109 protein-coding genes and 1 pseudogene (2 of these 110 cut by a window edge) are annotated in these 111,812 nt (G+C 64.9%); 40 read left to right on the plus strand and 70 right to left on the minus strand.

Translation table 11 applies throughout. The annotated features are described in order from the left end of the window. From SIN08_RS20585 to SIN08_RS20595, 3 genes and pseudogenes are all read right to left on the minus strand, one after another. A protein-coding gene (locus tag SIN08_RS20585; RefSeq protein ID WP_322453485.1) for a TRAP transporter large permease crosses the window boundary here: on the minus strand, nucleotides 1-81 show its start. It extends 1,197 nt beyond the left edge of the window; the window shows 81 of its 1,278 coding nt (coding positions 1-81); its start codon is at nucleotides 79-81; its stop codon lies beyond the left edge, outside the window. Further along, nucleotides 78-596, minus strand: a complete 519-nt coding sequence (locus SIN08_RS20590; RefSeq protein WP_322453486.1) for a TRAP transporter small permease — start codon at nucleotides 594-596, stop codon at nucleotides 78-80. The genes SIN08_RS20585 and SIN08_RS20590 overlap by 4 nt, the downstream gene beginning before the upstream one ends. Before the next feature lie 19 nt (nucleotides 597-615). Then, nucleotides 616-1,461, minus strand: a pseudogene (locus SIN08_RS20595) (TRAP transporter substrate-binding protein); the annotation flags it as partial. Between the two features lie 362 nt (nucleotides 1,462-1,823). On the opposite strand from SIN08_RS20595, the gene SIN08_RS20600 reads away from it, so the two are divergent. Next, entirely contained in the window at nucleotides 1,824-2,891 is a 1,068-nt protein-coding gene (locus SIN08_RS20600) for a LacI family DNA-binding transcriptional regulator (protein WP_322453488.1), read from the plus strand. 24 nt (nucleotides 2,892-2,915) lie between these two features. Here SIN08_RS20600 and kduD read toward each other — a convergent pair whose 3' ends face one another. The 5 genes from kduD to SIN08_RS20625 form a co-directional block, all read right to left on the minus strand. Continuing rightward, a complete protein-coding gene (gene kduD, locus SIN08_RS20605; protein WP_322453489.1) occupies nucleotides 2,916-3,671 on the minus strand; it encodes a 2-dehydro-3-deoxy-D-gluconate 5-dehydrogenase KduD in 756 nt (251 codons plus the stop codon). 107 nt (nucleotides 3,672-3,778) lie between these two features. After that, nucleotides 3,779-4,570: an NAD-dependent epimerase/dehydratase family protein gene (locus SIN08_RS20610; RefSeq protein ID WP_416208117.1), complete on the minus strand. Its 792-nt coding sequence runs from the start codon at nucleotides 4,568-4,570 to the stop codon at nucleotides 3,779-3,781. Between the two features lie 11 nt (nucleotides 4,571-4,581). Next, nucleotides 4,582-5,859 (minus strand): TRAP transporter large permease, encoded by a 1,278-nt coding sequence (locus SIN08_RS20615; RefSeq protein WP_322453491.1) that lies wholly within the window; start codon nucleotides 5,857-5,859, stop codon nucleotides 4,582-4,584. 18 nt (nucleotides 5,860-5,877) lie between these two features. Next, nucleotides 5,878-6,399 (minus strand): TRAP transporter small permease, encoded by a 522-nt coding sequence (locus SIN08_RS20620; protein ID WP_322453492.1) that lies wholly within the window; start codon nucleotides 6,397-6,399, stop codon nucleotides 5,878-5,880. Nucleotides 6,400-6,458: 59 nt separating this feature from the next. Beyond that, the gene (locus tag SIN08_RS20625) at nucleotides 6,459-7,439 is read right to left on the minus strand and encodes a TRAP transporter substrate-binding protein (RefSeq protein WP_322453493.1); all 981 of its coding nucleotides are present in this window, start codon (nucleotides 7,437-7,439) and stop codon (nucleotides 6,459-6,461) included. A gap of 153 nt (nucleotides 7,440-7,592) precedes the next feature. Here SIN08_RS20625 and SIN08_RS20630 point away from each other — a divergent pair, with 153 nt between their 5' ends. From SIN08_RS20630 to SIN08_RS20645, 4 genes are all read left to right on the plus strand, one after another. Then, entirely contained in the window at nucleotides 7,593-8,363 is a 771-nt protein-coding gene (locus tag SIN08_RS20630; protein ID WP_322453494.1) for a FadR/GntR family transcriptional regulator, read from the plus strand. Between the two features lie 71 nt (nucleotides 8,364-8,434). Further along, entirely contained in the window at nucleotides 8,435-9,340 is a 906-nt protein-coding gene (kdgD, locus tag SIN08_RS20635) for a 5-dehydro-4-deoxyglucarate dehydratase (protein ID WP_322453495.1), read from the plus strand. Further along, entirely contained in the window at nucleotides 9,337-10,479 is a 1,143-nt protein-coding gene (locus tag SIN08_RS20640; RefSeq protein WP_322453496.1) for a mandelate racemase/muconate lactonizing enzyme family protein, read from the plus strand. Before kdgD ends, SIN08_RS20640 begins: the two co-directional genes overlap by 4 nt. Further along, nucleotides 10,476-11,336, plus strand: a complete 861-nt coding sequence (locus SIN08_RS20645; protein WP_322453497.1) for an amidohydrolase family protein — start codon at nucleotides 10,476-10,478, stop codon at nucleotides 11,334-11,336. The genes SIN08_RS20640 and SIN08_RS20645 overlap by 4 nt, the downstream gene beginning before the upstream one ends. Nucleotides 11,337-11,364: 28 nt before the next feature. Here the strand turns inward: SIN08_RS20645 and SIN08_RS20650 are convergent, their stop codons facing one another. Genes SIN08_RS20650 through tkt form a run of 4 tightly spaced genes read right to left on the minus strand, consistent with a single transcriptional unit; the run spans nucleotide 11,365 to nucleotide 15,680 of the window. Continuing rightward, nucleotides 11,365-11,550: a hypothetical protein gene (locus SIN08_RS20650; RefSeq protein ID WP_322453498.1), complete on the minus strand. Its 186-nt coding sequence runs from the start codon at nucleotides 11,548-11,550 to the stop codon at nucleotides 11,365-11,367. A 57-nt stretch (nucleotides 11,551-11,607) separates the two neighbouring features. Then, on the minus strand, nucleotides 11,608-12,639 hold the full coding sequence (gene fba / locus SIN08_RS20655) for a class II fructose-bisphosphate aldolase (RefSeq protein WP_322453499.1): 1,032 nt from the start codon (nucleotides 12,637-12,639) through the stop codon (nucleotides 11,608-11,610). 12 nt (nucleotides 12,640-12,651) lie between these two features. Further along, nucleotides 12,652-13,662 carry a class 1 fructose-bisphosphatase gene (locus SIN08_RS20660; protein WP_322453500.1) on the minus strand — a complete coding sequence of 337 codons (1,011 nt, stop codon included), beginning with the start codon at nucleotides 13,660-13,662 and terminating at the stop codon, nucleotides 12,652-12,654. Beyond that, entirely contained in the window at nucleotides 13,662-15,680 is a 2,019-nt protein-coding gene (tkt, locus tag SIN08_RS20665) for a transketolase (RefSeq protein WP_322453501.1), read from the minus strand. The genes SIN08_RS20660 and tkt overlap by 1 nt, the downstream gene beginning before the upstream one ends. Nucleotides 15,681-15,833: 153 nt before the next feature. On the opposite strand from tkt, the gene SIN08_RS20670 reads away from it, so the two are divergent. The 3 genes from SIN08_RS20670 to SIN08_RS20680 are packed head-to-tail and all read left to right on the plus strand — an operon-like array spanning nucleotide 15,834 to nucleotide 17,848. Beyond that, nucleotides 15,834-16,601: a DeoR/GlpR family DNA-binding transcription regulator gene (locus tag SIN08_RS20670; RefSeq protein WP_322453713.1), complete on the plus strand. Its 768-nt coding sequence runs from the start codon at nucleotides 15,834-15,836 to the stop codon at nucleotides 16,599-16,601. Between the two features lie 2 nt (nucleotides 16,602-16,603). Next, entirely contained in the window at nucleotides 16,604-17,368 is a 765-nt protein-coding gene (locus tag SIN08_RS20675; protein ID WP_322453502.1) for a triose-phosphate isomerase, read from the plus strand. Nucleotides 17,369-17,383: 15 nt separating this feature from the next. Further along, nucleotides 17,384-17,848, plus strand: a complete 465-nt coding sequence (locus SIN08_RS20680) for an RpiB/LacA/LacB family sugar-phosphate isomerase (protein WP_322453503.1) — start codon at nucleotides 17,384-17,386, stop codon at nucleotides 17,846-17,848. Nucleotides 17,849-18,142: 294 nt separating this feature from the next. Here SIN08_RS20680 and SIN08_RS20685 read toward each other — a convergent pair whose 3' ends face one another. The 7 genes from SIN08_RS20685 to SIN08_RS20715 form a co-directional block, all read right to left on the minus strand. Further along, nucleotides 18,143-19,810 carry a glycerol-3-phosphate dehydrogenase/oxidase gene (locus tag SIN08_RS20685; protein ID WP_322453504.1) on the minus strand — a complete coding sequence of 556 codons (1,668 nt, stop codon included), beginning with the start codon at nucleotides 19,808-19,810 and terminating at the stop codon, nucleotides 18,143-18,145. Next, nucleotides 19,807-21,324, minus strand: coding sequence for an FGGY-family carbohydrate kinase (locus tag SIN08_RS20690; RefSeq protein WP_322453505.1), 1,518 nt, complete (start codon nucleotides 21,322-21,324; stop codon nucleotides 19,807-19,809). Before SIN08_RS20690 ends, SIN08_RS20685 begins: the two co-directional genes overlap by 4 nt. A gap of 76 nt (nucleotides 21,325-21,400) precedes the next feature. Then, nucleotides 21,401-22,240, minus strand: coding sequence for a DeoR/GlpR family DNA-binding transcription regulator (locus tag SIN08_RS20695; protein ID WP_322453506.1), 840 nt, complete (start codon nucleotides 22,238-22,240; stop codon nucleotides 21,401-21,403). Nucleotides 22,241-22,386: 146 nt separating this feature from the next. Beyond that, a complete protein-coding gene (locus SIN08_RS20700; RefSeq protein WP_322453507.1) occupies nucleotides 22,387-23,352 on the minus strand; it encodes a D-ribose ABC transporter substrate-binding protein in 966 nt (321 codons plus the stop codon). Nucleotides 23,353-23,415: 63 nt separating this feature from the next. After that, the gene (locus SIN08_RS20705; protein ID WP_322453509.1) at nucleotides 23,416-24,507 is read right to left on the minus strand and encodes an ABC transporter permease; all 1,092 of its coding nucleotides are present in this window, start codon (nucleotides 24,505-24,507) and stop codon (nucleotides 23,416-23,418) included. Nucleotides 24,508-24,529: 22 nt separating this feature from the next. Then, entirely contained in the window at nucleotides 24,530-26,065 is a 1,536-nt protein-coding gene (locus tag SIN08_RS20710) for a sugar ABC transporter ATP-binding protein (protein ID WP_322453714.1), read from the minus strand. An 11-nt stretch (nucleotides 26,066-26,076) separates the two neighbouring features. After that, nucleotides 26,077-26,736, minus strand: coding sequence for a DUF2291 domain-containing protein (locus SIN08_RS20715; protein WP_322453510.1), 660 nt, complete (start codon nucleotides 26,734-26,736; stop codon nucleotides 26,077-26,079). Nucleotides 26,737-27,641: 905 nt separating this feature from the next. Between SIN08_RS20715 and SIN08_RS20720 the strand changes: the two genes are divergently transcribed. The 7 genes from SIN08_RS20720 (at nucleotide 27,642) to SIN08_RS20750 (ending at nucleotide 35,325) form a co-directional block, all read left to right on the plus strand. Beyond that, nucleotides 27,642-29,267, plus strand: a complete 1,626-nt coding sequence (locus SIN08_RS20720; protein ID WP_322453511.1) for an FGGY-family carbohydrate kinase — start codon at nucleotides 27,642-27,644, stop codon at nucleotides 29,265-29,267. Between the two features lies 1 nt (nucleotide 29,268). After that, nucleotides 29,269-30,780, plus strand: coding sequence for a glycerol-3-phosphate dehydrogenase (locus tag SIN08_RS20725; protein ID WP_322453512.1), 1,512 nt, complete (start codon nucleotides 29,269-29,271; stop codon nucleotides 30,778-30,780). Between the two features lies 1 nt (nucleotide 30,781). Continuing rightward, complete coding sequence (locus tag SIN08_RS20730) at nucleotides 30,782-31,714, plus strand: sugar phosphate isomerase/epimerase family protein (RefSeq protein WP_322453513.1); 933 nt, start codon at nucleotides 30,782-30,784, stop codon at nucleotides 31,712-31,714. Nucleotides 31,715-32,018: 304 nt separating this feature from the next. Beyond that, on the plus strand, nucleotides 32,019-32,177 hold the full coding sequence (locus SIN08_RS20735) for a hypothetical protein (RefSeq protein ID WP_322453514.1): 159 nt from the start codon (nucleotides 32,019-32,021) through the stop codon (nucleotides 32,175-32,177). A gap of 304 nt (nucleotides 32,178-32,481) precedes the next feature. Then, nucleotides 32,482-33,753: an MFS transporter gene (locus tag SIN08_RS20740; RefSeq protein WP_322453515.1), complete on the plus strand. Its 1,272-nt coding sequence runs from the start codon at nucleotides 32,482-32,484 to the stop codon at nucleotides 33,751-33,753. A gap of 570 nt (nucleotides 33,754-34,323) precedes the next feature. Further along, nucleotides 34,324-34,560, plus strand: coding sequence for a hypothetical protein (locus tag SIN08_RS20745; RefSeq protein WP_322453516.1), 237 nt, complete (start codon nucleotides 34,324-34,326; stop codon nucleotides 34,558-34,560). Between the two features lie 129 nt (nucleotides 34,561-34,689). Beyond that, nucleotides 34,690-35,325 (plus strand): alpha/beta family hydrolase, encoded by a 636-nt coding sequence (locus tag SIN08_RS20750; RefSeq protein ID WP_322453517.1) that lies wholly within the window; start codon nucleotides 34,690-34,692, stop codon nucleotides 35,323-35,325. Nucleotides 35,326-35,356: 31 nt separating this feature from the next. Here the strand turns inward: SIN08_RS20750 and phnE (SIN08_RS20755) are convergent, their stop codons facing one another. From phnE (SIN08_RS20755) to phnD, 4 genes are all read right to left on the minus strand, one after another. Next, nucleotides 35,357-36,160 carry a phosphonate ABC transporter, permease protein PhnE gene (gene phnE / locus SIN08_RS20755; protein ID WP_322453518.1) on the minus strand — a complete coding sequence of 268 codons (804 nt, stop codon included), beginning with the start codon at nucleotides 36,158-36,160 and terminating at the stop codon, nucleotides 35,357-35,359. Next, nucleotides 36,154-36,972 carry a phosphonate ABC transporter, permease protein PhnE gene (gene phnE, locus SIN08_RS20760; protein WP_322453519.1) on the minus strand — a complete coding sequence of 273 codons (819 nt, stop codon included), beginning with the start codon at nucleotides 36,970-36,972 and terminating at the stop codon, nucleotides 36,154-36,156. The genes phnE (SIN08_RS20755) and phnE (SIN08_RS20760) overlap by 7 nt, the downstream gene beginning before the upstream one ends. After that, entirely contained in the window at nucleotides 36,969-37,763 is a 795-nt protein-coding gene (phnC, locus tag SIN08_RS20765; RefSeq protein WP_322453520.1) for a phosphonate ABC transporter ATP-binding protein, read from the minus strand. The genes phnE (SIN08_RS20760) and phnC overlap by 4 nt, the downstream gene beginning before the upstream one ends. A 66-nt stretch (nucleotides 37,764-37,829) precedes the next feature. After that, a complete protein-coding gene (phnD, locus tag SIN08_RS20770; RefSeq protein WP_322453521.1) occupies nucleotides 37,830-38,834 on the minus strand; it encodes a phosphate/phosphite/phosphonate ABC transporter substrate-binding protein in 1,005 nt (334 codons plus the stop codon). A gap of 171 nt (nucleotides 38,835-39,005) precedes the next feature. Between phnD and SIN08_RS20775 the strand changes: the two genes are divergently transcribed. Together SIN08_RS20775 and SIN08_RS20780 are read left to right on the plus strand one after the other, a co-directional pair. Beyond that, a complete protein-coding gene (locus SIN08_RS20775) occupies nucleotides 39,006-39,857 on the plus strand; it encodes an HAD-IIB family hydrolase (protein ID WP_416208109.1) in 852 nt (283 codons plus the stop codon). Then, complete coding sequence (locus SIN08_RS20780; RefSeq protein WP_322453522.1) at nucleotides 39,857-40,624, plus strand: DeoR/GlpR family DNA-binding transcription regulator; 768 nt, start codon at nucleotides 39,857-39,859, stop codon at nucleotides 40,622-40,624. Before SIN08_RS20775 ends, SIN08_RS20780 begins: the two co-directional genes overlap by 1 nt. Nucleotides 40,625-40,681: 57 nt before the next feature. Here SIN08_RS20780 and SIN08_RS20785 read toward each other — a convergent pair whose 3' ends face one another. Next, nucleotides 40,682-41,458 (minus strand): DUF899 domain-containing protein, encoded by a 777-nt coding sequence (locus tag SIN08_RS20785; RefSeq protein ID WP_322453523.1) that lies wholly within the window; start codon nucleotides 41,456-41,458, stop codon nucleotides 40,682-40,684. 129 nt (nucleotides 41,459-41,587) lie between these two features. Here SIN08_RS20785 and SIN08_RS20790 point away from each other — a divergent pair, with 129 nt between their 5' ends. The 3 genes from SIN08_RS20790 to SIN08_RS20800 are packed head-to-tail and all read left to right on the plus strand — an operon-like array spanning nucleotide 41,588 to nucleotide 43,992. Next, on the plus strand, nucleotides 41,588-42,808 hold the full coding sequence (locus SIN08_RS20790) for a helix-turn-helix domain-containing protein (RefSeq protein WP_322453524.1): 1,221 nt from the start codon (nucleotides 41,588-41,590) through the stop codon (nucleotides 42,806-42,808). A 33-nt stretch (nucleotides 42,809-42,841) separates the two neighbouring features. Next, nucleotides 42,842-43,528 (plus strand): PQQ-binding-like beta-propeller repeat protein, encoded by a 687-nt coding sequence (locus SIN08_RS20795; protein ID WP_322453525.1) that lies wholly within the window; start codon nucleotides 42,842-42,844, stop codon nucleotides 43,526-43,528. Between the two features lie 32 nt (nucleotides 43,529-43,560). Then, nucleotides 43,561-43,992 (plus strand): class I SAM-dependent methyltransferase, encoded by a 432-nt coding sequence (locus SIN08_RS20800; protein WP_322453526.1) that lies wholly within the window; start codon nucleotides 43,561-43,563, stop codon nucleotides 43,990-43,992. Nucleotides 43,993-44,035: 43 nt separating this feature from the next. On the opposite strand, the gene SIN08_RS20805 is transcribed toward SIN08_RS20800, so the two are convergent. From SIN08_RS20805 to SIN08_RS20825, 5 genes are all read right to left on the minus strand, one after another. Then, a complete protein-coding gene (locus SIN08_RS20805) occupies nucleotides 44,036-45,484 on the minus strand; it encodes a sulfatase (RefSeq protein WP_322453527.1) in 1,449 nt (482 codons plus the stop codon). Nucleotides 45,485-45,531: 47 nt separating this feature from the next. After that, nucleotides 45,532-46,236, minus strand: a complete 705-nt coding sequence (locus SIN08_RS20810; RefSeq protein ID WP_322453528.1) for a FadR/GntR family transcriptional regulator — start codon at nucleotides 46,234-46,236, stop codon at nucleotides 45,532-45,534. Further along, nucleotides 46,223-47,713, minus strand: a complete 1,491-nt coding sequence (locus tag SIN08_RS20815; protein ID WP_322453529.1) for a tripartite tricarboxylate transporter permease — start codon at nucleotides 47,711-47,713, stop codon at nucleotides 46,223-46,225. Before SIN08_RS20815 ends, SIN08_RS20810 begins: the two co-directional genes overlap by 14 nt. Before the next feature lies 1 nt (nucleotide 47,714). Beyond that, nucleotides 47,715-48,215, minus strand: a complete 501-nt coding sequence (locus SIN08_RS20820; protein ID WP_322453530.1) for a tripartite tricarboxylate transporter TctB family protein — start codon at nucleotides 48,213-48,215, stop codon at nucleotides 47,715-47,717. Nucleotides 48,216-48,278: 63 nt separating this feature from the next. Continuing rightward, a complete protein-coding gene (locus tag SIN08_RS20825) occupies nucleotides 48,279-49,274 on the minus strand; it encodes a tripartite tricarboxylate transporter substrate binding protein (protein WP_322453531.1) in 996 nt (331 codons plus the stop codon). Between the two features lie 118 nt (nucleotides 49,275-49,392). Here SIN08_RS20825 and SIN08_RS20830 point away from each other — a divergent pair, with 118 nt between their 5' ends. Beyond that, entirely contained in the window at nucleotides 49,393-50,835 is a 1,443-nt protein-coding gene (locus SIN08_RS20830) for a sulfatase-like hydrolase/transferase (protein WP_322453532.1), read from the plus strand. Further along, nucleotides 50,828-51,781, plus strand: a complete 954-nt coding sequence (locus SIN08_RS20835) for a formylglycine-generating enzyme family protein (protein ID WP_322453533.1) — start codon at nucleotides 50,828-50,830, stop codon at nucleotides 51,779-51,781. Before SIN08_RS20830 ends, SIN08_RS20835 begins: the two co-directional genes overlap by 8 nt. A 24-nt stretch (nucleotides 51,782-51,805) precedes the next feature. Here the strand turns inward: SIN08_RS20835 and SIN08_RS20840 are convergent, their stop codons facing one another. The 7 genes from SIN08_RS20840 to SIN08_RS20870 form a co-directional block, all read right to left on the minus strand. Continuing rightward, nucleotides 51,806-53,185 carry an FGGY-family carbohydrate kinase gene (locus SIN08_RS20840; protein ID WP_322453534.1) on the minus strand — a complete coding sequence of 460 codons (1,380 nt, stop codon included), beginning with the start codon at nucleotides 53,183-53,185 and terminating at the stop codon, nucleotides 51,806-51,808. A gap of 2 nt (nucleotides 53,186-53,187) precedes the next feature. Beyond that, nucleotides 53,188-53,505, minus strand: coding sequence for an L-rhamnose mutarotase (gene rhaM, locus SIN08_RS20845; RefSeq protein WP_322453535.1), 318 nt, complete (start codon nucleotides 53,503-53,505; stop codon nucleotides 53,188-53,190). Next, nucleotides 53,505-54,515, minus strand: a complete 1,011-nt coding sequence (locus SIN08_RS20850) for an ABC transporter permease (RefSeq protein ID WP_322453536.1) — start codon at nucleotides 54,513-54,515, stop codon at nucleotides 53,505-53,507. The genes rhaM and SIN08_RS20850 overlap by 1 nt, the downstream gene beginning before the upstream one ends. Then, a complete protein-coding gene (locus SIN08_RS20855; RefSeq protein ID WP_322453537.1) occupies nucleotides 54,512-55,489 on the minus strand; it encodes an ABC transporter permease in 978 nt (325 codons plus the stop codon). Before SIN08_RS20855 ends, SIN08_RS20850 begins: the two co-directional genes overlap by 4 nt. After that, nucleotides 55,486-57,027 carry a sugar ABC transporter ATP-binding protein gene (locus tag SIN08_RS20860; RefSeq protein ID WP_322453538.1) on the minus strand — a complete coding sequence of 514 codons (1,542 nt, stop codon included), beginning with the start codon at nucleotides 57,025-57,027 and terminating at the stop codon, nucleotides 55,486-55,488. The genes SIN08_RS20855 and SIN08_RS20860 overlap by 4 nt, the downstream gene beginning before the upstream one ends. Nucleotides 57,028-57,106: 79 nt before the next feature. After that, the gene (gene rhaS / locus SIN08_RS20865; protein WP_322453539.1) at nucleotides 57,107-58,102 is read right to left on the minus strand and encodes a rhamnose ABC transporter substrate-binding protein; all 996 of its coding nucleotides are present in this window, start codon (nucleotides 58,100-58,102) and stop codon (nucleotides 57,107-57,109) included. A 41-nt stretch (nucleotides 58,103-58,143) separates the two neighbouring features. Beyond that, entirely contained in the window at nucleotides 58,144-58,953 is an 810-nt protein-coding gene (locus SIN08_RS20870) for a DeoR/GlpR family DNA-binding transcription regulator (protein ID WP_322453540.1), read from the minus strand. 187 nt (nucleotides 58,954-59,140) lie between these two features. On the opposite strand from SIN08_RS20870, the gene SIN08_RS20875 reads away from it, so the two are divergent. Then, the gene (locus SIN08_RS20875; protein ID WP_322453541.1) at nucleotides 59,141-61,243 is read left to right on the plus strand and encodes a bifunctional rhamnulose-1-phosphate aldolase/short-chain dehydrogenase; all 2,103 of its coding nucleotides are present in this window, start codon (nucleotides 59,141-59,143) and stop codon (nucleotides 61,241-61,243) included. Between the two features lie 22 nt (nucleotides 61,244-61,265). Continuing rightward, nucleotides 61,266-62,558, plus strand: a complete 1,293-nt coding sequence (gene rhaI / locus SIN08_RS20880; protein ID WP_322453542.1) for an L-rhamnose catabolism isomerase — start codon at nucleotides 61,266-61,268, stop codon at nucleotides 62,556-62,558. 16 nt (nucleotides 62,559-62,574) lie between these two features. On the opposite strand, the gene SIN08_RS20885 is transcribed toward rhaI, so the two are convergent. The 3 genes from SIN08_RS20885 to SIN08_RS20895 are packed head-to-tail and all read right to left on the minus strand — an operon-like array spanning nucleotide 62,575 to nucleotide 65,037. Next, nucleotides 62,575-63,447 (minus strand): shikimate dehydrogenase, encoded by an 873-nt coding sequence (locus tag SIN08_RS20885; protein WP_322453543.1) that lies wholly within the window; start codon nucleotides 63,445-63,447, stop codon nucleotides 62,575-62,577. Between the two features lie 19 nt (nucleotides 63,448-63,466). Then, nucleotides 63,467-64,123 (minus strand): GntR family transcriptional regulator, encoded by a 657-nt coding sequence (locus tag SIN08_RS20890; RefSeq protein ID WP_322453544.1) that lies wholly within the window; start codon nucleotides 64,121-64,123, stop codon nucleotides 63,467-63,469. Between the two features lie 2 nt (nucleotides 64,124-64,125). Further along, on the minus strand, nucleotides 64,126-65,037 hold the full coding sequence (locus SIN08_RS20895; protein WP_322453545.1) for a dihydrodipicolinate synthase family protein: 912 nt from the start codon (nucleotides 65,035-65,037) through the stop codon (nucleotides 64,126-64,128). 222 nt (nucleotides 65,038-65,259) lie between these two features. On the opposite strand from SIN08_RS20895, the gene SIN08_RS20900 reads away from it, so the two are divergent. The 6 genes from SIN08_RS20900 (at nucleotide 65,260) to dmeF (ending at nucleotide 70,616) form a co-directional block, all read left to right on the plus strand. Then, a complete protein-coding gene (locus tag SIN08_RS20900; RefSeq protein WP_322453546.1) occupies nucleotides 65,260-66,270 on the plus strand; it encodes a sialic acid TRAP transporter substrate-binding protein SiaP in 1,011 nt (336 codons plus the stop codon). An 18-nt stretch (nucleotides 66,271-66,288) separates the two neighbouring features. Beyond that, nucleotides 66,289-66,786, plus strand: a complete 498-nt coding sequence (locus SIN08_RS20905) for a TRAP transporter small permease (protein ID WP_322453547.1) — start codon at nucleotides 66,289-66,291, stop codon at nucleotides 66,784-66,786. Continuing rightward, nucleotides 66,783-68,075, plus strand: a complete 1,293-nt coding sequence (locus SIN08_RS20910) for a TRAP transporter large permease (RefSeq protein WP_322453548.1) — start codon at nucleotides 66,783-66,785, stop codon at nucleotides 68,073-68,075. Before SIN08_RS20905 ends, SIN08_RS20910 begins: the two co-directional genes overlap by 4 nt. Before the next feature lie 313 nt (nucleotides 68,076-68,388). Then, nucleotides 68,389-69,306 carry a D-alanyl-D-alanine carboxypeptidase family protein gene (locus SIN08_RS20915; RefSeq protein WP_322453549.1) on the plus strand — a complete coding sequence of 306 codons (918 nt, stop codon included), beginning with the start codon at nucleotides 68,389-68,391 and terminating at the stop codon, nucleotides 69,304-69,306. Nucleotides 69,307-69,414: 108 nt separating this feature from the next. Next, nucleotides 69,415-69,693: a metal/formaldehyde-sensitive transcriptional repressor gene (locus SIN08_RS20920; RefSeq protein WP_322453550.1), complete on the plus strand. Its 279-nt coding sequence runs from the start codon at nucleotides 69,415-69,417 to the stop codon at nucleotides 69,691-69,693. Then, nucleotides 69,690-70,616 (plus strand): CDF family Co(II)/Ni(II) efflux transporter DmeF, encoded by a 927-nt coding sequence (gene dmeF / locus SIN08_RS20925; protein ID WP_322453551.1) that lies wholly within the window; start codon nucleotides 69,690-69,692, stop codon nucleotides 70,614-70,616. Before SIN08_RS20920 ends, dmeF begins: the two co-directional genes overlap by 4 nt. 341 nt (nucleotides 70,617-70,957) lie before the next feature. Here dmeF and SIN08_RS20930 read toward each other — a convergent pair whose 3' ends face one another. Beyond that, nucleotides 70,958-71,575 (minus strand): L,D-transpeptidase, encoded by a 618-nt coding sequence (locus SIN08_RS20930; RefSeq protein ID WP_322453552.1) that lies wholly within the window; start codon nucleotides 71,573-71,575, stop codon nucleotides 70,958-70,960. A 318-nt stretch (nucleotides 71,576-71,893) separates the two neighbouring features. Here SIN08_RS20930 and SIN08_RS20935 point away from each other — a divergent pair, with 318 nt between their 5' ends. Further along, nucleotides 71,894-72,415, plus strand: coding sequence for a DUF6790 family protein (locus SIN08_RS20935; RefSeq protein ID WP_322453553.1), 522 nt, complete (start codon nucleotides 71,894-71,896; stop codon nucleotides 72,413-72,415). Here the strand turns inward: SIN08_RS20935 and SIN08_RS20940 are convergent. The 7 genes from SIN08_RS20940 to SIN08_RS20970 form a co-directional block, all read right to left on the minus strand. Then, nucleotides 72,325-73,032: a LysR substrate-binding domain-containing protein gene (locus SIN08_RS20940; protein WP_322453716.1), complete on the minus strand. Its 708-nt coding sequence runs from the start codon at nucleotides 73,030-73,032 to the stop codon at nucleotides 72,325-72,327. The two genes, SIN08_RS20935 and SIN08_RS20940, sit on opposite strands and share 91 nt — an antisense overlap. After that, a complete protein-coding gene (locus SIN08_RS20945; protein ID WP_322453554.1) occupies nucleotides 73,011-73,334 on the minus strand; it encodes a LysR family transcriptional regulator in 324 nt (107 codons plus the stop codon). The genes SIN08_RS20940 and SIN08_RS20945 overlap by 22 nt, the downstream gene beginning before the upstream one ends. Further along, entirely contained in the window at nucleotides 73,315-74,541 is a 1,227-nt protein-coding gene (gene lhgO / locus SIN08_RS20950; protein ID WP_322453555.1) for an L-2-hydroxyglutarate oxidase, read from the minus strand. The genes SIN08_RS20945 and lhgO overlap by 20 nt, the downstream gene beginning before the upstream one ends. Before the next feature lie 19 nt (nucleotides 74,542-74,560). Then, entirely contained in the window at nucleotides 74,561-76,069 is a 1,509-nt protein-coding gene (locus SIN08_RS20955) for a tripartite tricarboxylate transporter permease (protein WP_322453556.1), read from the minus strand. Nucleotides 76,070-76,084: 15 nt separating this feature from the next. After that, nucleotides 76,085-76,426, minus strand: a complete 342-nt coding sequence (locus tag SIN08_RS20960; protein ID WP_322453717.1) for a tripartite tricarboxylate transporter TctB family protein — start codon at nucleotides 76,424-76,426, stop codon at nucleotides 76,085-76,087. After that, a complete protein-coding gene (locus SIN08_RS20965) occupies nucleotides 76,386-77,105 on the minus strand; it encodes an Ldh family oxidoreductase (RefSeq protein WP_416208110.1) in 720 nt (239 codons plus the stop codon). The genes SIN08_RS20960 and SIN08_RS20965 overlap by 41 nt, the downstream gene beginning before the upstream one ends. Nucleotides 77,106-77,260: 155 nt before the next feature. Next, nucleotides 77,261-78,367 carry a sn-glycerol-3-phosphate ABC transporter ATP-binding protein UgpC gene (locus tag SIN08_RS20970; RefSeq protein WP_322453558.1) on the minus strand — a complete coding sequence of 369 codons (1,107 nt, stop codon included), beginning with the start codon at nucleotides 78,365-78,367 and terminating at the stop codon, nucleotides 77,261-77,263. A gap of 88 nt (nucleotides 78,368-78,455) precedes the next feature. On the opposite strand from SIN08_RS20970, the gene SIN08_RS20975 reads away from it, so the two are divergent. From SIN08_RS20975 to SIN08_RS21005, 7 genes are read left to right on the plus strand one after another with little or no spacing between them, the layout of a single operon-like run. Continuing rightward, on the plus strand, nucleotides 78,456-79,157 hold the full coding sequence (locus tag SIN08_RS20975; protein ID WP_322453559.1) for a GntR family transcriptional regulator: 702 nt from the start codon (nucleotides 78,456-78,458) through the stop codon (nucleotides 79,155-79,157). Further along, a complete protein-coding gene (locus SIN08_RS20980; RefSeq protein WP_322453560.1) occupies nucleotides 79,154-80,161 on the plus strand; it encodes an alpha/beta hydrolase in 1,008 nt (335 codons plus the stop codon). The genes SIN08_RS20975 and SIN08_RS20980 overlap by 4 nt, the downstream gene beginning before the upstream one ends. Beyond that, entirely contained in the window at nucleotides 80,158-81,384 is a 1,227-nt protein-coding gene (locus SIN08_RS20985; RefSeq protein ID WP_322453561.1) for a sugar ABC transporter substrate-binding protein, read from the plus strand. Before SIN08_RS20980 ends, SIN08_RS20985 begins: the two co-directional genes overlap by 4 nt. A gap of 58 nt (nucleotides 81,385-81,442) precedes the next feature. After that, a complete protein-coding gene (locus SIN08_RS20990) occupies nucleotides 81,443-82,360 on the plus strand; it encodes a sugar ABC transporter permease (protein ID WP_322453562.1) in 918 nt (305 codons plus the stop codon). Further along, complete coding sequence (locus tag SIN08_RS20995) at nucleotides 82,357-83,196, plus strand: carbohydrate ABC transporter permease (RefSeq protein WP_322453718.1); 840 nt, start codon at nucleotides 82,357-82,359, stop codon at nucleotides 83,194-83,196. The genes SIN08_RS20990 and SIN08_RS20995 overlap by 4 nt, the downstream gene beginning before the upstream one ends. 22 nt (nucleotides 83,197-83,218) lie before the next feature. Continuing rightward, nucleotides 83,219-84,103 carry a sugar phosphate isomerase/epimerase family protein gene (locus SIN08_RS21000; RefSeq protein WP_322453564.1) on the plus strand — a complete coding sequence of 295 codons (885 nt, stop codon included), beginning with the start codon at nucleotides 83,219-83,221 and terminating at the stop codon, nucleotides 84,101-84,103. After that, the gene (locus tag SIN08_RS21005; RefSeq protein ID WP_322453565.1) at nucleotides 84,100-85,092 is read left to right on the plus strand and encodes a Gfo/Idh/MocA family oxidoreductase; all 993 of its coding nucleotides are present in this window, start codon (nucleotides 84,100-84,102) and stop codon (nucleotides 85,090-85,092) included. The genes SIN08_RS21000 and SIN08_RS21005 overlap by 4 nt, the downstream gene beginning before the upstream one ends. Nucleotides 85,093-85,108: 16 nt before the next feature. Here SIN08_RS21005 and ureG read toward each other — a convergent pair whose 3' ends face one another. The 15 genes from ureG to urtA form a co-directional block, all read right to left on the minus strand. After that, nucleotides 85,109-85,756: an urease accessory protein UreG gene (gene ureG, locus SIN08_RS21010; RefSeq protein WP_322453566.1), complete on the minus strand. Its 648-nt coding sequence runs from the start codon at nucleotides 85,754-85,756 to the stop codon at nucleotides 85,109-85,111. After that, nucleotides 85,753-86,409 (minus strand): urease accessory protein UreF, encoded by a 657-nt coding sequence (locus SIN08_RS21015; protein WP_322453567.1) that lies wholly within the window; start codon nucleotides 86,407-86,409, stop codon nucleotides 85,753-85,755. The genes ureG and SIN08_RS21015 overlap by 4 nt, the downstream gene beginning before the upstream one ends. Next, nucleotides 86,406-86,687, minus strand: a complete 282-nt coding sequence (locus SIN08_RS21020) for a YrhK family protein (protein WP_322453568.1) — start codon at nucleotides 86,685-86,687, stop codon at nucleotides 86,406-86,408. The genes SIN08_RS21015 and SIN08_RS21020 overlap by 4 nt, the downstream gene beginning before the upstream one ends. A 44-nt stretch (nucleotides 86,688-86,731) precedes the next feature. Beyond that, on the minus strand, nucleotides 86,732-87,196 hold the full coding sequence (locus SIN08_RS21025; RefSeq protein ID WP_322453569.1) for an urease accessory protein UreE: 465 nt from the start codon (nucleotides 87,194-87,196) through the stop codon (nucleotides 86,732-86,734). Nucleotides 87,197-87,205: 9 nt separating this feature from the next. Continuing rightward, a complete protein-coding gene (locus SIN08_RS21030; protein WP_322453570.1) occupies nucleotides 87,206-87,814 on the minus strand; it encodes a LysE family translocator in 609 nt (202 codons plus the stop codon). A 36-nt stretch (nucleotides 87,815-87,850) separates the two neighbouring features. Continuing rightward, nucleotides 87,851-89,560, minus strand: coding sequence for an urease subunit alpha (gene ureC / locus SIN08_RS21035; protein WP_322453571.1), 1,710 nt, complete (start codon nucleotides 89,558-89,560; stop codon nucleotides 87,851-87,853). After that, nucleotides 89,561-89,866 (minus strand): urease subunit beta, encoded by a 306-nt coding sequence (locus SIN08_RS21040; RefSeq protein WP_322453572.1) that lies wholly within the window; start codon nucleotides 89,864-89,866, stop codon nucleotides 89,561-89,563. Nucleotides 89,867-89,894: 28 nt separating this feature from the next. Beyond that, complete coding sequence (locus SIN08_RS21045; protein ID WP_322453573.1) at nucleotides 89,895-90,479, minus strand: HupE/UreJ family protein; 585 nt, start codon at nucleotides 90,477-90,479, stop codon at nucleotides 89,895-89,897. A 21-nt stretch (nucleotides 90,480-90,500) separates the two neighbouring features. Next, nucleotides 90,501-90,803, minus strand: coding sequence for an urease subunit gamma (locus tag SIN08_RS21050; protein WP_322453574.1), 303 nt, complete (start codon nucleotides 90,801-90,803; stop codon nucleotides 90,501-90,503). Between the two features lie 15 nt (nucleotides 90,804-90,818). Further along, nucleotides 90,819-91,667 carry an urease accessory protein UreD gene (locus SIN08_RS21055; RefSeq protein WP_322453575.1) on the minus strand — a complete coding sequence of 283 codons (849 nt, stop codon included), beginning with the start codon at nucleotides 91,665-91,667 and terminating at the stop codon, nucleotides 90,819-90,821. A gap of 6 nt (nucleotides 91,668-91,673) precedes the next feature. Continuing rightward, nucleotides 91,674-92,378 carry an urea ABC transporter ATP-binding subunit UrtE gene (gene urtE / locus SIN08_RS21060; protein ID WP_322453576.1) on the minus strand — a complete coding sequence of 235 codons (705 nt, stop codon included), beginning with the start codon at nucleotides 92,376-92,378 and terminating at the stop codon, nucleotides 91,674-91,676. Between the two features lie 2 nt (nucleotides 92,379-92,380). Beyond that, nucleotides 92,381-93,130, minus strand: coding sequence for an urea ABC transporter ATP-binding protein UrtD (gene urtD, locus SIN08_RS21065; protein ID WP_322453577.1), 750 nt, complete (start codon nucleotides 93,128-93,130; stop codon nucleotides 92,381-92,383). Between the two features lie 3 nt (nucleotides 93,131-93,133). After that, nucleotides 93,134-94,309 carry an urea ABC transporter permease subunit UrtC gene (urtC, locus tag SIN08_RS21070; protein ID WP_322453578.1) on the minus strand — a complete coding sequence of 392 codons (1,176 nt, stop codon included), beginning with the start codon at nucleotides 94,307-94,309 and terminating at the stop codon, nucleotides 93,134-93,136. Next, entirely contained in the window at nucleotides 94,306-95,922 is a 1,617-nt protein-coding gene (gene urtB, locus SIN08_RS21075; protein WP_322453579.1) for an urea ABC transporter permease subunit UrtB, read from the minus strand. Before urtB ends, urtC begins: the two co-directional genes overlap by 4 nt. 145 nt (nucleotides 95,923-96,067) lie before the next feature. After that, nucleotides 96,068-97,363: an urea ABC transporter substrate-binding protein gene (gene urtA, locus SIN08_RS21080; protein ID WP_322453580.1), complete on the minus strand. Its 1,296-nt coding sequence runs from the start codon at nucleotides 97,361-97,363 to the stop codon at nucleotides 96,068-96,070. A 262-nt stretch (nucleotides 97,364-97,625) separates the two neighbouring features. Here urtA and SIN08_RS21085 point away from each other — a divergent pair, with 262 nt between their 5' ends. Continuing rightward, nucleotides 97,626-101,000: an ATP-binding protein gene (locus SIN08_RS21085; protein WP_322453581.1), complete on the plus strand. Its 3,375-nt coding sequence runs from the start codon at nucleotides 97,626-97,628 to the stop codon at nucleotides 100,998-101,000. Beyond that, the gene (locus SIN08_RS21090; protein WP_322453582.1) at nucleotides 100,993-101,898 is read left to right on the plus strand and encodes a response regulator transcription factor; all 906 of its coding nucleotides are present in this window, start codon (nucleotides 100,993-100,995) and stop codon (nucleotides 101,896-101,898) included. Before SIN08_RS21085 ends, SIN08_RS21090 begins: the two co-directional genes overlap by 8 nt. A 6-nt stretch (nucleotides 101,899-101,904) precedes the next feature. Here SIN08_RS21090 and SIN08_RS21095 read toward each other — a convergent pair whose 3' ends face one another. The 8 genes from SIN08_RS21095 to SIN08_RS21130 form a co-directional block, all read right to left on the minus strand. Further along, nucleotides 101,905-103,653, minus strand: a complete 1,749-nt coding sequence (locus SIN08_RS21095; protein WP_322453583.1) for an ABC transporter ATP-binding protein — start codon at nucleotides 103,651-103,653, stop codon at nucleotides 101,905-101,907. A gap of 28 nt (nucleotides 103,654-103,681) precedes the next feature. Further along, the gene (gene fhuB / locus SIN08_RS21100; RefSeq protein WP_322453584.1) at nucleotides 103,682-105,679 is read right to left on the minus strand and encodes a Fe(3+)-hydroxamate ABC transporter permease FhuB; all 1,998 of its coding nucleotides are present in this window, start codon (nucleotides 105,677-105,679) and stop codon (nucleotides 103,682-103,684) included. Further along, nucleotides 105,672-106,562: an iron-siderophore ABC transporter substrate-binding protein gene (locus SIN08_RS21105; protein WP_322453585.1), complete on the minus strand. Its 891-nt coding sequence runs from the start codon at nucleotides 106,560-106,562 to the stop codon at nucleotides 105,672-105,674. Before SIN08_RS21105 ends, fhuB begins: the two co-directional genes overlap by 8 nt. Next, nucleotides 106,559-107,365, minus strand: coding sequence for an ATP-binding cassette domain-containing protein (locus SIN08_RS21110; RefSeq protein ID WP_322453586.1), 807 nt, complete (start codon nucleotides 107,363-107,365; stop codon nucleotides 106,559-106,561). Before SIN08_RS21110 ends, SIN08_RS21105 begins: the two co-directional genes overlap by 4 nt. Further along, nucleotides 107,359-109,482, minus strand: a complete 2,124-nt coding sequence (locus SIN08_RS21115; protein ID WP_416208118.1) for a TonB-dependent siderophore receptor — start codon at nucleotides 109,480-109,482, stop codon at nucleotides 107,359-107,361. The genes SIN08_RS21110 and SIN08_RS21115 overlap by 7 nt, the downstream gene beginning before the upstream one ends. A 64-nt stretch (nucleotides 109,483-109,546) precedes the next feature. Beyond that, complete coding sequence (locus SIN08_RS21120) at nucleotides 109,547-110,254, minus strand: AraC family transcriptional regulator (protein WP_322453588.1); 708 nt, start codon at nucleotides 110,252-110,254, stop codon at nucleotides 109,547-109,549. A 436-nt stretch (nucleotides 110,255-110,690) separates the two neighbouring features. Beyond that, a complete protein-coding gene (locus SIN08_RS21125) occupies nucleotides 110,691-111,785 on the minus strand; it encodes an ABC transporter ATP-binding protein (protein ID WP_322453589.1) in 1,095 nt (364 codons plus the stop codon). A gap of 1 nt (nucleotide 111,786) precedes the next feature. Further along, nucleotides 111,787-111,812: the 3' end of an ABC transporter permease gene (locus SIN08_RS21130; RefSeq protein WP_322453590.1), read on the minus strand. It continues 760 nt past the right edge of the window; only the last 26 of its 786 coding nucleotides appear in the window; its start codon lies beyond the right edge, outside the window — the gene reads right to left on this strand; it ends in the stop codon at nucleotides 111,787-111,789.

The raw sequence follows: 111,812 nt of genomic DNA on the forward strand, positions 1-111,812 counted from the left end.
CGAGGAAAGCCCGAGCGAGACGGCGACTGGAGCGCCGAGCGCGAGTGTCACGGCGAAGAGGGCAAGCAGGACGAGGCTCATGAGGGCGCACCGTCCTTCCCGGAGGCTGGGTCACTGAAAATCCCGGCGAGGCGGACGACCGCCACGAGCAGAAGAAGGACGAACGACAGGAGGGCGGGTGCGTAGAACAGCCAGTTCGGAATGCCGATGGCCGGCGTGGCGAACTTTCCGGCCCGGGAGAGGAAGGACTGGAAGCCGTAGAGCGTGAGCATGCAGAAGGCCAGCACGGCGATCTCCGCGACGGCGAGCGTGTAGCGGCGCAGATGCAGGGGCAGCATCATCGGCACCAGATCGACCGCCACATGCTGTCCGCGCAGGGCCAATAGGGGCACGCAGAGGAAGACGACGCCGATGCCGCTGAAGCGCGCGAATTCGTCCGCCCAGGGCATGCCGAGATCGAACACGTTGCGCCCGACCACCTGGCCGAAGACGAGCACGAACATCAGCGCCAGGAGGAGGATCGCAACGGTGCGGCAGGCCAGAGAAACGGTCTCCAACAGGCGGCCTGCCGCAGTGACGGTGTTCCCGATAGGCATCGTCCCGCTCGAGCCGCCCTTAGCCGATTGCCCGGATCTTCTCGTAAAGCGCGCCGTACTCGTCGCCGAAACGCTCCTGGACGAGTTCCTGGACCGAACTGCGGAAGGCTTCGATCTCCAGGCCGTCGTCGGGGCCGATCACCGTCATGCCTTGCTCGCGCAGCGCCTGGGTATCCTTTTCCTCATTGTCCTGGATGGCCCTGGTGGCGCGCTCGCGGATCTCGGCCGATGCCGCGTTAACGGCCTCCTTCTGCGCGTCCGAAAGACCCTGCCATACATCCTCGTTCATGACGACGACCTCGGCGTTGGACATATGGCCGGTAAGCATGAGGTGCGACTGCACCTCATAGAGCTTGACGTTGAGGATGACGTTCACCGGGTTCTCCTGGCCGGCCACGACACCGGTCGCGAGTGCCGTCGGCACCTCGGACCAGTCTACCGGAACGGCCGCCGCGCCCAGGCCTTCGACCGCCGTCGTGTAGATGGGAAAGGGCACGGCGCGGATCTTTTCGCCGGCGAGATCGGCGGGCGAATAGACCGGCTTGTTGGCGGTGAGATGCCGGCGGCCGAAATAGTGGGCGTAGATGACGCGCACATTGGCCGCTTCGATCAGGCCCTGGTTCAGTTCCTGCATCACCGGCGAACCGACATCCATCACCTTCATCAGATGATCGACGTCGCGGTAGAGGTAAGGCGTGTCGAGGGCGGCGAAGGGCGCATAGAGGGAACCGATCCCGCCCGCCGTGTTGTGCGACAAGGCGATGGTGCCGAGCGAGACGGCCTCGGCAAGCTCCTGCAGCTTGCCCAATTGCGAGGAGGGAAAGACCTCGACAGCCAGGTCTCCCGCCGAGTGCTTGGACACCGCCTCCGCGAACCAGTCCGCCTGCGCACCGGCAACGCTCGCCGGCTCGTTGTTGTGTCCGTAACGCAGCGTCAGCGACTGCGCGCGCGAGCGGCCTGGAAGCATGGCTGCCGCGCCTGCGCCGAGGCCGAGTGCGAGCGCCGATCGGCGGTTGATGCGTGGCGAAGCAATGTGTGTCGATGTCCGGTTCATCGGATCCTCCCATGATTTGTTCTGACGGACCGTAGACTGCTGCCGTATCTCAACTTCCGGCCTGCTGCCCACTTGACATAAGGCTAGGAACTCTCATGCTTCTGGTCAAACCGGAAAAAATGAGGCTTTTTGAGGTGTCATCAACCCAAGGAAACGGTCCGCCGGTGCCGCTCATGAGCGATATCGCGGAGGCGGCACAAGTCTCTCTGGCCACCGTCGACCGGGTGCTCAACCGGCGCAAGGGGGTGAAGACGCGCACCGTCCGGCGCGTGCTCGATACGGCACTCGCCCTCGGCTATGTCAGCGCGGCGGAACATGCACGGCTCTCGCGCCCGCGCCCACCGAATGTCGTCTTTCTGCTGCCGATGGGCGGAAACCCCTATCTCCGACTGCTCGGCGACCGGGTCCGAGCCGTCGCGCAATCCAAGTCGCGCGACGAGGCGCAGGTGCGGTGCTTCTTCATCGAAAGCTTCGACGCCAAGGCGCTCGCCGGCGCAATCCGGCATCACGCCGCCTGGGCCGACGGCATAGCCTTCATGGCCATAGACCATCCGCTGGTGCGCGAAGCGGTCGAGGAAGTCTCCGCCTCCGGGCGGCGCATCGTCACGATCATCTCCGACCTGCAGCATTCGCTGCGCGACGCCTATGTGGGCCTCGACAACCAGGCCGCCGGACGCACTGCCGGATACCTGCTCGGCCGGTTCTGCCGGGCGCGAACGGGCAGCGTCGCGCTGGTCGCGGGTAGCCGCAACTACCGGGCTCACGCGGAACGCGAGATGGGCTTTCTGGGTCTCCTGGAAGAGACGTATCCGGGGTTGCGGGTGGTCGGAATGCGCGAGGGTCATGACGACCGCGAGGAGAACTATCGCCACGCCATGTCCCTTCTGGAACAAAACGCGGATCTCGCCGGCATCTACAATGTCGGCGGCTCGTCCGACGGGATCGGGCGGGCGCTGCGCGAGAAGGGCAGATCCGACGACATCGTCTTCATCGGCCACGGCCTGACGGGCGACACCCGCAGGCTTCTCATCGAAGGCATCATCGATGCGGTGATCAACTCGGATCCCGACATGCTCCTGGCTTCGGCGCTGCGTATCTTCGAGGACCTTCAGCGGGGCGACATCGCAAATCCGGCCGCGCTGCCGCCCGTCAAGATGGACATCATCTTCCGCGAGAACCTTCCCCCGGCCCTGTCGGTGGGTGGCGGGCCGGCATCGCGCGGCATCCGCCGGCCGTCATGAGAAGCCGGCGCGTTCAGGCCGGCGTCAACGCGCCAGCCAGCCGCCATCGACCGGCAGCACCGCGCCGTGCACGTAGCGCGCGGCGCCCGAGGCCAGGAAAACGGCAGCCCCGCCCAAATCCGATGGCTCGCCCCAGCGACCGGCGGGAATGCGGTCGACAATAGCCTGATAGCGCTGCTTGTCCTCGCGCAAGGCCTTGGTATTGGCGGTGGCGACGTAGCCCGGGGCGATCGCGTTCACGTTCAGACCCCTGGCAGCCCACTCGCAGGCAAGAATCCTTGTGAGGCCCAGAACGCCGTGCTTCGCCGCCGTGTAGGAGGAGACCCGTATTCCGCCCTGGAAGGATAGAAGCGAGGCGATGTTCACGATGCGTCCGCCCGCGCCGCGATCGAAGGCAGCCCGCGCGAACGCCTGGCTCAAGAGGAAGACGGCCTTGAGGTTGACGTCGATCACGTCGTCCCAGTCCGCCTCGGCGAAGTCGACCGCTTCGGCGCGCCGAATGATCCCGGCATTGTTGACGAGGATATCGAGCCCCTCCCCCGCCCGCGCGACCTCCTCGACAAGCCGGGCGCCTGCCGCCGGGTCGGCAAGGTCGAGCGCAAGCGGCTCGGCGCTGCCGCCGGACGCGCGGATCCGCCCGACGGTGTCGTCCATCGAGGAACGTCCGGCGCAGACGACATGCGCACCCGCCTCGGCCAAAGCGAGCCCGATGGCCTGGCCGATGCCGGTGTTGGCGCCGGTCACCAGCGCGCGACGTCCTGAAAGATCGAACAAGCTCATCTCAACCTCCATTGTCCACCACCATGACGTCCCTGCAATCGACATTGCCCCGCCGCATAACGCTGGAGGCAATGTCTGTCCGGAATGGGCGACCGGCCGGTCGGGCGTCAATCGTCGCGGAGCGGCTCGACGACGAACTTGCCGCCCTGGTAGACCGCTTCGGGTGCGTCCTTCGCCGGTGGGGGGCCGGCCTCGACCTCATCGCGGTAGACGGCCGAATTGTCCTTGGGCCGCCAGCCGATATAGGCGGCGTGGCTGTTGTCCCACCAGCGCTCGTCGTTGTCCGATATTCCGTAGAGCGTCGGGCAACCCAGGCGCGGGACGGCGAAGACGCGCTCGACCAGCGAGACGAAATCGTCCGGGCTCAGCCAGGTAGCGAGCATGCGGCGGTCCTTCGGCTTGGGAAAGCACGAGCCGATGCGCACGATCGCCGTCTCCATGCCGAAGCGGTCGTAATACATCCGCGCCAGCCCCTCGGCGAAGTGCTTGGACAGGCCGTAGAGCGTGTCGGGCCGCGGTATCGCCGCGTGATCGAGATGCTGATCCTGGGTGTACATGCCGATCACGTGATTCGAGCTTGCAAGAAAGATGCGGTTGCAACCAGCCCGGCGCGCCGCCTCGTAGATGTGAAACGTGCCGTGGATGTTGGCGTTGGAGATGACGGAGAAGGGCCCTTCGACCGACTTTCCTCCAAGATGGACGATCCCGTCACAGCCCTCCACCAGGCGATAGACGGCCTCCTTGTCGCCGAGGTCGCATTGAACGCATTCCTCGTGCGTCGCAGCGGGGCCGAGATCGCCGATGTCGGAAAGGCGCAGCGTTTCGGCGAGGCCGGCAAGCCTTTGCCGCGCCAGTTTGCCGAGATTGCCGCCGGCGCCGGTGATGAGAAGTCGCTTCAGCATTTTCAGGCTCATTCGATCAGATTGGGCAGTGTCAGCGAGATGGCGGGAACATACGTCGTCAGAAGCAGCGCGACGAGGATGGCGGTATAGAACGGCCAGATCGTGCGCACCGCGTCCTGGATCTTCACCCCACCCACCACGCAGCCGACGAACAGGCAAGCCCCCACGGGCGGCGTACACAGGCCGAGACCGAGATTCATCATCATGATGATCCCGAACTGGATCGGGTCGACGCCGATCGAGATCATGACCGGCAGGAAGATGGGCGTGCAGATGAGGATGAGCGCGGCCATGTCCATGATCATGCCGAGGGCCAGGAGGATGATGTTCAGCATGAGAAGGATGACGAGCGGATTGTCGGAGACGAAGGTGAGCCCCGCCGCGAGAAGTTCGGGAACGCGGTAAAGCGCCAGGAGATAGGCGAAGGCGGAGGCGCAGCCGACCAGGATCATCACCAGCGAGGTGGTGATGACGGCACGCAGAACCGCCTGCCTGAACTTCTCCCAGGTCAGTTCGCGATAGACCAGCGCCGTCACGACGATGGCATAGATGGCCCCGACGGCACCGGATTCGGTGACGGTCATGACGCCCGACAGCACGCCGCCGACGATGATGATCGCCGTCAGCAGGCCGGGGATGGCCACGACAAAGCTGGTCAGCAGGAACGCCCAGCCGGGAAAGGTTTCGGACCGGTAGCCGCGCTTGACCGCCACCAGATAGGCGGCCACGCCGAGGCACAGGCACATCAGGATTCCCGGCACGATACCGGCGATGAAGAGCTTGGAGACGGATATGCCGCCCGCCGCCACCGCATAAAGGATCATGTTGTGGCTGGGCGGAATGACCACCCCGGCCAGCGACGAGGTGACGGTGACGTTCACGCTGTAGTCCGGATCGTAACCCTTCTCTTTCATCACCGGCATGAGGATGGAGCCAAGCGCGGAAGTGTCGGCCACCGCCGAGCCGGAAATGCCGCCAAAGAGCATCGAGGAGGCAACGTTGACCAGCCCCAGACCACCGCGCACCGCGCCGACGGCCGCCGCTGCGAGGCGGACAAGCCGCGCGGCGATGCCGCCCTGCAGCATCAGTTCTCCAGCGAAGATGAAGAAGGGGATGGCGAGCAGCGAGAAAACCGAGATGCCCGACAGGATCCGCTGAAAGGCGACGAAGAGCGGCAGCCCTTCATAGAGAAATCCGGTCACCGTGGCGATGCCAAGGGCAAAGGCGACCGGAACACCGGCGACCATAAGGCCCAGAAAGGTGCCGAGAAGAAGGAGAAGTCCCATCGATTTTCGTTCCTGCGGTCAGCGGCCGGGGGTACGCCAGCGGCGGTACAATGAAGCGGCCACGAAGAGGACCGTCAGCACGCCGCAGATGGCGAGCGGCGCGGCGCGCCAGCTTTCGGTCAAGCCGAGCAGTGGAATTTTGCGATGCAGGTTGGTCATCACCAGATGCCAGCCCTGCCAGGCCATGAAGCAGCCGAAGGCGATCATGGCCAGGTCACTGACGAGCCGCAGGACGGCGCGCGGGAGCGGTGGCATCGCCTCGCGGATGAAATCGATGCTCAAATGCGCATCGCGCCGGATGCCGACCGCCGCCCCCAGAAAGGTGACGTAGACGACGATGATGAGCGAGGCCTGCTCGACCCAGGTCGGCGTGTCGTTGAGAACATACCGGCCGTAGACGAGCCACCCGAAAATGCCGATCAGCAGAACGAGAAGAACACCGGCGAACCAGTGGCAGAGATCCGCCAAACGGTCGAGAAACCGTTCCACCAGGCCCGGCAGCCCGCTTTCCCGATCTTCGAGCCGGTTGTCCTTCAGCATCGCGCCATGCTCCGTGAGGCGGGACCGGAATGCAATCCGGCCCCGCATTGGCTATCGGCTCAGTTGCTCTGCTGAATGGACCGGATCAACGGCTCGAGGTCCGGATTTTCTTCGATGAAGGCGGCGTAGACGGGCTCCATGGCCGCCTGGAAGGCCGACTTGTCGGCGATCTCGTTGATCTGGATCCCGGCCTCCTCGACCCTCTTGCGGCTTTCCGCCGACCCCTCGGCCCACAGCTCACGTTGCGTTTCGGCCGCCCGGACGGCCGCCTCGCGCACGATCTCCTGATCCTCCGCAGAGAGCGCCTCCCAGCTCGCCTTGGCGATGCAGATGCACTCGGGGATGATCAGGTGCTCGGTGGTCGAATAGAACTTGGCCACCTCGAAATGATTGCTCGAATCGAAGGAAGGATAGTTGTTCTCGGCGCCGTCGATGACGCCGGTCTTCAGCGACTGGTAGACCTCGCCGTAGGCCATGGGCGTCGCATTGCCGCCCATCTTGTCCACCATCTGCACATAGAGATCGTTGTTCATGACCCTGAGCTTCAGCCCATCGAGGTCGTCCGGCGTCTCGATCGCACGTTTGGTGTTGTAGAAGCTGCGCGCACCCGAATCGAACCAGGAAAGGGCGATGAGGCCGTTCTCGGCCAGAGCGTCGGCGAATTGCTGACCGATTTCGCCGTCCATCACCTCGTGCATGTGATCGAGGCCGGAGAACAGGAAAGGCAGCGACAGGACATTGGTGGCCGGAACGATCGGCCCCATTGGCCCCATGTTGAAATTCGCGAAATCGAGCGCCCCGTTGCGCGTTTGCTCGATGGCGTCCGGCTGGTCGCCGAGAACGCCGCCGTGGTAGACGGTCGCGCTGACCCGGCCTTCCGTGTTCTCGGTCACCTCCTCGGCGAACTGCTCCAGCGCGACGCTGTTTGGATAGCCTTCCGGATGGATGTTCCAGCCGCGCCAGTCCGCCGCCGATGCCATCGCTACCTGCGCCAGCAAGAAGGAGCCGGCAAGCGCGGTGGTGCAAAGAATGTTCCTCATGTGTTTCCTCCCATTGCGCCGATTGTTGTCATATAGACCAAACCACTTATAATACATGTTTGGAAACAGCGTCAACGATGATAAGACGGACACACGCGATCGCCGCACCGATTCTGCCGCGCGGCACCGGACGACAGGACAAGGATGCGAGACATGAGCAGCGAAACGGTGCGGACGCGACGGACCGGCCCGGGAACGCAGCGCTCCGGCCGCGTGAGCCTCGTCGCCACCGTCAGCGACGACCTGCGCCGGCGCATCCTGGAAGGCCGCCTCAACATCGGGGACCGGCTGCCCAGCGAGGCCGAACTGACACGGCAATACTCGGTAAGCCGCACCGTCGTCCGCGAGGCCATCGCCACCTTGCGCTACGAGAACCTCGTCGAGGCGCGTCAGGGCGCCGGCGTCTTCGTGCGCAACAACCAGCCGGCCAATGCCGCGCCATTCTCACAACTCGACTACGCCCGCATCTCGTCCATCATCGAGATCCTGGAGTTGCGCGCGGCAGTGGAGATGGAGGCGGCCGCGCTCGCCGCAACGAGGCGATCGCCCGCGCAGGAGGAGGCGATCGCCGAGTGCTACGAGGACATCAACACGCTGATCGGCGCGGGAGAACCCACGCACGATGCCGACATGGCCTTCCACCTGGCCATTGCGGATGCCACAAACAATCCGCGTTTCCGCGAGTTTCTGGCACTGCTCGGTCTTGACGCCATTCCGCGGGCCATGCTGCGCCCGGGGGCGGACATAAGGACGCCGAAGGAATACCTCCTCAAGATTCAGGACGAGCACCGGCAGATCGCCGATGCCATCTCCCTGCGCGACGAGCAAGCCGCCCGTGACGCGATGCGCACGCACCTGATCGGAAGCCAGCAACGCTACCGAGCGCGGCTGCGGAGCGGAAGCGCGTCGGAGCGCAATACATAGTACATCTGTTGACAGATGTATGATGACTTGTATGATCCCGGCTGTCTTAGTGCAGCGAAAGCCTGGAGATCATGGACCCCACCGCCCTCAAATCAGCGCTCGGCTCCGGCCTGTTGTCGTTTCCCGTGACCGCATTCGACGAAAGCGGTGCGTTCAACCGACGCCCGTATCAGGAACATGTCGCGTGGCTGTCGGGGTTCGAGGCAGCCGCCCTTTTCGCGGCCGGCGGCACGGGAGAGTTCTTCTCACTGTCCCCGGAGGAAGTGCCGGTGATCGTCAAGGCAGCCAAGGAGGCAGCCGGCGACACCCCGATCGTTGCCGGCTGCGGCTATGGAACCCGGGTGGCCGTGGACATTGCCAAGGCGGCGGAGGAAGCCGGCGCCGACGGGCTCCTGCTTCTGCCCCACTATCTCATCGACGCACCCCAGGAAGGCCTTTACCAGCACGTGAAGGCCGTGTGCGACGCCGTCTCGATCGGCATCATGGTCTACAACCGCAACAACTCGATCCTGAAGCCCGAGACGCTCGAGCGGCTGTGCGAGAACTGCCCCAACCTCATCGGCTTCAAGGACGGCTCGGGCGATATCGCTCTGGTGCGCGAAGTCACAGCGCGCATGGGCGACCGGCTGACCTATCTCGGCGGCATGCCGACGGCCGAGCTTTTTGCCGAGGCGTATCTCGGGGCGGGCTTCACCACCTACTCCTCGGCCGTCTTCAATTTCGTGCCGGCGCTGGCGCAGGAATTCTATCGCGCGCTGCGGGCCGGCGAGAGCGACGTGACGTTGCGCATCCTCAATGAATTCTTCTATCCTTTCATGAAAATCCGCGATCGCAATGCCGGCTATGCGGTCTCGGCCATCAAGGCCGGCGTGCGCATTCTCGGCTTCGACGCCGGCCCGGTGCGCGCGCCGCTGACGGATCTGACGGAGGAGGAGGTGGCGATGCTCGAAAAGCTGATCGCGCCCCACAGATCATGAAAATCGCCGAGGTCCGCACACATATTCTCGACCACAGGCTCGGCCGCGCCTTCGAAAGTGCCTCCATGCGCTTCGACCGGCGTCAGCACTGCCTGGTGGAAATCGTCTGCGAGGACGGCACCACGGGCTGGGGCGAGTGCCTCGGCCCGGCCCTGCCCAATGCGGCGGTCGTCAAAGCCTACGCAAAGGCCCTCCTCGGCCGCGACCCGCTGGAGACGGAAAAGCTCTCGCTGGAGCTTTATCATCTGCTGCGCGACCAGGGTCAGCGCGGACTGACGGTGACGGCGCTGTCGGGAATCGACATCGCGCTATGGGATATCAAGGGCAAGCGTTTCGGCGCACCCGTCTCCGTTCTTCTCGGCGGTCGCTTCCGCGAGAGCGTGCGGGCCTACGCCACCGGCTGCTTCCGGCCGGTGGGCGAGGACCGTATCGCGGCCACCGTCGCCGAGGTCACAGAGTATCGGCGCCAGGGCTTCCATGCGGTGAAGATCAAGATCGGCTTCGACGTCGAGGAGGATCTCGCGGTCATCGAAGCAGTGCGGGACACCATCGGCCCGGACATGCGGCTGATGGTGGACGCCAATCACGGCTATGACGTTCTGGAAGCGATCGCGCTCGGCAAGGGCGCGGCGCGCTTCGGCGTCGACTGGCTGGAGGAGCCGGTTCTGCCGGAGCAGCTCGGCGCCTACCAGGCCGTGCGGGCCGGCCAGCCGCTTCCCGTCGCCGGAGGCGAGACCTGGCACGGGCGTTTCGGCATGGCCGGGCCGATCGAAAGCCGCTGCATCGACATCGTCCAGCCGGACATCTGCGGCACGGGCGGTTTCACGGAGATGCGCCGCATTGCCGATCTCGCCGCCCTCCACGGCGTCCGGCTGGTACCGCATGTGTGGGGGACGGCCGTCCAGATCGCCGCCAGCCTGCAATTCATCGCCGCACAGGCCCCGAACCCGCCGCGGCCGAGGCCGGTCGAGCCGATCCTCGAATTCGACCGGACGGACAATCCGTTCCGCCAGGCCGTGGTCAAAACGCCGATCGAGCATGAGAACGGCGTCGTGCGCATTCCCGACGGGCCGGGGCTGGGCATCGAGATCGATCGGGCGGCACTGGAAAAATTCGCGCTCAAAGAGGCCGACGCGTGATCGAGCGGAAATATTCGGGCGAAAAGCCCAAAACACCCATGCCGGCCGGTGCGACGGATACGCAGATGCACATGTATCTGCCGGACTTTCCCGCCAAGCCTAACGCGCCGGCCCTTCCCGAAGGGCTACCCGGGCCGGATGACTATCGGCAGGTGATGGCGTGGCTCGGCATCGATCGCGTGGTGATCACGCAGGGCAACGCGCATCAGACGGATAACGCCAATCTTCTGGCCTGTCTCCGCGCGATGGGCTCCATCGCCCGCGGCGTCGCCACCATTACGGGAGAGACGAGCGACAGCGAAATGGAGGCGCTGCACGCGGCAGGCGTGCGCGGCGCACGCATCATGGACCTGCCGGGCGGCGCGGTCGGGCTGGAGGCACTGGAAGCAGTCGATGCGCGGGCACACGCCTTCGGCTGGTGCATCGCCGTCCAGTTCGACGGCAACATGCTTCCGGAACATGCGCCAAGACTCGAACGGCTGCAAAGCCGCTATATCATCGACCACCACGGGAAGTTTCTTTCAAGCGGGGCCATGCCGCAATCGCCGGAGATCGACACCCTGAAGCGGCTGATCGACGGCGGCAATTGCTGGTTCAAGTTCGCCGGCTGCTACGAATCCTCGCGTGCGGGCCCGCCCGACTACGACGATATCGCCGACGTGGCGCGCCACATGGCGGCGCATGCGCCCGAGCGCATCATCTGGGGCACGAACTGGCCGCACAATCTCGTCAAGCGCACCGAGGATTATCCTGACGACGCGGCACTTCTCGACACCGTGCTCGGCTGGGTGCCGGAAGCACACCAACGCCGGGTGCTCGTCGACAATCCCGCCGAGCTCTTCGGGTTCGCCGAGTAGACGCGCGATATTGCCCCTGCGTTGCCTTTCAGGGGTCCTCGGAGGGGTCCGGTACAAGCTCGCCGGCTTCAAGGAGCCCTAGACATTCTTCGGCCCTGTGCCTGTCGAGGTCGTCGAGAGGGCTTCCCTCCAGCGTGACGACGGTTCCGGTGGAGGTGTAGACCACCTTCCACCGGTCATCGCCCGTCTCGCGAACCGCAAATCGCTTCGTCACTGCCGGTTATTCCTCCAATCCGCGCAGGATCGAACGGCTCCGGATGGAATGCGTTCCCTATCGCTTCGCCATTTCGCGCAGCGGGACCGCCCTGAGCTTTTCGGCCTGGCCGGCGGTCCCGAAGCCCTCGAATTTTTCAAGGCACAACGCCGTTACCGCGTCCCTCGCCGGTGCAAGGTATTTGCGCGGGTCGAACTCGCCGGGCGCCTCGGCGAGCGTGCGCCGTATGGCGGCGGTGATGGCCAGGCGGATGTCGGTATCGATGTTGATCTTGCGCACGCCATGGCGGATGCCGCGCTTGATCTCCTCCATCGGAACGCCCCAGGTCGGCTTGATCTCGCCGCCATGGGCATTGATGGATTCGCAAAGCTCCTGCGGCACCGACGACGATCCGTGCATGACGAGGTGCGTGTTGGGCAGCCGCTTATGGATCTCCTCGATCACGCCCATGGCGAGAACTTCGCCGTCGGGCTTGCGGCTGAACTTGTAAGCGCCGTGGCTCGTGCCCATCGCCACCGCCAGGGCGTCGACGCCCGTGTCGGCGACGAAGCGCTCCGCTTCCTCGGGATCGGTGAGAAGCTGATCATGGGACAGCTTGCCGGTCGCGCCGTGGCCGTCTTCCTGGTCCCCCATGCCGGTCTCGAGCGATCCCAGAACGCCCAACTCACCCTCCACGGATACCCCCGCCGCGTGAGCGATCTCCACGACGCGGGCTGTGATGCCGGCATTGTATGCGTAATCGGCGGGCGTCTTGCCGTCCTCCTTGAGGGAGCCGTCCATCATGACGGAGGTGAAGCCGTGCTGGATGGCCGTCACGCAGGTGGCCAGGTTGTTGCCGTGGTCAAGATGCACACAGACCGGGATATGCGGATAGAGCTCGACCAGCCCATCGATGAGCCGCGACAGGACGAGGTCGTTGGCGTAGGCCCGCGCGCCGCGGCTCATTTGCAGAATGACCGGGGCGCCGGCCCTGTCGGCGGCGGCCATGATGGCGAGCCCCTGTTCCATGTTGCTGATGTTGAAGGCCGGCACGCCGTAGTCGTTCTCGGCGGCGTGGTCGAGAAGCTGGCGCAGGGTGATGCGGGCCATTGGCGTTCCTCCTTAGGCGTTCAGATAGTTTTGAACAGTGGCGACCTCGGCCGCGGAGCCGAAGACAAGCGCGGTCTTTTCGTGGATGTCGGCAGGCGTCCGCGCGAGGACGGGACCGCACCCGTCAGTTGCGGCGCCACCCGCCTGCTCGATCAGGAAGGCAATCGGGAAGGCCTCGTAGAGAAGGCGCAAGTGCCCCTTTTCGTATCCCGGGCGGGCATCGGCCGGATAAAGGAATAGCCCGCCGTTCAACAGAATGCGGTGGAGGTCTCCGACCGCCGCCGCGATCCAGCGCATATTGACGTCTTCGCCGCGCGAACCTTCGCGACCGGCCAGACAATCGTCGATGTAGCGCCGCAACCCGGGTGGGAAGTGGCGGTGGTTCGAGGCGTTGAAGGCGATCGTCCGGGTCTTTTCGGGAAGGGCCGGCGCCCGGCCGGCAACCCGGAACAGCCCGTCCCGAGGATCGAGGGTAGCAAGGAACACACCCTCGCCCAGGCTGAAGCCGAGATCGACGCTATGCCCGAAGGAAACGTAGCCGGCGGCCAGGATATCACGGCCCGGCCGGAGAAAGCTTTCCCCCTTCGGGAAGACGGCAAAGAAGAGCCCGAGCGGTGCTCCCGTGCCGATGCTGCCCGAGCCGTCGATCGGGTCGATGGCCACGTCGAGCAGACCGGCTTCGTCCAGAACGATCGGCTCGCCGGCTTCCTCCGAGACGACCCGGGCGACCGGCGCCTTGCGCAGAGCATCCAGGATGTGCTCGTGCGCGGCGAGGTCGAGCGCCTTCTGGACGTCCCCGCTCTCGTTCTTCGCAACCGGCACGGCCGGATCGCCCGGAAGCCGTGCCATGGCCAGACGCAGAGCCAGCGGCATGGCCGCCTCGGCGATGGTCGAAACGAGACCTGCAAGTGCGCGACGGCAGTCGTCCGCACCGGCCCATTCGGAGAGAAATCGCGAAAGGGGTGGCGCGGAAACGGGCCGGTCGCCGGCCAGTTCGAGAGCCGCGGCATGGGCCATCGGCATCAACCCTCCACCAGCGCGAGCGCCCGCGTGACGACGGCATCGGTTGTGATGCCGAATTTTTCGTAGAGGACTTCGGCCGGAGCGGACGCGCCGAAGTGGTCGAGCCCGATTACGTCCGCGTCGGATGCGACATAGCGGGTCCAGCCGAACCTGCTCGCCGCCTCCACAGCGACGCGCGGTGCCAGGCCGAGGACGCGCGCGCGGTATTCGGCGGGCTGCGCGTCGAACAACTCCCAGCAGGGCATGGAGACCACCGCCGCCTGTACGCCTTGCGCGGCAAGGACATGCGACGCTTCGACCGCCAGCGCGACTTCCGTCCCCGTGGCGAGAATGGTGACGTCGCGGGCACCCTCGGCATCGCGCAGCACATAGGCGCCTCGGGCAGAGAGATTTTCTGCGCCCTCGCTACGCAGTTGCGGCACGCCCTGGCGCGAGAGGGCAAGCAGCGAGGGCGCCCTGCGGTTACGCACCGCAAGCTCCCAGCACTCGAGCGTCTCCACTGCATCGGCCGGACGGAAGACGTTGAGGTTGGGCATGGCACGCAGGCTCGCCAGGTGCTCGGCCGGCTGGTGGGTCGGGCCGTCCTCGCCGAGCCCGATGCTGTCGTGCGTCATGACGAAGATGGTACCCACCTCCATCAGTGCGGAAAGCCGTATCGCATTGCGGGCATAATCGGAGAAGACGAGGAACGTCCCGCCATAGGGAATGATGCCGCCGTGCACGCTCATGCCGTTCATGGCGGCGGCCATGCCGAATTCCCGCACGCCATAGGAGATGTAGCGCCCATCGGGCGTATCGGCCTGGAAGTCGGTCGCAGTCGCCGAAACGCGCGTGAGGTTGGAGCCCGTGAGATCGGCCGAACCGCCGATCATCTCCGGGCAGATTTCGGCGAGTGTTTCCAGCGCCATCTGGCTGGCCTTCCGCGTTGCCACCTTCTGCGGCTCGGCGAAGAGCCGGATCTTGGCCGCAGCAATGGCCGCATCGAACTCTTCGGGCATTTCGCCTTTCAGCCTGCGCTCAAATTCGGCGCGGCGGCCGGCATCGAGCGCGGCGAGCCGGTCTTCCCAAGCCGCGCGTGCCACGGCGCCACGACGGCCGGCCTCCCGCCACGTCGAGAGAAGCTCTTCCGGGATTTCGAAATCGCCGGCGGCAAGGCCGAGCGTCGCACGCGCGAGCGTCCGCTCCTCCGCGCCCAGCGGCGCGCCGTGCACGGAAGCCTTGCCCGCCTTGTTGGGGGCACCGAGGCCGATCACCGTCTTCATGGCGATCAGCGTCGGGCGGGCGGTCTCGGCCTTCGCCGCCTCGATAGCACGGTCGATTTCCTCGACATCATGCCCGTCACAGGCGAGAACCTGCCAGCCCGCCGCCTCGAAGCGCCCACGAGTGTCTTCGGTGTAGGCCTTGGCCGTGTCCCCGTCGATCGAGATCGCGTTGTCGTCATAAAGCACCGTCAGCTTGCCGAGTCTGAGATGACCGGCGAGACTGATCGCCTCCTGGCTGATGCCTTCCATGAGGCATCCGTCGCCGCAGAAGACCCAGGTACGATGGTCGACGATCTCATTACCGAAGCCGGCCGCGAGCGAACGCTCGGCGATCGCCATGCCGACGGCGCCGGCGAGCCCCTGCCCCAGAGGGCCGGTGGTAATCTCCACGCCCGCGGCATGGCCGTATTCGGGGTGGCCGGCCGTCCTGGCGCCCCATTGGCGGAAGCGCTTGAGCTCGTCGAGCGGCATGTCCTGAAAGCCGGTGAGATAAAGCAGGCTGTAAAGCAGCATCGAGCCGTGGCCGTTCGAAAGCACGAAACGGTCGCGGTCCGGCCAGTCGGGGCGAGAGGCGTCGAATTTGAGATGTCGGGTCCAAAGGACGGTCGCGGCTTCCGCCAGCCCCATCGGCGCACCCGGATGCCCGGACTGGGCGGCCTCGACTGCGTCCATCGACAGCGTGCGAATGCAGTTGGCGAGCGCGAACTGAGCGGCGTTGCCGCTGGCCCGTGCCAGCGCGCGGCTGTGTTGGTTCATGTGCAGGTCTCCCACTCCAGATCTCCCACGGGTTCGTCATGACGTTTAGTAACTTATGATAAAAACCACAATATGAAATCTCAAAATCACATCTTTTGTGTTGCATGTCACGCGGAAGGTGTTATGGTTTCGGAGAATAGAAAGGCGCCGCAGGTGAAGCCGGAAGATCGTCAACACGACATCGTCGAGATGCTCGTCGAGGTAGGCTCAGCCTCGCTGGAGGAGCTCTCCCAGCGCTTCGGCGTCTCCAAGATGACCATCCATCGCGACCTCGACGAACTCGAGAAGGAAGGCCTCCTGCGCAAGGTGCGCGGCGGCGCGACCATCGAGGCGAGCGGCCAGTTCGAAAGCGACTTCCGCTACCGCGCCCGCCAGGCGGCCGAGGAAAAGCGGCAGATCGCACGGCGCGCGGCCCGGTTTCTGGAGCCGGGCATGAGCGTCATGATCGACGATGGCTCGACGTCCCAGAACCTCGTGCCCTTTCTCGTCAACAAGCGGCCTCTCTCGGTCATCACCAACAACTTGGCGATCATCGAGGGGTTGTCCGGGGTATCCGGGATCGAGCTGATCACGGTCGGGGGCACCTATTCGCGCAAGTTCAACGGCTTCTTCGGTGTGCTGGCGCTGGCCGCACTCGAGAACCTGCGCGCCGATATCGTGCTTCTGTCCAGCTCCGCCATCGACGGGCGAACGGTATTTCACCAGGACCAGGAGGTCCTCGAGGTCAAGCGCCGGATGATCGCTTCGTCGGCAAGGCGCTTTCTCATGGTCGACCATGAGAAGTTCGGGCGCACGGCGCTGCATCTCATGACCACTCTGGACGTCTTCGACGGGGTGGTGACGACACGGGCCCTGCCCGAGGCGAAGGCCAGGGCGCTGATGGACCAGGGGGTCAGGCTTTATTTCGCGGAAGAGGAGTAGGCATGGCGGATACGCCGCGGGCTTGGATCGGCACAAGCTGGAAGATGACCAAGACACTCTCCGAGGCGATGGCTTTCGCCCGGGGGCTCCTGCATGCGCGGGGCGATCCGCGCATCCAGCGCTTCGTCATTCCTCCCTTCACGGCCGTGCGCGAGGTCAAGGCGGCGCTATTGGAAACCGATATCAAGGTCGGCGCGCAGAACATGCATTGGGCCGAGCCCGGCGCCTGGACCGGCGAAGTCTCCGCCGAGATGCTGACTGACTGCCGCCTCGACATGGTGGAACTCGGCCACTCCGAGCGGCGGGCGCATTTCGGCGAAACGGACGAGACGGTCGGGCTGAAGACGGAGGCCGCGGTGCGGCACGGGCTGATCCCATTGGTCTGTATCGGGGAGACCGCCGAGGACAAGACGGCGGGCCGCGCCGACACCGTGCTCACGACGCAAGTCGAGGCGGCACTTGGCCGGCTTGACAGTGCGCAAAAGATCAGGCCCATCCTCTTGGCCTACGAGCCGGTCTGGGCTATCGGCGAAAATGGCACCCCCGCCTCGCCCGACTATGCCGACAGGCGCCACGCCCTCATCCTCGAGGTGGCGCAGGCCATTGTGGGTCGCCGCCTGCCGTGTCTCTATGGCGGCGGTGTGAACACTGACAACTGCAGCGAACTGATCGCCCGCCCGCATATCGACGGGCTTTTCATCGGGCGCTCCGCCTGGGACGTCGACGGATATCTCGACATTCTGGAGCGTTGTGCCCGTGTCATGTAAGGAAAGGATGGCTCAATGAAGATTGCAGTCGCAGGAGATAGCGCCGGTGCTCCACTTGCCAAGGCACTTGCGGAGCATCTGTCCGGCAAGGACGGGTTCGAGGTTTTCGAGGTGAGCACACCGCCTTCGGGCGACAGTGAATATTACGCCAATCTCTCGGACCGCGTGTGCCAGGGCGTACTCGACGGCACCTATGACCGTGCGATCCTGTGCTGCGGCACGGGCATCGGCGTGTGCCTGTCGGCGAACAAGGTGCCCGGCATCCGCGCGGCCCAGACGCACGACACCTATTCGGCCGAGCGTGCCGCGCTTTCCAACAACGCGCAGGTCATCACGATGGGCGCACGCGTGATCGGGACGGAACTCGCCAAATCCATCGCCGACGCCTACCTTGCCTCCACCTTCGATCCCAATGGCCGCTCGGCCGGCAATGTGAAGGCGATCGACGCACTGGACGCCAAGTATCACCAGAACGCCTGATCCGAGCGTGTTGCCCGCGGTATGGCTGCGGCAAAGAAAACTGTTTTGAAAAGCGGCGCGGCCGGCAGGCCGCGCCGCTCTGCTTTGGGTGCTGGAAGATCGTTGGTTGCGAAGACCGCGCATGGCAGTCGCCATCGTGGTTCGACAGGCTCACCATGAGGGCTCACGTATACACTCAACCTTTCGACCGCAAAGCCAGCAGCGACGCAGGTCTGCCTTCACCCTCATCCTGAGCCTGTCGAAGGGCGAGGGTGAAAGCACGCGCGGACGGTTCCGCCCTGAAGCCTTCCCGACCTACAGCGGCGCAAGGTTGCGCTGGCGCAACGTATCGAGCGTCTCTTCAAGCTCCGATTGTTGGCGCCCCTCCGACCAGCCGAGCACGGTGCCGGCAATCCGCGAGATCGTGTCGAGATCACGCGCGGTAAGGCGCCCCGTCACCGCGAGTGTCGTGCGGCGGAGCACGATGTCGCCGAGATGCACGACCGCCTCGTTCCGCGTGATCCAGGCGATCTCGGCATGGCTGACATCGGGCACATCGTCGAGGAAACGCCGCTCCTCGGCCGACGCCTCCTCCCGCAGGAGTGCCGCGGCAGTGGTGCCGTAGCGCTCGAGAAGGGTTTCCACGCGCCCGGCCGGCAACCCGGTCTCCTTGGCGAGATCGGTCACCCAAAGTCGGCGACCGGCCTCATCCGCCGGATAGTCGCGGCCGCCGCCGATGGGCAATTCGCGCGTCGAGATCCGGCGCTTGCGCCCGAGCCGTTCCAGGACGGAATCGGCCACTTCCTCCGCGAAGCCACGGAATGTCGTCCACTTTCCGCCGACCAGCGATATGACGGGAAAGGGACGTCCGGCCTCCGGCGCGGCAACGGGGGCGGAATGGTCGCGGCTGATCAGCCCCGGCGCCGTGCCGTCCGACGCCGGCAGGGGGCGGATCCCGCTATAGGCATAGACGATCTGCGCGCGGTCGAAAGCCAGCCCGGGTAGAAGCCCGCGCAGACTGTCGAGGAAATAGTCGACCTCCTCGTCCTCGCAGCGGACAGTGTCGGGATCGTCGGCGGGAATGTCGGTCGAGCCGACGAGCACACGGCCGAGATACTCGTAGACGAGGCAGATGCGCCCGTCGTCCGCCTCGAAATAGATCATCCGGCCATCGAGCTGGCGGGCGAGCTCCTCATGGTCGAGCACGATATGGGAGCCCTTGGTCCCGCCGATGAGCTTGCCGGAAATGCCCAGAAGGCGGTTGACGCGATCGATCCAGGGCCCGGCGGCGTTGACGAGGAGGCCGGGCCGGACGGTGAAGGCAGTCCCGTCGGCAGCTTCGAAAGCAAGGATTCCGTCCCGCTGGCCCTTTAGGCTCGTGGCGTTTTGCGCTTCCGACGCGGGATTGGCCGCCAGGCCGTCACGGACCAGCTCCCAGACGAGGCGCTCCGGCGCGGTCACCTTGGCATCGTAGTACTTGCCGGCCGCCACGATCCGGGGAGTCAGCGCCGGCAGCTTCCTCAACGCAGCCGTCCGGCGCCACAGGCTGTGGCGCGGCATCACCTTGCTGCGGCTGCCGTAGAAATCGTAAAGCGCAAGGCCGATCTTGACGAGAACGACACCGCGACTGCGCGGCGCGCTCTTCGCACCGAAGAAGGTCCTCAGCGCCGCCCCGGTCCCCTTCGTCCAGGAAAAGATGGGGATCACCGTCGGCAGCGGTCGCACCAGATGCGGCGCATTGCGCAGCAGAAGGTTGCGCTCGAGCGTCGATTGCGCGACCAAGCCGAACTCGCCCGTCTCCAGATATTTGAGACCGCCATGGATGAGGCGCGACGGCGCAGCGCTCGTGCCGGAGCCGAAATCGTTCTTGTCGACCAGCAGGCAGTCGACGCCCTGCTCGCACAAATCGCGGAACAACCCCGCACCATTGACGCCGCCGCCGAGGATTACGACGTCGAAGGTCTTGTCCGTCCCGCTCGTCAAACCTGTGCCTCCGATCCGAGCGCTTCAAGCTTCCGCCACACCGGACGAAGTGCCTCCACGGCCTCGGCGAAGACGGCATAGCGCCGGTCGTAGTCCGCGTGGCGGTTCATGTCCGGCGAATAAGTCCGGGTCAGCGCCGCAAGGTCGCGCGGATCGTCGAAGGGTGTCTTGAAGAGGCCCACGGCGGCACCGGCGCACAGCGCCGCTCCCCAGGCGGCGGCCTCGCCGGTCCGGTTCGTCGAGACCGGCATGCCGAGCACGTCGGCCATCATTTGTGCGAAATCCGGACTGCGCGACACACCGCCCGTCAGGCGCGCTGCCTCAAAGGGGAAACCGTCCCGCAGCGCATCGACGTGATAGCGGTGGTTGAAGGCGATCCCCTCCAGCACCGCCCTCAAAAGGTCGCCACGGTCGTGCCAGCCGTGCATCCCGAGGAAAGCCCCGCTGGCATTCGCCCCATGGGGAGAACCGAAGAGGAAAGGGTGAAAGAGTAGCGTCGAGCGACGCTCCAAGGCATCGCGGATTTCCGATGCAAGCCTCTCGTGGATGGAGCCGTCGCCGACGCCCGCTTCCGCCCGGCAGAGCGTTTCCAGAAACCAGTCGTAATTGGTGGTCGAGGCCGGTGAAATCGACATGCTGTTCCAGGTGCCGGGCTCGATGCCGCTGCGGCAGAACCAGCGCGGATCCCTACGAGGCCGATCGGACACGATCTCGTTGATCGAGTAGGTGCCGGCCACCACATCCACCACGCCCGCGCGATGCCCGCCGATGCCCAGCGCCGAGGCCGTGACATCGTGCAGCCCGGCCGCGACGGGCGTGCCCGCCACGAGACCGGTCTGTCGCGCGGCCGCCTCGGTGACACAGCCGACGACCGCCGCCGGCGGGTCGATGGCCGGCAGAGCGCCGGCAAGCGCTTCGAGACCGAAGAGCTTCAGTGCGTCCGGTGTGTAGTCCTGCGTCGCAAGCTCGGTGAAGGCGGTGCTGGCTTCGGTGCGGTCCGTGCCGATGGTGTCGGTCAGGCAGAACCGCAGCCAGTCCTTGCAGGCCAGGATATGCGCGATCCTTGCGAAGCGGTCCGGCTCCTCCCGGGCGATCCAGGCGAGCAGTGCCGAGGGCGCTGCGGCGTGCGGTATCTGACCGGTGAGCTTAAGCGCGCGATCGAAGAGATCGGTCTTGGAGTAGTCGGCGACAAGGCCTTCCGCCCGGCTGTCGAGGGAGAGGATTCCCGCGCCAAGCGGCTTCCGGTCGGCATCAAGCAGGTAGATGCCGTCGCCATGCGCCGTGGCGGCGACGGCTGCGATGTCGCTTGCCGGCCGTCCGCTTTCCGCGATCGCTGCTGCGATCGCCTCGGCGGCCGCCGACCAGAGGCCATTCATGTCCCGCTCGACATGGCGTGGGCGTGGGATGTGCTGCGGCACCCGCCGCCGGGCAACGGCGATCTCCGTCCCGTCACTGTCGAAAAGAACGGCCTTTGTTACGGTCAGGCCGCTGTCCAATCCCAGCAGGCTGGGCATCGCCCCCCTCCTTTGCCAGATGGTTTTAGGAAACGGTCCGGATACCGCGGCGCGGAAAGGACCGGCAGACACATACTTACGTGACGGGTGCCACCACCACGTTGATCCCATTGGCCCGCATCCTGTCGAGATGCCGCTCGGGCGTCCTGTCGTCGACGATGACGACATCGAACTCGTTCAGGGACACCATGCCGTAGAGCGCGCGGCGCTCGAACTTGGAATGATCGGCGAGCAGAATGCGCCTTGCCGACGCGTCGAACATCGCCCGCTTGGTGTCGACCATCTCCGGCGACTGGTGGAAGACCATGTCGTCGGTGATCGCTGCCATGGACAGAAAGAGCGTGTCCGCCCGAAGGCGGGAGATCTCGTTCGTGGTCATGCGGCCGATGAAGGCGTTGCACCAGTTGTGAAACTGACCACCGAGCCCGAGAAGGGAGAGGTCGCGAGTCCCCTTCAACTCGTTCATGAGCGTCAGCGAATTGGTGATGATCGTCAGGGGAACCTTCTCCGGCACCAGCCTGGCCATCTGGAGCACGGAGGTGGAATCGTCCATGAAGATCGCCTGGCCCGGCTCGATGAACTGGAAGGCAGCCTCGGCGATCGCCGCCTTTTCGGCCGACTGGCGGACGGAGCGATAGACGTCGCTCGCCTCGATCAGGCTCGTCGGCGCGGCCGACACGATGCCGCGGGTCTTGCGCAACAGACCGCGATCGACGAGATCGTCCAGATCCCGGTGCGCCGTCATCAGGCTGATACCGAAGCGCTCCGTCAAGTCCTCGATCCGCATGGACCCCTCGGCCATGACCGTCTCGGCGATCATCTGGCGACGAGCCAACTGGCGGGCTTGCCGAGAGTCGCTCGGCACTTCCTCGGCCATCAGCCGGTCCATTGCGGGGAGTACGTTGCTTTCGTTCATCAGGCACTGCGCGGTCGGATGGATCGGAGGCGGAACATACGATCTGCCCCATCTGAATGGAGCCCAAAACAGCGTATGGGGTCAAGCTGCTCTAAGATCGTCCCGGCAGGCCTGCAAAGACCCGCCGGGAACTGGGCATCGTTCGCTCAGTTGCTCATGCCTTCGAGAACGAAGGGCGCGGTGTACTGATCGACATTGTCGGGCGTGATCAGGACACAGTCGAAGAGCTGCTTCTCTTCCGCGACCATCGGCTCGCCGTTCTTGATGTAGTGATCGGCCTGGCGAACGGCCTCCTCGGCGAAAACGGCCACCGGCTGAAGTACCGAATAGGCCATTTCGCCGGCCTTGATGGCCTCGACCGCGTCCGGCGAACCGTCGAAGCCGCCGACGATGACGTCGTCGAGCATGTTGGCTTCCTTGAGCGCGGCAATCGCGCCAAGGGCCATCTCGTCGTTACCGCTGATCACGGCGTCGATGTTCGGGTTGGCCTGAATGATCGACTGCATCTTGTTGTAGCCCTGGGTACGGTCCCAGTTTGCCACTTCCTCGGCGACCTTCTCGAGCCCCGGATACTGGCTCAGCACCGTCTCGTAGCCGTTCGAGCGGGTGGCAGCGTTGTTGTCGGCCGGATTGCCGAAGAACTCGACATACTTGGCCTCGTCGCCAACTGTCTGGACCCACTGCTGGGCACCGAGGGCCGCCCCTTGTGCGTTGTTGGAGACGAGCTGGGCGGTTGCCAGGCCGCTCTGGTTGATTTCGGCGTTCACCAGGAAGACCGGAATGCCGGCATCGACCGCCTTGCGCACGGCACCGACCGAGCCATCGGCATTGGCCGGATCGAGGATGATGGCCTTGGCCTGATTGGTGATGGCGGTGTCGATCAGGTTGCTCTCGGTGTTCGTGTCACCCTTGTGCGCGCTCACATTCGCCTCGTAACCGAGCTCTTCCGCCGTGGCCTTGGCGACCTCACCCTCGGTGAACCAGTAGGGGTTGGAGGGATCGGTGACGATGATCGAGATCAGCCCCTGATCCTGTGCCCAGGCGCCCATGGACATGAGGGGGGTTGCCGCGAGCACGGCACCGAACAGCAGGGTCGCTCTTCTTGTAAGCATGGTGTTTCACTCCCTTTGGGTTGTTGGAAAGCCGGTCGCCCGGCCGGACTTTCCGCAAGCGGATTACTCGGAAGCTTTCCCGGTTTGCGGAGAAGGCGTTGCGGCGACCGCCCGGCGGCGGCCGCGGTACTGAATGGAGTTCAGAAGCACGGCCAGAACGATGACTGCGCCGGTGAAAACGGTTTGCCAGTAGGAAGACACGCCGATGATGACGAGGCCGTCGGAGAGGAAGCCAATCACGAAGGCGCCCAGAAGCGTGCCCCGCACGGTGCCGCGGCCGCCCGTCAGCGCCGCACCGCCTATCACCACGGCAGCGATGGCGGTCAGCTCATAGGTGGTGCCCGCCGTCGGGCCGGCGGAGGTCAGCTGCGAGCTGAGGACCAGCCCGGCGATCGCCGAACAGATGCCGGACAGTACGTAGACGGTCACTTTCACGCGCCTCACCGGCACACCGGACAATTCGGCCGCGCGCTCATTGCCACCCGTGGAATAGATCCAGCGACCCAGCGCACTGCGGTTGAGCAGCAGGCTGCAGAGAACGGCGACGGCAACCAGGATGACGACGCCGATCGGCACGCCGAGAAGCCGGTTGAAGCCGAGCCATTCGAAACCGGTGTTGCCGAGTTCGGGACGTCCGCCCAGATTGTTGTAGGTGAGGCCGTTGGTCATCAAGAGCGCGACGCCGCGCGCCACGTACAGGAGGCCGAGCGTGGCGACGAAGGCGGGAACCTTGAAGAATGCGACAAGAACGCCGTTGATCAGCCCCACGAAGGCCCCGACAGCACAGGTCAGGATCACCACGACCCAGACCGGGGGATACAGGATGACGCCGAACATCTCCAGGCTCACGCCCTGCATCAGAAAGCCGGCGACCACCCCGGCGAGCGCTAGTGTCGAGCCGACCGACAGATCGATGCCGCCGGTAAGGATGACCAGGAGCATGCCGAGCGCCAGCAGGCCGAAGATGGCCACGTGCGACGACATGATGAGGAAGTTGTTCACCGAGAAATAGACCGGCGAGAGGATCGAGAAGGTAATAATGATCGCGATCAGCGCGAAGAAGGCCCGCCCTTCCAGGAGCATCTTCACGATGTCGAAATCGGCGCTCCTGATGCCGGCCCTGGCCTGGTTCGCGGCTGTGGTGGTGTCGCTCATAGGGTGACTCCGGTAAGCGTTCTTATATGGCGTTCACGGCCTCGCCGGAGGCTGCCATGATTTCTTCTTTTGACACGTCGCTCGAAAACTCCGCCGAAATCCGGCCCCGCCGCATGACGACGATACGGTGGGCGATGCTCAGGCACTCGCCGACCTCGGATGTGGAGAAGATAACCGCCAGGCCCTGCCGCGCGCCCTCGGCGAGAAGGCGGAAGACCTCGGCCTTGGCGCCGATGTCGATGCCGCGGCTCGGCTCGTCGAGCAGGACGGCCTTCGGGTTGGTGGCCAGCATCTTGCCGATGACGACCTTTTGCTGATTGCCACCCGACAGCGACCCGATCTCGGCCTCCCCGCCGGAGGTCTTGATCGTCACGTTCTTGATCGCGCGCTCGACGAGGGACCGTTCGCGGCGCCGCGAGATGATCGAATTGCGGGTGAAGGCGCCGATGCTGGCCAGCGAAAGGTTCTTGCCGACCGTCATCGTCTGGACGAGACCGTCCCTCTGCCGGTCCTCGGGGACGAGCACCAGGCCCTCCTCGATCCGCTCGGCGATCGACAGTGCAGAAACGTCGTAGCCGAGGAGGCTCACCGTGCCGGAAGAATTGGGCAGGCGCCCGGCGACGCATTCCAGCATCTCGGTCCGTCCGGCGCCCATCAGCCCGTAGATGCAGACGATCTCGCCCGCGCGAACGTCCAGCGACACGCCATCGACGACGTTGCGGCCCTTCCGCACCGTGTCGGGAACGGTCAGGTCGCGGATCGACAAGGCAACCTCGCCGATCCTGTGGCCCTCGGGTGGCGAGCCCAGGTCGAAGTTCTCTCCGACCATGTTGCGGACGATCCATTCCAGGCTGATTTCGCTGCGCGGCGCGCTCGCCGTCATCACGCCGTCGCGCAGCACCACCGCGTGATCGGTGATCTGCAGGGCTTCCTCGAGGTGGTGCGAGATATAGACAATCGAAACGCCGCGGCTCTTGAGGTCGCGCACGACCTTGAACAGCACCTCCACCTCCGAGGCGCTCAGCGCCGAGGTGGGCTCGTCCATGATGAGGATGCGCGCGTTGACAGACAGGGCGCGGGCGATCTCGACGAGCTGCTGCTGGCCGAGCCGCAAATCCTCGACCAGGGACAGAGGATCGATATCTTCCTCCAGTTCGCGCATCAGCGCCCTGGTCTGCTTTTCCTCCTCCGCGTAATCGACGCCGCCCGGCCCCATGATCTCGCGTCCCATGAAGATGTTGTCGCGAACGTTCATGTTGGGCGCGAGGCTCAGTTCCTGGTGAATGATCGATATGCCCAGGTCGCGCGCTTCCGAGGAAGCGTGGAAGGTGACCGGCCGCCCTTCCAGCACGATCTCCCCCGAACTCGGCTGGATGACGCCGGACAGGACCTTCATCAGCGTGGATTTTCCGGCCCCGTTCTCGCCGAAGAGCGTGGTGACCTCGCCGCGATGGACATCGAAATTCACGCCCTTCAGCGCGTGGATGCTGCCGAACGACTTGGCGATGTTGCGCGCCGAGAGAACGACGGATGACGTCTTCTCGCGGACGCCGTTCATGTCGTGCAGCGTCATTGGACGCTCATCTCGACCGGCGTCACGAGCCAGTTCTTCGGATTGATCAGCTTGAAGACTCCGGTGACGGTGATGGTCTTGCCGCTGAGGTTTTCCGTGTCGATGTCGGCCAGGACCTGTCGCTTCATCTCGTTGTTGATGCCGGCGCCGGCGTTCTGATACTCGATCTGGTTGGTGAACTGCCCGAACGAGATCGTGCCGGTCGCATCGCGCAGATCCGTTCCGTTGATCGCCGGACCGGTCTGGACGCGGATCGTCGTCTCCTCGGGGACGCCTTCGACGGCAACCGTGTAGACGCCGGCGCGCTCCTCGCCCGCCACCCCGGTGAACCGCACCGGGACCACGGGGCCGATCCCGTCCCCGACGCCATACTGCTCGCCGGCGGCGCCCGCGTCTTCGGAAACGGCCTCGGCGAGCGTCGGCGCGTCGACGGCGCGGCTCAAAACACTTTCGCGGATCTGCGGGAACATCTCCTCGCCAAAGCGCTCGGGCGAGAAGCTCCCTTCCCGCACGTCTTCCTCCGAGCCGATGACCACTACCTCGGTATCCAGGGCCATGACCCCGACCAGCACGGCGACGGCCGCGGCGCCGAGAACGGCCTTTATGCTGAGGCCGCTTCGGCGCGGCGGTTGCGTGATGTCGGTTTGGGTACTCATGGGGAAACGCTCTATCGACCTGTTTTCAACCTGGGAGGACGCGGGCGGTGCCGACTTGTTGCCCTCGAAGGGTCAAGAATGAAGCGACCAGCGCACGGTCGCCGCCCGGACGCCCGGGCGCGCAGATCTGGACAGCCTATGAAACGGTGAAACCATATTCTCAACTCCTCCCACACAACTCTCTCCGGAAAGTCCGCGTGTCCTTCCTCGGTCGTTACGAACCGGCACCGGCCGATGAAACGAGGTGGCGTGCGCGCACTCCAGTGTTAAGTTTGTGATATCTTATGTGAGGATAGTGTTAGATTTCAAGAGCGCTGTCAATCGCCGAATTGCAGATGAACGCGAATTTCCCACGGGCCTCCTTCCACGCCCTTCCTCGCGAGATCATCCACCCTGCGCGGCGGAATACCGATGGTTCGATACGGGAAAAGCGGTCTAAAAGCCTCGATTTCCGGCAGTCTACGCCGTTTTATGGCGACAGTTTGTCTCAAACTTCGCAGTTTTACGCCCGGAGGATTTTATTCAGACGCGCAGAACCGGCCCCGACAGGAGGCCCCGCCCACCATATGCTTCGACAGCCACCTCTTGTGTGATTTAATTGGCTGTTTTATGTGATGTGAACTAGATTTCTAACATAGCCTGTTACATGGCGGTGACCGTATGGAGCTAAAGCAGGCGCTCTGCGCGATGCGGACGCCGGCAGGCGGACCCGCCGGCCAGGGAGGATGAATTGACACGGATTTTCCACACGGCATCGGCCCGCCTGGAGCGGTATGCGCTCGCTTTTGCTCGCACGTGCGCTCTATCCGTTTGTTTTAGCCGCATTTGCGCGGCGGCAAGTGTTTCCACGTGCCGACAAAATGCTCTAGCGGCCGGCCCGGCCTCGTGTGTTGGAGCGTGCTTGAATGGCTGAGCCGGACATCCTCATCGGCATCGACGCGGGGACGTCTGTCATCAAGGCGGTGGCATTCAGCCTCACCGGTCGCCAGATCGCGGATGCCTCGGTCCTCAATCACTATCGGACGGCAGCGGACGGGTCGGCCTGTCAATCGCTGGAGCAGACATGGGCGGACTGTGCGGCGGCGCTGCGCCAGTTGGGCGAGACGGTCGACGGCCTCGCCCGCCGCACCGCCGCCGTCGCGGTAACCGGCCAGGGCGACGGTACATGGCTGGTGGGTGCGGGAGACCGGCCGGTCGGCGATGCGTGGCTGTGGCTCGACGCGCGCGCCGCGCCGACCGTGCGCCGCCTTGCCGCCGATGCGGCCGACCAGGTGCGCTTCGCGGCGACGGGCACTGGCCTCAACACCTGCCAGCAGGGCGCGCAGATGGCCCATATGGATACTACCGCACCCGAGTTCCTCGACCGGGCGGAAGTCGCGCTCCACTGCAAGGACTGGCTCTATCTGAACCTCACCGGCATTCGCGCCACCGACCCTTCCGAAGCGTCTTTCACCTTCGGCAATTTTCGCACCCGCGCCTATGACGACGCGGTGATCGAAGCGCTGGGCCTAAAGAAGCGCCGCGGTCTTCTGCCGGAAATCGTCGAAGGCACGCAGACCACCCACCCGCTCACGGAGGCCGCTGCGGAAGCGACCGGCCTCAGCGCCGGCACTCCGGTCTGCCTCGGCTATGTCGATATGGTCATGACGGCGCTCGGAGCCGGGGTCCACACGGGAGACAAAAACGCCGCCTGCTCGACCGTCGGCTCGACCGGCGTACACATGCGGGCCGTCCGCGCCGACGCCGTGCACCTCAACAAGGCGCGAACCGGATACGTCATCTGCCTGCCCGTGCCGGGGCTCGTCACCCAGGTGCAAACGAACATGGCGGCGACACTCAACCTCGACTGGGTGCTCCGCGTTGCCGCAGACCTGATGAGCGAAACCGGGCACGAACATTCCTACAAGGATCTTGTCGATCGCATCGAGGGGTGGATGGGCCGCTCGCGCCCGGGCGCCCTGCTCTACCACCCCTATATCTCGGAAGCCGGCGAGCGGGGCCCGTTCGTCAATGCCGATGCACGGGCGGGCTTCATCGGCCTTTCGGCGCATCACCGTTTCTCCGACCTTCTGCGCGGCGTGGTCGAGGGTCTCGGCATGGCGGCGCGCGACTGCTACGCGGCGATGGGCCCGATGCCCGCTGAATTGCGCCTGACGGGTGGGGCGGCCCGTTCCGCCGCACTCCGCTCGGTCCTGGCTGCTTGTGTTGCCGCACCTGTTCTCGTCTCGGCCCGCGAGGAAGCCGGTGCGGCGGGCTGCGCCATGATGGCAGCGGTCGCGACCGGGGTCTATCCGGACATGGATGCCTGCATCGCCGAATGGGTGAAGCCGCTTCTGGGCCCGCCGGAAGCGCCCGATCCAACACTGGTAGAGATTTATGAGGGATTGTTTCCCGCCTATGTCTCGGCGCGCCAGGCGCTTTCTCCCGTTTGGGACAGCCTTGCCGCCCATCGCGCCGCGCTCGGCGCCGACGCACAGGAAGAACAGACACAGATGACGCTCGACGCCGCCAGCAGAGCGCAAAGAGGCTAGGATGAGCAAGCAAGACATGATGGATCTCTTCGTCGTCGGCGGCGGAGTCAACGGCGCGGGGATAGCGCGCGACGCGGCGGGTCGCGGGCTGTCGGTGGTCCTGTGCGAGAAGGACGATCTTGGCGAGGGCACGTCGTCGCGCTCGGGCAAGCTCGTGCACGGCGGCTTGCGCTATCTCGAATACTACGAGTTCCGGCTGGTCCGCGAGGCGTTGATCGAACGCGAGGTCCTCATGAACGCAGCACCGCACATCATCTGGCCTTTGCGCTTCGTGCTGCCGCATTCGCCCGAGGATCGGCCCGCCTGGCTCGTGCGGCTGGGCCTCTTTCTTTACGACCATCTCGGCGGACGCGAGAAGCTTCCCGGAACCCGCACGCTCGACCTGCGCCGCGCACCGGAGGGCGCGCCGCTCCTCGATAAATATACCCGCGCATTCGAATATTCCGACTGCTGGGTGGACGACGCGCGTCTCGTCGTGCTCAACGCGGTCGACGCGGCAGAACGCGGCGCGACCGTGCTGACGCGGACGCCCTGCATTTCCGCGCGGCGGGAGAACGGCGCCTGGACCGTGACGACCCGGAACACGCAAACAGGGGAAACCCGCGAATTCCGCGCGAAGGTTCTGGTCAATGCGGCCGGCCCCTGGGTCAAGGATGTGGTGCAGCGGGTAGCCGGGGCGAACTCGGCCCGTAATGTGCGGCTGGTCAAGGGAAGCCACATCATCGTGCCCAAGTTCTGGGAGGGGGCGAATGCCTATCTCGTCCAGAACCACGACAAGCGCGTCATCTTCATCAACCCCTATGAAGGCGACAAGGCGCTGATCGGCACGACGGACATCGCCTATGAGGGTGCGGCCGAACAGGTGGACGCCGACGAGAACGAGATCGAATACCTGCTTGCCGCGGTCAATCGCTATTTCAAGGAAAAGCTGCGCCGCGAGGATGTGCTGACCGCCTTTTCCGGGGTCAGGCCGCTCTTCGACGACGGCCAGGGCAACCCCTCGGCGGTCACGCGCGACTACGTCTTCGATCTCGACGAAAAGGACGGCGCACCGCTCCTCAACGTGTTCGGCGGCAAGATCACGACTTTCCGGGAACTGGCCGAGCGCGGCCTCGGCAAGCTCAGAGCCTTCTTCCCCCAGATGGGCGAAGACTGGACCGGAGCCGCCTCGCTGCCGGGAGGCGACATCGAGAATGCCGATTTCGAAAGCTTCCGCGCGCGCATCAAGGCTGACTACCCGTGGATGCCGCGCTCGCTGCGCGACCATTACGCCCGGCTTTACGGCACCCGCATATCCTGGATCATCGGCGAGGCGAGGTCTCTCGAGGAGCTCGGCCGTCATTTCGGCGGCGATCTCTACGAGGCCGAAGTGCGATACCTGGCGCAGCACGAATGGGCGATGACGCCGGAGGACGTGCTATGGCGACGAACCAAGCACCGGCTGCACCTTACCGAGACGGAACAGGCCGACTTTGCCGACTGGTTCAGCGCTAAGATGCGGGAGGCCGCCTGACATGCCGCTCACCCTTTCCCTCAACACCAATCCGCTGGTGAACCGCTTCGCCGAGCCGGACGATCTCATCGACACCGTCGCCCGGAAGCTGCGCGTGCGCGATCTGCAGCTCACCCACGAGTTCATCAACCCGTCCTGGCCGTCTTCGCTCATCCGCAGGCTCACGCGGGAGATGGGCCGCGCGCTCGACCGCACCGGCGTGCGCGTCACCTCGGGCATGACCGGCCCTTACGGGCGACTCAACCACTTCGGCCACCCGGACCGGGACGTGCGGCGCTACTACGTCGATTGGTTCAAGACCTTCGCCGATATCATCGCCGATCTGGGCGGAACCTCCATCGGCACGCAGTTCGCCATCTTCACCTATCGCGACTATGACGACCCCGCCCGCCGCGAGGAACTGATCCGGGTCGCCATCGACTGCTGGGCGGAAGTCGCCGAGCATGCCAAGGGGGCGGGGCTCGCCTACGTGTTCTGGGAACCCATGAGCATCGGCCGGGAGTTCGGCGAGACGATAGCCGCGTGCATGGCCCTGCAGGAGCGTCTCTCCGCGGCCAAGATGGCCATCCCGATGTGGATGATGGCCGACATCGATCACGGCGACGTCACCTCGCCCGAGGCGGACGACTACGACCCCTATGCCTGGGCGCGCGCGGTTCCGAAGGTAAGCCCCATCATCCACATCAAGCAGTCGCTGATGGACAAGGGCGGGCACCGCCCCTTCACCGCCGAGTTCAACGCCAGGGGCCGCATCCAGCCCGAGCCCCTGCTCGCGGCCCTTGGCGAGGGCGGTGCCGAGGACAACGAGATCTGCCTGGAGCTCTCCTTCAAGGAACGTGAGCCCAACGACCGCCAGGTCATTCCGCAAATCGCCGAAAGCGTGGCCTTCTGGGCACCGCACATCGACACGGGCGTTTCCGATCTCAGGATCTGAAGGTTGGCGATGCGGTTTCGAACAACCCCGGCGCTACCGGCGTGCCGCAAGACTGCGCTTATCGATAAGCCAAGGCGTTTTTTGAAGCGGTGATCGACAAGCGGCATTGCCGCGCCGCCCATCCGCCCTATCGTCAGGCGGAATTGTTCGCGCACCGTTGCCTTCGATGAAACCGCTGTTGCTGATCCTGCTCGCAGCCGCCTTCCTGTCACTGATCTTCATCATTGCAGGAATGATGCTGGCTCTCTAAAATTGGACAATACCAACCCAGCGACAGTCACCAGCGTCGGAGCGAGGAAGCGGCGTGCAGACGGAGCGTACAAGTTCTGCGGAAAAAGGCGACAACCAAGACGAGTATCGGGCGGGCTTTGCCAGGCGCAGAATGGCCATGTGGGTCGTCGCCCTTCTCCTTGTCATCGCGACCTCGCTGGCTTTCCTGGTCGGGTCCTTTTTCGTCTATTAGCACCACCTCGCCCAGCGCGAGAGCTGCGCCCGACCGTATGCCTGCCTGCGCCAGCATTCCGTCTTCCGGCGGCCGTACGGACCTCGGCGCATGCAATGCCGAGCTGCAATTGCGGGGAAGGTCCGCGAACGAGACCACCGGCATATCGACGAGACGGGTTCTACCTGCCTTGCCGAGCCGGTAGTACCAGCGGTCCTGGGTTGCCGGAACCGATCCGGCCGAAGATATTTGCCCTTCCTGTTACGTAAAAATTCGGGCACGCGCCTCGGCGGAGCCCGGGACACCTTTTGTGGGGAGACAGCACTTGGCTATCATCGCGCAACTCGGCGCTCTGCTTCTCAGCGCCACCATTCTGCTCACAGGAAACGGGCTGCAGACGACGCTCCTGCCTCTGCGGGCTGAAGCCGAAGCGTTTCCCGCCTTGTCGATCGGCTTCATGGGGTCGAGCTATTTCATCGGCTTCGTCGTGGGCTGCCTCACCACGGCGCATCTGGTGCGCCCCGTCGGCCATATACGCGTCTTCACCGCGATGGTCGCCATCGCATCGGTGGTCCCGCTCCTTCACATTCTCACGCTGCAGGAATGGGCATGGTGGATCCTGCGGGCAGTGACGGGCTACTGCATCGCCGCCCTGTTCCTCGTCATCGAAAGCTGGCTCAACGAACGCGCCGACAACACCATGCGCGGAACGGTCTTCTCCGTCTATACGACGCTCACATTCGTCGCGATCATCTGCGGGCAGATCTTGCTGACCTTCTACGAGCCGACGGAATTCACGCTGTTCGCGGTCGCGTCGATCGTCGTTTCGCTGGCGGCCGTGCCGATCGCCCTAACGTCCGCAACCGCACCGGCGCCGCTGGCGACGGTGCGGCTGCATCCAATCCGGCTCGTGCGCCTGTCGCCGGCCGGCGCCGTGGGATGCTTCGCCGTGGGGCTCGTCAACGGCGCCTTCTGGTCGCTTGCACCTATCTTTGCGAGCAGCGCCGGTTTCGACGCAACGGGGGTCGCGACCTTCATCGGCGTCGCCGTGCTCGGCGGGGCGCTCTCGCAATGGCCGTTCGGCCGCCTTTCGGACCGCCTCGACCGACGCGCAGTCATCCTCCTCGTCTCCGGCCTCTCGGTGGCGACGGGCCTCGGCCTGTTTCTGGCCAGCCGGTACTGGAGCCCGGGCGTCCTGCCGCTTGCCTTCGCGTTCGGCGCCTTCTCCTTTCCCGTCTATGCCATTTCCGTCGCCCACGTGAACGACCTGATCACCACCGAGAGCTTCGTCGAAGTTTCCGGAGGACTGCTGCTTCTGAACGGCGTTGGATCGGTACTTGGTCCGGTCGCCGGAGCGTTCGCCATGCGGCTTGCCGGTCCGGGCGCACTGTTCGCGGAAATCGCTCTCGTCTATGTGCTGTTTGCCGCCTTCATCCTCCTGCGCATGCGTGACCAGGCCCGGCCGGCGGAGACGCACAGCGCGGACTTCGTTCCCGCCGTCGACAGCGCGATCGCAGCGCCGGTGGGCTATGACCCGCGAAGCGAAGAAACGCCGGAACCGCCGTTAAAAGAGCCGGAGGAAAGCATCGTGCGATAACGGGGCGACGATGGTGACCCAGGTGCTTTGCATCTTCTGCTGGCCGAAACCTTCAGCTTGCGCTAGATAAAGCGAGATCCTGTGGAAGATTCCCGATGAAACCGCACCTGTTGCGCCGCTGCTTCGTTCTGCTCCTGGCAGTGCTTTGCCTTGGCGTGGATGCACGGCAATCTCCGCCGGACCTCCTTTCACCGGGGGAACCGCGCCTCACCCGCGCCGATCAGGATCTGAGCGCGGCGGTTGTCCGGGAGTCGGGCCCGCGCATCGACGCCCTTTCCCGGCACGAAACGATCCTGGGCGAGAAAAGTCCGGGGAGTGCGGCCGCAATCCCCGCTGCTGCCGTCGTCCTGCCGGAACAGCCTTTCCGGCCCGCACACGCGTTAGGCCTTCCCCGCCGCCATTTTCTTGGCCTCACCTTTTCCCCTCGGGCGAGAGCGCCGCCGCAGCCGGCCTGACAACCCGATATCGATCGGAAGAATACAAGGGCGCCCGTTCACCGGTGCGCCTTCCCAGTCGGCCGCCGTATGGCCGACGCTTTCACCATGTCTGCGTGAATACATAGGAATGCCCATGAAACGGGTTATCACGCCGGGGAGCCTGCTGGGCTTCGTCTCCGTCTCCCTCTTCATGACAACCGAGATCATCGCGGGTGCGGCTGCGGCCGTGTGGTCGCTGTCGGGCCTACTCCATCTCGATTCATTTCCTACCCTCGTCCTGGGTACTCTGATCGGGGTGGCGAGCCTCTACGGTATCGTGAAGAGCACGATCATGGCTTTCGACGCCGAAACGGATTCCGAAAACAACTGAGCACGATGCGGCGAAGCCGGGGATAGCCTCCGCTTCGCCGCGCACGTGGTTGCCCTGCCCTGGATTGCCTTTTCCTCCGCCGGACGGTTACCTCTCATCCGACCGGGTGGTGCGCATAAGGGCGATCGAATGAACTTCCTTCTCGACGGTCCAGAGATTGGAACTGCAACCGTGCTCCTTGCACACGGGGCCGGAGCACCGATGGACTCGGGCGCGATGAATGCCATCGCCGAGGCGTTGGCGGGCGAAGGCTTGCGTGTCGCCCGTTTCGAGTTCGGCTACATGGCCGCACGCCGCAGCGGCGTGCGGAAACCGCCGCCGCGGGCGGAGCGTCTTCTTCCCGAATATCTCGCCGCCGTCAACGCGCTGGACGCTCGTGGCCCATTGATCATCGGCGGGAAATCCATGGGCGGGCGCGTCGCCTCGATGGTCGCCGACGATCTTCACACGGGCGGCAGGATCGCCGGCCTTGTCTGCCTCGGCTATCCGTTCCACCCGCCCGATAAGCCCGCGCAGATCAGAACCGCGCACCTGACCGGCCTCAAGACTCCGACCTTGATCTGCCAGGGAACGCGCGACCAGTTCGGAACGCGGGAAGAGGTCGGCGCGTATGCGCTATCAAATCCGATCGAGCTATTGTGGCTCGAAGACGGCGATCATGATCTGAAGCCGCGCAAGAGGATCTCCGGCTTCTCCGCGGCCGACCACCTGCAAACGATGGCCGAAGCCGTGCACGCCTGGACGAGACGCATCGTTCAGGGATGAGGACCGGATCCGGGCACGGCGCTCCGGAGACTCAGATAATGCGCTTGCGCAGCGTCATCGCGACGAACTCACCGATGATGACCAGCACCAGGATCGCCAAAAGAACCGTGGCCGCCTCCTGCCAGTTGAAGGTGTCGATCGCCCCTTGCAGGATCAGGCCGATGCCGCCGGCACCGACGAGGCCCAGCACCGTCGACTCGCGAAGATTGATGTCCCAGCGCAGGATGCTGACGGCCCAGAAGGCCGGCATGACCTGCGGCACGATGGCATAGAGGATCACCTTGAAGCGCGAAGCCCCGGTTGCCTCCAGGGCTTCCACAGGCTTGCGATCGATCTCCTCGATCGCCTCGCCCAGCAGTTTGCCGATGAAACCGATCGAACGGAACATGATGGCGAGGATACCGGCGACGATGCCCGGGCCGAAGATGGCCACGAACAGGAGCGCCCAGATGATCGTGTTGACGGAGCGGCTGGAGACCAGGATGAAGCGGCCGAGCCAAAGGGTTGCGGCGTTGGGTGTCGTGTTCTGGGCGGCGATATAGGCGACCGGCAGCGAGACCACGACGGCAATGGCCGTGGCGATGGTGGCGATGTTCACCGTCTCCAGCAACACCCACAGGATCTGCGGCAGGTTCGACGTATCGGGCGGGACCATGCGGCCGAGGAGGTCGGCCATCTGCTCTGGCGCGTCATAGACCCAGGGCCAGATGACATCGATGCTTGTGATCGCCCAGACGATAGCCGCGATGCAGAAGAGATAGGCGAGGTAACGCGCGAGGCGCTGGCGCGGCGTGTAGCGCACCCAATCTTCGGGTGTTGCGTCGAGGTCTACCATATGCGTTTCCTGATCTGCCCGCTGACTGCCTCGCTGAAGAGGATCACCGCGACGATGACGATGGTGATGGCGAGTGCGAAGTCGTAGTCGTACCGGCCGAAGGCGTTGGCGAGGGTGGAGCCGATGCCGCCGGCGCCGACAATGCCCACCACGGCCGAGGCGCGCAGGTTGGAATCGAGCTGATAGATGCTGAGCCCGACCTGGCGCGGCATGATCTGCGGGAAGACGGCATAGACGATCGTGGAGAAATAGCCGGCGCCCACCGCCCGCATGGCCTCCACCTGGCCCCAGTCGATCTCCTCGATGCGCTCGGCCAGCATCTTGGCGACGAAGCCGATCGAATAGACGATGAGCGTGAGAACGCCCGCCAGGGGACCGAAGCCCACCGCCTTGACGAAGATGATGGCGACGATGACGGGATGGAAGCTGCGGGCGACGATGATGATGCCCCGCCCCAGGAGGTAGATGGGCATGGGCGCGAGATTCCGCGCCGCCATGAACGCGATGGGGATGGACAGAAGCACGCCGCCGACGGTCGCCAGGATGGCGATCTTCAGGCTTTCCAAAAAGCCGTCGATCAGAAGCCCGCTGCGCTCGAAGCTTGGCGGGAAGGCGCCGCTGAAGATGCGCGTGGCCCGCGTGGCGCCTTCGGTGACGCGTGCCCAGTCGATCGGCAGCATGGTGATGGCCCAGACCACATAGGCGAACACTGCCGCCATCAGCCCGTAGCGCAGAAATGGGTTGGCGATCAGCGGCGGCTTGCGCCACGTTTCGGGAAGCGCGCGGCCGCTCTGCGTGGCGTGGGCGCTCATGCGGTCTGCATCCTCGGATGTGCCACGCCGTCGGCGATCGCACGCTCGTCCGCGGGCGTGCCGGCGTAGATCTCGTCCATGGCCGCACGGTCGAGCGCGGAGGGGCCGGCGTCGAAGATGATGCGGCCGTAGCGCATGCCGACGATGCGGTCGGAATAGGCCTTGGCCTCGCCGACATTGTGGATGTTTATGAGCACGGGCAGCGAGAACTCGCGCGAGAGCAAGCGCAGCAGTTCCATGATCTGCTCGGATGTCTTGGGATCGAGCGAGGCCGTCGGCTCGTCGGCCAGCAGGATTTGCGGCTCCTGCATCAGCGCGCGCACCACACCGACGCGCTGGCGCTCGCCACCGGAAAGCTCGTCGGCCCGCTTGTTGGCGTAGTGGGCGATGCCGACACGGTCCATCAGTTCGTAAGCGCGGCGGATGTCCTTTGCCGGATAACGCCGCATGATGGCGCGCCATGTTGGCAGATAACCGAGACGGCCCGATTGCACGTTCTCCATTACGGTGAGCCGGTCGACCAGATTGAAACTCTGGAAGATCATGCCGATCCGCCGCCGCGCTGCCCGCAGCTCACGACCGCGCAGGGCCGTGAGCTCGACACCGTTCAGCTCTACCCTTCCCGCCGTCGGCTCCACCAGCCGGTTTATGCAGCGCAGGAGCGTGCTCTTGCCGGCCCCGGAGGCGCCGATGACCGCGACGACGCTTTCGCCGGGCACCTCAAGGTCGAGCCCCTTGAGAACCGGCTCACCGTTGCCGTAGCGCTTCACCAGCTTTTCGATCTTCAGCATGCAAGGGGCTCCGCGAAGTTATGGCGCGGCCACCAAGGGCAGCCGCGCAGTATAGCAGATCGTTTGCTATTCCTTGGCAAGGTCCTGAGGCGTGTAGCGAACGCCGTTGGCCTTCTGGATCTCGCGGATCACTGCCCAGTCCTTCTCGTAGGTGACCGGCACGAACTTGCTGACGCCCGTGAACTCCTCGCCGAGCGCGGTGCCCTCGAAATCGAAGGAGAAGAAGGCTTCCTTGATCTTTTCGACGAGCTGCGGGTCGAGATTGTGCGCATAGGTGTAGGAGGTCGTCGGGAAAGGATCGGATTCCCAGACGATCTTGACCTCCTCCGGATCGTAGAGGTCGCGATCAGCCATGCGCTCCACCACTTCCGACGCCACCGGCGCGGCATCGTAGTCGCCCGCCACGACACCCAGCATGGACTGGTCATGGGAGCCGGAATAGGTGACCTCGTAATCCTCGTCCGGCACCACGCCGAGCGAGGGGAAGAGGGCGCGCGGCGCCTGATTGCCGGAGTTCGAGGTGGGCGACGTGTGGGCGACGCGCTTGCCCTTGAGGTCGGTCATCTCGTCGATGCCGCTGTCCTTGCGCGTATAGACCTGCAGGGTGTAGCCGAAGCGCCCGTCCTCCGAGCCCATGATGGCGAAGGGCACCGCACCCGCCAGGTTGACGGCGAAAGGCGTGGGGCCGGTGGAGAAGCCGGCGATATGCAGCCTGCCGCTGCGCATCGCCTCGACTTCCGCCGAATTGGACTGCACGGCGAAGAACTGGACGTCCTTGCCGGTCACATCCTCCAGATGTTCGATGAAGGGATCCCAGATATCTTCGTAGATCGCGGGATCCTCGACCGGCGTATAGGCGAAGACGAGCGTGTCGGGATTGACCAGTGCCGACGGATCGGACGGTGTATCGGCCACCAGGTCACCGTTGGCGTCGCAATAAGCGGCGTCGAGTTGCCCGCGGTTGGGGCAGTCCTGCGCCTGTGCGGGCGCAGCCAGAAGCAGCGCCGAAAGGCCAAGCGCGGCCGTGCCCAGACGGCCGAGGCAAACGGTAGGGGATACCGCGTAGGTCATGTCGTTTCCTCCCTGAAAGCGCGCGGCGGCTACCGTGCCGCCTGCTGACCGAACGTATCGGCGATCTGTGGTACTTTGCAATAGTCTCTGGAGAAAAATGGTAGACCCCTCGAAATTTCCCCGCATAAGCGCTACAAATTGTGGAAGTTTGCACAACTTTGGGAGGAGGTAATGGTGGTGGACGAAGCCGAAGCAGCGCGACCTGCACGGGACAGGGAGGCGGCGCCTCTCCCGCTCTCGGCGATGGGAAAGGAGCAGCTTCGGCGGATCGCGTTCGTCCTCACCGATATCGACGATACGCTCACCAACGACGGCCGGCTGCCGGGTATTGCCTACAGCGCGCTGGAACGGCTTTCCGAGGCAGGGCTACGAGTCATTCCGGTGACCGGTCGGCCGGCAGGCTGGTGCGATCTCATCGCCCGGTTGTGGCCGGTGAGCGCCGTCATCGGCGAGAACGGCGCCTTCTATTTCGCGCGCCATCCGGCGGGCGGAATGCACAGGCGTTTTGCGCGGCCGGCCCACACGCGACAGGAGGACCGCAAACGGCTCGACAGTCTCGCGACCACCATCCTGTCGACCGTGGAGGGCGCGCGCCTTTCCGCCGACCAGGCGTTCCGCGAAGCGGATCTGGCGATCGACATCGCCGAGGACGGGCCGCACCTGACCAAGACCGCGGTCCGGCGCATCGTGAACTGTTTCGAGGCGGCCGGCGCGATGGCAAAAGTGTCATCCATCCATGTCAATGGTTGGTTCGGAAACTATGACAAGCTGACGATGGCGCGCCGCCTCTTCGAGGAAATGTACGGGATCGACATCGACCGGGAGAACGGGAGGGCGCTGTTCGTCGGCGACTCGCCCAATGACGCGCCGATGTTCGGCTTTTTCGCCAACAGCGTGGGCGTGGCCAATTTCGCGGCGTTTTGCGACGAGGTGGAGACGCCGCCGAAATACCTGACGCTTGCCGCCGGAGGCAGCGGTTTTGCGGAGCTCGCCGAAGCCATCCTGGAAGCGAGGGAGGGCTGATGACACGTCTGCGCAAGCGGGACCGGCAGGAGCAGATCCTTCTCGAACTGCGCCAGCATCCGCATGTGCGCACGTCCGATCTCGCCCTTCGCTTCGGCGTCTCGACGGAGACGGTCCGCCGCGACGTGGAGGCCTTGAGCGGAAAAGGCCTTCTCCGACGCGCCTATGGCGGGGCGGCGGCCGCGCCCATGGGCGCCCAGCCGCCTTTCGGCGAGCGCGACCTCGCCCGTATAGACGAGCGGGCGCGCATCGGCAGGAGCGCGGCCGAGCTGGTGAGGCCTGGCGAAGTGCTCATGATCGACGCCGGCTCGACCACGCATCAACTGGCGCTGGGGCTGGCGGAGAGGGGGCGGGATCTCACCATCCTGACGAACAGCCTGGCGGTGGCGACGGCGCTCGGGCGGAACAAGACGTTCCATATCGTTTTGTGTCCCGGCGACTTCATGGGCCCCGAGGCCGCCGTTTACGGCCCGGAGACCCTGGATTTCCTTAGCCGGTACAACGCCAACCGCGCCTTCATCGGCTCCAGCGGCCTGACCGCCAAGGGAATCACCGATGCGAATCTCGCCGCCGTCGCCGTCAAGCGCACGATGATAAGACAGGCGCGGGGAACGTTTCTGCTGGTCGACCACTCCAAGTTCGACGTCGAGCTCGTGGCGACGGTCGAGCCGCTTTCGATGCTGCAGGGGGTCGTGACCGACATGCAGCCGCCCTTTCTTCTGCGCGAAGCGCTCCACCGAGCCAATGTGCGGATCAAGCTTGCGTGATACCGGGGCAGGCCGCCCGGCAGCGCCGGTCCGGTAACGCCCCGGCACGCACGGTCCTCAGCGCCTGCCGTATTCGTCGTGACGACGCCACCAGACGCCGGTCTCGTTGCGTCCCCTGGGCGCACGGTCGAGCCACTGGTACATGCCCCAGAGCCCGTCCAGCCCGCGCGCGTACGTGGAGTAGGTATGGTAGACGGCGTCGCCTTCGCGCACGAACGCGCTCATGCCGGGCCTGTCCCGATGGAATGTCGCCACATCGGTGCCGCACATGGCGGCGATATCGGCTTCCGCGCTTTCGCCGCCACCCTCCTGGCCCGGGCGCCACGCAAACGCGGCCTCACGCCGATAGTTGTATTCGACGTCTCCCTCGCGCTGTTGCGCCTCGGAGAACCAGATATTGAAGTCGGCGTTGAAGTCGCTGCCGTGTGAGGAGGCCCAGGGAAATGTCCATCCCATGCGCCGCTTGTACGCCTGCAGCTTGACGAGCGGTGCCCGCGATACCGCCGACAGGGTGACATCGTGGTTCGCCAGATGCACCGCGATGCCGTTGAAGCCGTCGGCGATCGACGAGCAGGACGGACAGCCGGCCTCGTAGTCCGTCCCGAACATGAAATGGTAGACGAGAAGCTGCGAGCGCCCGCGGAAGAGGTCGGCCAGCGAGGCGCTGCCCTCATCGGTCTCGAAGCGGTAGTCCTTGTCTATGCGCACCCACGGCAATTCCTGCCGCTTCCGCGCCAGCGCATCGCTGCGGTGCGTCAGTTCCTTCTCGGCCTCGAGCAGTTCGAGCCGTGCGGCAAGCCACTCTTGGCGTGTTCCGTTCATGTGAGTCGTCATCGATTTTTTCTCCTTCGGGTGTCCCTTGCCGCTCGCGTCGTTCCTGACACGATGTGCTGGTTGGTGGACACGAGATAGGTTAGGACCAGCGAAGCGGAGGGTGGGAGTGACAAGTGTGGCGGGATTTTCATGGACTCACTGATCACGGCCGCAGCACACGCACTTGCAGCGGGCGATCCTCTTGGCGCCCTGAATCGGGTCGCGCTGCGCGACGACGCGGCAGCACTCGCGCTCCGTGGCATCGCCATGGCGCAGCTCGGCGATCTCGCCCGCGCGAAGACACTCTTGCGCCGCGCCGCACGCGCCTTCGGTCCGAAAGAGGCCGTGGCCCGCGCCCGGTGTCTTGTCGCCGAGGCGGAGATCGCGCTGGTCTCGCGCGATCTCACCTGGCCGCAGAAGGTGCTCGAGGGGGCGCGGGCTGCACTCGAGGATCACGGCGACCGGGTGAATGCCGCCTACGCGCGGTATCTCGAAATCCGGCGCCTCCTCCTGATCGGACGTCTCGACGCGGCCGAGCACGGGCTTGCCGCGCTCGACCCTGCGCCCCTCCCGCCCGCGACACGGGCCGCCTATGAACTTGTCGTTGCGGGAATCGCGATGCGGCGCCTGCGGACAACGGTGGCGCGCGCATCACTCGCGCGCGCCGCGCATGCCGCACGCCTTGCGGACATCCCTGCGCTGATTGCCGAGGTGGAAAGCGCTTCCCGTGCATTCGACGCACCCGCGGCGCGCCTAGTCGCCAATGGCGAGGCGCGTCCCCTCCTGCTTGAGGAGGTGGAGGAGTTGCTGGCCTCGGGCGCGCTTGTCGTGGACGCATGTCGCAACGTCGTGCGGAACGCCGGAACGGTGGTGTCGCTCAACACGCGCCCGGTGCTGTTCGCGCTCGCCCGCACGCTGGGCGAAGCATGGCCCGAAGACGTGGCGCGGCGCACGCTTCTCAGCCGTGCGTTCGGAGCGAAGCACGCCGATGAATCGCATCGCGCCCGGTTGCGCGTCGAGATCGGACGGCTGCGCGCGGAGCTTGGGACGCTGGCCGAGGTGCGCGCGACGCGCCAGGGCTTCGCGCTGGTGCCGCGCGGCGCCGCGAAGGTCGTCGTTCTGACACCTCCCATCGACGAGGAGCATTCAGCCGTGCTCGCCCTCCTCGCCGATGGCGAGGCGTGGTCGAGCTCGGCACTGGCGCTCGCTCTCGGCGCCAGCCAACGCACGGTGCAGCGGGCACTGGAACAGCTTGCGGCGGCCGACAAGGTGCAGTCGTTCGGTCGCGGTCGCGCCCGCCGCTGGATGACTCCGCCCGTGCCGGGATTCCCGACGATTTTGTTACTCCCTGCTCCAGTGCCGAACGGCTAGGGTCGGAGCATGATGAATTGGGATGCAAAGACGATGAAACAATCTGCAGCTGAAGTCCTCCATGAATACGGTCCCTTTCCGGGGGTCGAGGGCGTGCACGGCGTCACGTTCGACGGCCAGTATGTCTGGTTCGCCTCCGGAGACAAACTGAACGCGCTCGATCCGGCAAGCGGCGAGACGGTGCGCTCGATCGATACCGCCGCGCATGCCGGAACGGCTTTCGACGGCGAGCATCTGTTTCAGATCGCCGAGGCGCGCATCCAGAAAATCGACCCCGAGACCGGGCGCGTGCTCGCCACGATCCCGGCGCCCGGGGGCGGCGCTGACTCGGGACTTGCCTGGGCCGAAGGGACGCTGTGGGTGGGACAGTACCGGGAGCGGAAGATCCATCAGGTCGATCCGCAATCCGGTGCTGTCCTGCGCACCATCGAGTCCAACCGCTTCGTCACCGGGGTAACCTGGGTCGACGGGGAGCTTTGGTGCGGCGCATGGGAAGGCGACGAGAGCGAGTTGCGGCGTCTCGACCGCGATACGGGCGCGCTTCTGGAGAGGCTCGAAATGCCCCTCGGAGCGGGCGTGTCGGGGCTCGAGTCCGACGGCAAAGACCGGTTCTTCTGCGGCGGCGGGAAAAGCGGCAGGCTACGCGCCGTCCGCCGGTCCGCACGAAGCACCTCGACCGAAGACGGCTCCGAGGTTCCCGCCGGCTCAACGGCCGAATAAGCGGCCCGAGACGTCAACTCGGGGTAGACCGGATGGCGACGGACCTTTCGCCACGCCTTCTCGCCGTTGTGGACGCGCTGCCGCTGCGGGAAGGCATGCGCGTCCTGGAGATCGGATGCGGGCCGGGCGCTATGGCGCGTGAAATCGCACGCCGGATCGGCGACGGGCACGTCCTGGCCATCGACCGGTCGGCCAAGGCGATTAAACAGGCCCGCATCGCATCCAAGGCGGAGATCGCGTCCGGACGGCTTACGCTGCGCGAGGTCGCCGCCGAAGACCTGGAATTGAGCGCCGGCGAGACCCCGTACGACATCGCGGTTGCCGTGCGCGTGGGCGCCCTGGACGGGCGCCATCCGGAAGCCGGGCGGCGGGCCAGGCGCCGGATCGCCGCCGCACTCACCCAGCAGGGGCGCCTGTACATCGACGGCGGCGGCCCGTTGCGCCTGATCCCGCTGGACGATTGACCGTCGGCCGGAGAGGCGCCGCCACAGGACGGTGCCCCGCGGTTCATGCCGGTTCGACGATCGGCACGACCGTGCGCCGGCGGATGTCGCGCGTCCGCACAGTGCTGTTGACGTGCCATTCCAGGAGCGCGTTCAAGAGCGCCTGTTTGACCGTCGCCTCCTCGGGCTCGTCCCAGAGATTGCGCCGCTCGTGCGGGTCGTTCTCGAGGTCGAACAATTGCCCGTACCGTTCCCCCGCGAAGTGGACGAGCTTGTGGGTGCGCGAGCGGACCATGGTCAGGTAGTCGGCACCGGTGAAGTTCACGTCGCCGCCCTGTTCGCAGAAGACATGGTCGCGCCCGGCGAAATCCGCCCCTTCCAGCGCCGGATTGAGCGACATCGCCTCGTAGGACTCCTCCAGCGGCGCGCCCGCCCATTCCAGGATCGTCGGCCCCAGGTCGAAGAGTTGCACCATTTCGTCGACCGTGCGTCCGCCCCGGAAACGCTCGGGTGCGCTGACGATCAGCGGCACGCGCGTGACCTCCTCATAAGGGGCCCATTTCTGGCTCAAGCCGTGATCGCCCAGGCAGTCGCCGTGATCGGAGGTGAAGACGATGATGGCGTTGTCGAGCCGTCCCGTCTCTTCCAGCGCGTCGAGGATCTCGCCCACCTCACGGTCGATCATCTCCACATTGGCGTAGTAGTAGGCGCGCAGACGGTGGAGCTGCTCGCGGGAAGGGTCGAGGTCCCAGGCGACCGAATCATGGTCGACGTCCACGTCGTGACGCCGCTTTTCCACGAAGGGCGGCGGCAACTGCCGAAGCTCCTCGTCGTCGACCTGCGGCAGCGGCACATCGCGCTTCATGTATTTGTCGGCGTAGTCGGGGGTCGGATCATAGGGCGGGTGCGGGCCGGGAAACCCGACGACGAGGAAGAGCGGCTTTTCGAGCGGCTTCGTCTTGAGCCACCACTTCGTCATCCCACCCACGAAATTGTCTGATTGCAGATGCGGCGGCAAATCCCAGGTGAAGGCGCCCAGCCGCGACTTGTAGTCGGGGCGCTTGCGGTATTCCTCGCGCTGCTGCTTCTTCAGCCCGTGGGCGGCGAGCGCCTTGTCCCACTCGTCGAAGAACCAGCGACCCTCGTAGTAGCGGTCCTTGTTCTCCACCACGTAGCGCTCGTCGAAGCCGGCCGGCGCGTCATAGGGGATGGTGTGCATCTTGCCGATATTGACCGTGTGGTAGCCCGCTTCGCGCAGTTTCGACACCCAGGTCCGGCTCCAGGCCTGCCCGTTGGCCAGCACGCCCGTGGTGTGCGGGTAATAACCCGAAAACAGGCTGGCGCGGCATGGCACGCAGCTCGGCGCGGTGACATGGCAATTGCTGAAGCTCACGCCGCGCGCGACCAGCCGGTCGATGTTCGGCGTGTCCATGTGCTCAGCACCGAGGGAACGGATCGTGTCGTATCGCTGCTGGTCGGTGACGATCATCACGATATCGGGCTTCTGGGGCATTTTTTCTCCTTCTTGTTTGGCATGCCGGTGCGGACGAGCCGCAGGCACTACAGGCTCAGGTCGAAAAAGCGCTCGGCAAGAACGTCGATGTGCGCGCACATGGCAGTGCGGGCGACTTCCGGCAGGCGGCGCCGCATCGCCTTGTAGATCGCCTTGTGGTCCTCGATGGAACGACGGCGGTTGGCCGGATGCCTGGTCTTGTCGTACCAGCGGTCCCAGAGCGAGCTTTCGCGCATCTTCCACAGATGCGCGACATAGCTCTCGATGACGCTGTTCCCCGCCGCCCGCGCGATCAGCATGTGAAACTCCACATCCGCCCTGTCGAAGCGCGGTATGTCGTCGACACGTGCTTCCATGCGCTCGATGCAATCGAAGATCACCGCAAGCTGGTCCTCGGTCGCCCGCTGCGCGGCGCGGAAGGCCGATTCTCCCTCCACCACGCGGCGCGCTTCAAGGACCTCCCACGGGCCCACCTCCTCCACCGCGAGGAGGTCGCCGCGGTCGCGCTCGCGCATGTTCTCGGGCAGCACGAAAACCCCCGCCCCAAGGCGGATCTCCACGAAGCGCATGATCTCGAGCGCAAGCAGGGCCTCGCGCACGGTCGTCCGGCTGACCTCCAGCGTCGCAGCCAGTTCACGCTCCGGCGGCAGCCGGTCTCCGGTCTTGAAGACGCCGGAATTGATGCTGTCGGCCAGATGCTGGGCGATCTGCAGATAGCGGCGACCGCCGGACGGAAGCTCAAGCACGCTCATTCTTCAAAACTCCCTGCCGATTGCGAATCCGCGCCAAGAAGACCGGCCAGAACATCGTCAGGACGGCGAGCGCGAGAAAAAGCAGCGCATAGGGGCGCTGGAGAATTTCCCAGAAATTCCCGTCGGACATCATAAGCGATGCGCGCAACTGCTCCTCGGCGATGGGGCTCAGGACGAAACCGATGACGAACGGTCCCAAGGGAACGCGCGCGGCTTCCAGCCCGAGGCCAATGACGCCGAAGGCGATCATCACCCACACGTCGACGAAACTGCCGTTGATGGCATACGAGCCGACGACGCAGAAGATCAGGATCGGTCCCAGGAGCCCGGCGCGCGGGATCTGCGCCACCCGGGCGATATATTTCACCGCGCCCCACATCAGCGCGAGCATGATGACGTTGGCCACGAGATAGGCGGCGATGATGCCGTAGGCGATCTCGGGCGCGTTCTGGAACAGGAGCGGACCGGGCTGCAGATTGTGGATGGTCAGCGCGCCGATCAGGATCGCTTCGGTAACGCTGCCCGGAATGCCCATGGTGATGAGCGGTATGAGCGCCCCGCCGATGGAGGCGTTGTTGGCACACTCTCCGGCCACCACGCCGGGCTCATAGCCGGTGCCGAAACGCTCGGGCTCACGCGAGACCTGCTTGGCGGTGGTATAGGCCATGAGCGCCGCGATGTTCGCCCCGATGCCGGGCAGCAGGCCGATCCACGTGCCGATGACCGATGAGCGCAGCATATTGAGACCGTGCACCTTCGCGTCCGACCAGTAGATCGGCAGACGCGATTTCGGCAGCGCCGGCTTTTTCTTCGACACCGGCGCGGCGGCGTCGCGCAGGATCTGGCTGATGGCGAAGGCACCGATCAGCACCGGCAGGAGCCCGAAACCCGATAGCAGAAGGTCCTGGTCGAAGGTGAGCCTGGCCTGACCGGTGGAACTGTCGATGCCGGGCAGCGCGAAGGCCATGCCGAGCACCGCCGCCAGCAGCCCTTTCACCATGGAGCTGTGGGCGAGCGCGGCGAGCATGACCAGGGCCATGAGCACCAGCGTGAAATACTCCCAGGGTCCGAACTGGAGCGCAAAACGGGCAAGGGCCGGCGACATGCCGGCGAGAAACATCCAGGAGATGATGCCGCCCACGACCGAGGCGAGGATCCCCAGGGCAAGCGCGCGCTCGGCCCTGTTGTCGCACGCCATCGGATAGCCGTCGAAGGTCGTGACGATCGATGCGGGCGTTCCGGGCATCCGCAGCAGAATGGCAGTGATCAGACTGCCGGAGATGCCGCCGACATACTCTCCGATCAGGAGCGTGACGGCGCTGACCGGATCCATGTGGAAGGTCAAAGGCAGGGTCAGCGCGATCAGCATGGAGGCCGTCAGGCCCGGTATGGCGCCGACGACGATGCCGAGCGCGGTGCCGGCGAACAGGAACGCCAGATTCGGCCATGTGAACAGGAGGATGAAGGCGTCACCCATGTCAGCCGAAATCCACATAAAGGAAATGGGTGAAGACGTAGCCGAGCGCGAGAGCGAGCCCGAGTCCGATGGCGCCGAACAGCAGGCCCGTGCGCAGGTCGGCCCTGTGAAGGACGAGCCCGCTCACCGTCATCATGGCGGTGGTGGCCGGCACGAAGGGCACATGGGCGAAATCGAGCGCGCCGACATAGACGACCAGCGCGACCAGGATCAAAAGACCGCGCAACGGGCTTGCCGCCGAGGTCACGTCCTCATCCGGCATGGCGGCGTCTTCGTCGTCGGATGATTTCTGGTGCAGCACCGCGCGACCGGCGATGATGGCGCTGAAGATCAGCATGAGAACCGCCAATGCTCTTGGCAGGGCAGCCGAGCCCAGCGGATCGAAGCGCGGCGGCGGCAGGGACGCGGCGCCGTAAAGCAGCACCACCGCCACGATTGCAACCAGGCCCGCAAGGACGAGGTCCGCCGTCATCTCCCGGCTCTGTCTGCGCGAATGTTCCATTGCACCACTCCCAACGGTCCCGACGCGAAGACTGCCCCTGCCCGCCCCGGCCTCGCCTCCGGTCTACTGGATGGTCGCCGCCACGTCCTCGAGTTGGTCGAGCGTCTCCCGGGCGTCTTCCATCGCCGCCCCGCCATCCATCCAGTAGGGCTCGAGCGTGTTGTTGCGGAAGTATTCGACGATCTCTGGATCGGCGATCGCCTTTTCCAGCGCGCCGGCCAGGACGTCCATGGCCTCGTCGGGCGTGCCGGCCGGGGCCAGCCACCAGTTCGGGTTGGCCCAGGTGACGTCGTAGCCGAGTTCGGTGGCGGTCGGCACGTCGGGCAGATCGGGAAGGCGCTCGCGGCCGAAATAGACGAGGGCCTTCAGCCCATCGCCCTGCGCCAGGAACTCGGAAGCGGCGAACAGGGCGATATCGGCATTGCCACCAAGCAGGAGACGCAGGCGGTCGGCACCGCTGTTGGCAGTCACATAACGCGTTTCGAACCCGGCCTCATTGGCCAGCATGGCGCCCACGAAATGGGGAATCGTGCCGATACCGACGGCCTCCACCAGACTGCGCGGCTCCTCCTTCAGATGCGCGATCAGTTCATCCAGCGTGTCGAAGGGCGCATCCTCACGCACCGCCCAGACCGGGCTGCCGCCGCCGGTGTAGCCGATGGACTTGAAGTCATCCAGGCCGAAATTGCCCAGATCCATCGCTGCGGCTATCAGAAGCTGGTGATGCCAGTGCACGATGGTGTGACCGTCGGCGTCCTCGCGCTGCATTTGGTTGACGGCATTGGCGCCGGCGCCGCCGTCAACATTGACGACCGCCATGGCCTCGTCGAGCCAGCCCTTCTCCTGGATCTTCTCCGCGATGAGCCGCGCCACGACATCGGTGCGTCCGCCCGGCTTGAACGGCACGATGACCTTGACCGGCTTCGACGGATATTCCTGCGCCGAGACCGCGCTCGATGATATTGGACCGACCAATCCGAAAGCGCCCGCCGCCATAGCGAGAAGCGCCAACGACCGCGCGGAACGCCAGATCCAATGGAAATTAGGTTCATATGCCATGAAAACTCCTCCCTTTCACGCGCCATTCAACTTGCCTCGAATGGCCCAACCACTATACTAGTCACAGCCTTATTGTCTAGACCAGTCGAACAGCATGCGCCGATCGCGGGAGGAGCCCATGGACGAACGTCCGGACATCGTCATGGTGATGACCGACCAGCATGCCGCGCGTATCATGGGGTGCGCCGGCGATGGGATCGCCGAGACACCCAATCTGGACCGACTGGCCAGCCAGGGCACACGGTTCGAGAACTGCTATTGCCCTTCCCCGCTCTGCGTTCCCTCGCGCATGGCGTTCTTGAGCGGCCTCGAGCCGCATCGCTCCGGCGTGCTCACCAACGACGACTATCTCGCTTCGGACATTCCGACCATCGCTCACGCGCTCGGCGCGGCGGGCTACGACTGCCGGCTGGTGGGGCGCATGCATTTCTACGGCCCCGACCAGTTGCACGGCTTCGGCGCGCGACCCGTCGGCGACATCGGCGCGAGCTTTCCCGGCGCGCCGCCGCCGGACATCGGTCCGCTGACCAAGGGGCGTGGCAACAGGGGGCCGGAGCTGGAGCATTCCGGCGCCGGTGAAACATCCTATCAGGCCTATGACCAGGCGGTGGCCGAACAGGCGATCGAGACCTTGCATGCGCTTGCCGGACAGCGCCAGCGCTCCGGCAGGCCCTTCTTCCTGCTGGTGAGCTTCTTCTGCCCCCATCCGCCCTATATCGCCCGGCGTGCCGACTACGACGTCTTCGACGGCCGCGTACCGCCACCGTCCCTCGGCGCGCCGGAGACGGATCACCCGGCGATTGCGGCCTGGCGGGAAGCCGGCGGCATCAACGCCGTCTCGGCCCAGGCGACGCACAGAAGCCGTACCGCCTATTACGGCCTGGTGCGCATGATCGACCGCCTGTGCGGCCGGCTTTTCGACGCAATCGATACGCTCGGCCTCGACAATGCCGTGACCATCTACGCCTCCGACCACGGAGAATGTGTGGGGGAGCGCGGATTGTGGTGGAAGAGCGTCATGTACGACCAAAGCGCGAAAGTGCCGCTGGTGATCCGCGCGCCCGACATGCCCCTGGACATGGTGGACAGGCGCGTGACCAATCTCATCGATCTTTCGGCGACGATCCTGGGCTGGGCCGAAGCCCCTGCCCTGCCGCAACACGCCGGACGCGACCTGCGAAAGTCTGCGGGGTGGAACAACGAGACTTACAGTGCTTATTATGGCGGGCTCATGAATATCAGCCTTCCTCCCTTGCGTCATCGCATGGTCCGCACGGACCGGTATAAACTCATCTGGTTCGACGGCGACGAGCCGATGCTGTTCGATCTCGAGGCGGACCCGCTCGAACAGGATGATCTGGCGGACGACCCCTCCTGTGCGGCCACCGTTTCGGCGCTTGAACGAAAGGTGCTCGAGGGCTGGGATCCGGCAGAGATCGCCACGCGCCAGGATCTTAATCGGGCGCGGGCTCGTGTGATCCGCCAATGGGTTCGCGCCACGCGGCCACAAGAGCCGGCGCGGTGGCTCGATCCGCATCCGGGACGCAACCGCTATGAGTGAATGCGCGGAAAGTCCAAAACGCTGCTGTCCCTCCGTCTCGCGCTCCGGGACCGTTCCTGCGGCACAAACGGCCGTTGCGGCCGGCTCCGGCACCGAGGGCCCTCCGGCGCGGCTCATTTCCATCAAGGGCGGCATCGCCGTGACAGGGACGAACACGCCTCTTCTGCGCGAGGACGGCGAGGGCCCCGCGCGGACACATCGCCTGCGCCCTTACCGGATCGATCCGCACGCGGTGACCAACGCCTGGTTCAATCGCTTCATCGAGGCGACCGGCTACCGCACGGACGCGGAGCGTTTTGGCTGGTCTCTGGTCTTTTATGCGTTCGTGCCAGAGGGCACGGAGGTTCAAAGCGTCGTCGAAACGCCGTGGTGGCTCAAGGTGCAGGGCGCGGACTGGGCGCATCCTTCCGGCCCGCAATCGTCGCTCGACGGGCTGGAGGATCATCCCGTCACGCACGTCTCGTGGCGCGACGCGACGGCGTTTGCCGAATGGGCCGGCGGACGCCTGCCCACCGAAGCCGAGTGGGAGCACGCCGCACGCGCCGGACGGCAGAACGCGATATTCCCCTGGGGCGAGACCGAGCCGACGGACGAGGCGCCACTGTGCAATATCTGGCAGGGGCGCTTCCCTCACGACAACACCCTTGCCGACGGCTATTTCGCGACGGCGCCGGTCGACAGCTTCGCGCCGAACGCCAACGGCCTCTACAATATGGCCGGCAATGTCTGGGAATGGTGCGCGGACGCCTTCCGCATCCGCTCGGTCGGAGGCCGCGCGCGCCATGCCAACCGCGCGGCGGCAGCGCAAGGCATGAAGCTGCTCAAGGGCGGCTCCTATCTTTGCCACAAGTCCTACTGCTACCGCTACCGGATCGCAGCACGCACCAGCGCCAGCGCCGACAGCTCGACCGGCCACATGGGCTTCCGGCTGGTTTTCGACGGTTAGACGGACACCGGTTTACCGTTGGCGTCATCGCCCGGCGCAGGCGACCTTCTCTTTCCAGAGTTTTGCGTAGCGGCGCAACGCCTCGTCCTCGCCGGTCGGGCCGATGATTGCGGATGGCGGAGCGGTACCGGGCATTCCTGCCAACAAGGCCGCGCCCAGGCTCGTCCCCGTCCCGCCGCCGTCCTGAACCACCACCGGACGCCCCGTCGCGGCCGACAGCATCGACAGATAGGGACGGTTCGCGGCGAACGGGCCTTCGACGACGGTTTGGCCCCGTGCGCCGACAAGATCCAGACAGGTGGCCGTCATCAGCGCAAGATAGAACGAGGCGGCAACGAAGCGCCGGCCCTCGACGGGCTCCGCGCCGGTCCAACCTCCTTGCCGGTCGGGATAAGGGCCTGTGCCGCCCTCTACCGAGGGGAGCAACATGACCGCTTCCGACAGCACGGCGCGAAGGTCGTTCTCCCGCCAGTCCTTGCCCGCACCTTCCATGACACGTTCGAACTCCCGGCCGCCCATGAACCGGGCGGAGGGCACCGGGTCACCATGGGCATTCACGTTGATCAGCGTGTCGCGCGCGGGATCGAGAGGCAGATCGTCGCCGCCCACCGCCATGGCGATCACCCAGGTACCGGTCGACACGACCGCAAAGGGCTGGTTGCGCGTGATGAGATGGGGCAGGAGCGAAGCGTTCGAGTCGTGGATTCCGCACACGACCGGGGTTGCCGGGTCGAGCCCGGTCCGGTTGACGACGTCAGGCAGGATCGGCCCGAGCACCGCATCCGCGCGGCGCAGTGGCGGAAAGAGCGCGCGCCAGGCCATTCGGTCGACCAGCGACGCATAATCCCGCTTCCTCGGGTTCCAGAGATCGGAATGGCAGCCCAGCGACGTAACCTCGCCTGCGGCGATCCCGGTGAGCCTGTAGCCCCAGAACTGCGGATAGGTAAGCACCGCATGCACCCGGCCGAAAGCGTCCGGGAATGTCCGCTCAAGCCAGAAGAGCTGCGCACCGAGGTTCAAGCCGTTCGGCAGCTTCGGCGATCCGGTCTCCGCGAATGGGGACCGGACCGCCTCATACTCCTCGCGCAGACCGTCGGGACCGTCATGTTCATAGTCGAGAACCGGCAGGACGAGGTCGCCGGCTGCACCGACGAGCGCCGCCGTCGCACCATGCGTGGTGAGCGAAATCGCATCGACGGGATGTTCGCGGCCGAGCGCGGAAAGGCCGTCGAGTATGAAGGACCACAGGGCTTCGATATCGTGATGCGGATAGGGGCCGCCGGCCAGCGGCCGGTTCGGCATCTTGCGCACGGCGACCTCGGAAAGGTCTTCGAGGTCAACCAGCGCCAGCTTGGCGTTGGTCTTGCCGATGTCGATGACGGCGACGTGGCGGATAGCGGCCATCCTCAATCCATGTGGAAGACGGTTTCGAGCGGCACGGCGACCGGCTCGTTGTCCGGCTTGGTCTCCATGATGTCGGCCATATGCGCCCACCAGCGCTGCATCACCGGGTGGCTCGGCAGATCGTCCATGGCGTGGCCGTCGACGCGCCACAGCACGCCGAAAAGCGTCCCGGTCTCCTCATCGAGGTGGATGGAATAGTCGGAAATGCCGGCCCGCTTCAGGAGCGCCACCAGCTCGGGCCAGATGGCGTCGTGCCGGCGCCTGTATTCGTCCTTCATGCCGGGGTTAAGCTTCATCCTGAAGGCATATTTCTCGGGCATCAGCCGCTCCGCGCCGCCTTCAGGCGGTTCCACAGGATCGGCAGGGCGATGACGGTGATCAAGAGCAGGCCGGTGAAGATCGACATGACGATGCCGGGCACGTTGAGAAGGCCGAGGCCGAAGGTCACCAGCCCCATGATGAAGGCGGCGAGCACCACGCCGATGATGGAACCCGCACCGCCAAGAATGCTCACCCCGCCCAGCACCACCATGGTGATGACCTCGAGCTCATATCCGAAGGCGATGGAAGGCCGGGTCGAGGCGAGGCGCGAGGTGATCAGCACCGCCGCCACCCCGGCCATCAGGCCGGTCAGGCAGAAAAGGATGAACTTTACGCGCTCCACGCGGATGCCGGAGAAGGCGGCGGCGACGCGGTTGTTGCCGATGGCGAAGACCGCACGGCCGAAGCTCGTGCGGTGAAGCAGGAACCAGAAGACGAGTGCGGCGAGAAGGAAAAGAACGAACTCGAAGGAGACGACCCACCAGACGTAACCCTGGCCGAAGAAGGCGAAGCTTTGCGGATAGCCCTTGTAGGCCTGGTCGCCGAGGATGATGTAGGCGATGCCGCGGAAGAGGCTCATCGTGCCGATCGTGACGACGATGGACGGCAGGCCGAGCCGCGTGACAAGCAGACCGTTGAAGGCGCCGCAGGCAAGGCCCGTCCCCAGGCCGATCAGCACCAGGGCGGGCGTGTCGAAACCCGCCTGCACGGCCATGCCCATGAGCGTCGAGGCGAACGCGATGATCGCCGCCACCGACAGGTCGATCTCACCGGAGATGATGAGCAGCGCCATGGCGAGCGCGATCAGCCCTTTCTCGACGAAATTGAAGGTCAGGTCCGACAACGACCATGCATTCAGGAAATAGGGCGAGGCGAGGCTGTTGATGATGAAGATCGCAACGGCGATCAGAACCAGGAGCATCTCCCAGCTGAAGAGAGCCGCTGCCAGCGGCCGGTCGAGCCGGTCTGGGATGTGGCGCCGCGCCTTGGTCAGGTCCGTCGTGGTCATGCCGTCGCCGCCTTCCTGAGGATGATGCGCCCTTTCTTGCGTTCGCCACGGGCGTTGAGAATGACGGCGAGCAGGATCGCCGCGCCCGAGATGGCGAGCTGCCAGAAGGGCGAGATGTTGATGACGGGAAGCGCGTTGTTGATGATGCCGAGGAACAGCGCGCCCATCACCGCGCCCGCCACACTGCCGATGCCGCCGGCAATCGAGATGCCGCCGATCACGCAGGCCGCCACGATGGTGAGCTCGTAGCCACTCGCCACTTCCACCGAGGCGATCACGTAGCGCGAGATCCACAGATAGCCGCAAAGCCCCGAGACGAGCCCGGAGATCACGAAGGCGATGAACTTCGTGCGGCCGACGTCGATGCCCGTATAGACGGCGGCCGTCGGGTTGACGCCGATCGCATAGATGGCGCGGCCGAGGGGCGTGCGGGTCATCAAGAGATAGAAGACGGCGATCGCAGCGATCGCGAACCACGACAGCACCGGCAGGCCGAGGATCGCCCCGCGCTGGAGATTGATGAAGGCCTGGCTCATCTGATCGGCGTTGACCCAGGCGCCGCCGGAGACCACGAACGCGGCGCCGCGGAAGACCGTCAGCGTGCCCAGCGTGACGACGATGGGCGGTATGCCCAGAAGCCAGACGAGCAGGCCGTTGAAGGCGCCGAGGGCCGCGCCGATCAGCATGGCGAGCGCGATCAGAATCGCCACCGGGATTTCGGGGAAGGCGGCGTTCGTCATGGCCACCACCATGCCGGTGAAGGCGAGGTTGGAGGCCATGGACAGATCGATGGAGCGCGTCAGGATCACCGCCATCTGGCCGAGCGCCAGGATGATCAGGATCGAGGTGTCGTTGAAGACCCTCAAGAGATTGCCCGGCGCCGCGAAAGCCGGAAAGCGCGTGGCGATCAGCCCGATCAGAAGCACGATCGCAGCCAGGAGCCAGATCTCGCGATTTTTCAGAAGCGTCTTCATGCGGCGATCCCCGCGGCGGCCCGCACCAGCGTCTCGGCGTCGAGGTCGTCATTGTCGAAGATTTTGGCGATCCGGCCCTCGCGCATGACGACGATGCGGTCAGACATGCCGAGCACCTCCGGCAGCTCGGAAGAGACCATGATCACCGACAGCCCGCCTTCGACCAGTTCCGCCATGAAGGCGTGGACGGCGGCCTTGGAGCCGATGTCGATGCCCTTGGTCGGCTCGTCGAGGATGATCACCTTCGGCTCGGTCGCCAGCCATTTGGCGATCACTACCTTCTGCTGGTTGCCGCCCGAGAGCGTGCCGACGTCCTGGGAAAGCGAGGCTGCACGCAGGTCGAGCCTTTCGGCATAGGTGCGGGCAAGGCGGAACTCCTCCGCCAGCCGCAGAACGCCGTGCTTCGAAGTCCGTTTCAGAGAGGGCAGCGAGATGTTCTGGAAGATCGGCAGGCCGATCACCACGCCCTGGCTGCCGCGCTCCTCCGGCACATAGGCGATGCCGGTAGCGACAGCGTCGGCCGCCGATTTCGGCGCGATCGGCACGCCGGCCAGCGTCATCGTTCCAGCACTCACCGGGGTCATGCCGGCGATCGCCTGCATGACCTCGCTGCGGCCGGCGCCGACGAGGCCATAGAAACCGAGGATCTCGCCTTTGCGCAATGCGAAACTGATGTCGTCGAATTCGGTCGGATGCGAAAGGCCGGAAACCTCGAGCAGCGGGCCGCCGACCGTCGGCCGGCGTTCGGGAAAGATGGTGTCGACCGCACGACCCACCATCATGCGCACGATCTGCCGCTGATCGGTCTCGGCCAACAGGCCCTCGCCCACCATCTCGCCGTCGCGGAAGACGGTATAGCGGTCGGCGATGCGCTCAATCTCGTCGAATTTGTGGCTGATGAAGAGGATCGCCTTGCCCTCGTCCTTGAGGAACTCGATCAGGAGAAAGAGCTCCTCGATCTCCTTTGCCGAAAGGGCGGCCGTCGGCTCGTCCATGATGACGATCTGCGCGTCGATCGACATGGCGCGCCCGACGGCGACCAGATGCTTGTTGGCGATGCCGAGGTCGCGCAGCCGCGCGGTCGGATCGATGTGCGCGGCACGCATGGCATCCAGCACCTCGCGGGCCTCAGCATGCATCCTGCGCCAGTCGATGGTGCCGAGCCGCGTCTTCGGGGCATGGCCCAGGAAAATATTTTCCGCCACCGAGAGGTCGTCGAACAGCACGGTCTCCTGGTGGATGGCGGTAATCCCGTTTTCGAAGGCCGCATGGGCGCTCGGCAGCTTGACCGGCGCGCCGTCGATCCTGATTTCGCCCGCATCCGGCTGATAGATGCCGGTCAGGATCTTCACCAGGGTCGACTTGCCGGCGCCGTTCTCGCCGATCAGCGCCGTCACCTGGCCCGGGTAGAGCGCGAGGCTGACATCGGAGAGCGCGCGCACGCCGGGGAAACTTTTGGTGATCCCCGCCAGCGTCAGCCGCGGCTGTGCGGCGCTTTTCGGCTGGCGCAGTTCGCTGATTGGAGCCGATGCATGCATGGTCATTCCCGTAGCCGGCCGGCGACCGGATGAGGGTGCGGCAAAGCCGAACTTCGCCGCACCTGTGGTTAGCCGAAAGTCAGTAGATCTTCGAGAACTCATCGATGTTCGACTCGTCGAACTGGAACGGGGGCGCCATGGCCGCCGCATTGTTCTCGTCGAGCGTCACCTCGCCGACACGGCCGATGGACAGCGTGGCGCCGGGCTCGGCTTCGACCTGATCCGTCGCCAGCGAGTGGGCGAGATAGACGGCGGAGTAGCCGAGGTCGATCGGGTTCCACAGCGCAACGGCCTGGCTGGCACCGTTGTCGATGAACTGCTTGAACTCCGACGGCAGCGCGAGGCCGGTGACGTTGATCTCGCCGATCAGGTCCATGTCCGTCACCACCTGGGCGGCGGAAACGACGCCCACCGTCGTCGGCGCGATGATGGCGTCGAGATCGGGATAGGAGGCGATCAGGCCCTTGGCCTCGTTGGTGCTTTTCACCGAGTCGTCGTCGCCGTAGACGACGGCGACGAGGTTGATGTCGGGGAACTTCTCCGGCAGCACTTGTCTTGCCGCGTCGATCCAGGCGTTCTGGTTGGTCGCCGTCGAGGAAGCCGAGAGGATCGCCACGTCGCCGCCGTCCGGCAGGTAGTCGGCGGCAAGCTTGATGATGGTCTCGCCGATCAGGTCGGTGTCGGACGGGTTGAGGTGCACCTCACGACCCTCGGGCGCGACGCCCGAATCCCAGGAGATGACCGTGATGCCGCGCGCCATCGCCTTCTTCAGCACCGGCACCAGCGCATCCGGATCGTTGGCCGAGATCGCGATGGCGTCGACCTGCTGGGCGATCAGCGAATTGACGATCTCGATCTGGCCTTCCGCCGTCGCCGAGGTCGGGCCGGTATAGATGATCTCGACGTCGCCGATCTCCTCGGCCGCTTCCTCGGCCCCCTTGGCCGCGGCGTCGAAGAAGCCGTTGCCGAGCGATTTCACCACCAGCGCGATCTTGACCTCGTCGGCCTGGGCCGCGCCCGTCAGCATGGCGGTCGTGATCGCCGCCGTTGCGAAGAGTTTCTTCCAGAATGCCATATCTTCCTCCCTTTGGTTCGAATGATCGGTGTCGCCCTGTCTCAGGCGGGTATCGACGACTCCTCCGTTTTCGAAACGGAACTGCGCGCGATCACCAGGCCGACGCCCGCCTCCTCGATCATCCTGGCCTCGTGATCCTCAATGCCCTCGTCGGTGATCACGGTCGCGATGCGCGAGAGCCCGCACAGGATCAGGCTCGAGCGCTGACGGAACTTGGAGGAGTCCACCAGCACGACCAGCTCGTCCGCCTGGTCGATCAGCTTCTGCTCGGCCTGGATCAGGAGCGGGTCGCCCTCCATCAGGCCGAGCGGCCCGAGCCCCTGTGCGCCCATGAACATGCGCCGGGCATAAAAATTGCGCGTCACGTCGTTCTCAAAAGGCGACAGGATGATGTTCTGCTCGCGATAGATCGTGCCGCCCGACAGCATCACCGTGTTCTTGGAATGCTTCAGAAGGTGCTCGGCGATCGGAAAGGAGTTGGTGAAGATCGGCATGCGCCGGTTGGAAAGGTAATGCACCATCTGGAAGGTCGTCGTACCGCCGTTGATGATGATCGGCTCGCCGTCCGAGCAAAGCTCCACCGCCTCGCGGGCGATCGCCCGCTTCTGGGCGGAGTGCATGGTCTCGTTGACCTTGAAGGGCCGGCCCGCCAGGCCGATGAACTGCGGCGGCGTGATCGCCTCGGCGCCGCCGCGCACGCGGCGCAGGCGCTTCTGCACATGCAGCGCCGCAATGTCGCGCCGGATCGTCGCCTCGGAGGAGGAGGTCAGTTCGACGAGCTCCTGGACCGTGACGACAGGCCTTTCCTGGACGGCCGACAGGATGATTCGATGACGCTCTTTCTCGTGCATGGCTCCTCCCAATGCCTCTATTTGCACACCGATCCGGAACAGTGTCAATCATATTCGATCATTAATTCTCATATTGCAGCGCAATGTGATTGAGAATGACTGAATATGATTGACATTCGATCACAGATCGTGTGATTTTGGCGGGGATCGTTTGCGCCGGAGCCGGCGCGTCAAGGGAGGAACTGCGATGCTCGAAACACGCTCCGCCGCGCGGCTGGCCGATCTTTGGGACGAGGCCAAGGCCGCATCGATGAGCGAGCCCGAGCGGCTTCTGTACCGCTCGAACCTGCTCGGATCGGACAAGCGCATCACCAATTACGGCGGCGGCAACACCTCGGCCAAGGTCGGCGAGAAGGACCCTCTCACCGGCAAAGAGGTCGAGGTGCTGTGGGTGAAAGGCTCCGGTGGCGATGTCGGCACGATGAAGCTCGACGGCTTCGCCACGCTCTACATGGACAAGCTCACCGCGCTGAAGGGGCTTTACCGCGGTCCCGAACATGAGGACGAGATGGTCGGCTACCTGCCGCACTGTACCTTCGATCTCAACCCGCGTGCGGCTTCCATCGACACGCCGCTGCACGCCTTCGTGCCCTCTAAGCATGTCGACCACATGCACCCCGACGCCATCATTGCCATCGCCGCCGCGAAGGACAGCAAGGCGCTGACGGAAAAGATCTTCGGTGACGAGATCGGCTGGCTGCCGTGGAAGCGGCCGGGCTTCGAACTCGGGCTGTGGCTCGAGAAGTTCTGCCATGAAAACCCGCATGCCAAGGGCGTGATCCTGGAAAGCCACGGGCTTTTCACCTGGGGCGATACGGCGCGCGAGGCCTATGCGACGACGATCCGCATCATCAACCGCGCCATCGAATGGTTCGAAGCGGAGACCGGCGACAAGCCCGCCTTCGGGGGCGCGGCACATGAGCCGTTACCGGAAGCCGAGCGGCGCGCCATTGCCGCGCGGCTGATGCCGGCGATCCGCGGTCTGATCTCCGCCGACGAGCACAAGGTCGGCCATTTCGAAGACAGCGCGACGGTGCTCGAATTCGTCGGCGCGCGAGATTTCGAAAAGCTCGCCCCCCTCGGCACGAGTTGCCCCGACCACTTCCTGCGCACCAAGATCAGGCCGCTGGTCGTCGATTTCGACCCGGCAAAGCCGGACGTGGAGGAAACCCTTGCAAAATTGCCCGCGGCGATCGAGGACTACCGCGAGGGGTATGCCGCCTACTACGCGCGCTGCAAGCGGCCCGACAGTCCCGCCATGCGCGACCCCAACGCGGTGGTCTATCTCGTGCCTGGCGTCGGCATGATCACCTTCGCCAAGGACAAGGCGACGGCGCGCGTTTCGGCCGAGTTCTACGTCAATGCAATCAATGTCATGCGCGGAGCCTCTTCCGTGTCCGAGTATATGGGCCTGCCGGAACAGGAGGCCTTCGACATCGAATACTGGCTCCTGGAGGAGGCCAAGCTGCAGCGCATGCCCAGGCCCAAGCCGCTTGCGGGGCGGATCGCCCTGGTCACGGGCGGGGCCGGCGGCATCGGCAAGGCGATCGCCGAGCGCTTCCTGCGCGAGGGCGCCGGCGTGATGCTGGCCGACATCGACGCGGCCGCACTCGAGACGGCGGAAGCCGAGCTTTCCGGGCGCCATTCGGCCGATCTGGTGCGCACTGTGCATCTCGACGTCACACGCGAAGAGGACGTGGCCGACGCCTTCGTTGACGCCGCGCGGGAATATGGCGGGCTCGACATTCTCGTCTCCAATGCCGGCATCTCCTCCTCCGCGCCGATCGAGGACACCGAGCTTTCCATGTGGAACCGCAACATGGACATCCTGTCGACCGGCTATTTCCTCGTCGCGCGCGCGGCCTTCCGCCTGATGAAGGCGCAAGGGACCGGCGGGTCGATCGTCTTCATCTCCTCCAAGAACGGCCTTGCCGCCTCGCCCAATGCGGCGGCCTACTGCACGGCTAAGGCAGCCGAGATCCACCTCGCCCGCTGCCTGGCGCTGGAGGGGGCGGAATTCGGCATCCGCGTCAACACGGTCAATCCCGACGCGGTGCTGCGCGGCTCCAAGATCTGGTCGAGCGAATGGCGCGAGCAGCGGGCGGCAGCCTACAACATGGCACCGGACGAACTGGAGGAACACTACCGCAAGCGCTCGCTGCTGAAGCGCAGCGTCTACCCCGAGGACGTTGCCCAGGCTGCCTATTTCTTCGTCTCCGACATGTCGGCCAAATCGACCGGCAACATCGTCAATGTCGACGCCGGCAACGCGCAGGCGTTCACGCGGTGAGACGAGAGATAGGGAGGAGAAAATGACCGGGAAGCCGATCCCTGCCGATATTATCGAGCGCAAGAACGCCGCGCGCGCGGCGGAACTCAGGCGCGATTACGAGACGCTCGGCGAAAGGCTCGACCGGCGCGGCATCGCCATAGACGCCATCAAGGACAAGGTCGCCGCCTTCGCCATCGCCGTGCCCTCCTGGGGCGTGGGCACCGGCGGCACGCGCTTTGCCCGCTTTCCCGGCCCCGGCGAGCCGCGTGACATCTTCGACAAGCTCCAGGATTGCGCCGTCATCCACCAGCTCACCGCAGCCACGCCGACCGTATCGCTGCACATTCCCTGGGACAAGGCGGAGCCACGGCGCCTGAACGAAGCGGCCGAGCACCTCGGCCTCGCCTTCGATGCGATGAACTCCAACACCTTCTCCGACGCGCCGGGGCAACAGCATTCCTACAAGTTTGGCTCCCTGTCGCACACGGTCGCAGCGACGCGCCGGCAGGCCGTGGAACACAATCTCGAATGCATCGAGATCGGAAAGGCGATCGGTTCCAACGCCCTCACGGTATGGATCGGCGACGGCTCGAACTTTCCCGGACAGGCGCATTTCACGAAGGCGTTCGAGCGCTATCTCGACGCGATGAAGGATATCTACGCGGCTTTGCCCGGCGACTGGCGCCTCTTCACCGAGCACAAGATGTACGAGCCGGCCTTCTATTCCACCGTCGTCCAGGACTGGGGCACGAATTACCTGATCGCGCAGGAGCTGGGGCCGAATGCTTTTTGCCTCGTCGATCTCGGCCACCACGCACCCAACGTCAATATCGAGATGATCGTCGCCCGGCTGATCCAGTTCGGCAAGCTCGGCGGCTTCCACTTCAACGATTCCAAGTATGGCGACGACGACCTCGACGCGGGCGCGATCGACCCCTACCGGCTGTTCCTGATCTTCAACGAGCTGGTCGACGCCGTAACGCGCGCCGCGCCCGGCTTCAAACCGGCGCACATGCTCGACCAGAGCCACAACGTGACCGACCCCATCGAGAGCCTGATGCTCTCGGCGACGGAAGTGCAGCGCGCCTATGCGCAGGCGCTGCTGGTCGACCGCGCAGCGCTCGAAGGTTTTCAGGACGCAAACGACGCGTTGATGGCGACCCGGACGCTGAAGGCCGCCTTCCGCACCGATGTCGAGCCGATCCTTGCCATGGCGCGCTTCGAGGCAGGCGCCGCGGTCGACCCGGTCGCGGCCTACCGTGAAAGCGGCTACCGGGCCAAAGTCGCTGCAGAGCGTCCCGCGAGCGTCGCAGGCGGCGGAGGGATTGTCTGAAGGTTCCTGGCGGCCCTCATTCTTCGTCCGACGCCGGAGCGGATTTAAGAAGTTCCTGCCGCAGCGCCTCCCGGTCGACCTTGCAGCCGGTGAAAATGTCGAAGGCGTCGGCGCCCTGGTGGAAGAACAGCTCGTAGCCGCTCATCACCGCCAAGCCGGCCGCACGCGCATCACGGATGAAGGCGGTTTCGACCGGTGTGTAGACCGCATCGAATGCCCAGCTCTGGCTGCCGATCACCGATTGCGGAATCGCCGTGCCACCGTGGCCGTCCATGCCGAGGGGCGTACAGTTGACGAGCCCGTCGGCGCCCGAGGCGGCATCTGCGACGGTGCCGGCAATCTCGACCCGCAAACCCTGGAATACGGACGCAAGGGCGCTCGCCAGGGCCACTGCTTTCGGCCGGTCGCGGTCGAAGAGCCGTAACTCGGATGCGCCGAGCCGACCAAGGGCGAAGCCGATCGCCCGGCCGACGCCACCGGTTCCGGCCATGGCGACCGCGCCGGGACCGGCGTTCCCGAAAACGGTGCGGAAAGCGGCGATGAAGCCTGTATGGTCGGTGTTGAACCCGGCGGGCGTCGGGGCGTCGAAGACGACCGTGTTGCAGGCCGCCATGGCGCGAAGAACGGGGTCGTTGACCGCCAGCTTTGAAACAACCCTTTCCTTATAGGGATAGGTGACGTTGAGGCCGCGATAGCCGCGTTTCCCGCACGCTGCAAAGACGGCGTCGAAATCCCGCCCGAGATCGGCGGGCACGAGGCGATCGTAGGTGACATCGAGACCGCACAGGCGCCCTGCTATGCGGTGCAGGCGCGGCGATTGCGAGCGCGCGATGTTGTCACCGACGAGCCCGAGGCGAATGGTTTCCCGTGCCGGAGAGGAGGCCTTCATCGAGACCGCCGCTTTATCGCTACACGCCCAGGGCGCGTCGGCGCGCCACGTCTATATGCGCCTCGATAGCCTCGAGGGCGGCCCTTTCGTCGCGGGCGACGAGCGCGTCGAGAATGCGCATATGCTCGCGCATCACCGACGTCACCAGTTCCGGCAGCATTCGGGTATCGCCCTGCCGGATGAGCCTGATCTTTATGGAGTTCACACGGTAGACGCTGGAGATCAGGCTGTTGCCCATGGAATCGATCATCGTGTCGTGGAACATCCAGTCCATGTGCTGGGCGCGCTCCAGAAGCTCCGGCGTCACACCTTTCTCGGCCTCCCGCTGGACCGAAACATGCTCCTCCCTGAGCGTGGAAACGAGTTCGTCCGGCGCACTGCGGCAGAACTCGACGGTTGCCTCGCGCTCCAGGATGAGGCGAAGCTGAAAGGCATTGCGGATGAGATCGATGTCGACATGGGCAACCTGCATGCCCCGCTGCGGCACGGTCTTGATGAGGCCATCGGCCTCGAGGCGCGGGATAAGTTCCCTGATGGCGCCGAGGGGCATCCCGGTGACGGCCACCAGTTCGCGCTGGGAAAGGAACTGGCCCGGCCGGATATCGCGTGAAAACAATCGTTCCTTGAAGGCCTCGTAGGCCTTCTCGCGAAGGGTGGGGCTGCCCATCCTGCTCATCGCTAGACCGCCCGCGTCTGCTCGAAGTCGCGCATCAGCCTGTCCAGCATCGCGCAATCGGCCGCCGCAACGGACGCCAGCGGCGGGCGCACCCGATTCCAGTTTTCGTCTCGGCGCCTCAGCCCGACCAGTGATTTGATCGCAGGGATTATGGGCAGTTTCACGAGTGAATCGACCAATCTGCTCAACCGGTCGTTATCCTGACCCGTTTCAACAAGCGCGGCAAGCTCCCGCGGAAAGACATTGGCCATGCCGCTGATCGCCCCGGCGCCGCCCAGCCGAACAGCCCTTGCCAGGTGCCGCTCGTCCCCGACGAGGATGGTGAGATCGCTTTCACCCAGGAAGGATTCCGTTGTCGGCCAATGCCCCCCCGAATCCTTCACACCCAGAACAATTTCTCCGTAGCCCTGCTTGAGCCTTTGCACCACCGCAAGCGGCAGAGCGACTGCCGTGACCTGCGGTATGTGGTAGAGCAGAACGCGCGGCCCGTGCCGGCCGATGCGCTCGAAAAGCCCCGCATACCAGGCAAACAGGCCCTCATCGCTCAGATCCTTGAAGTAGAAGGGCGGCGGCACGAGCAACGTCTGCACGCCAGCTTCAAGCGCGGCGGATGCCTGTTCGGCCGCCTGCTCCACAGCGGTGGCGCTGATGCCGGCGAGAAGGCGCGTCGAATCCACATGAGCGGCAGCGAAAGCATCGAGGACTGCGATACGCTCGCGCTCGCAGAGGGAGGCGCCCTCGCCCGTGGTGCCGAAGAGGGTCACGCTCGCGCAGCTTCCTTCAAGAAGGTCCTTGGCGTGGGCGAGCATGCGGCCGGTGTCGATCGACATGTCCCTTGCGAACGGTGTCGTCAGCGCAGCCGAAAGGCCGAACTTTTCTCCCGGTGCATGCGCGCCTCGATTCGTCCCGGCCATGAAGCCCTCTCTGTTGTGAACAAGCTAACATGTTATTGTGTTGACAATAAAACAGCAAGTGCGTTTTATGGTTCGAGCGGATCCGCATTCCGCTCTGTGAGCGGCCGGGCCTGCCGGCTTTGCGGCTTCGCCCGCGACGGCGCAAATTGCGCGGGCCACGATCCGTGGTACCTGTATGTTCGCGGTCTGCGGGAACCGAATGCAATCAAGGGAGGAGCTACAATGACCATAACAATCGCGCGCCGCGGCTTTCTTGCCGCCACTGCCGTGCTCGCGGCCTCGTTCGCCGGTTTTGCCGGAACGGCCGATGCCCAGGACAAGATAACGCTGCGCCTGTCCACGCCGGCCACGCCCACCGACCAGCGCTCGGTGGCGCTCCAGGAAGTCTTCGCACCGGCGGTCAGCGACTTCGCCGAATTCGAGGGGCACTGGAACGCCAGCCTCTTCAAGCAGGGTACGGAGCTCGAGGCGATCGCCCGCGGCAATCTGGAAATGTCGATCACCTCGGCGCAGGAACTGGCCACCATCTTCCCCGAGTGGTCGATCTTCACGGCCGGGTACCTGCATCGCGATGCGGAGCACCAGAAAAAGGTGTTCGCGGCCGACTTCATGGAGCCGATGAAGAAGAAGGTCGAGGAAGAACTGGGCGTGAAACTGCTCACGGTCATGTATCTCGGCCGCCGCCAGCTCAACCTGCGTATGAGCAAGGACGAGAAGACGGTGATGACGCCGGAGGATCTTGCCGGCGTGAAGCTGCGCATGCCCGGCACGGACGCCTGGCAGTTCCTCGGCTCCGCGCTCGGCGCCAACCCGCTGCCGATGGCCTTCACCGAGGTCTATACTGCGCTGCAGACCGGCGCGATCGACGGGCAGGATAACCCTCTGCCGACCGACAGGGATTCCAAGTTCTACGAGGTCACCGAGCAGATCGTCCTCACCAGCCATCTGGTCGACCTGAACTATCTCGCCTTCTCCAAGGAGGTTTGGGACCAGCTCACGCCCGAGCAGCAGGAGATCGTCCAGAAGGCGGCCGACGACGCGGCCGAGCAGGCCAGGCAGAAGCAACTGGCGCTCGAGGACGAGCTCGTGCAGTTCTTCAAGGATCAGGGACTGGACGTCTACGAGCCCGACGTCGACGCCTTCCGCGCCCACGTCCAGAAGGCCTATCTGGAGTCGGAGTTCGCCAAGGACTGGCCGGAAGGCATGGTCGACAAGATCAACGCCATTCAATAAGGCCGGGGCAACCGACCCATGCAGGCCGCGCTCAGGTGGCTGCAGGCCCGGGCGGACAACATGGCGGTGGGCTTCCTCACCGTCATGTTCCTCTCCTTCATCCTGCAGATCGTCAGCCGCTACGTGTTGAACCATCCGCTCGGATGGACGCTCGAGCTGTGCCTGACCATGTGGCTGTGGGTGGTATTCTGGGGCTCCGCCTTCCTGCTGACCGATCAGGACCATGTCCGGTTCGACATGCTGTACCTGACAGGAAACGTCCGCGTGCGCCGCGTTCTGGCGCTGGTTTCGGCCGTCGCGATCCTCGTCGGCTTTGTCGCCGCGTTGCCGGCGACCTTCGACTACATCACCTTCTACAAGATCAAGAAGAGCGCCACGCTGGGTATCCGGCTGGACTATGTCTTTTCCGTCTACGGGATTTTCGCGGTGGCGGTCATCGCCCGCTATGCACTGCGCGCCTGGCAGCTCGCCCGCGGCGGCACGCCTGACGAGCCGCAAGAGCCGGAGCCCAGATGACCACGGCCTTCTTCCTCTGCCTGCTCGCACTCTTCGCACTGGCCGCCATCGGCACGCCCATCGCGTTGTCGATGATCGTCGCCGCCATCGTCTATCTCTTCGTGCGCGGCCAGGATCCGGGGCTCGCTGCCGAACAGATCATCCAGGGGCTTTACGACAGCTTCGTTCTTCTGGCCGTGCCGCTCTTCATCGTCGCCGCCAACATCATGAATGCCGGCACGATCAGCGAGCGGCTCCTGAGCTTCTGCGTGGCGGTCGTGGGCCGCTTCCGCGGCGGCCTCGGCCACGTCAATATCGTGGCGAGCCTGATCTTTTCCGGCATGTCCGGCTCGGCGGTGGCGGATGCTGCCGGTATCGGCAAGATCATCATCGAGATGATGACCAAGAGCCGCTACGCACCGGGCTATGCGGCCGCCATCACCGCGGCATCGGCGACCGTCGGGCCGATCATCCCGCCCTCGATCCCGATGGTGATCTATGCGCTCGTGTCCGACCAGTCCATCGGATACCTGTTTCTCGGCGGCATCCTGCCGGGCTTGATGATGGGCGCCGTTCTGATGGCGATGAACAGCTATCTGGCGACCAGGCGGCAATTCGCGCTGGAAGACCCGGTGCCACTCTCCAAGCTGCCGCGCCTGACGGTCAATGCGTTCCCCGCCCTGCTGATGCCGGCGATCCTGCTCTACGGCATCTATGGCGGCGTGACCACGCCCACGGAAGCGGCCGCGGTGGCGGCGGCCTATGCGCTGATCCTGGCGGCGCTCTTCTACCGCGCACTCACCTGGAAGAACCTTTACGCCATCCTGTCGGCGAGCGCCCGCTCATCGGCCGCTGTCGGCCTCGTGATCGGCGGAGCGCTCATCTTCAATTATATCGTGGCAAGCGAGAACATTCCCGGCAAGGTGGCCGGGGCGCTGGTCGGCATGGACGTCGATCCGCTGCTGTTTTTGCTCGCGATCAACGTCCTCTTCCTGCTGCTTGGATGCATCCTCGACGCCACCACGCTGATCCTCGTCGTCGTGCCGCTGTTCATCCCCGCCTGCCGGCAGCTCGGGATCGACCTCGTGCATTTCGGCGTCGTGATCATCGTCAACACCATGATCGGCCTGATCACGCCGCCCTACGGCATTCTGCTGTTCGTCATCAATGCGGTGACCGGGATCAAGCTCAGCGCGATAATCAGAGAAATCTGGACGTTCCTCGCTGTCCTTATCCTCGCCCTTCTGATCATGATCCTCATGCCCGATGTCGTGCTGTGGCTTCCGCGGCAATTCGGGTACCAGGGCTGAAGCAAGCCACGCCAATTCCACGTCTCATGCCAAGGGAGGTGAGGTCTGAAAATGGAGCGCCACCGCGCAATGGATCTGTGCGTCGAAAAAGTCCGGGGTGGACAGGCCGGAAATCGACAGGCCAGAATGGCGGCAGAGAGAAGACTGAGACGGGTGCTCACCCGAGGGGGTGGTAGCGCGCCGAACTATGGCAGTGGAGAACGGTCGCTGGTAACACCTTCTCCCTGGGCGCAGATGTGGCATGAAAAGACCATCGCGGAACGATCCGTCAAGGGACGGCCGCGCGGCTGGCCGATAGGGGGCAAGAAGAGACATGGTGCGCGTGAGGACGGTCCATCCGTTCAGTGGGCTGGTGCTGCTGATGGCCATTCTGGTCGGGCTGGCCGGCTGCAGTACGACTGCCGTCCTGACACCCACGGTGGCACCGTTGGAGTCGGAGAAGTATGCAGCGATCGTGGTGGATGCCGGTTCGGGGAAGGTCCTTTATCAAAACGCATCGAGTGAACCACGGTATCCGGCCTCCCTCACAAAGATGATGACACTCTACCTCCTGTTCGAAGCAGTGGATTCGGGCAGGATCGCCCCCACGGGCGCAATCCCGGTCTCCGCCTATGCGGCGTCACGGCCGCCGTCGAAGCTCGGTCTGAAGGCGGGGCGGAGCATCGACGTGCAAACGGCAATCTTGGCGCTCTGCGTCAAGTCGTCGAACGACGTCGCCACGGCCGTTGCCGAATACCTTGGCGGCTCGGAAGAGCGGTTCGCGGCATTGATGACGGCGAAGGCACGGCAACTCGGGATGCGCTCGACCACCTTCAGGAACGCCTCCGGTCTCCCCGATCCCGAGCAGGTCACGAACGCCCGCGACATGGCCATTTTGGCGACGGCCCTGCAGAAGCGTTTTCCCCATCACTATCACGTTTTCGCCAATCGCAGCTTTTCCTACGGCGGCAAGAAGATCCACGGGCACAACAGGCTCCTGGGCCGGGTCGACGGGGTCGACGGCATCAAGACCGGTTATATCCGGGCATCGGGGTACAATCTCGCCACGTCCGCGGGGCGCGATGGGCGGCGGATCATCGTCATCGTGATGGGCGGGAAGAGCGCCAAATCACGTGACGCCCACGTGGAAGAACTGATCGAGATATATCTGCCGCGTGCGGCACGGAGTGCCGGGTTTGCGGGTGGCCGACCCGGCAGCATTCCGGGATTGAAGCAGCGGCTGCGACTGTAGGTTTCCAGGCACACTCCAGCGGCGATGGATTTGATCGTGGCCTCCATCGAAGAGGCCCGGACCAAAGGTGGTTGCGCAGCTTCAAAATATAGGATACCCACCTATCCTATGACGCACACCATCAGAAACAAGGCTAAGCTTCTCGGGCGCGTCCGTCGCCTCAAGGGTCAAATCGAAGCCATCGAACGGGCGCTGGAAACCGAGGTCCCATGCGGGGAGATTCTCAACCTGACCGCTTCCGTAAGGGGTGCAGTCACGGGCCTCACGGCCGAATTGCTCGAGGATCATATTCGCGAGCACGTTTCCAACCCGGATAAGGACGAGGATCCGGCACGTGCACAAGGTGCCGCGGACCTCATCAGCGTTATCAGGACCTATCTCAAGTGACCGACTACGCCGCCCGCCTCGAAAGTCCGCACGAGCATGTGTTTCTGGGACAGAACCACAAACGCAACGAGCGCCGCACCTGGTTTGTCATCGCACTGACTGCGATAACGATGGTGGTGGAAATCACCGCCGGCAACCTGTTCGGATCCATGGCACTGGTCGCGGACGGCTGGCACATGTCCACTCATGCCGCGGCAATGCTGATCGCGGCATTGGCATATCTTTATGCCCGGAGGAATGCTCACAACCGGCGTTTCACCTTCGGGACGGGGAAAATGGGTGACCTTGCCGGCTTCGCGAGCGCGGTGGTCCTGGCGTTGATCGCCCTGCTGATCGGATGGGAGAGCCTGTTGCGCTTCTACAATCCCGTCGCAATCAGTTTTTCTCAGGCCATCATCGTCGCGTTCGTCGGCCTTGCGGTAAACCTCGCCTGCGCGTGGCTGCTTCACGACGATCATGGCCACCATGGGCATCATCAGGGCGGCCACCATCACCATGGTGCCGACAACAACCTGCGCGCAGCTTATTTCCACGTGCTGGCCGATGCGCTGACTTCGGTCCTGGCCATCGTCGCCTTGCTTCTCGGCAGTCTCTATGGGTGGAACTGGATGGACCCTGCAATGGGTATCGTCGGCGCCATCATCATCGCGCGCTGGTCGTGGGGCCTCATCAGGGACGCCGGCCGTGTTCTCCTGGATTACATACCAGCGGAGGAAAGCCTGCCGGACGAGATTCGTGCCGCCATCGAAGACGATGGCGACAGCATAGCGGACCTCCATGTGTGGCGACTCGGCCCAGGGCACCATGGAGCGATCATCGCTATCCGCTCCGATGCGCCGCGCGAGCCTTCCCACTACCGCAAAAAGCTAGACCGCCTTCACGAACTGTCGCATGTGACGATCGAGGTCGAAGCGAAGGGCTAATTCGGTCTCCGGCGGAAGAACGTCAGTAACCGCCGCTCCCCCCACCGCCTCCATTCGACGGGAATGCGGGCTGGGATGCGGGTGCCCCCTGGTTGGTTGGCGTCGTCGACGCACAGCCGGCCAGTACCAGCATTGCAAGCAGAACAAGCAGTCGCATGGTGAAATCCTCCCCTGCAGAGGATAGATGTGTCGCAGATGGCAAGAGTCTTACCGGCAGATCAACACGTCAACCAATCCCTTCGGGCAGCGCCACCTCCAATAGGCTTATAGGATCTTCATCGTCCGGTTCCTGTCCGGAGCGATCGGCGATCTTTCAGCGGATATCTGGAGAAGGCTTCAAGTCAGGCCTGAATGACAACCACCCGGGTGCCGACGGGGACGCGCTCATAAAGATCGATGACGTCGTGATTGAGCATGCGAATGCAGCCGCTCGAAACGGCCTGACCGATGGTATGAGGCTGGTTCGTGCCGTGGATCCGGAACATCGTGTCCCGCCCATTGCGATAAAGGTAGAGGGCTCGGGCTCCCAGCGGGTTGTTGGGACCACCGGGCACGCCGCCTGCAAAGCGCGCATTGCGCGGGTCGCGCCGGATCATGTTGTCCGTCGGGCGCCAGCTCGGCCATTCGGCCTTGCGGCCGACCGTGGCGCTCCCGCGCAAGGCGAGCCCCTCGCGGCCGACGCCGATCCCGTAGCGGATCGCGCGCCCGTCACCGAGAACATAGTAGAGGCGGCGCTCGGGCGTGTTCACGACGACCGTTCCCGATGCATAATCGCCGTCGAAGGCCACTTCCCTCCTGCGCAGATCGGGATCGATTTCAGAAAGGGGGATCGACGGTACCGGATATGGCTCGTCCCGGTGGGCGGAGTAGTTGGCGAAATCCGCCCTGTACTCTCCGGACACGCAGCCGGCAGCGACCAGAGGCAAGCCCACAAGGAATAATCGACGCGATAACGGCACCACCGCCTCCTCTTTATATCTCTGTACGGTCCCCATATGGCCTCATGGTTAACGAAAGCTCAACCGAGTTTCACCGCGCTGCCACCACCGGCACGATTACAAGCGCGGCAGCCATCGCAACACGCAGGCTTCTATTCCACCCGTCGATACGCAACATTCCAGCCCCCAATCTGATACTGTAACATTTTCGCCGGAGGCCGCTTACCCAGTGAAACCCGACGATCGGCGCCCCGCCGAGGGCTTTCGGCCTTTCAACTTTCGTTGTCGCTTCCTTTTTATGAAGGAAGCGGCGGCACTTGGCGAATCCAGGGGGGAGTTGTGGAACAGGCAATCGCGCTCGTACTGAGCAATTTCACCATTACATTCCTGGTAGTTGCCGCCATCGCGACCGCGATTTCCATGCTCGCCGGCCGAAATGGTGCCCGCCCGCGATTTGCGGAAAAGGCGCTCGCCTATTATGCGCTCTTCGTCATCGGCTTCACCTTCCTCTACAACTTCGTGATGCACGTCTTCTTCGGCGACATGGCGGCGGCGTTCATCGGCTGGGAAAACAGCCCCTTCCAGGCCGAGGTCGGCTTTGCCAGCCTGGGCTTTGCGGTGGTCGGTTTCCTAGCGTTCAAGGGCGGCTTTGAAATGCGCCTTGCGGCCGTCGTTGGCCCCGCATGCTTCCTGCTTGGCGCGGCCGGCGGCCATGCCTATCAAATGATCATGGCGGGCAATTTCGCTCCGGGCAATGCAGGAGCGATCTTCTATACTGACATTTTCGTGCCCTTGCTCGGCGCGCTCCTGCTGTGGATGCGGTATGGGAAGACAGGGCAGGCCTCGGCGCGCTCAACCTGAGACCGTTCGCGGCGCCCACGCCCGGGACGGCGCGCATCCGCCGCCCTCGCGCCGGTATTGACGCTTGCCCGGCGCCGTCTCCTCGATCGCCTCCACGACGCAATCGACCAACCGCCCTGCCGGCGAACTTTGCGGCCAAAGCATGCCGATGGCGCGCTCGGCACGGGCAAGCGGACCAGCGTATCGGCATGGTCCCAGGGAAGCTCCCAATCGGGGACGAGGGACACGCCCAGGCCCGTACGCACCATCACGGCGATTGCGTCCAACGAGTCCAGTTCGAAGCGCTCGCCCGGAAAAATGCCGTTGTCGCGGAGGTACTGATCGGGAAGGCGCCCGCCCCAATTATTGCGGTCATAGCGAATGAAGGGCTCGCTTCGCAGCAGCTCCAGCGGATCCTCTCCCCGGTGCGCGGGTGCGCACAGGACAACGAGGCGCTCCTTTCGAAGTGACTTCCACCGCAGGGATTTGGCGACCGGAAATGGTGGCGCGACGATGAGCGCGCCATCGATCTTGCCGTCCAGGAGCGAGCGGTGGAGATCGTTGGACGTGCCCGGCAGGAGAAACGCGTTGACCGCCGGTGCGGTCCGACTGAGCGTCAGGAGTGCGGCCGGCAGGATTCCGGCGCCGTGGCGATTGCCCCGATGCGGATATCGCCGGCGATTTCGTCAAGTCTCGTAAGGCGCGCCAGGGTGCGAACGCCAACCAGTATTTCGCGCGCCTTGTCGAGGATCGCATGGCCAGCATCCGTGGGCTTGACCCGGCGGCCGGTGCGCACGAGCAGGGTCGCCCCGATTTCATCCTCCAGCGCTTGCATGCGCTGCGCGACCGCCACCGGCGAAATCCCCAGGCGGCGTGAGGCTTCCGCGAGGGATCCGAGCTCGGCGACAAGGACGAACGTTTCAAGAAAGCGCGTTTCCATGCGTCTGGTCCTCGCCCGTTCCCTGCAGCCTGTCGACGATCATCTCGGCAATGGGCATGGCCGAGGTGGCGGCTGGCGATGGAGCGTTGCAGACGTGCAGCATGCGTTCCGACTGCAGGAACAGAAAGTCGTGCACCAGCGTGCCGTCGTCGAGGATCGCCTGCGCCCTGATGCCGGCGCCCGGTTCCCGAAGGTCGTCCAACGTGAGGCTCGGGCAATATTTGCGACATTCCTCGAGGTAGCGGCGCCGGAAGAGCGAATTCCGGAACTCGTCGATGCCGGATTTCAGGTTCCCGTGCGCCATCTTCCAGAACCCGCCATGCGTCACCAGCGAGGCGACATCCCGGAAGTCGATGCTGCCCTTCCGGTATCCTTCGCGCGAAAAGCCGAGCACGGCGTTCGGGCCGACAGTGACCCGCCCGTCGATCATGCGGGTCAGGTGAATGCCGAGGAAGGGCAGGTCCGGATCGGGCACCGGATAGATGAGGTGCTTGACGATCTCGGATTTGGACGGCGGCAAGGTGTAATATTCACCGCGGAAGGGGACGATGCGATGCTTGAGCTGCATGCCGGCCAGCCGCGCAATACGATCCGACTGGAGACCGGCACAGCTGATCAGATAGCGGGCGTGGTGGATCTCACCGTCATGATCGTGGATCGAGACGCGCCCTCCCCCCTCGTCGATCGCCACCACCTGCTTCCCCAGTTTGAGGACCGCTCCCCGTTCCTTCATCTTTTCGGCCATCGCCAGACAGACCTGACGATAGTCTACGATGCCCGTGGCATGGACCAGCAGGGCACCGATGCCGGTGACGTTCGGTTCGATCCGGCGCAAGCCCTGGCGCGAGACGGGCTCGAAGCTGATTTCGTTTTGCCTGGCGCGTTCCTCGAGCCCGCCCAGCCGTTCGAGCTCACGCTGATCGGTTGCGATCAGGAGCTTGCCGCAGGTCTCATAGGGGATGCCGTTTTGCCCGCAGAATATCTTGGTGGCTTCCGCCCCGGCACGGCAGAGCCGGGCCTTCAGCGACCCGGGCTTATAATAGATTCCGGCATGGATAACCCCGCTGTTGTGGCCGGTCTGGTGCATTCCGACCGCCGCCTCCTTTTCCAGGAGGAGGATTTTCGCGGCGGGATCGCGTTGCGACAGGCTCAGCGCCGTCGCGAGCCCGACAATGCCGCCACCGATGATGCAGTAGGTGTACTCCATGACGTCCTTTGTCCGATCCTCAGGAGGATGTCTCGGCGAGCAGCGGTTTCTTCTTCCGCAAAAGCTTCATCGCAACCGGCAGCAGCAAGACAATCGCCGTCAGCACAAACAGGGTCAAGGCGATGGGGCGTTCGACGAAGACCAGCACGTCGCCCTGCGATTGTATCTGCGTGCGGCGGATATTGCGCTCCAGCATCGGCCCGAGAATGAGCCCGAGCACGAGCGGAACCGGCGGATAGTCGAGCTTGATGAGGATCAAGCCGAAGAAGCCGGCCAGAAGCGCGATCGTCACGCCCGACATCGAGTTGCCGATGGAGAAGACGCCGAAGACAATGATCGCAAAGACCATCGGATAGAGGATCGCCGTCGAAATGAACAGGAGCGAGGCCAGGAGCGGCGTCAAAAGGAGCGTCAGGAAGACGAGCATCACGTTGCCGATCCAGAAGCTGCCGAAGACGGTCCAGATGAAATCGCCATTGTTGACGAAGAGCAGAGGCCCGGGCTGGAGGCCCAGCATCAGGAGGCCTCCCATCATGACGGCCGTCGTCGCCGAACCCGGAATTCCCAGCGTGAACAAAGGGATCATCGAGGAATAGGAGGCACTGTTGTTGGCCGCCTCGGGTGCGGCGATCCCCTCGACGATGCCGGTGCCGTATTTTTCGGGCGTCTTGGACATGCGCTTTGAGGCGGCATAGGCCATCATGGTCGCCGCGGTCGCTCCGATCCCCGGCAGGACGCCCACGAAAAATCCGGTAACCGCTCCCTGCAGCAGGTCGATGCGGGATCGGACAGCATCCTTTACCCGCGGAAACAGTGCGGAAAGTTCAAACTTGGCGACACCCTTCGTGACATTCTCGTTGAGGCTGGTGAACATCGCGGTCAGCCCGAACAGGCCGACCGCGACGACCGAGAAATCCAGACCGTCGAACAGTTCCATGGAACCGAAGGTAAACCGGACCGGACCGGCGATGGGATCGAGCCCGATCATGCCGAGCCAGAAACCGATGGCGAGAGCGGTGAAACCCTTGATCGCGTTGCGGCCGCCGAGCACGCTGACCATCGACAAGGCCAGGACCATGATCGCCGTCATTTCGGTGGGGCCGAACGCGAGGGCGGCACGCGCAATCGGCGCCGACAGCGTGGCCAGGCCGATCAGCCCGACGAGACCGCCTATGAAGGAACCGAAGACGCTCATCCCGAGCGCGCGACCGGCCTCTCCCTTCTTGGCCAGCGGATGGCCGTCGACAACGGTCATGATGGAGGGTGGATCGCCTGGAATGCCCAGCAAGATCGACGTGATGGCGCCACCGAACATCGACCCGTAATAGATGCCGGCGAGGCAGGCCAGCGCCGGAACCCCGCCGAGGCTGACGGCGACCGGCAGCATGATGGCGACACCGGCGGAAGGACCCAGTCCCGGCAGCGCGCCGATCAGCAATCCGATGATCACGCCGAAGAGCGTGGCCAGCAGGGTCGTGGGCGTTGCCGCGTTCTGTATTCCCTCGAAGAGGAGACCGAAAGCATCCATTGGATTTCTCCGGAACTAAAGTCCGAACGGGCCGGTCGGCACCGGGATCTTGAGCCATTCCCCAAAGGCCAGCCGCAAGAAAAGCGGGAACAGGACCGCACATGGCAGCAGCCGCACCAGAAAAGCCGGCGCCAGCGTCGGGCGTATGATCAGCCCCACCGCCAGCATGAACCCCATGCCCGTCAATGCCAGCCCGAGATAAGGCGTGAGCACGATAACGCCGGCCAGGGCGACGAACAGGAGCGCGATCTTACCGAGGTCGCGCGGTGTGAGTGCGTTGGCCAGTTTTTCACAACCGAGCAGGCTGCGCATCAAATTAACAGCGCTGAGGGCGGCGAGCCCGCCGCCGATCAGGATCGGAAAGAACCCGCCACCGGGTGTCGCTCCAGCCCGGAGGCATCTTCTTTCCCTCGACGATCCTGTTGCGCACCTTGCCGGAAGCGACGGTGGTCGTCGCCATGTCGAGGACGAAGTGCCGCCCGTCCGCGCTCGGCGCGGCAAAGGACCAGGGGTCGGTTCCAAGCCGGGCCCTGGCGCCTCCGGTCGGCGGAACATGCACGCCGAACACGGTGGTGGCGGCCATGGCGATCAGGCCCCAGTCGGCGGCACGGGTGGTGAAGAAGCCGAGCGCGCCGAAATGGCCGGAGTTGCGGACGGACACGACGCCGATGCCGTGCGCCTTGGCCTTCTCAATGGCGATATCGATGGCCTGCGTTGCCGTGGCATGGCCAAGTCCGCCGTCGCCATCGAGCAGTGCACTGATCGGGGTCTCACGCACAATCTGCGGCTCGGGCCGGAAATTGATCGGCCGGATGCGGCGGCGCTCGTCATATTCGACCAGCATGGCAATGCCATGGCTTTCGATGCCGTGCAGGTCGGCCCAGGCCAGAACGCGCGCGGAAGCTCTCGCGCGCTCTTTGGTCATTCCCCATGCCCGAAAGATGGCGGCGGCTTGATCTTCATGTGTTTGATAGTCGTGTGCGATCAATCCGGCCTCCCTCCGAGACGCATACCCATTGCCCGGAGGGTGCCCCATGGAGAAGGGGCAAGAAAAGATTGGTTTCTCTTAAATCAAGCCAAACCTTTCCTTTGGTTTTGCCACCGAGAACGCTCACCCGAGGGTGGAGCCGGGCAAGCGCGAGGACGGCTTGCCGTCCGAACGCCTCGGCGCGGAAAGGAAGGCCAGCTTGCCTACGCGGCCTCGGCACCAAGCGCCTCGATCCGCTGACCGCCCTCGGCGTCAAAGAGGTGGACATGCGCGGTGTCGAACACGAGGTCGACACTTTCTCCCGACCGGGAGACACGACCGGGCGTCAGGCGCGCGGTCAGTTCCACACCGGAAAGCTCGCACAGTGCCATCACGTCGGATCCCAGGGGCTCCAGGATCTTGGTCGTCGCCGGAAAGGTCATCGCGTTTCCGTGCGGGCGAAACTGGGATGGCTCCAGATGTTCGGGGCGGATGCCGAGGACCACTTCGGTGCCGTTTTGCACGCCGTAGGGCGGCAAGGCGATGCGAAGGTCGTCACGGATAACCGCCTCGGCCCTGTCTCCTTCGACCACGTAATGTGCCCTGACCATGTTCATGGCGGGCGAGCCGATGAATTCGGCGACGAAGAGATTGGCCGGACGTTCATAAAGCGCGAACGGGGTGCCCACCTGCTCGATGTGGCCGTTGCGGAGCACCGTGATCCGGTCCGCCAGCGTCATCGCCTCGACCTGATCGTGCGTGACATAGATGGTGGTCGTCTTCAAAAGCGCGTGCAGGCGCTTGATCTGGGTGCGCATGTCGACGCGCAGCTTGGCGTCGAGATTGGACAGCGGCTCGTCGAATAGGAAGGCCGAGGGCCGCCGGACGATCGCGCGTCCCATCGCCACACGCTGGCGCTGCCCGCCGGAGAGCTGGCCGGGCTTGCGATCGAGCAGCGGCGTGATCTGCAGGATGTCCGCCGCTTCCGCGAGCTTCTCCTCGACCTCCGAAGCCGGCGCCTTGCGCATCCTCAGGCCGAAGGCCATGTTCTCGCGCACGGTCATGTGCGGGTAAAGCGCATAGTCCTGAAAGACCATGGCAATGTCCCGGTAACGCGGTTCGAGCGCATTCACCAGCCTGTCGCCGATCAGGATATCGCCGCCGGTGATCGTCTCGAGTCCCGCCACCATGCGCAGGAGCGTGCTCTTGCCGCAGCCGGAGGGGCCGACGAACACCATGAATTCATGGTCGGCAATCTCGAGCGAAACGCCGTGGATGACCTCCGCTCCCCCGTAGCTCTTGATGACATCCCTCAGCTCGATCGTGGCCATGCGCGCCGCATCCCTCGTTTCGCTCTTGCCTTATCGTTATCAATATTGATAATAAAGGAAGGAGATGCAGGCGACAAGAGGCGGGCCGATGGCATTTGCCCTGACCGGCAGAAGAGGACGCGAAGCGACCCAGCGGGTGTCGAAGAGCATGGAGGTCTTCGAGGGGCTCAAGCGGGCGATCATGCTCGGCGAGGCGGCTCCGGGAGAGACTCTCCTGGAACTCGAGCTCGCCGAATATTTCGGCTGCAGCCAGGGTCCCGTACGCGAAGCTCTGCTCAATCTTCAGGACGAAGGTCTTGTTGTGCGCATGGGGCACAGGGGCACGCGCGTGTCCGACTGCACACGGGACGAGGCGGTCGAGATGTTCCGGCTGCGCCACGGGATCGAGACCCGCGGGATCCGCCGCGCCGTCCAGCGGATAAACGACAAGGCGCTCGACGATCTGCGCCACTACCTGGCGGCGATGATGAAGGCCGCGCGCGCGAAGGATGAATATGCCCTCGCCGATTTCGACCGCAGCTTCCACATGTGCCTGTTCCAGGCCGCGGATCTTCCCGCGGTCGAGCCGCTGCTGTCACGCTGCATCCTGCATAACCAACGTTTCAAGATCCTGCGCAGCGGCGAGCAGCGCGATCTCGACGTCACCGCGCGGCGCCACGAATCGATCATCGAAGCGCTCGATTCCCGCAACGAGGAAGCTGCGATAGGCGCCATCGGCCACCACGTGGCGACGATCGTCGACTTCGGGCCCGCCCTGTTCGAGCAGCCCTCCCACGAGGAAAGCGTATGACGGGGCGGGCGGGATCAACGGCGGGTCGGACGCCCGAGCCGACGCGGCAGATGGGGGCGCTCATCGAGCGGCTCAAGGCGGAAGACGAGGGGCTTGCCGATCCCTTCACGCTGCCGCACGACCAGGCACGCGCGCAGTTCGAACGGAGCAACAGTCGCTGGAACGTCGAACTGCCTGAGATGGCGGCAGCGAAAGACATAACGCTGTCGGACGGCTCCCAGATCGGTCCGATCACGGCGACATTGCGGATTCCTTTCGAACCCAGGCCGGGTTTCATTCTCTATCTGCATGGCGGCGGCTGGATGTTCGGCTCGCCGCATACCCACGAGCGGGCCATCCGGTTTCTGGCTGCATCCTGCCGGATGGCGGTGATCGCGCCGTTCTACCGTCGCGCGCCCGAGGCGCCGTTTCCCGCCGGACTGGAGGACTGCAAGGCGGCTTGGGGTGCGGCTTTCGCGGCGGCCGCGGCACATGGTATCGACGCTGGACCGGGCGGCATTTCAGGCGATTCAGCCGGCGCCAACCTGGCCATGGCCACCATGCTCGGCGCCCTTCGGGAGAGCACGCCCCTGCCCGACTTCGCGTTGCTCTTCTACGGCGTCTATAGCGCGGACTTTACCACCGCATCCTACTGCATGCCGGACCCGCCCTACGGCCTCACGACCGCGCGGATGAAGGGCTATTGGGACCGGTATGCACCGGATCCCGCCTTGCGCGGCGATCCGCTGGCCGCTCCGCTCAATGCCTCGGACGAAGCGCTGTCGGCCCTTCCGCCCCTTTATCTCAATGCGGCCGAGCTGGACCCGCTGCGGGACGACACGCTCGGCCTTCACGAACGCCTCAGAGCCCTCGGGCGCCATGACGTCTGCCATCTGCATCGCGGCGTGGTGCACGGCTTCATGCAGATGACTGCCGCGCTCGAGGAGGCGCGTACGGCCTTTGCTCTGGCCGCCGACTGGCTGGACACGGCCGGACATTCATCCAACCACGGGAGGAAAAGATGAGAAACGCTTTGAAAACGCTCGCACTTGCTGCGTCGGTATCGGCAATGGCGGGCCTTGCCCACGCGGATTCAACCGTGCGGTTCTGGTACCATTTCGACAACCCGGACAATCCGATGAACGAGCTGATCGCCAAGTTCGAGGAGGAGAACCCGGGCATCACGATCGAAGCCGAGAACGTGCCGTGGAACAGCTATTACGACAATCTGTACACGGCGATCGTCGGCGGCGGCGCGCCGGACGCCGCCATGGTCAAGCTCTTCGCGCAGCCGCGTCTCGTCGAGATGGGTGCGCTCGAGCCGATCGACGAATGGCTGGCGAATTGGGATGGCAAGGACGACCTGCTCGACAATATCCTGGAGATCAATGCGGGCCCGGACGACAACCAGTACTACCTGCCCGTCCAGTACGTGGTGCTCTATCTCTATTATCGCGCCGACATGTTCAAGGAGGCGGGCCTCAAACCGCCCGAGACCTGCGAAGACTTCCTGGCCGCGGCCCAGGCCCTGACGCAGGATACGGATGGAGACGGCAACAACGACGTCTACGGTTTCGGCTTTCGCGGCGGCAAAGGTGGTCACGACCACTGGGCGAGCCTGGTGCTGTCGCACGAGGGCGTTTCGCTCGATGACGAAGAGAGCCTGACCAGCGAGACGGCCATTGCCGCGAACCAATGGGTGATCGACCTGCATCGCAAGCACGGCGTCTTTCCGCCGTCGGCGCCGAATGACGGGTTTCAGGAGATCATCGCCGCCTTCCAGCAGGGCCGCACGGCGATGACGATCCATCACATCGGCTCGTCCAACGCCATGGTCGAGGCCCTCGGCGACAAGGTCTCCGCAGCACCCGTACCGGAATGCGGCGGCGGGCGCTGGACGGCGTTCGGCGACGAGTCGCTGGCGGTGTTTTCCTCGGCGGAAGACAAGGAAGCCACCTGGAAATGGATTTCCTTCCTCGCCTCCAGCGGAAACAACGCGCTCTTCAATGAGGCGACCGGCCAGTTGCCCGTCACCAAATCGGATTCGGAGAACTGGCGGAACCACGAGGCGCGCTTCGTAGAGGCGACGATGGACTCCCTTCCCTTCGCCGAGACCCTTCCGGCAACGGGCGCGACATCCGATTTCGTGGACAATGTCTGGCCGCGCGCCATGCAACGCGCCCTTCTGGGCGAAATCACCTCCGAAGAGATGATGCGCGAGTTCGAAGAGCTCTACGCGTCCGAATAAGCCCTTTTCCGGCAGCCGGGCAACGGCCCGGCTGCCCGTTTCCAGAGCCGGTCCGACGATGTCCTCAGCTGCTCGCACAGTACCGCACGGCCGCGGAAGAACCCGGGAGAGCGTCTCCGCGTTTCCCTATCTCCTCCTGACGCCCGCGGTCCTGGTCACTCTTCTGATCGTCTTCCTGCCGATGGCGGAAGCGATTTTCCTGAGCCTGCACGACTATGTCGTCTGGCGGCCAGCGGACCGTACGTTCATATGGTTCGGCAACTTCATCGCGGCGTTTAAGGACGAGGTTTTCTGGATCTCCTTCTGGAACACGCTGCTGTGGATCGGGATCACCATTCCCGCGCAAGCGCTCCTCGGGCTCGTCACCGCCATCCTGCTCAACCGCGATTTCTTCTGGCGGCCTGTGGCGCGGGCGCTGATCATCATTCCCTGGGCCTTGCCGAGCGTCGTCATCGCGCTGATGTGGCGCTGGATCTATGACGCCAATTACGGCGTGCTCAACGACATCCTGTTCCGGCTCGGGATCATGCAGTCTTCCTTTCCGTGGCTGGCCGATCCCGACACGGCGCTCTACGCCGTCATCCTCACGCTGACCTGGCAGGGCTTTCCCTTCTTCGCCGTGATGATCCTGGCGGGCCTGCAGTCAATCCCCAGGAGCTACTACGAAGCGGCGGCGATCGACGGCGCCAGCAACTGGCAGCAGTTCTGCAACATCACGCTGCCCGGCATCGCCGGCGTGCTCGGCACCGCGATCCTCTTGCGCACGATCTGGGTCGCCAACTCCATCGATGTCATCTACGTCATGACCGGCGGAGGGCCGGGCTACGCCACCCACACATTGCCGCTCTACGCCTTCATCGAAGCCCGCTCCAGCCTGAACTTCGGCTATGGCTCCGCGCTCGCGGTCATTTTCACCATCATGCTGACCGGGCTCGTCCTCGTCTATCTCTCGCGCGTCAACAGGACCCTGGACTGATGGTACGCCGCCAATCCCCCCTCCGTTCGCTCTTCGGCACGCACCTTCCGGTGCTGGCGATCGTCGCCTTTGCGCTCGGTCCGTATATCTGGATGGCGCTGACCTCCTTCACCCCGCAGGAGCACCTGTTGCAGGCGGGCGTCGCGCTCGATCCGCAGAAGTGGACCGCGGCGAACTACGAGAGGCTCGTTGGCCGCACGGACTTTCCGTTCAACATGGTGCACAGCTTCATCGTGGCCATCGGAACCGTCGTCCTGGGGCTGAGCCTCAGCGTCACCGCGGCCTACGCGTTCTCGCGCTTCCGCTTTCCCGGACGGCGCGTTCTGATGATCAAGTTCCTCGTCATCAACATGTTTCCCGTCGTCCTGCTCATCCTGCCGCTCTTCGTCATCATGCGCAGGCTCGGCCTGATCGACACGCACGCCGCGCTGATCATCGCCAACGCCACGGTGGCGATCCCCTTCTCGGTGTGGATGATGACCAGCTACATCAATTCCATTCCAAGAAGCCTCGACGAAGCGGCCATGATCGACGGCTGTTCGCGGCTGGGGGCGCTCAGGAAGGTGATCCTGCCACTCATCCTGCCGGGCATCATCGCCACCGGCATCTATATCTTCATCACGTCCTGGAACGAGTACCTTTATGCACTGACGCTGGGCGGCCGCAACGTGCGCACCATCACCGTCGCCATCCAGACGCTCATCGGGGAATACCAGATCGAATGGGGCCTGCTGACGGCGGGCGGCGTGCTGGGCGCCATGCCCGCCACGCTGCTCTTCCTGCTCATCCAGAAACGGCTGATCTCGGGCCTTACACAGGGTGCCGTCAAAGGCTGACCGAACCGTGGAGAATACATTGATGACCAATCCCGTCGGGCTGATTTCCATGCAGATCGCCCGCCCTTTCACCGAAGATCATTTCCCCTGGCTGAGGCGCCTGAAGGCGCTGGGTTTCGACTTTATTGAACTGCTGGTGCCAGAGGCCGGGGACGTCGACCTGAAAAAGTTGCATGAGGCGCTCACGGATGCCGAGCTCGATGTCGTGTTGGCCGCCCGCGTCAACATGGAGCGCAACCTGACCAGCAGCGATGCGACCTGCCGGCAATCGGGCCGGGACTACCTGAAATACGCGATTGAGTGTGCCCACACGCTCGGCGCCCGCATCGTCGGCGGTCCCCTCTATGGCAACCCGCTGGTCTTTGCGGGGCGGGCGCCGCAACCCATCGACGAGGCACTTCGTGCCGCGCGTGAGAACTGGTGCGTGGAAGGCCTCAAGGCCGTCGCCCCGTTCGCCGCGCAGGCGGGCGTCACCCTCGCCGTGGAGCCTCTCAACCGTTTCGAAACCGACATCCTTTGCACCACCCGGCAGGGAACCGCGCTGATCGACCTCGTCGGCGAGCCGTCGGTGGGGCTCATGCTCGATACCTTCCATATGCACATGGAGGACGCGAGCATTCCCGAAGCGATCGTCGAAGCGGGTCCCCGCATAGCGCATTTCCAGGCGAACGAGAACCATCGCGGTTTCCTCGGCACGGGCGCGACCGACTGGGTCGCCGTGGCCCGGGCGCTCCACGCCGTCGGCTATGCGGGTCCGATTGCGCTCGAACCGTTCCGGCGGGACGACGATCGCATCGCGGTACCGATCGCACAGTGGCGGCCTCCGCATGAGGACGAGACGGAAAAGCTCGCCGCCAGCCTCGCACTCCTGAAGAACGCAATGACAATGGGACGCTATCGTCGATGACCCTAAATATCGGCTGGATTGGTTGCGGGCGACACGCCGCGCAGATGCTTTTGCCACAGCTCGTCCGTGAAGACGTCCGCATCGCCGCCATCTGCGACATCGATGCCGGTCGCGCCGCGGACGTGGCCCGCCAATACGGGGTGGGCGCGGTCTTTTCCGACGCGCGGGACCTGCTCGCCCATCCCGGGCTCGACGCCGTCGGTCTCGCCATCGGCCCCGCGGCGCATCTCGAGATCGGCAAGGCCGCGCTCGAACGCGGATTGCCTGTCTTCATGGAAAAGCCGCCCGGCGCCTCCCATGAGGACGCGCTGCGCCTCAGGGACGCTTCGGAAAAGGCCGGCAAGCCTCTCGTGGTCGGCTTCATGAAGCGCTTCTCGGCGGGTAACAGGATCGCCAAGGCGGTGATCGACCGGGATTTCGGCTCCGCACTCGGCTTCTACGGCTCCTACATGACGGCCCCCACCTATTTCGAGGGCAACGCCGACTATACCGGTTTCCTGCTGCACCATTGCGTGCACTACATGGACCTTCCGGCCCATCTGGTCGGCCCCATCGCGGCGATGGAGCCGCGGGTCATGGAGAAGGCGCCCGGCAAGATCCTGCTGCACGTCGCTATTCAGTTCGAGAACGGGGCGATCGGGACGCTGGTGATGGGGACGATCCAGTCGCGCGGCACGCCCATGGAGTTCGTGCAGGTGATGGGCGATCATCGCCGCGTCGAAATCGACAACGTCATCGGGGTCACCTATCACCGCGACCCGCCCTTCAAGTCCGACAACCCCGAAGCGAGTCTGATCGATGGGGAAGACAGCTTGTCCTGGCGGCCGAACTTCACCGCCGCGGCCAACGAGGATTTCAAGGGTTATCATGCGCTGTTGAAGGAAACGGTCGCCGCCTTCCGGGGCGAGCGCAATTCGGCGCCCCTGATCGACGATGGCGCAACGGCGATGCGCTGGCTCGAGACCATCCGCGCCAGCCTCCCGGCGTGACCGGCGGCGAGCCCCTTCAGGCCGACTTTCGATCCTGCACGCCCGAGGGCCGGCGGAGGCCTCCAGCCGTTTCGATGAAGGCGCAGATCTCCTCGACCCCTTTGCGGCGCGAGAGGTCGGTCATGACATAGGGCCGTCCCTCGCGCACTTTCTCGGTGTCCGCCCGCATCACATCGAGATCGGCCCCGACATGCGGGGCGAGGTCGGTCTTGTTGATGATGAGCAGGTCCGAACGCGTGATGGCAGGTCCGCCCTTGCGCGGGATCTTCTCTCCCTGGGCCACGGAAATGACGTAGATCGTCAAATCCGCGAGATCAGGCGAGAAGGTGGCGGCCAGATTGTCGCCGCCGCTTTCGATCAGCACCACGTCGAGATCGGGGAAGCGGCGATTCAAGTCGGCAATGGCTGCGAGGTTGAGGGACGCATCCTCGCGGATCGCCGTATGCGGGCAGCCGCCCGTCTCCACGCCGACGATCCGGTCTTCCGAGATCGCCTGCAGGCGCGCCAGGATCAGCGCGTCCTCCCTGGTATAGATGTCGTTGGTGACCACCGCCATGGAATAGCGGTCGCGCATGGTCTTGAGCAGGACTTCGCACAGCGTGGTCTTTCCGGAACCGACAGGTCCGCCGATGCCAATGCGCAGGGGGCCGTTGAGCGATGTCATGAGCGGAAAATCCTCGTGCCAAGCGTTTCGTGTTTCATGGCGGCGATATCGGCCGCATAGGCGGCGGCGCCGAGATCGTCGGTCGTGGCGTTACGCAATCCGTCCGCCAGTTCCGCAACGAGCGGCTCCAGCGCCGCCTGGATTTGAAGCCCCTCCGTCTGGCCGATCGGCACGAGCCGGACGGCGACGGAGACCTGCGCCTGGATATGGGCGGTCAGGTAGGCGGCGAGCGTGTCGTTGAGGTCGATGCCGGCCGCTCCGGCCACCGCACCGAAAGCGACCGGATACGGAGATGGCTCCGGCAGCCGGTCGTGCACCGGGTCGGGCCAGGCGCGTGCGGCCTCGGCAAAGGCGCCTCCCGTCACCAGCACTTCCGTATGGCGCTCGAGCGCCGGCGTCAGCGCCAGGCAAAACTCGGCAAGTTCGGCGAGCCGGTGAGGCGCCTCGTGTCCGCGCCACGCCTCCGCGACCAGGATTGCGTCGTTGCGCGCGGTACCGCTCCTCAGATTTCCTGCGATCCAGTCCTGTGTTTCCGCACGGCCGGCCATCCGCGCATGGGCGATTGCCGTTTCCAAACCGGCGGAATAGGCGAACGCGCCGATCGGAAAGGCCGGCGAGCACCACGTCAGCAGACGGACGAGCCCATTGTTCACCCCTGCCCGGCTCCTTCGAGATCCGTGTAGTCGCCGATGGCGAGATAGTGCAGTTCGCGAACGACCCTTATGCTCGGCTTGAGCGCGAAGAAGGCCGATCCGATGATGAAGCACCAGATGGCCGGCGTCTCCACCGCCGGGTAGAGGAATAGAACGGATCCGACAAAAAACAGCATTGCCGCGGCAAACTCGGCGACGGTGTAGCCTATCTCATAATAGGCGTAGAGCTTCCGATGCCTGCATGAACGGTTAGGGTTCGACGGGTTGAAGATCTTCATGGCGCTACCCCAAGCTGTTTCTGCCGATCGATGCATAGCAGAATTCACGCGCCATGTTCGTGGTCTCCTCCGCCCCCGTGATGATGGCCATGGTAGGCACCCCTCTCCGGAGAAAAGGGCGCCATGATCTCTCCCACCGTCGCGCCCAGGCCGATCAGCATTTCGTGAATGACGTGATCGCGGCGGATGAAAATCCGATCCTCCGCAATTTCCGCCGGCAGGTGGCGGTTGCCGAGCTGCCACGCCAGAGTGACCAGATGCCGGGCATCACGCCCACGCACCTCGTAGAGCGGCTCCGGCGCGGCATGCACTTCGATGACGCGCCCATCGTCGAGCACGAGCCCCTCGCCATGCTGCAGGAGCCGCGCCTCGGGTAGGTCGAGGAGGAACTCGATGCCGCCGTCGGAGCGCATCGCCATGCGGCGGCGGTGGCGTGCCGTTTCGTCCAGGGTGATCTTGTCGGCGGGGTCGGCGACGGTTTGCGTGACACATGTGGCGGTCGGGAGCATGGAATCCTGTTATTGTCTGGAGAGTGCCATCGACGCGCCGGAAGCGATGAGCACGCCACCGACGAGCCGGTTCAACTGCACGAATATGCGGTTGGACTTCAGCATCTTGCCGATCAGCGTTCCGGCAGTCACGTAAAGCATCACCGCCGCCACCTCCAGGAGGAGGAAGACCCCGCCCATGGCCGCAAGCTGCGTCCATGCGGGCGCGGAGGCATCGATGAACTGCGGGAAAAAGGCGGTGAAGATGGCGATCGCCTTCGGATTGCTGATGGCGATCAGAAAGTCGCGCCGCATGAGCGGGCGTACCGCCGTTTCCTGGCTCTGGGCGGCGGCAAGGGCACGTGCCTTGCGCAAGAACTGAATGCCCACATAGACGAGATAGACGGCGCCCGCCAGCTTGACGATGGTGAAGGCGGTCGCCGAGGCGGCGAGCACGGCGCCCAGCCCCACGATCGTGATCAGGATCAGAAGCGCGAAGGCCGGCATGCGCCCCAGCCCACCCAGCATGGCGCGGCCGAAGCCGAGCCGAGCGCCATTGGCGAAGGCCAGCATATTGTTGGGGCCCGGGGCGCTGTTGAGCGCAAAGCAGGCGGGGATGAAGATGGACCAGGCGATCATGGTGCCCTCGTTCGCGTTACGGACAAGGCGGCAATCCTAGAACAGGAAGTAACGCTGCGCCATGGGCAGCTCCGTCGCCGGCTCGCAGGTAAGGAGCTCGCCGTCGGCCCGCACCTCGTAGGTTTCCGGATCCACCTCGATCTCGGGTGTCAAGTCGTTGAACAGCATTGCCTTCTTGCCGATCTGCTCGCGTGTGTTCTCCACCGCAAGCATGCCTTTTTCCACGCTGAGCCTTTCCTTCAGCCCGTCGTCAAGTGCTGCCTTCGAGACGAAGGTGACCGAGGAAGCGGTGATTGCCTTGCCGTAGCCGCCGAACATGTAGCGGTAATGGTAGGGCTGGGCGGGGATGGAGCCGTTGGGGTCGCCCATCGGAGCGGCCGTGATCGACCCGCCGATCAGGATCATGTTGGGCTTCACGCCGAAAAAGGCGGTGTCCCACAGCACAAGGTCGGCGCGCTTGCCCACCTCGATGGAGCCAATGTGCTTCGAGATGCCGTGGGCGATGGCCGGATTGATCGTGTATTTGGCGATGTAGCGCTTGACTCGGAAATTGTCGTTGTCGCCGGTCTCCTCCGGCAGCCGCCCGCGCTGGCGCTTCATCTTGTCGGCCGTCTGCCAGGTGCGGATGATCACCTCGCCGACACGGCCCATCGCCTGGCTGTCCGAGGCGATGATGGAGAAGGCGCCCATATCGTGCAGGATATCCTCGGCGGCGATCGTCTCCTTGCGGATGCGGCTTTCGGCAAAGGCCACGTCTTCGGGGATCGCGGCGTCCAGGTGATGGCAGACCATCAGCATATCGAGATGCTCGGCGATGGTGTTCACCGTGTAGGGGCGCGTCGGATTGGTGGAGGACGGGAGTACGTTCGACAGTCCGCACACCTTGATAATGTCCGGCGCGTGGCCGCCGCCGGCGCCTTCGGTATGGTAGGTGTGAATGGTGCGGTCCTTGAAGGCGCGAATGGTGTCTTCCACGAACCCGCTCTCATTGAGCGTGTCGGTGTGGATCATCACCTGCACGTCGTAATCGTCGGCGACCGAAAGGCAGTTGTCGATTGCCGCAGGCGTGGTGCCCCAGTCCTCGTGCAGCTTCAGCGCGCAGGCCCCGCCCTTCACCATCTCGACGAGCGGTGCGGGGAGCGAGGCGTTGCCCTTGCCTGCAAGCCCGATATTCATCGGAAAGGCATCGAAGGACTGGATCATGCGGCCGATATGCCAGGCGCCCGGCGTGCAGGTGGTGGCGAGCGTGCCGTGCGCCGGCCCCGTGCCGCCGCCCAGCATGGTGGTCAGCCCGCTCATCAGCGCTTCCTCGATCTGCTGCGGGCAGATGAAATGGATATGCGCGTCGAAGCCGCCGGCCGTCAGGATCTTGCCCTCGCCGGCGATCACCTCCGTGCCGGGGCCGATGACGATATCGACACCGGCCTGCGTGTCAGGATTGCCGGCCTTTCCGATGCCTGCGATCCGGCCGTCCTTCAGGCCCACATCGGCCTTGTAGATGCCGGTGACGTCCACGACCAGCGCGTTCGTGATGACGGTATCCATGGCGCCATCGGCGCGGGTGACCTGGCTCTGGCCCATGCCTTCGCGGATCACCTTGCCGCCGCCGAACTTCACCTCCTCGCCGTAGGACGTGAAATCCTTCTCCACCTCGATGAAGAGCTCGGTATCGGCAAGCCGCACCTTATCGCCCGTGGTCGGGCCGTACATGTCGGCGTAGGCAGCACGGGAAATTCTTGCGGGCATCTAGAGCGCTCCCATTATTTTCTGCTGGAACCCGTAGACCGTCCGGGCGCCGGAGAGTGGCACCAGCCGCACTTCGCGCGTCTGCCCGGGCTCGAAACGGACGGCGGTACCGGCCGCGATGTCGAGACGCATGCCGCGGGCCTTCTCCCGGTCGAAGGAAAGCGCCTCGTTCGTCTCGAAGAAGTGATAGTGCGAGCCCACCTGCACCGGCCTGTCGCCGGTGTTGGCAACCTCGAGCACGACCTGACCGGCGCCCGCGTTCAGCGTTACCTCGCCGGGCTTGGTGATAACTTCACCGGGGATCATGGCATGTCCTCCTCTTGTGCCGGCCGGCTCATCCGGCAAAGGCCAGCCACAGGCCGGCGAGCGCCGTTGCAAGGCCGGCGAAGCGGGTGAGGCCCGCACGCTCCTGCCGCCAGCGGCCAACGCCGAGCCCGAGCGCGATGCCCGCGGCATGCAGGAGCGCCGTGGCAACCGCAAACCCGGCGGCGAACGGCAACGCCCCGGCCACGCCGAGCTCCGCGCCATGCGCATGGCCGTGGAAGAAGGCGAAGAAGGCAACGACACCCGCGACACCGGCGACCGGCAGCGGAAGAGCAAACGTCACCATCAAGCCGATGAAGACGATCGAAGCGAGGATGACCGGCTCCACCATAGGCAGCGGTGCGCCGAGGAGCGCGGCCGCGAAGCCGAACACCATCGTGCCGACAAAGGCGGCCGGCACGGCCACGAGGGCCCGCCCGCCAAGCGTCGCCGCCCACAGGCCGACCGCCACCATCACCAGGATATGGTCGAGACCGAAGAGCGGATGCGAAAAGCCGGCCATGAAGGAGCCGTGCTCGGCCGGGTTCAGATGCGCCAAAGCCGGTGCGGTGGCGGCGAAGAGTGCCGTGGCGGCGAATGCGAGACGTTTGAACATGCGAAGTTCCCCGGGACGTGGTTAGCGGATCGGCTCATGAACGGTGACGAGCTTGGTGCCGTCGGGAAATGTGGCTTCCACCTGGATGTCGTGGATCATCTCGGCCACACCCTCCATCACCTGCGCGCGGGTGATCACATGGGCGCCGGCTTCCATCAGCTCGGCGACAGGGCGGCCGTCGCGGGCACCCTCAACCACGAAATCCGTGATCAGCGCGACCGCCTCGGGATGGTTGAGCTTGACGCCGCGCTCAAGCCTTCGGCGCGCCACCTGCGCAGCCATGGCAACCAGCAGCTTGTCTTTTTCTCTGGGTGTCAGGTTCATCGGTTCTTGCTTCCTTCAGATGGTCCACAGGCGTGGCAGGGCGCCAGCGCCGGAAAGGAGGGCAATGGCCGGCGCGATGACGCGCCGCAACTCAAGCCCTGAGGGCGCCAGCACGCGCAGAACGAGCCGTTCGCCCACGGCGCTCGCGGCAGCCGAAATGTGTGGGTCGAGCAGTGCGCGCAACGCGTCCAGCTTTTCCTCGGCGGCGGGCGTGACGGCGAGCACCGTTGCGAAAGCGTTGTTCCCGTCCAGGAGCGAGGGCGCTTCACGTTCGAAGCCATCGCCGGTCAGCCGGCTTGCCTCGGCATGAACAAGCCTGCCGTTGCGGCGGATTTCCCAGCGGTCGTTGAGCCGCGCTGCGCGCGCGGCTTCCCCCATCGCCTCGCGGCCGAGCAGCACCGCCTCGACCGCAGTCAGCGTCGCTCCCTCCGCCAGATCCACCTTGAGGGTCCGGTGAAGCCGGCTCGCCTCGAACAGAATGGTCTCCTGCGGCAGCCAGTCGACATGCGCGCCGGGGCCGATCTTCAGTATCGTCGAGACCCGCGCATCGTCACCGGTGGAACGGTAGATGCGCTCGCAGGCCTGCGTGGTCAGCACCAGCTTCGATCCCGGCGCCGCATCGGCTTCCCATTCGAGCCGGTCTCCGCCGGTCAGTCCTCCGGCGGTGTTGATCAGCACCGCCTCCAGGCCTTCGCCATGGGTGCGTGGCAGGCGGATCTTGGCGCAGCCCTCCTGGTAGAAGGTGTCGATGCACGTCCGTTCCGCACGCAGCTTCGTGCTCAGGCGGCCCGTGCCGCGCGCGCGCTGCATGTGGGCGGGAGGATAGAGGCGGGAGGCACTCAGGGCCGGAAAACCAGGTAACATGCGAGATTAAACCATCAGGTGCCGCCTGACCTCCGGCCGATCGAGGTCGGAAGCCGGGCCGGAATGCATGATCTCTCCCCGATCCATAACATGAATCCGGTCGGCCAGCGCACGGCAGAAGTCGAGATATTGCTCCACCAGGAGGATCGTCATGTCCATCTCGTCGCGCAGGAACGCGAGCGCCCGGCCGATATCCTTGATGATAGAGGGCTGGATACCCTCGGTCGGCTCGTCCAGGATCAGCACTTTCGGCCGGGTCACAAGGGCCCTACCGATGGCCAGTTGCTGCTGCTGGCCACCGGACAGGTCCCCGCCCCGCCTGGAAAGCATGTCCTTCAACACCGGAAAGAGCTCGAACACCGTTTCGGGGATGGACCGCTCGCGCGCCTTGAGCGGCGCGAACCCCGTCTGCAGGTTCTCGCGCACCGTCAACAGCGGGAAGATCTCGCGGCCCTGCGGCACGTAGCCGAGCCCGAGGCGCGCGCGGCGATAGGGCGGCACCTTGCCGAGGCTTTCACCGCCCAGGACGATCTCGCCCGCGTGCACGGGGTGCGTGCCGGCGATGGCGCGCAGGAGGGAGGATTTGCCGACCCCGTTGCGCCCCAGCACGGCGGTGATGGCGGCGGGCCGCGCCTCCAGGCTGACGGCTTTCAGCGCCCTTGCCGCACCGTAGTAGAGATCGATCCCCTCGACGGTCAGTGCGCTCGCCATCCTCACCTCCCCAGATAGCTTTCGATGACGCGCGGATCGGCGCTCACATGATCGAGGCTGCCTTGCGCCAGAACGGAGCCCTCGGCCAGAACGGTCACGCGGGCGGCGAGATCGCGGATGAAGCTCATGTCGTGCTCCACCACCACCACCGAGCGCGATCTGGCGATCTCCTTCAGGAGCTTCGCCGTCTCCACCGTCTCGGCGTCCGTCATGCCCGCCACCGGCTCGTCGACCAGCAGCAGCTTCGGGTCCTGCGCGAGCAGCATGCCGATCTCCAGCCACTGCTTCTGTCCATGGCTCAGATTGGCCGCCAACTCGTCCCGGCGCGCGCCAAGGCGGATGGTATCGAGGATCTCTTCCAGACGCTCCACATCGTCACGCGAGGGATGGTAGAACCAGGCGGAAAAGACGCCGCGCGGGTTCTTCAGCGCCAGTTCCAGATTGTCCCACACCGTGTGGCTTTCAAAGACGGTGGGCTTCTGGAACTTGCGTCCGATGCCGAGCTCGGCGATCGCGGCCTCGTCGAGCTTCGTCAGGTCGATGTCGCCGGCGAAGAAGACCTCGCCCCGGTCCGGCCGCGTCTTGCCGGTGACGATGTCCATCATTGTCGTCTTGCCGGCACCATTCGGTCCGATGATCGCCTGCAATTCGCCCTTGCGGACGATCAGCGAGAGATTGTTGATGGCCTTGAACCCATCGAAGGAAACGGAGACGCCGTCGAGATAGAGAAGGATGTCGCTGCGTGCATCCATGGATCACTCCGCCGGCGAGGGTTCGAGGCGGGATGTCGTCGTGCTCTCGTCGACACCCTCTTCCGCGTGTGCGGAGGCGCGCCGCGCCTTCAGCGCCGCCCAGCCCCCGGCAATGGTGCCGACAATGCCCCTGGGCAGGAAGAGCGTGACGGCCACGAACAGGCCGCCCAGCGCGAAAAGCCAGAATTCCGGCCACACACCGGTGAACCAGGATTTTCCGGCGTTCACCAGGACGGCGCCGATCATCGGCCCCACCAGCGTGCCGCGCCCGCCGACGGCGGCCCACACGACGATCTCGATGGAATTGGCCGGCGCGAACTCGCCGGGATTGATGATGCCCACCTGCGGCACGTAGAGCGCGCCGGCGATGCCGGCGATGACGGCGGACGCGGTGAAGGCGAAGAGCTTGTAGCCTTCCACCCTGTAGCCGAGAAAGCGCGTGCGGCTCTCGGCGTCGCGCACGGCGACGAGCACCTTGCCGAGCTTGGAGCGCACGATGGCCGCGCAGACGATGAAGGAAACCGTGAGCGCGACCGCGGACGCGGCAAAGAGCGCGGCGCGCGTGGTGCCCGCTTGGAGAGGGGCGCCGAGGATATCCTTGAAGTCGGTCAACCCGTTGTTGCCGCCGAAGCCCATATCGTTGCGGAAGAAGGCGAGCATCAGGGCATAGGTCATGGCCTGGGTGATGATGGAGAGATATACGCCCGTCACACGTGAGCGGAAGGCGAGCCAGCCGAAGACGAAGGCGAGCAGCCCCGGCACGAGCACGACCATGAGCGCTGCGAACCAGAACATGTCGAAGCCGTGCCAAAACCAGGGCAGTTCATCGTAATTCAGGAACACCATGAAATCCGGCAGGACCGGGTTCGCGTAGACCCCGCGGTCGCCGATCTGGCGCATGAGATACATACCCATGGCGTAGCCGCCGAGCGCGAAGAAGGCGCCGTGGCCGAGCGAGAGGATGCCGCAGAAGCCCCACACGAGGTCGAGCGCCAGCGCCAGCATCGCATAGGTGAGGTACTTGCCGAGAAGCGGCACGAAGTGGTCCGGCACGCGCAGCGGATGGCCGGTGGGCAGATAAAGGTTCGAGGCGGGCACGAAGACGGCGATGGCGAGCAGGATCGCAACCACCAGGAAAGCCCTGCCGTCCATTGCGCGCATGAGCGTCTTGGTGATCATGTGTCCACCGCCCGGCCCTTGAGCGCGAACAGCCCGCGCGGGCGCCTCTGGATGAAGAGGATGATGAAGACGAGGATGAGCACCTTGGCGAGCACCGCGCCGGCATAGGGCTCCAGGAACTTGTTGACGACGCCCAGCGTCATCGCACCGACCAGCGTGCCCCACAGATTGCCCACCCCGCCGAAGACGACCACCATGAAGGAATCGATGATGTAGCTCTGGCCGAGGTTGGGCGAGACGTTGTCGATCTGGCTGAGCGCCACGCCGGCGATGCCCGCGATGCCGGAGCCCAGCCCGAAGGTCATCGCATCCACCCAGGGCGTGCGGATGCCCATGGAGGAGGCCATGCGGCGGTTCTGCGTGACGGCGCGCATCTGCAGGCCGAGCGGCGTACGGTTGAGAACGATGAGAAGCACGGCGAACACGGCAAAGGCGAAGACGACGATCCACATGCGGTTCCAGGTGATCGCCAGTCCGCCCAGATCGAAGGCGCCGGACATCCAGGAGGGGTTGCCCACCTCACGGTTGTTGGGACCGAAGATGGTGCGCACCGCCTGCTGCAGGATGAGGCTCAGGCCCCAGGTGGCGAGCAGCGTCTCGAGCGGCCGCCCGTAGAGCCAGCGTATGACGCCGCGCTCGATGGCGATGCCGACGGCTGCCGCGACCAGGAAAGCGAGCGGCAGGGCGATCGCCAGCGAATAGTCGAACAGGCCGGGAAAGGACGTGCGGATGACCTCCTGCACGGCGAAGGTGGTGTAGGCGCCCAGCATGACGATCTCGCCATGCGCCATGTTGATGACGCCCATCACACCGAAGGTGATGGCAAGACCAATCGCCGCCAGAAGGAGCACGGAGCCAAGCGACAGGCCGTACCACACGTTCTGCAGGTTCTCCCACATGGCGAGCCGGTGGTTGATGCCGGCGATGGCATCTTCGATGGCCGGTGCCAGGTCCGGCGCGGCGGAGGAATGCGCCCTCCTCAGCACTGCCAGCGCTTCGCGATCGCCGCGCGCCGCAAGCGTGCCGACAGCTTCCTGCTTCGTCTCGAAACCTGCGTCGGTCTCGAGGATGGCCGCGGCGCGGGCGGTTTCCATCACCCGCCTCACATCCGCGTTGGTTTCCGCCGCGAGCGCGATATCCAGAAGTTCCAGCGAATCCGGGTCGGCGCGGCTCAACAGGCTGCGCGCCGCCCTGAGACGGACTGCCGGTTTCGGACTCATCAGGGTCAATTGTCCGATCGCGCTGCCGATCGCCCGGCGCAGACGGTTGTTGACGCGAACCTTGTCGAGTTCGGAGGAGGCCGCCGTGCCGATGTCCTCGCCGGTCAGCGGGTCGGCCAGCGCGTAGCCATCGCCAGCCTTGCGGGCGACAACGACGCGCCCGTCACTTTTCCGGACATGGACGTTGCCTTCACCAAGCGCTTCGAGAAGCCCGGCGACGCGGTCGTCACCCGTGGCGGCGAGATCGAAGATCACCTTCTCGCGGTCCGAATAGCCGCCTTCCGGCAGCGCCTGCACGAGCGCCTCGATATCCTGAGCGAACGCAACGGGAGCGGCGGTGATGACGAGCACCAGAGCGAGGAGTAGCTTCGGGACAAGGCGGGTCGGGTGCATGGCTCTGTACTTGCAATGAGCGTTGTGGCGGACGGGTGGGGATGGTCGCGATCGCGCCCCGATTTTTTCAAACCGGGACGCCGAGCCGGGTCGCCGCGGAACATTGCCGCCCGGCGCGTCAGCCCCACCCCGTCGCGGGGACGCCTCAGCTCGCGCCGCCGCAAGTTTCAGTTTCGGTATTGTAGTTCCCGCAGTTGATCGGATCGGTCCAATCGGCCTTGATCGCCTTCGATTCGGGCAGGTAGTCGGACCAGGCATCACCCGGCACCGTCTCCTCCGTTTCCCAGACCACCTCGAACTGGCCGTCGTCCTGGATTTCGCCGATCAGCACGGGCTTGGTGACGTGGTGGTTGGGCAGCATCCTGGCGGTGTCGCCGATCAGGTTCGGCGTCTCCAGCCCGACAATGGCGTCGATCACGGCATCCGTGTCGGTGGTGCCTGCCTCCTCGACCGCCTGGACCCACAGGTTGAAGCCGATCACATGGGCTTCCATCGGGTCGTTCGTCACCCGGTTCTCGTCGCCCACGAACTCCCGCCACTTGGCGATGAACGCCTCGTTCTCGGGCGTGTCGACGGACTGGAAATAGTTCCAGGCGGCCAGATGGCCGACCAGCGGCGCGGTGTCGATGCCGGCAAGCTCTTCCTCGCCGACCGAGAAGGCGACCACGGGGATGTCGAGCGCGGAGACGCCCTGGTTGGCGAGCTCCTTGTAGAAGGGCACGTTGGCATCGCCGTTGATGGTGGAGACCACCGCCGTCCTCTTGCCGGCAGAGCCGAACGCCTTGATGTCGGAGACGATGGTCTGCCAGTCGGAATGACTGAAAGGCGTGTAGTTGATCATGATGTCCTCTTCCGCGACGCCATGATCCTTCAAGTACTGTTCGAGGATCTTGTTGGTGGTGCGCGGATAGACATAGTCGGTGCCGGCCAGCACCCAGCGCTCCACGCCTTCCTCGTTCATGAGATAGTCGACGGCGGGAATGGCCTGCTGGTTGGGGGCGGCCCCGGTATAGAAGACGTTGCGCTGGCTCTCCTCGCCCTCGTACTGAACGGGGTAGAAGAGGATCGAGTTCAACTCCTCGAACACCGGCAGGACCGATTTGCGGCTGACGGACGTCCAGCAGCCGAAGACTGCCGCCACCTCGTCGACCGATATCAGCTCGCGCGCCTTCTCCGCGAAGAGCGGCCAGTCCGAGGCCGGGTCGACGACCACCGCCTCGAGCTTCTTGCCCAAAAGCCCGCCCTTCTTGTTCTGCTCCTCGATCAGAAAGAGCATGGTGTCCTTCAGCGTCGTCTCGGAGATCGCCATGGTGCCCGAGAGCGAATGCAGGACGCCGACCTTGATCGTGTCTTCCTGCGCGAATGCGCCGCCTGCGGCGAGCGTCAGACCGCTGGCAAGCGCCGTGGCCAGCACCGCGCGGCGGGTGAATGTCGTGCTCATCGTTGTGTTCCCTGCAGATTGTTCGAACCGAGAGTCTTGTGAGGCTCTGCCGAAGGGAACTTTGCAGCCGGGTGCACCGGATGCACATACGTCGAACAACGTAGGTGGACAGGGCGGCAGGGCGAATTCCCGCAAAGGCTTCACCGGCGCTCCGGCTTCGGGAGTGACGGAAAGGTGTTCGCCTACTTTTTAATCATATTGCGAAACTGCCGAAAAAGTAGTCATGTAGGGACCGAACACCAGGGGGACTTCGAAACAGACAGTGGCGCGGCAGCGGATCCTTCCAATCAGGCGCGAGTACAATCGCTGGGTGGCCAACGAGACGCTGGAGGACTACGCCCTGCGTTTCACTGCCAAGAGCGCCCGGCGCTTTTCCAGCCAACGCATTTCGCAGACGGCCATCGGCGCCATATCCTTCCTCGCGCTGGAGGCGATCGGCGGGGCGATCACGCTGTCCTACGGAACCGCCAACGCTATCGCCGCGATCATCGTCGCAAGCATCGCGATTCTCGCCGTCGGGGTGCCGATCGCACGCTACGCCACCCGCCATGGGCTCGACATCGATCTTCTGACGCGCGGCGCGGGTTTCGGCTACATCGGCTCGACCATCACCTCGCTCGTCTATGCGGGCTTTACCTTCATTCTCTTCGCCATCGAGGCGTCGATCATGACGAGCGCGCTCAAGCTCGCCTTCGGCGTCCCGCTATGGATCGGCTACATCGTCAGCGCGGTGGTGGTGATCCCGCTGGTCACCCACGGCGTGAGGCTCATCAGCCGTTTCCAGCTTCTCACCCAGCCGATCTGGATCGTGCTCAACATACTGCCTTTCCTCTTCATCGCCGTGATGGACTGGGAAACGTTCGGGTTGTGGCTCGCCTTTCCCGGCGTCGACGCGGCCCGCGCCGACGGCGCGTCCGTGCTGGAGCTGGCCAAGTTCGGTGCGGCATCCGCCGTCATCCTGGCGCTGATGACGCAGGTGGGCGAACAGGTGGATTTCCTGCGCTTCCTGCCGGCGGAAGGCGGGAAACGCAAGCGCTACCGGCTGGGCGTGTTCCTCGCCGGTCCCGGCTGGGTCGTCGTCGGCGCGCCAAAGCTGTTCGCCGGCTCCTTTCTCGCCGTCCTGGTGCTGTCGGCGGGCGTGCCGGCCGAGCACGCCGCCGAACCGGCCCAGATGTACGCAGCCGCCTTCGGCTACATGATCCCCAACGAGACCCTGGCGCTGATCCTGATGGCGGTCTTCGTCGTCGTCAGCCAGCTCAAGATCAACGTCATGAACGCCTATGCCGGCTCGCTCGCCTGGTCGAACTTCTTCTCGCGCCTCACCCACAGCCATCCCGGCCGCGTCGTATGGCTCGTCTTCAATGTGGCGATCGCGCTTCTCCTCATGGAACTCGGCATCTATCGGCTCCTGGAGCAGACGCTCACCATCTTCTCCATCGTCGCCATGGCGTGGCTTTGCACCGTCTCGGCCGATCTTTTCGTCAACAAGCCGCTGGGGCTGGCGCCGCCGGGCATCGAGTTCAAGCGTGCCCACCTTTACGACATCAACCCGGTGGGACTCGGATCCATGGCGCTGTCGGGCACGATTGCGCTTATCGCCCATTTCGGCGCCTTCGGCCCGATGGCGGCAGCGCTTGCGCCCTATATCGCGCTTCTCACGGCGTTTATCGCCGCGCCGGCAATCGCCTATGCCACGATGGGGCGGTACTATCTGGCCCGCAAGCCGAGGAAGGCGTGGCAGGGTGCCGATAGCCTCACATGCTCCATCTGCGAGCACCCCTTCGAACCCGAGGACATGGCGTGGTGCCCGGCCTATGCCGCGCCGATCTGCTCGCTGTGCTGTTCGCTTGATGCGCGTTGTCACGATCTGTGCAAGCCGAAGGCGAACGTGCGCGCGCAGGCGATGCACGTGGCCGAGCGCCTGCTGCCGGCCTGGGCCGTGCACAGACTGCAGACGCGGCTTGGCCGGTTTGCGCTGGCCATGGTCTGTGCCGTTGCGCTGATCGGCGCCATTCTGGCGCTGGTTTATTCCTTCGCCACGCGCGCCGCCCCTGAGACGGCGGACGTGGTCGGCGGCACGATCGCCGTCGTCTTCTTCGCCTTCTGCGTGGTGGCCGGCGTCGTGACCTGGTTCATCGTCCTTGCGCACGACACGCGCGGGATCGCGGAGGAGGAAAGTGCGCGGCAGAACACGCTGCTGCTCAAGGAAATCGCCGCGCATCGCAAGACCGACGCAGCGCTGCAAAGGGCAAAGGAGAAGGCGGAAGCCGCCAACCGCGCCAAAAGCCGGTATGTCGTGGGCCTCTCGCACGAGTTGCGCACGCCCCTCAACGCGGTGCTGGGCTATGCCCAGATCCTGGAGCGCGAGCGGGGACTGCCGGCGCCCTGGCTCTCCTCGGTCGGCGTCATCCGGCGCAGTGCGGAGCACCTGTCCGGCCTCATCGACGGGCTGCTCGATATCTCCAAGATCGAGGCGGGCCGACTGCAGGTCTATTCCAACGACATCAACCTTTCCGATTTCCTCGACCAGATCGTCGGCATGTTCCGCCTGCAGGCGGAGGCGAAGGGGCTCGCCTTCCGCCACAGCCGCGATGCCAACCTGCCGCAACACGTGCGCGCGGACGAGAAGCGCCTCAGGCAGATTCTCGTCAACCTGCTTTCCAACGCCATCAAATTCACCGACCACGGAGAGGTCGCCTTCACGGTATCCTACCGCTCCGAGGTGGCGACTTTCCGCGTCGCCGACAGCGGGCCGGGCATCGGTGAGGAGGATCTGGCGCGGATCTTCGAGCCCTTTGCGCGCGGACAAGCCGAACGCAACCGGCTTTCGCCGGGGTTGGGGCTGGGGCTGACCATCACCAAGCTTCTGGCAGAGACCCTGGGGGGCGAGATCACCGTGGAAACGAAGCCCGGCGCGGGCTCCGTCTTCCAAGTACGCCTCATGCTCGCCAAGGTAGACCGACCGGCGATGCCTGCCACGCAGAACCGGGCGATCAGGGGTTACAAGGGGCAGCGCCGGACCATGATGGTCGTGGACGACAATGCCGACCACCGCGAGATGATGCGGCAGATGCTGCAGCCGCTCGACTTCACCGTGCTGACGGCGGTCGACGGGCCGGAGTGCCTGACGCTGATCGAGGGCGGACGGCCGGATCTCTTCTTCATCGATATCCTCATGCCTGGTATGAGCGGCTGGGAGCTGGTCGCGCGCCTGCGCGAAAACGGCCAGTCCGCTCCCATCGTCATGCTGTCGGCCAATATCGGCGACGAGATCGCCCGGACCAACCGCGACGCAGGCCACAGCGACGCCCTGACCAAGCCGTTCGACCTGCGTCAGCTGATGGAGAAGATCGCCACGCATCTCGAACTCGAATGGATCGAGGAAGGCGCGGCAAGAAATGAAAAGGCAGGGCGGCGGGAGGACGGCCCCCCGCTCCGCTCGCCCGGCGCACGGCATCTGCGCGAGCTTGCCGACCTCGGCCGGATCGGTCACGTGCGCGGCATCGACAACAAGCTTGCGGAACTCGCCCGCACGCCGGAGAACGCACGTCTGGTCGAAATGCTGCGCATGCGCATGGAGGCGTATGATTTCGACGGCTACCAAGAACTGCTGGAGAGCGTGAGCGAAGATGAGTGACATCACGCCCGAAGGGGACATCATCCTGGTCGTTGACGATTCGCCCGAGGCGCTCGGCTTCCTCACGCGTGCGCTCGAGGAAACGGGCATCACGGTGCTGGTCGCCACCAGCGGCGAGGCGGCGCTCGACATCCTCGGCAGGCTCACGCCGGACATTGTCCTGATGGATGCCGTCATGCCCGGGCTCGACGGCTTCGAGACCTGCCGTCACATCAAGGCACAGGCTGCAATCGCGCATGTGCCGGTCATCTTCATGACCGCCCTGACGGAGACGGAGCACGTGGTGCATGCGCTGGAGGCCGGCGGCGTCGACTATCTCACCAAGCCGATCAACCTGGAGGAGCTGCGCGCGCGCATGCGGGTGCACCTGGCCAACGCGCGCAGCACGCACCGCGCCCGGGTGGCGCTCGACGCGGCGGGAAGGCATCTGATGGCCTTTTCTTCCGGTGGCGCGGTGCATTGGACGACGCCGCAGGTGAGAAGGCTCCTCGATACGCCAAGCGGCGAACATGCCGCCGAAGCGCTCGGCACCCGCGTCAGCGCGTGGCTCGCCGAAACCGGGGCCGCTGCCGGCGGGACGATCACGGTGAAGCGCGCCAATTCCACCGATCTGCAACTGATTTATCTGGGGCCGATTGGCCCAGACGAGCACCTCTTCCGGCTGATTTCCGAAAGCAACGACGACCAGCAAGGCACGCTTCGGCAGCATTTCGGGCTGACGGCGCGGGAAAGCGAGGTGCTGTTCTGGATCGCGCGGGGCAAATCCAACCGCGATATCGGCGATGTCCTGGGTCTCAGCCCGCGCACGGTGAACAAGCACCTGGAGCAGATCTATATCAAGCTCGGCGTGGAAAACCGGGCTTCCGCCGCGGTCAAGGCAATGCACCTTCTCACGTAGATTGCCTCATTGCAGCACGGACAGGCGCTCGGATGCCGTACCTGGAACGCCCTGCCCTTCCTGCAGGCGCCGGTAGAGGCCGCCGTGCGCCAGAAGCTCGTCATGCGTGCCCTCCTCGCGAATGCCCGACCGGTCGATGACGACGATCCGGTCGGCACTGCGCACCGTTACCAGGCGATGGGCGATCACCAGCGTGGTGCGGCCCTGCGAAAGGTCTGCAAGGGACCTCTGGATCTCGCGCTCGGTCTCGGTGTCGAGCGCGGAAGTGGCTTCGTCGAGGATCAGGATCGGCGGATTCTTCAGGAAGATGCGGGCGATCGCCAGCCGCTGCTTCTGCCCGCCGGACAATTTTACGCCGCGTTCGCCGATGACGGTATCCAGGCCCTGCGGCAAATTCTGGAGGGTCTCCTCCAGGCGCGCACGCCGCACGGCCTGCCAGATCTCCGCCTCGGATGCGTCGAGCCGCCCATAGGCGATGTTCTCGCGGACGGTACCGCCGAACAGGAAAACATCCTGCTGCACGATGCCGATCTGCTGGCGCAGTGAGGTGAGCGTCATGTCGCGTATATCGATGCCGTCGATCGTCACCGCCCCCGACTGCACGTCGTAGAAGCGCGGCAGCAGCGCGCAAAGTGTCGTCTTTCCGCTTCCCGACGGGCCGACGAAGGCCACGGTCTCGCCCGGAGCGATCGACAGATCCACATCCTCAAGGACCGGGCGCGCCCCGTCATAGCCGAAGGTCACGCCGCGGTAGCGGATCGCCCCGCGAAAGGCGGGTGCTGGCTTCGCCCCGGGCCGGTCGGTGATGTCGGGCGCCGTTTCGAGAAGCTGCTGGTAGCGGCGAAAACCGGCAAGCCCCTTGGGATAGGTTTCGATGACGGCGTTGATCTTCTCGATGGGGCGGAAGAAGACGGTCACGAGCAGCAGGAAGCCTACGAAGCCGCCATAGGTGAGGCTGCCCTGGAGCACGAAATAGCTGCCGGCCAGCATGACGACGAGCTGGACGAGCCGCATGCTCATGTAGCTGAGCGAAGTGGAGGCCGCCATGATCTTGTATGCTTCGAGCTTCGTGTCGCGGTAGCGGGCGTTGTCCCGGTCGAACAGGCGGCGCTCGTGGTCCTCGTTGGCGAATGCCTGTACCACCCGCATGCCGCCGACATTCTCCTCTATACGCACGTTGAAATCGCCGACCCTGCCGTAGAGCGCCTGCCAGTTGCGCGTCATCCGCCCGCCATAGGTGGTGGTGAGCCAGGCGACGAGGGGCACGATGACCGCCGTGATCAGCGCCAGTTGGACATTCACCGTCAGCATCAGCGCAAAGGCGCCGATGAAGGTCATCACGGCGATGAAGAGGTCCTCGGGACCGTGGTGGGCGACCTCGCCGATCTCCTCCAGGTCTTTCGTGACGCGGGCGATGAGGTGTCCGGTCTTGTTGTTGTCGTAGAAGCGGAAGGAAAGCCTTTGCAGATGGTCGAAGGCCTTGCGGCGCATGTCGGTCTCGATGTTGATCCCCAGCATGTGTCCCCAATAGACGACGACCGCCGTCAGCGCTGTGTTGGCGGCATACATGACCGCCAGCCCGGCCGCGGCCAGGAGGATGAGCGACCAGCTCCCGGTCGGCAGGAAATTGTCGACGAACATCTTGGCCGCCATCGGAAAGGCGAGCTCCAGGAGGCCCGCCAGGATCGCGCAGGAAAAATCCAGCAGGAACAGCGTCCTGTAAGGCGCGTAATAGGAAAAGAACCCTCTAAGCATGGTCCCGCGTCTCGATGTTCGATCCACTTCACGACCTGGCAAGTTCATTGCGTCCCCTGCCGAGAAGCCACACGAGATACGGTCCGGCAACCACAGCGGCGAAGAGCCCGACGGGCATCTGGTAGGGAAAGGCGATCATTCGGCCGAGCCAGTCCGCCACGATCAGAAGCGTGGCGCCGATCAAGACCGCCCCGAACAGATGGGCGGGGCCTACGGGGAGCCCGATCCGGCGCGCGACATGCGGCGCCACCAGGCCGACGAAGCTCAAGGGGCCCACCAAAAGCGATGCTGCCGCCGTCAAAAGCGCCGCCGTTCCCACGAGGACGGCACGGCTCCGCCTGACCGGGATGCCCAACGCGGAGGCGACGGTATCGCCGAGCGGGAATATCTCCAGCCAGCGCCAGACGAGCAGGACGGGTGCGATCAAGGCGCTCGCCGCGAACGCGGCGAAGACGGCATCGCTCCACCCGGCATCGTTCGTCGATCCGCTCAGCCAGCGCAGAATCTCGTAGGACTGCACGTTGCCCATGGCGATGACCGAGGTGAGCACGGCGCTGCACAGCGCGCCCGCGGCAATGCCGGCCAGAAGGAGATGGCTGCGCCCGAAGGAGGCGCGTGCGGCAACCGCCAGCATGACGGCCAGCACCGCAAGCGCGCCGAGAACGGAAAAGCCGAGGCGAAGGGCGAGCCCCGGAGACGCGAACAGGAAGAGCGCGGCGGCAAGCCCCACCCCGGCACCGGAGCCCACGCCGAGCACTTCGGGGCTGGCAAGCGGGTTGCCCGTCAGCCTTTGCAGGACGACGCCCGCCGCCGCGAGCATCGCCCCCGCCATGGCCGCCACGGCAACGCGGGGCCCGCGCCAACGTACGAGATCGGCAAAGGTCTCGCCCGTCGCGATCGACCAGCCCTCCGGACCCCGCCCGAGAGCCAGGGCGACGATCGCCGCCGCAGTCGCCACAAGCGCCAGAAACGCGACGAGCCGCCACGGAAACCGCGTTCGCCGCGCCGCCGCCGTGGTGCTGCCCAGTTGCGGCCGCGCGAGCATCGAAAGACGCGGCAGCATCCAAAGGAGCAAGGGAGCCCCGACGAGCGCGGTCGCGGCACCCGTGGGGACACGCTCTCCGCCCGCGCCGGAGGAAAGCTGCACGACCATGTCGGTAAGCCACAGGATGAGTGCGCCCACCAGCACGGAGCCGACCGCGAGCTGGCGCGGCGTGCGTGCTCCGCTGAGGCGCGCCAGCGCGGGTGCCGCGAGGCCGACAAAGCCGATGACGCCGAGGTGCGCCGTGACGGTGCACGCCAGCCAGACGGCGAGCGCGATGACCAGAAAGCGGGTCGCATGCAACGCCACGCCGAGGCTGCGCGCACTCTCGTCATTGAGCCCGAGGATGGTGAGCGGCCGCAGCAAGAGCATGGAGAGCGCCGCCACGACGGCAAAAGCGGCGCCGATGGACAAGGTGGCGTCCCAGCCCTGCTGCACGAGGGATCCGCCACCCCAGATGAAGAGCGAGAACATGTATTCGCCATTGGCGAGGATAAGCGCCGCACTCGCCGCGGAAGCGGTGAGCGCAATCATCATCCCGCCAAGCAGGACAGAAACGGGCTCGAGGCCGCGCCGCCACGTCAGCGCGAGCACGAGCCCGGCGGCGGCACAACCGCCGGCCAGGGCCACCGCCTCCCGGGACCAGGACATCGCGGCGGGGAAATAGAGGGTTGCAACGGCCATGGCGAGCTGCGCGCCCGAGGCGATGCCCAGCGTGGTCGGCTCGGCAAGCGGATTGCGCAGCACGCGTTGCAACAGGTAGCCGGAAAGCCCAAGCGCCGCGCCAGCGAGCAATGCGACGGCGATGCGCGGCAGCGTGCCGTAGAAGAGAATGGCGCGGTCGAGATCGGAGGCCGGGCCGCCACCGGCGGCAGACCAGCGGGCGGCGACCGGGCCCGCAACCTGGAACGCGCTCAGCGCGGCGGCGAGGCAGAAAAGACCGCTCCAGAGCCAAAGGCGATGCGCAGACGCTCTTTCAGCCACGGCCCTCTCCCGCCTGCCCATCCATGGCATCGGCCAGTAATCGGCTGAAGCGCATGGCCGAGGGAAGCCCGCCAAAGTGATTGACCGGCGCGATCGTGACCACGCGGCCCTCGCGGACCATGGGCAGCGCGCGCCACAGGGCATTCTCCAGAAGCCCGGGCCCCGCGTCGGGCGGGATCGGCTCTACGATGATCACGCGCGCTTCCGGCACCTCGGCCAAGGCCTCGAAGCCCACCGGCGCGGCAGCCGAATAGCTGGTGTCGGCATGCCAGGCGTTTTCAAAGCCGAGCCGCTCCAGCACGCCGCCGATCATGCTGTCGGGACCGAAGGCGCGGAAGTGCCGTGCATCGCCGACGCTGATGGCGAAGGTTGGCCTGTCGGTCAGTGGTTCGAGAAGCTTCGCGGAGTTGCGCAGGGTGGCCGCGCTCTGCCCGATCAGGTCCTTGGCCTGCCGTTCGAGGCCAGTTGCAGAACCGATCGCCCGAGCCGCTCCTTCGGCCAGCTCGTAGGCCGGGCTTCCCGGCTGGTACACGGGAGCGGAAACCACCGGCGCGATCCGTTCGAGGCTGGCGTGCTGCGCGACGTAGAAATTCGAGGACAGAATGAGATCGGGCTCGGCGAGTCGCAGCATTTCATAGTTCGGCGTTCCGCGAAGGCCGATATCGGCCGTCGTCTCGGGTACGGGCGGCTCGACCACGATCTTGCGGTATTGGACGAGCTCTGTCGCGGCGACTGGAAGGATGCCTAGCGCCAGCGCCGTTTCGAGCATCGCCCAGTCGATCGCCGCGACGCGCGTTTGAGCGGCAGCGGCGCTTCCGGCTGCCAGGACCGCACCGGCCGAAAGGCCCATGAAAGTGCGTCGTGTCAGCAGCGACGGCCTCATTCCACATAGCCTATCGGGGCGCCCGTCCGCGGGTGCTCGAGAATTCCCATGCCGATGCCGTAGATCCGCGCCAGCACATCGCTGCGCATGACCTGTTCCGGAGGACCTTCGGCGACGATGACGCCGTCGCGCAACGCCACCAGTGCATCGCAGATGCGCGTGGCCATGTTGATATCGTGGAGCACGACGATGGCGGTGACGCCGCGTTCGCCCGTCATCCGGTGCAGAAGGGTCAGCATCTCCACCTCATGGGCGACGTCCAGCGCGGAGGTGGGCTCATCCAAAAGCAGGCAACCCGCCTCCTGGGCGATCATCACGGCGAGCCAGGCGCGCTGGCGCTCGCCACCTGAGAGGCTGTCGACGAGCCGCCGCTGCAGAGGCCCCAGCCCGGTCGCGGCGAGCGCTTCCTCCACCTTCTCTGCATCGGTGTCACTGAAGCGGCCGAGGGCGCCGTGCCAGGGGAAGCGCCCGAGGGCGACAAGCTCTTCGACGGTCAGCCCTTCCGCGGCCGGTGCGAACTGGGCCATGTAGGCAACCTGCCGCGCAAAGGTGCGCTCGGAAAAGGAGAAAACATCCTCGCCGCGAAAGAGAACCCTGCCGGCGCTCGGCCGTTCCTGCCGGGCGAGCATGCGCATCAGCGTCGACTTGCCGGACCCGTTGGGGCCGATAAGGCCATGGATCCGGCCGCGCTCGAAAACGGCGTCGATCGGACCGAGGATATCCCTTCCGTCCGCCGCGAAGCGGACGCCCTCCAGGCGGTAGAGCGCTTCCGTCCCTTGTCTCTCCCGGTCGTTCGTCACCATGTCGCATGCAGCTTGAACTTGATCGACCGGCCCTCGCCATAGGCGCAGCTGAGCGCTTCCTGGCAGCTTGCCACATAGACCTCGTCGAAGAGATTGGTCACATAGAGGTCGGCGCCGAAATTGCCCCTTTCATAGCCGATCCGGGCATCGAAGACGGTGGAGGACGGGACCTTCAGCGTGTTCTGGTCGTCCGCCCAGGACGAGCCGACATAGCGCACGCCGCCGCCCAGCGTGAAGCCGTCGAGCGGGCCTTCGTTGAAGGTGTAGTCGAGTGCCAGCGCCGCCTGCTGTTCGGGCACCGCCGTGGGCGTCTTGCCAATCAGGCCGGCATCCTCGTCGCTGGTGGTCTCGACGTCCAGCAGGGTCACGGCCGCCCGCGCCCGCCAGTTTTCCGTCAGATTGGCCTTGGCCTCGAATTCGACGCCGCGCGAATTCACCTCGCCGATCTGCGTTTCCGCGAGAAAAGGCCCGGTGACGACGTTCTGGCGCGTCAGGTCGAACAGCGCGACGGTGAAGATACCGTCCATCCAGGTGGGCTCGTATTTCAGGCCGACCTCGTACTGGTAGCCCTCTTCCGGCTCGAAAAGCTCGCCCGTTGCGGTGGTTTCCAAGAGGGGATTGAAGAAGGTCGACACGCTCGCATAGGGGGTCACGCCGTTGGCGAACTGATAGGCCAGTCCGAGGCGGCCGCTCCAGGCGCCGTCGGAGGTATCGAAATCCGACGTCCCTTCAGATTTCGTCGCCACGTAGTCATAGCGCCCGTTGAACGTGGTGATCCAGCCGCCGCCGAAGCGGATCTGGTCCTGGACATAGAACCCGACCTGCCGCTGCGTCACTTCCTGGTCGATATAGGGAACCGGGGCCGGCTGCGGGGTGCCGTAGATCGGATCCGTCGCGCTGATCGGCGTTGCCGTACTCGAGGCCTGGACCTGATCCATGCGGAAATACTTGTAATCGGCCCCGAGGAGCAACCGGTGCTGCAGCGGTCCGGTCTGCACCGTTCCCTCGAGTTGGTTGTCGAGGAGAAAGGTGGTGGTCTTGGTCCGATGCTCGAAGTTGATCCGCTCGAGTAGATTGTCGGGACCGGCCGGAGTCGGCGAGAAGCCCGCATAGCCATAGGGATAGGGCGCCACCTCGTGCAGGTCGGCATAGCCCGCGCGCGCGTTCTGCCGCACGGTCCAGCCGCTGTCGAAGGTGTGCTCGAATTCATAGCCGAGCGAGGCCTGACGGCGCAGATAGGTGTCGATGTCCGGCTCGGCGAAATTGGCCTCTCGGCTGATGCGGCCGAACGGAGCATCCACGACCGTGCCCACGTAAGGCAGGAAACCGCCGCCCCCGTGCACCTCGTCCATATAGGTGAAATTGCCGAGCACCGTCAGGCTCGTGGCATCGTCCGGCGTCCAGGTGAATGAAGGCGAAACGACACCGCGGAACCCTTCCTCGAAATCGGTGTAGCCGTCGCCGCCCCTGACGAGACCGACCAGCCGGGCGTCGAGCGTATCGCTTACCCGGTCCTGGAGGTCAAAGCCCAAGGACGCCTTGCCCGCATCGTTGATCCAGGTCTCGGCAGAGCGCCGCCGCTCGCCGGTCGGGCGCTTGCTGACATAGTTGACCAGACCGCCTGGGTTGCTGCCGCCGTAGAGGACGGAGGACGCACCCCTGAGCACCTCGATGCGCTCCAGCGTGAAACTGTCGATGAAGAAGCCGCCGAAGCCATAGCTGTAAAGCGGCAGCCCGTCCTGATAGACGCCGGTCTGGGTGGCCTGGAAGCCGCGGATGAAAATCCAGTTCGTATCGCTGTCGTAGCCGAAGGGCTGGGCAAAGACGCCGGCGGCGTAGCGCAACGCCTCGTCGGCCTTGTCCGCGCCGAGATCGTCCATTTCCTCGCGGCCGATGACGGACACCGATTGCGGGATTTCACTCAACGGCGTGTCGGTCTTGGCGCCGGTCGCCGTGCGCCCGGCTATGTAGCCGCCCACTGGTCCCGTCGCCGTTTCGCCTTCGACTTCAATGCGTTCCAGCCGTGTCGCGTCCGAATCCACCTGCTGCGCAAGGACACCGTTTGAAAGGCCGACCGTCGCGGCACTGCCCAGAAACGCCAACTTCACCGCACGCATAATCATCATCGATGCTCATCCCCCGGAGACGGGCCGGCCCCAGCCGGCGACATAAGGTGAGCATCTAACTCAAGTTCGATGTGGGGGATTGAACGTTCTTCCGCTCTTTTGAACGAAACGCCTGCGGCCCCGCTCGATATCGCGTGCCGAGCCGACGCTGCCATGCCGCCGGCGTCACGCCGGTGAAGCGCTGGAAGACGCGGGTGAGGTGTGCCTGATCGGAAAACCCGGCGACGACCGCCGCCTCCGTCAGGGACGTCTCGCCCGCCGCCAGCATGGCCTTCACGTGTTCCACGCGCTTGCGCAACTGCCAGCGGTGAGGCGGAAGGCCGGTGGCCGCCTTGAAGAGATGCGAAAAGTGGGAAGGCGAGAGCCCGACCAGCCCGGCCAGTTCCTGCAGCCGGATATTGCGGGCGCAGTTTTGCTCGATGAACCCGGTCACCCGCCTGAGCTGGTGCGCCGTCAGACCGCCCTCGCCCGCCGCCTCGACCTCACCCGTCCCCATGGCGGCCAGCAGTGCCGTCACCAGGCTCTCGTCATAGACCGGGCCAGCCTCGTTCTTCTCGCAACACTCCAGCGCGAAAAGCCGCGCCAGCGCCATCAGCCGCGGATCGGCAAACATGAGTCTCGGCCTATCCCAACGGCCATCCCGGACAATGCCGGGAAAGCGCCTGGAAAGGGAGGCGATGTCGAAGTGAATGTCGAGGTGCCGCAAGCGCCCGCCGCCATTCAGGCGCGACCAGAGCGGCATACCCGCCGGCACGAAGCACATCGGGCTTTCCGGACCGAGCCTTGCGCAGGGCCGCGCGTCGGATGCGCACGTGAGATCGATGGAGGTGGCAGGATCGCTCTCCAAGAGCATGAAAAGGCGCGGGGCGCGCGAAACATATTCTCCCCGAGCCCGAGACTCGCATGCCACGTCCCAAACGTCCGCGATGAGCCCCGGCCACGCCCGCCACCGCAGGTCTGCGAGAATGGTGACGCCGCTGACGCGGGATTCCATCTGGGGGTGGAACATGGCCGATGCGATCAGTGCCGGGAAAGGGGGATTGCTTAAACCTGACTTCTCTTATCAGTTTATTACTGTCATTTGCCGCAACTCTCAAGGGGCACGGGCATGTGACCGCGCCTCCCGCCCGGCAATCAACGCTTCGGACCGTGTGCATTCATCGCAGAGGGCCGCGCTCGGCCGAACGCGAAGACGTGTCTCAGGCGGAGTCCTTGAGAAGGGTGAGCCGCTCGATGTCCCAGCTTATCCAGAGATGATCCTGCGGCAGTCCCTGGGCCTTGGCCGCGTCGACATAGGCCTTGATTACGGCGTCGTCGCGCTCGCCGACGCGGATGTCGAGGGCGGTGCGGCTGCCCTTGAACAGCCGGCTGACGATGCGGCCCTGGACCGCATTCGCCGCGGCCGGCTTGTCGGGATGGCACGCCACGTTTTCGAGCCGCAGGGCGGCCATGACGTTTTCGCCCGGTTCCGGCCGGTGGCCATGCGCGGAGCCGCGCAACTCGACACCGTTCCAGTCGATGACGATCGCGTCCGCGTCACTGCCGCGCACCTTGCCTTCCAGCAGGTTGGTCTCGCCGATGAACTCCGCCACGAAACGGCTGACGGGGCGAAAATAAAGATCCTCCGGCGTGCCGGCCTGCTCCACCCGTCCGGCATTCATCACCACGATGCGGTCGGACATGGTCAGCGCCTCGTCCTGGTCGTGGGTGACGAAGAAGAAGGTCTTGCCGGTGCGCTTCTGGATGTCCTTGAGCTCCACCTGAACCTGGGCGCGCAACTTGGCATCGAGTGCGCCCAACGGCTCGTCCAGCAGAAGCAGCTTCGGATCGGGCGCCAGAGCGCGCGCCAGAGCCACGCGCTGGCGCTGGCCGCCGGAGAGTTGGTCAGGCGTGCGTTCCTCGAACCCGCCAAGCTGGAGAAACTCCAGAAGCTCGCCGGTGCGCCGGTCGATCTCCGACCGTCCCTTGCCCTTGAGCTCCAGCCCGAAGGCAACGTTCTGCCCGACCGTCATGTGCGGAAAGAGCGCGTAATCCTGAAAGACCATGTTGACGTCGCGCCGGTTGGGCGGCAGCCGCGTCACATCCGTCCCGTCGAGAACGATGCGGCCTTCGTCCGGCGTTTCGAAACCACCCAGCATGCGCAAGGTCGTCGACTTGCCGCAGCCGGAGGGGCCGAGAAAGGTCACGAATTCGCCGGCCATGATCTGCATGTCCAGCCGGTCTACGGCGACCGTCTTGCCGAAGCGCTTGGTGATCTTGTCCAGATGGACGATGACGTCCCTTTCGCCGCTCATGTCAGGCACCTTTGTTGAGCCGCCGCA

Source organism: Chelativorans sp. M5D2P16, from assembly GCF_034427935.1.
Lineage (GTDB): Bacteria > Pseudomonadota > Alphaproteobacteria > Rhizobiales > Rhizobiaceae > Chelativorans.

What these genes read in the sequence shown, in the direction of transcription:
- SIN08_RS20905 (WP_322453547.1), top strand. Translation starts at nt 66,289, where the DNA reads ATGCAGGCCGCGCTCAGGTGGCTGCAGGCCCGGGCGGACAACATGGCG.
- SIN08_RS20830 (WP_322453532.1), top strand. Translation starts at nt 49,393, where the DNA reads ATGGACGAACGTCCGGACATCGTCATGGTGATGACCGACCAGCATGCC.
- urtE (WP_322453576.1), bottom strand. Translation starts at nt 92,378, where the DNA reads ATGGCGAGCGCACTGACCGTCGAGGGGATCGATCTCTACTACGGTGCG.
- SIN08_RS20805 (WP_322453527.1), bottom strand. Translation starts at nt 45,484, where the DNA reads ATGCCCCAGAAGCCCGATATCGTGATGATCGTCACCGACCAGCAGCGA.
- SIN08_RS20720 (WP_322453511.1), top strand. Translation starts at nt 27,642, where the DNA reads ATGGCTGAGCCGGACATCCTCATCGGCATCGACGCGGGGACGTCTGTC.
- SIN08_RS21115 (WP_416208118.1), bottom strand. Translation starts at nt 109,482, where the DNA reads ATGCGTGCGGTGAAGTTGGCGTTTCTGGGCAGTGCCGCGACGGTCGGC.
- SIN08_RS20860 (WP_322453538.1), bottom strand. Translation starts at nt 57,027, where the DNA reads ATGCATGCATCGGCTCCAATCAGCGAACTGCGCCAGCCGAAAAGCGCC.
- SIN08_RS20625 (WP_322453493.1), bottom strand. Translation starts at nt 7,439, where the DNA reads ATGAGGAACATTCTTTGCACCACCGCGCTTGCCGGCTCCTTCTTGCTG.
- SIN08_RS21125 (WP_322453589.1), bottom strand. Translation starts at nt 111,785, where the DNA reads ATGAGCGGCGAAAGGGACGTCATCGTCCATCTGGACAAGATCACCAAG.
- rhaM (WP_322453535.1), bottom strand. Translation starts at nt 53,505, where the DNA reads ATGCCCGAGAAATATGCCTTCAGGATGAAGCTTAACCCCGGCATGAAG.
- ureC (WP_322453571.1), bottom strand. Translation starts at nt 89,560, where the DNA reads ATGCCCGCAAGAATTTCCCGTGCTGCCTACGCCGACATGTACGGCCCG.
- SIN08_RS20715 (WP_322453510.1), bottom strand. Translation starts at nt 26,736, where the DNA reads ATGAGTACCCAAACCGACATCACGCAACCGCCGCGCCGAAGCGGCCTC.
- SIN08_RS21045 (WP_322453573.1), bottom strand. Translation starts at nt 90,479, where the DNA reads ATGTTCAAACGTCTCGCATTCGCCGCCACGGCACTCTTCGCCGCCACC.
- SIN08_RS20825 (WP_322453531.1), bottom strand. Translation starts at nt 49,274, where the DNA reads ATGGCATATGAACCTAATTTCCATTGGATCTGGCGTTCCGCGCGGTCG.
- SIN08_RS20630 (WP_322453494.1), top strand. Translation starts at nt 7,593, where the DNA reads ATGAGCAGCGAAACGGTGCGGACGCGACGGACCGGCCCGGGAACGCAG.
- SIN08_RS20695 (WP_322453506.1), bottom strand. Translation starts at nt 22,240, where the DNA reads ATGAACGAAAGCAACGTACTCCCCGCAATGGACCGGCTGATGGCCGAG.
- SIN08_RS20795 (WP_322453525.1), top strand. Translation starts at nt 42,842, where the DNA reads ATGAAACAATCTGCAGCTGAAGTCCTCCATGAATACGGTCCCTTTCCG.
- SIN08_RS20710 (WP_322453714.1), bottom strand. Translation starts at nt 26,065, where the DNA reads ATGAACGGCGTCCGCGAGAAGACGTCATCCGTCGTTCTCTCGGCGCGC.
- ureG (WP_322453566.1), bottom strand. Translation starts at nt 85,756, where the DNA reads ATGACATCGCTCAACGGCCCCCTGCGCATTGGCATCGGCGGACCTGTC.
- SIN08_RS20840 (WP_322453534.1), bottom strand. Translation starts at nt 53,185, where the DNA reads ATGGCCGCTATCCGCCACGTCGCCGTCATCGACATCGGCAAGACCAAC.
- SIN08_RS20855 (WP_322453537.1), bottom strand. Translation starts at nt 55,489, where the DNA reads ATGAAGACGCTTCTGAAAAATCGCGAGATCTGGCTCCTGGCTGCGATC.
- SIN08_RS20870 (WP_322453540.1), bottom strand. Translation starts at nt 58,953, where the DNA reads ATGCACGAGAAAGAGCGTCATCGAATCATCCTGTCGGCCGTCCAGGAA.
- SIN08_RS20835 (WP_322453533.1), top strand. Translation starts at nt 50,828, where the DNA reads ATGAGTGAATGCGCGGAAAGTCCAAAACGCTGCTGTCCCTCCGTCTCG.
- phnE (WP_322453518.1), bottom strand. Translation starts at nt 36,160, where the DNA reads ATGGTAGACCTCGACGCAACACCCGAAGATTGGGTGCGCTACACGCCG.
- SIN08_RS20620 (WP_322453492.1), bottom strand. Translation starts at nt 6,399, where the DNA reads ATGCTGAAGGACAACCGGCTCGAAGATCGGGAAAGCGGGCTGCCGGGC.
- SIN08_RS20800 (WP_322453526.1), top strand. Translation starts at nt 43,561, where the DNA reads ATGGCGACGGACCTTTCGCCACGCCTTCTCGCCGTTGTGGACGCGCTG.
- SIN08_RS20750 (WP_322453517.1), top strand. Translation starts at nt 34,690, where the DNA reads ATGAACTTCCTTCTCGACGGTCCAGAGATTGGAACTGCAACCGTGCTC.
- SIN08_RS20600 (WP_322453488.1), top strand. Translation starts at nt 1,824, where the DNA reads ATGAGCGATATCGCGGAGGCGGCACAAGTCTCTCTGGCCACCGTCGAC.
- phnC (WP_322453520.1), bottom strand. Translation starts at nt 37,763, where the DNA reads ATGCTGAAGATCGAAAAGCTGGTGAAGCGCTACGGCAACGGTGAGCCG.
- SIN08_RS20745 (WP_322453516.1), top strand. Translation starts at nt 34,324, where the DNA reads ATGAAACGGGTTATCACGCCGGGGAGCCTGCTGGGCTTCGTCTCCGTC.
- SIN08_RS20945 (WP_322453554.1), bottom strand. Translation starts at nt 73,334, where the DNA reads ATGGAAACGCGCTTTCTTGAAACGTTCGTCCTTGTCGCCGAGCTCGGA.
- SIN08_RS21005 (WP_322453565.1), top strand. Translation starts at nt 84,100, where the DNA reads ATGACCCTAAATATCGGCTGGATTGGTTGCGGGCGACACGCCGCGCAG.
- SIN08_RS20920 (WP_322453550.1), top strand. Translation starts at nt 69,415, where the DNA reads ATGACGCACACCATCAGAAACAAGGCTAAGCTTCTCGGGCGCGTCCGT.
- SIN08_RS20900 (WP_322453546.1), top strand. Translation starts at nt 65,260, where the DNA reads ATGACCATAACAATCGCGCGCCGCGGCTTTCTTGCCGCCACTGCCGTG.
- SIN08_RS20700 (WP_322453507.1), bottom strand. Translation starts at nt 23,352, where the DNA reads ATGCTTACAAGAAGAGCGACCCTGCTGTTCGGTGCCGTGCTCGCGGCA.
- SIN08_RS20910 (WP_322453548.1), top strand. Translation starts at nt 66,783, where the DNA reads ATGACCACGGCCTTCTTCCTCTGCCTGCTCGCACTCTTCGCACTGGCC.
- lhgO (WP_322453555.1), bottom strand. Translation starts at nt 74,541, where the DNA reads ATGGAGTACACCTACTGCATCATCGGTGGCGGCATTGTCGGGCTCGCG.
- SIN08_RS20965 (WP_416208110.1), bottom strand. Translation starts at nt 77,105, where the DNA reads ATGGGGCACCCTCCGGGCAATGGGTATGCGTCTCGGAGGGAGGCCGGA.
- SIN08_RS21020 (WP_322453568.1), bottom strand. Translation starts at nt 86,687, where the DNA reads ATGAAGATCTTCAACCCGTCGAACCCTAACCGTTCATGCAGGCATCGG.
- SIN08_RS20705 (WP_322453509.1), bottom strand. Translation starts at nt 24,507, where the DNA reads ATGAGCGACACCACCACAGCCGCGAACCAGGCCAGGGCCGGCATCAGG.
- SIN08_RS21000 (WP_322453564.1), top strand. Translation starts at nt 83,219, where the DNA reads ATGACCAATCCCGTCGGGCTGATTTCCATGCAGATCGCCCGCCCTTTC.
- SIN08_RS20785 (WP_322453523.1), bottom strand. Translation starts at nt 41,458, where the DNA reads ATGACGACTCACATGAACGGAACACGCCAAGAGTGGCTTGCCGCACGG.
- phnE (WP_322453519.1), bottom strand. Translation starts at nt 36,972, where the DNA reads ATGAGCGCCCACGCCACGCAGAGCGGCCGCGCGCTTCCCGAAACGTGG.
- kdgD (WP_322453495.1), top strand. Translation starts at nt 8,435, where the DNA reads ATGGACCCCACCGCCCTCAAATCAGCGCTCGGCTCCGGCCTGTTGTCG.
- SIN08_RS20680 (WP_322453503.1), top strand. Translation starts at nt 17,384, where the DNA reads ATGAAGATTGCAGTCGCAGGAGATAGCGCCGGTGCTCCACTTGCCAAG.
- kduD (WP_322453489.1), bottom strand. Translation starts at nt 3,671, where the DNA reads ATGAGCTTGTTCGATCTTTCAGGACGTCGCGCGCTGGTGACCGGCGCC.
- SIN08_RS21025 (WP_322453569.1), bottom strand. Translation starts at nt 87,196, where the DNA reads ATGCTCCCGACCGCCACATGTGTCACGCAAACCGTCGCCGACCCCGCC.
- SIN08_RS20640 (WP_322453496.1), top strand. Translation starts at nt 9,337, where the DNA reads ATGAAAATCGCCGAGGTCCGCACACATATTCTCGACCACAGGCTCGGC.
- SIN08_RS20895 (WP_322453545.1), bottom strand. Translation starts at nt 65,037, where the DNA reads ATGGCCGGGACGAATCGAGGCGCGCATGCACCGGGAGAAAAGTTCGGC.
- SIN08_RS20890 (WP_322453544.1), bottom strand. Translation starts at nt 64,123, where the DNA reads ATGAGCAGGATGGGCAGCCCCACCCTTCGCGAGAAGGCCTACGAGGCC.
- SIN08_RS20850 (WP_322453536.1), bottom strand. Translation starts at nt 54,515, where the DNA reads ATGACCACGACGGACCTGACCAAGGCGCGGCGCCACATCCCAGACCGG.
- SIN08_RS20590 (WP_322453486.1), bottom strand. Translation starts at nt 596, where the DNA reads ATGCCTATCGGGAACACCGTCACTGCGGCAGGCCGCCTGTTGGAGACC.
- SIN08_RS21090 (WP_322453582.1), top strand. Translation starts at nt 100,993, where the DNA reads ATGAGTGACATCACGCCCGAAGGGGACATCATCCTGGTCGTTGACGAT.
- SIN08_RS20885 (WP_322453543.1), bottom strand. Translation starts at nt 63,447, where the DNA reads ATGAAGGCCTCCTCTCCGGCACGGGAAACCATTCGCCTCGGGCTCGTC.
- SIN08_RS21055 (WP_322453575.1), bottom strand. Translation starts at nt 91,667, where the DNA reads ATGTTACCTGGTTTTCCGGCCCTGAGTGCCTCCCGCCTCTATCCTCCC.
- SIN08_RS20915 (WP_322453549.1), top strand. Translation starts at nt 68,389, where the DNA reads ATGGTGCGCGTGAGGACGGTCCATCCGTTCAGTGGGCTGGTGCTGCTG.
- SIN08_RS20730 (WP_322453513.1), top strand. Translation starts at nt 30,782, where the DNA reads ATGCCGCTCACCCTTTCCCTCAACACCAATCCGCTGGTGAACCGCTTC.
- SIN08_RS20985 (WP_322453561.1), top strand. Translation starts at nt 80,158, where the DNA reads ATGAGAAACGCTTTGAAAACGCTCGCACTTGCTGCGTCGGTATCGGCA.
- SIN08_RS20775 (WP_416208109.1), top strand. Translation starts at nt 39,006, where the DNA reads ATGGTGGTGGACGAAGCCGAAGCAGCGCGACCTGCACGGGACAGGGAG.
- urtA (WP_322453580.1), bottom strand. Translation starts at nt 97,363, where the DNA reads ATGAGCACGACATTCACCCGCCGCGCGGTGCTGGCCACGGCGCTTGCC.
- SIN08_RS21050 (WP_322453574.1), bottom strand. Translation starts at nt 90,803, where the DNA reads ATGAACCTGACACCCAGAGAAAAAGACAAGCTGCTGGTTGCCATGGCT.
- urtB (WP_322453579.1), bottom strand. Translation starts at nt 95,922, where the DNA reads ATGCACCCGACCCGCCTTGTCCCGAAGCTACTCCTCGCTCTGGTGCTC.
- urtD (WP_322453577.1), bottom strand. Translation starts at nt 93,130, where the DNA reads ATGGATGCACGCAGCGACATCCTTCTCTATCTCGACGGCGTCTCCGTT.
- tkt (WP_322453501.1), bottom strand. Translation starts at nt 15,680, where the DNA reads ATGAACCAACACAGCCGCGCGCTGGCACGGGCCAGCGGCAACGCCGCT.
- SIN08_RS20725 (WP_322453512.1), top strand. Translation starts at nt 29,269, where the DNA reads ATGAGCAAGCAAGACATGATGGATCTCTTCGTCGTCGGCGGCGGAGTC.
- SIN08_RS20780 (WP_322453522.1), top strand. Translation starts at nt 39,857, where the DNA reads ATGACACGTCTGCGCAAGCGGGACCGGCAGGAGCAGATCCTTCTCGAA.
- SIN08_RS20970 (WP_322453558.1), bottom strand. Translation starts at nt 78,367, where the DNA reads ATGGCCACGATCGAGCTGAGGGATGTCATCAAGAGCTACGGGGGAGCG.
- SIN08_RS21120 (WP_322453588.1), bottom strand. Translation starts at nt 110,254, where the DNA reads ATGTGCTTCGTGCCGGCGGGTATGCCGCTCTGGTCGCGCCTGAATGGC.
- SIN08_RS20955 (WP_322453556.1), bottom strand. Translation starts at nt 76,069, where the DNA reads ATGGATGCTTTCGGTCTCCTCTTCGAGGGAATACAGAACGCGGCAACG.
- SIN08_RS21030 (WP_322453570.1), bottom strand. Translation starts at nt 87,814, where the DNA reads ATGATCGCCTGGTCCATCTTCATCCCCGCCTGCTTTGCGCTCAACAGC.
- rhaI (WP_322453542.1), top strand. Translation starts at nt 61,266, where the DNA reads ATGACCGGGAAGCCGATCCCTGCCGATATTATCGAGCGCAAGAACGCC.
- SIN08_RS20810 (WP_322453528.1), bottom strand. Translation starts at nt 46,236, where the DNA reads ATGAGCGTGCTTGAGCTTCCGTCCGGCGGTCGCCGCTATCTGCAGATC.
- SIN08_RS20980 (WP_322453560.1), top strand. Translation starts at nt 79,154, where the DNA reads ATGACGGGGCGGGCGGGATCAACGGCGGGTCGGACGCCCGAGCCGACG.
- urtC (WP_322453578.1), bottom strand. Translation starts at nt 94,309, where the DNA reads ATGATCACCAAGACGCTCATGCGCGCAATGGACGGCAGGGCTTTCCTG.
- rhaS (WP_322453539.1), bottom strand. Translation starts at nt 58,102, where the DNA reads ATGGCATTCTGGAAGAAACTCTTCGCAACGGCGGCGATCACGACCGCC.
- SIN08_RS20990 (WP_322453562.1), top strand. Translation starts at nt 81,443, where the DNA reads ATGTCCTCAGCTGCTCGCACAGTACCGCACGGCCGCGGAAGAACCCGG.
- SIN08_RS21110 (WP_322453586.1), bottom strand. Translation starts at nt 107,365, where the DNA reads ATGGTGACGAACGACCGGGAGAGACAAGGGACGGAAGCGCTCTACCGC.
- phnD (WP_322453521.1), bottom strand. Translation starts at nt 38,834, where the DNA reads ATGACCTACGCGGTATCCCCTACCGTTTGCCTCGGCCGTCTGGGCACG.
- SIN08_RS20660 (WP_322453500.1), bottom strand. Translation starts at nt 13,662, where the DNA reads ATGCCGATGGCCCATGCCGCGGCTCTCGAACTGGCCGGCGACCGGCCC.
- SIN08_RS20815 (WP_322453529.1), bottom strand. Translation starts at nt 47,713, where the DNA reads ATGGGTGACGCCTTCATCCTCCTGTTCACATGGCCGAATCTGGCGTTC.
- SIN08_RS21105 (WP_322453585.1), bottom strand. Translation starts at nt 106,562, where the DNA reads ATGAGGCCGTCGCTGCTGACACGACGCACTTTCATGGGCCTTTCGGCC.
- SIN08_RS20790 (WP_322453524.1), top strand. Translation starts at nt 41,588, where the DNA reads ATGGACTCACTGATCACGGCCGCAGCACACGCACTTGCAGCGGGCGAT.
- SIN08_RS20690 (WP_322453505.1), bottom strand. Translation starts at nt 21,324, where the DNA reads ATGCCCAGCCTGCTGGGATTGGACAGCGGCCTGACCGTAACAAAGGCC.
- SIN08_RS20820 (WP_322453530.1), bottom strand. Translation starts at nt 48,215, where the DNA reads ATGGAACATTCGCGCAGACAGAGCCGGGAGATGACGGCGGACCTCGTC.
- SIN08_RS20975 (WP_322453559.1), top strand. Translation starts at nt 78,456, where the DNA reads ATGGCATTTGCCCTGACCGGCAGAAGAGGACGCGAAGCGACCCAGCGG.
- SIN08_RS20675 (WP_322453502.1), top strand. Translation starts at nt 16,604, where the DNA reads ATGGCGGATACGCCGCGGGCTTGGATCGGCACAAGCTGGAAGATGACC.
- SIN08_RS21040 (WP_322453572.1), bottom strand. Translation starts at nt 89,866, where the DNA reads ATGATCCCCGGTGAAGTTATCACCAAGCCCGGCGAGGTAACGCTGAAC.
- SIN08_RS20615 (WP_322453491.1), bottom strand. Translation starts at nt 5,859, where the DNA reads ATGGGACTTCTCCTTCTTCTCGGCACCTTTCTGGGCCTTATGGTCGCC.
- SIN08_RS20875 (WP_322453541.1), top strand. Translation starts at nt 59,141, where the DNA reads ATGCTCGAAACACGCTCCGCCGCGCGGCTGGCCGATCTTTGGGACGAG.
- fba (WP_322453499.1), bottom strand. Translation starts at nt 12,639, where the DNA reads ATGGCCCGCATCACCCTGCGCCAGCTTCTCGACCACGCCGCCGAGAAC.
- SIN08_RS21095 (WP_322453583.1), bottom strand. Translation starts at nt 103,653, where the DNA reads ATGCTTAGAGGGTTCTTTTCCTATTACGCGCCTTACAGGACGCTGTTC.